This is a genomic window from Geoanaerobacter pelophilus, from assembly GCF_018476885.1.
GTDB classification, from domain to species: domain Bacteria; phylum Desulfobacterota; class Desulfuromonadia; order Geobacterales; family DSM-12255; genus Geoanaerobacter; species Geoanaerobacter pelophilus.
Genome location: NZ_JAHCVJ010000004.1, coordinates 287,155 through 402,497 on the forward strand (window position 1 = coordinate 287,155; position 115,343 = coordinate 402,497).

The window sequence follows — 115,343 nt, forward strand, 5'->3', positions numbered from 1 at the left end:
CTTGCCGTAATCGCGAAAAATCAGATTACCCTTGCCAAAGGTGCAGCCGGTAACATATTGCAAGGCATCGACCCCACAGGCATCGTTCTCGACGATCGCCACCAGCTCCTCGTCCCCTGCCCTGCTGACCTTTAACGCCGCCATGGCTGCCAAGGCCAGCCGGTAGCCGATGGCCAGACCAGGGCATTGATGGCCGTGAAAGGCAACAATATCCGAATAATTCACAATAGGCCTCCTGTTAAATTAACGAAAAAATGGGGCATGGTTGGAAGTAAAAAGCGGCGGATCGCGCCGCAGAATTGCCGCCACCAAAGGGTCCCGCTTGAATTCACGCTCCACAAACCCCCGCACTTGTCGGCGGTCCCACCCCTGGGGGTGATGAAACCCGGTGTACAGCGACAGGTCGCCATCATAGAACGGCTCGGTGGCACATGCTGCCGCATCGCTGCTGCAAAGCGGCATATTGAACAGAGCCAGATTAAGAAAGCCGATAGACTCGTGATGCTGCCGGACAAAATCCAGGGTCTGCCGGGCATCTGTTTCCGTTTCCGCCGGGGTGCCGAACAGCAGGTAGAGATAGACGCCAATCCCGGCTGCTTTTAGATTCTGCAGGATCGTAGAAGCCATTCCAAGCTCGATCCCTTTATGCAGACGGTCCAGCACCCCCTGGTCCCCTGACTCCAGCCCCAACTTGAGCATGACGCATCCCGAATTTTTCAGTCCGCGGCAGTAAGCGGGATCGGCCAGCTCCTTGTTGAAGCGGGCAAAACCGTACCACGGAGCACCAGGCGACGTCTCCTGAAAAAGATCAAGCAGCGCCGGGCTGATGGCGTTATCCAGAATGTGCAGCAGCACCGGACGATATTCCAGCGACAGTCTTTTCATCTCGGCAACTGCCTGTCTCGGCGGCACCGGGTGATAGCTGTTACCTTCCGCGAGTTCCGGGCAGAACGAACAGCGGTTCCAGTAACAGCCACTGGAGGCACTATAAGGCAGAATAAGCCCCGGAGCTAGATATTGCTCCAGAGGGAGCCCGGAATAATCAGGCAATGAGCAGCCTGGCCCGTCACCATTCCTGCCGAGCAGCGACAGCAGCGGGGCTTCACCCGCTCCGGCCACTATCTCATCCACAAGACCGCCAAAAGGGTTTACCCAGCCGGGCCGCCTCGCCCACGAGGTCACCAGCCCGCCACCGACAATGATCCGCAATTTGGGGAAATGCTGCCGGATAAAGCCGATCATGGCAAAAGTGGCCAGGGCCTGGCTCAGGTAATTCAGGGAAAATCCGACATCAGTAACCCTTGCCAGAAACTCGGGAAGCCGGGTGCTGAACCATGGAAAAAACAGGCTCTCGGAAAAGCGTTCCGCAGCCGTAATCAGGTCAGCACTTTTCAGGGGTGAGAGCCGGCGGTCCTGGAAATCGGAAAACCCGGCAACTACCCCGCTTTCCCGGCCAGCCATATTGAGCAGACGGTTCAGATCGCTGACTGAACGGCCATAGCGATCCGGCGTACGGTAACAGTCCGGATCCCGCAGCGACTCAAGATGCCGACCACGGCTGGTGGCGGCACGCCGGGTCCAGGTGTCGCTGGCAGCCACAGGATTGCCGATCAGCCAGAGCAGGCATTCGAGGTTCGCATCCAGCAGCTGGCATTTATCTCCGGCAGCCTTAAGGGCTCCGGCCAAACGGGCGATCCCGGCAGGCGGCTCGCAAGGCTTGGCAACTGGGGGAAAAATCAGAAGCATGTCCGGCATTATGCGGCACATCACAGCAACAGGCAATTGCTTTTACAGCTACCGTGACCCAGTATTCGACGACCCCTGGCTCTGGACAGCAGCCAATTGTTTGGTAAGATTATCTGCGGAACGCCTTGAGTGCGAATTAAACCTAAAGGAGAAATTATGAAAAAAGGATTACTGGCTGTATTGGTTGCAAGCATAGGCTTTGCCGGAGTATCTGTTGCCGCTGAGAAGGCAGGGGCAGTTAATGGAGCCGACCTCCTGGAAAAGCGCTGTGCAACCTGTCACCCTTCGGCCAAGGTAAAAGGGGCCAAGAAGAGCCTTGCGCAATGGGAGACAACCGTAACAACCATGATGAGCAGAGGCGCCAAACTCAATGCGGCAGAGAAGAAGGCGCTGGTTGAGTACCTCTCCAAAACCTACAAACCCTAGCAACCCATTTGCAGGGCAACACAACGGGCGACTCTTTCGGGGCCGCCCGTTTTTTATTGCCTGATAACCGTTCCCGCCGGTGCAACGTATACGCGTATACAGGTATACACATTAGACGCGCCTTAGCAGGGCAATTATAATAAACAAGCTGCAACTCACAAATTGCTACAGGAGCAACAATGGCCAAGAAACTTTTCATTGCCGCAACCGGTCAGAACTGCGGCAAGACCACAATCAGTCTTTCCTTGATCCACCTGGCGCGACAGCATTTCAAAAGGGTCGGCTACATAAAACCGCTCGGCCCAAAGTGTCAGGAGTTCAACGGTGTGGTGGTGGACAAGGATGCCGCGCTCATGGCTTCGGTCTTCGGCCTTGAGGATCAGATCGGTCTGATGTCCCCCCTGGTTCTGGGCAAAGGATCTACCAAGAAATTCCTGGATGGCGAACTCTGCCGGGAATGGGCCGCCGAAACCATCGTCACGGCCTGCCGCACCTTGGAAGAAAACTGTGATCTGCTCATTGTCGAAGGCGCCGGGCATGGCGGCGTCGGTTCGGTTATCGGTCTGAACAATGCCGAAATGGCCAAGCTGATCGGCGGACCGGTGATCATGGTGGCAGGCGGCGGGATCGGCAATGTGATCGACTCGGTGCAACTGAACCTGGCCCTGTATGAAAAAGCGGCTGTTGATGTCCGGATGCTGATCGTCAACAAACTGGTCCCGGAAAAACGGGAATCATCTCTTGCCTATCTGACCAAGGCCTTTAGCGGCAGCACTATCCAAGTCAGCGGCGCCTTCGACTACTCGCCGGTGCTGGCCGACCCGACCCTGCACAGCATTTCCAAACTGCTGCAGCACCCGCTCCAGGGGGACCCATCGCAGGGGCAGAGGATCATTCATAACATCCAGCTCGGCGCGGCCTCATCGCAAAAGGTCATCGACGGCCTGCGCAATTCGTCGCTGCTGATCACCACCAGCTCCCGCGATGAACTGCTGGTTACCCTTTCATCGCTGTATAACATCCCTGCTTACCGGGAAAAAATCGCCGGAATAGTCATTCCCGGTCATGCGCCACTGTCGGCCATTACTGAGAAAATCGTCAAGGACAGCCGCATTCCGTTCATCCGGATCGAGCAGACCACCGCCGAGGTGTTTACCGCGCTCAACTCCCATGTGTCAAAGATATCGGCCGAAGACAACGAGAAGATATCCCTGATCCAACGTGAGGCGGAACAGGTGATCGACTTTGCCTCCATCATGAAACTGCTTAAGGCTGAAAGCGGTGCAACCGCGTCATTGCCCTGTGCGGCATAACATAACGCAGGGCTACCCCCTGATGGCGCCCATCATCAGCTCAAAATCCTCAAGCAGCGCCTGCAGGTCTTCCTCATGCTCGACCTCCTGCTGGAGAATGGTGAGCACCATGTTATAGGTTACCGGGTCCTTTTCCCTGGTCAGATCGAGCAGCCGGTTGTAAACGCCGATAGCGCACTGCTCACCCTTGATGTTCTGCTCCAGCAGGGTCTTGACAAAAGGATCATCCGGCGCATCGTAACCGCAGTTGGTAAAGGTATACCAGTCCTGCGGCTTGGTAACCGGTGTGCCGCCCAACTGGATAATCCGCATCGCAACCATATCGGCATGCATCAGCTCCTCTGTGGCATGCTGCAACAGCTCGGCGCCAACCGCGTCCTTCATCGGCCCCTTGACGACTTTTGCGCCGAGCCAGTACTGATAATAGGCCAGCCATTCGTCGCTGTATGCCTTGCGCAAAAGCTCCAGCAGCTCATTGACATCCATTCCGATGATTGCTCGTCCCTTAGATCCCATGGTCACCCTCCTGTCTTCAGCTAATCGTTCAAGCCGTTTTTTGTCTCTGCGGATTATTTAATCTATATTTTGATTTTACCATGTTTTAGATTTTGCATACTGCTACTGCAAATATTGGGTTACCTTTCAGGCCAGAGTCTGGTATTTTTCGGTTAATCAGCCGTTGTTGCAACGGTAGCAATCTGCAAGGAGTGCCTCTGTGCCCAAAACAAAAACTGAAAGAGTAACCATTTCTCTGTGCCCGCCGGTCGATCTTGGCGGAGAACCAGGCTGGATTCCGTTCGATGCGCCATCACTTGTCGGCGAATCGCTCAGGTTCGTCTCCGGAGAACCTGATGGCAACCGCTTTCGCGCCCGCTACTACCGCGATGCCGAACAGCATCTCCATGCCAGGATCTGGTTCGGCCCGGAAACCGAAGGCCCTCCGGGGCACGCCCACGGCGGCGCGGTAGCCGCGGTAATGGACGAAGCGCTGGGCCTGGCTGCCTGGGCAGCAGGCTATCCGATCGTGGTCGGCAACCTGAACGTCAGTTTCCGCAACATGCTGCCGCTGCAAAAGGTTGTCACTGTGGAAAGCCGGGTGATCTCTGCCGAAGGGCGGAAGGTAATGGTCCATGGTCGGATCTTCTCGGGCGAAACGGTCTATGCCGAAGCCGAATGCCTCTGCATCACTATTCCGGGGAAGTAAAAACTCCTGCTGAAACAACGAAAGGCGGCCTAATCAGCCGCCTTTCGCGTTTTTGCTTCTCTGCCCGTTCACGTTGGCAAGTAATAATTACGGTGCCGTACCCTTGGCCACCGGCAGACCTGCTTCTTCCCAGTCGCTGAAAATTGTCTGGGCGATGTTCTTATAGGCCATCTTCTGCAGCTTGCGATAAGCGTTGTAGCTACGACCACCGGAGTTGCAATAGACGATGATCTTTTTCTCCTTGTCCAGCCCGGCAGAGCGAGCCGCAAAACTGGTTACCGGAATATTTACTGCCCCGGGGATATGGCCTTCGGCAAACTCCTTCTGATCGCGGACATCCACCAACGTCAACTTGTCCGGAGCCGAGGTCAGCATCGCCTGCAACTCCTTGGGCTGAATGCGAGTGGTATCAATCTTCTTTTCGTAATCCGGACCGGCGTAGATGGCAAACCCTTTCTCCTCCCAGGCCGGCATCCCTTCACTCAACACATATAAGTTGCGATAGCCGAGTGTTGCTGCCAGCCGGGCCGCTTTGGGGCTTTTACCGCACTTGAAGCCGTTGCAGTAGAACACCAGCTTGGCATCCTTTGGGAATGCGAGCACTGCCGGGTTCTTTTCTAACTCCGGTAACGGGATGTTCTTTGCCCCTTTGATATGCACCTCCTGATACTCCTCAGGGGTACGGGCATCAATCACCTCAAGACCGGCTTCTTTCCGGTCGATCATCGCTTTCAGCTCTTCGCTGCCGACCACGGTAAACGGTTCCGGTTGCTTGTCAGCTCCGCAGGCCAACCCAACCGTTACCAGCAAGGTCAGCATTACCATCATCAAAGTTCTTTTCATAACCACTACCCTTTCTGCAAAAATGAATACGGCAACCAAGGTTCGTGCCTCACTGTTTATAAAATTTACCTTAGCGATAAGTCAAATTGATTAAATCAATACTAATCGCCCAAGGAATAGCTTGTAACGATATGAAGATAAGCAGGGCGCGAACTATCTGCGATTGCAGCTTGCGACCGAATTCACTGTTGGAACGTTCCGGGCAGCTGTGCTACATTGCCGGAACAAACTGATCGTTTACATTCAGCAGCACTCAACAGGAGGATGGAACAATGAAGAAAATGATCATGCTGGCGTTGACCGTCGCCACACTGCTGTTCACCCAAACCGCTTTTGCCGAACTGACGAAAATCGCGGACAACGTCTACTCCTACATCGGCAGCAAGGAAGCGTCACCTACCAACAGTTTTGCCGCCAACGCCGGGATCGTCATCGGCAAGGACGGCGTGCTGGTGGTGGATACCCTGATTTCGGCCAAGGAAGGGGAGCGGTTCCTGTCAGACATCCGCAAGGTAACCAATAAGCCGATCAAGTACGTGGTCAATACCCACACACATCTGGACCACGCCCTCGGCAACTGTGTTTTTGCCAGGCTCGGGGCGTCCGTCATCTCCCACACCGCAGACCGCAAGCTCATGGAGCGGGTCGGCGCCGACACCCTCAAGAACATCGGCAACTACGGCCTGAAGCCGGAGGATATGATCGGCACCGAAATCGCCCTGCCGTCGCTCTATTTCAGCGACCGGCTGACCATCGATCTGGGTGACGAGACCGTGGAACTGATCCGCACGGCGCCGTCTCACACCGAAGGGAGCGTGGTTGTTTCCGTGCCGGCCAAGAAACTAATCTTCAGCGGCGACATCCTCTTCACCGATTTTCACCCCTTCCTGGCTGATGGTGACTTCAGCGGCTGGGCCAAAACCCTGGACACGCTGCTGGCCATGGACGTCGAGAAGATCATCCCTGGTCACGGCCCGCTCTCCGGCAAGAAAGATCTGAAAGAGATGAAGGAGTATCTGGCGCTGTTCGACAGCAAAGCGCGGGAACTGGCCGCCAGTTCGCAGGATGCCGACGCTATTGCAGCTGAGCTGAAGCAGATCCTGCCCAAGCGAAGCTTGGCCGAGTGGATGATTGCCTACAATGTGAAGAGCCGGTATCTGGGCAAGAAATAGACACAAGGGTCCGCATGCAACAGGTCACCTCTTTTCTCTGGGTTCGCCCTGCCAGCGTCTGCCCTAGACGCCCGCCAGCAGGCTAAATAGCGCCTTTGCAATTGCCCTGAGCATCATAACATGCTATATCTACTGAGCACCTGAACCACAGGGACCAACCCTGTGGTTTTTTATTGGCCCAAAACAACAGGAGAACAGCATGAACAGGAAGCCCTCAGCCGGCAGCATCGTAGAAACGCGATGCACACGCTGCCGTACGATAATGAACCATACGATTGTTGCCATGATCGGGGAGCAGATTGCCCGGGTCGAGTGCAACACCTGCCACAGTGTCCATAATTATCACCCGATCAAGGTTGCCAAAGAACCGGCTGCGCCTAAAACCGCCACCACCAAGAGGGTTGCGGCACCCAGAAAACCGAAGGCAGATCCCGCGGCAGTTGCTGCTGCCGAGTGGGAAGCGCTGCTGGCTGGAGTAGACCCGGACCAGGCGATTCCATACGAAATGACCGGAAAATACCGCCTCAAAGCCTTGTTGCGCCATCCGCAGTTCGGGCTCGGCATTGTGCAGCTCGTACTGCCGGACAAGATCGATGTGCTGTTTCAAATGGGCAAGAAGCGGCTCCGCTGCGGTTAACGGTGAAGCTAAGCTTGGGGCCGAGCCTTATCTGGAGCGGCTCTAACGAATTTACGACCGTAACTTGAAGAATCTTAAATAACAGGCATTATGTAAGGGTGGCAAGATCACAAGCCATGCTGCGACAACCAACAGGATAAATGTCCGAGCCGTTCGGACATCTGGTGGAAGGAGTCTGCATTTCAATGATCGAAAACCTGCACAAATGGCTGATCACCAGGTTGGTACTCGCCTGGATCGTCCTGTCACTGTTGATCGGAGTTTTGGTTAATTATTTCGGCAATGCCCGTTTGGACAACCATGTTGTAAACATGGCCAAAACCGAAACCGCAAGTTACCGGGATGCGATAGTCTCCTACCTGAAATCACCTTCTCAGCAGTCCCTTGCCGAGCTAAACCGCAGAATCCAGGTTGAGATCGAACAGGACAACCTGATTGCCGTTGAATTCTATGATGCCGGTTCCCGGAAAATCGCCGAAGCAATCAAACCTTCTGCCCGAGAGGTGGAAAAAAAGCTCCCCAAGCACGGCACCGATTTTGCCGATAAAGACGGCATTATCTGCAAAAAACTGATGTTGGACAGCGACACCTATCTGCGGGTGTTTGTCCCCATAATGAATGGGGGCGGAGCCAAGATCGGTTACCTGGAAGGGATCTACCATGCGCCACGCGAAACCATTTCGCAGATCAAGCAGCAGATTTTCTGGTCGCTGATCCTGGTCGTACTGGTCATTTTCGCGACCAGCCTAGTGCTGTATCCCCTCATCATCCGCCTCAACAAGCGGCTCCTCGACTACTCGCGCAATCTCGCACTCACAAACATCGGCATGCTGAAGGTCCTGGGAAGCGCCATTGCCAAGCGCGACAGCGATACCAATATCCATAACTACCGGGTAACCCTCTACTCGGTGCGGATCGGCGAAAAACTGGGGCTTGCTAATAACCAGATGAAGGGGCTGATCAAAGGGGCCTTTCTCCATGATCTGGGAAAGATCGCCATCAGCGATGCGATCCTGCTTAAACCTGGCAAGCTTACTGACGAAGAATTTGAGGTCATGAAGACCCATGTCCGCCATGGCGAGGATATCATCCGCAACTACGACTGGCTGCAGGATGCGCTCGACGTGGTTGGCGGCCACCACGAAAAATACGATGGCAGCGGTTACCCAAACAGCCTGGCTCAGAGTAACATCCCGCTCAATGCCCGGATATTCGCCGTGGCAGATGTGTTTGATGCCCTGACCTCCAGACGACCATACAAAGAACCATTCGGTTACGATGTTGCGCTTGAGATCCTGCGACAATCCGTTGGCAGTCACTTTGACCCGGACGTCGCCCGGCTCTTCCTTGACCATGCCGCCGACATGCACGCCGAAATCTGCACTGACAATGAGCCGTTGTTGCACCAAAAGCTGGAACTGTGCATAGATCAGTATTTTCAATAGCCGGATAATGGAAACAGGGATGTTATTAAAAAGGATGACGATGATATGCCCCCAACCCGCTGTGCCTGGGTCGGCAGCGACCCGCTTTACCAGTCATACCATGATCAGGAATGGGGAGTGCCGGTCCATGACGACCGGCTGCTGTTCGAGTTTCTGACTCTGGAAGGGGCCCAGGCAGGGCTTTCCTGGATCACCATTCTGCGCAAGCGCGAGGCTTACCGCGCGGCCTTTGCCGGGTTTGACCCAGCTGTAGTGGCCCGCTTTGACGAGGCAAAGACCGCGGAACTCATGGCCAACTCAGGCATCGTCCGCAACCGGTTGAAGATTGCCTCGACCATTACCAATGCCCGCGCCTTTCTGAAGGTGCAGGAGGAATTCGGTTCCTTCGATGCCTACCAATGGCGCTTCGTAGACGGCGCGCCGATCCAGAACGCTTGGCAGAGCATAAAGGAAGTCCCGGCCAGCACTCCTTTATCGGATGCCATGAGCCGGGACCTGAAACAACGCGGCTTTCGCTTTGTCGGCAGCACCATCTGCTACGCCCATATGCAGGGAATCGGCATGGTCAATGATCACACCTGCGACTGCTTCCGCTGGCGAGAGCTTGGCGGTGGGTAGCTAACCGCCGGTTACAATTTGAACTGCTTTACCAGCCGCTGCAACTCCTCGGCATTACGGTTCAGCTGTGACGCTGCAGTTGCCGATTCCTGAGCGCCTTGTGAAGTCTGCTGCACCACATCGGTAATCTGGTGCATATTGCTGGAAATCTCGCTGGTCGTGGCAGTCTGCTCTTCTGCAGCAGTGGCGATCTGGTTGATCTGCATCGATACCGCACTGATCTGTTCCAGAATCTCATTGAGCGATGTCTCTAACTGAGCCGCATCGGTTGCCCCCTGCTCGGTCCCTTTGACCCCTTCCTCCATCGAAGCGATCGCCAGCTTAGTCTCCGACTGGATCGCCTTGATCATTTCGCTGATCTCCTTGGTGGCCTTGGTGGTCCGCTCCGCCAGGGCACGAACCTCATCGGCGACCACTGCAAAACCTCTCCCCTGCTCTCCGGCGCGGGCAGCTTCAATGGCGGCATTCAGCGCCAGCAGGTTGGTCTGGTCGGCAATATCCTCGATGGTGGCCACTATGGCGCCGATCTGGTCGGAGCGGGCACCGAGCGACGCCACAATCTCGGCATTTTCTCGCGTCTTGCCTCCGCGAAACTTGATGCCGTCAATCGTCTGCTTGACTACTTCAAACCCTTTCCGGGCAATCTGGGTTGCCAAATCAGAGCCGTCTACGGCAAGCTGGCAGTTCTGGGCGATATCGCCGGATGTGGCGGCCATCTCTTCTCCGGCAGTGGCAACCGAAACCGACTGGGCAGCTACTTTTTCCGCACCGGTGGCGATCCGTTCGGCAGTGCTTTGGACCTGGTTGGCGGCCACTGCCACCTGCGTCGAACCATCCGCCACCTTTGTGAGTGCGTCAGCAAAAGATTCTGCCATCACGTTGAACGATCTGCCGATAGTGCCCAGTTCATCACTGCTTTCTAAACGAATGCGCTGCGTCAGATCGCCATTGGCCATGGCTTCGCTGGCAACGATCAATGCCGATGATGCTTCGGCAATGGAGCGAATTATCATGATCCCCAGCAGCAATGACACCAGTATCGAGCCGGCAATGGCAGCAATGACCAGGATCATGGTGGATCGGTAATTCCTGACAGCTTCCTCGTGAGATTTTTTGGCAAGCATGTTTTCGTGATCATACAGCTTTTGCACCACTTCATTGGCGTCCTTGAACAGCGGGTTGATCTTGGTCAGGGTCAGCGCCACCCCCTCATCGAACCGACCGGCCAGGATCGCCTCGCGGACTGGCAGCAACCCTTCCTTGACAAAGCGCCCCCGTTTTTCGGCAAATTCATCGGCCAGTTTCTTCTCTTCGCCACTCATCGGGCCGATGGTGTACTCTTTCCAGACTGCCGTGATCTCTTCAATATTCTTCATCACCTGATCGGTATGAAAAGGAAGGGCATGATCGTGCAGCTTTACGATATCCGGACTTTTTGGATCATGCTGCAGCGACAGCAGCAGCTGGATGCGGTTGTCGCGCATCAACCCCCTGATCTGGCTCAGCTGGATGACACTTGCCATATTCTTCTTGTAGAGCGTTTCGATCTGCCTGTTACTGGCCTTCATGCCGACCAAACCCAGAACGCCGGCAACAACGACCGAAATACATCCCACCAGCAAAATAATCAAGATTTTAGTCTTTATGCTGAAATTCATACAAATACTCTCCTTAAAATAAGTTTCACAGCACAGTTCTGACTCTTTCCAGCAACGCCTCGGCAGTAAACGGTTTCTGCAGGTAGTTGACCTCTTCCTCAAGGGTATCGCTGCGAATGCTGGGGTTCATCGGGTAACCGGAGATATAGACGACCCGCAATGAAGGGATCTGGACCAGCAGCTGCTCGTAAAGCTCCGGCCCGCTCATGACCGGCATGACGATATCCGAAACCAGCAGATCAATTCTGTCCCGGTTGTTAAAGGCAACTTCCACGGCACGATTACCGTCTGCGGCTGTCAGCACCTGATAACCGTACCCTTCCAGCATCTCCCGGACCATATCCCGGACCATCTCATTATCTTCAACCACCAGAATGGTTTTTTCATCATGAGCCTTGGCAGGAGCAAGCACCGGCGCCTGTGCCTCGACCAGGGGCACTTCAGCAGCTGCCGGCAGATAGATACGAAATGTCGTCCCTTCATGTTCGCGACTGGTGACGCTTATATGGCCATGGTGCTGTTTGACGATACCGTAGACCGTTGCCAGCCCCAGCCCGGTGCCATGCCCTGCAGCCTTGGTGGTGAAAAACGGCTCAAAAATATGAGCGAGCACATCGCTGTTCATACCGCAACCGGTATCGTGGAACGCCAGCAGGATATAGTCTCCGTCAGTCATCCCCGGGTGCAGCCTTACGTTTTCGCCATCCATGAACACCTTGCAGGTCTCAATGGCTATAATGCCTTTGCCACTCAAGGCATCCTGGGCATTGACAGTAAGATTGAGAATCACCTGCTCCATCTGGGAACGATCCGCCGCAACAAACGCCCCTGCCGGATCAAGGGCCAGCTTGATGCTGATGCTTTCCCGAATGGTTCTGCGCAGCACGATATAAAACGATTCAATGACCTCGTTAAGGTCAAAAACCTTGGTGGCAACTGCCTGTCGGCGGCCGAAGCTCAAGAGCTGCTGGGTGAGGTCTTTGGCCTTGTGCGCGGCCGCGCTGATCCCTGCCACCTTTGCGACCAGCGGGTCGCCAGGTTGCAACCGGGCGGCAACCATCTCGGCATAACCAAGGATCGGCGTCAGCAGATTATTGAAGTCATGGGCGATGCCACCGGCCAGATGGCCAATGGCTTCCATCTTCTGGGCCTGGCGGAGTTGCATCTCCATCTCGCGCTGCTCGGTAATGTCGCGTTCCAGAACAACCATACCGTGGCGGCTGCTGTCAGCCTTGTAAAGGGGGATTTTACTGGTCGCAAGGATTAGTTCTCGACCATCCGGTCCGGTGATCACCTCTTCCAGATGCATCGGGCATTGCTGCTCCCATGCTACTTGGTCCGATTGCCGGCAGGAAAGCAGTGCATCCTTCCTTTCAGGCACGATCTCAGCCAGTTCAAGGTCGGTTTTCCCGAAATAATCCACCTGCTGCAGGTTGAACAGCTCTCTCCCCGCGTTATTGGCATGCAACCACCTGCCGGCAGCGTCTTTAAAGAAGATCGCATCCGGAATGGCCGAAAGCAGGCCACGCATGCGCGTCTCGCTTTCGAGCGCCTGCTCCTCAGCTTCCTTAATGTCGGTTATGTCGGAGACAATATGCACCGCGCCGGTTATCTCGCCGAACTCATTTCTGATCGGGTCAACCGTAGTTTCATACCAGCGTTCATTATGCACGATCTGCATTGAGGCACGATGACCGGTGTCCAGCATCTTCTGAAAGGGACAGCCTGAAATATGCAATGTGGCGTTATGGGCGACTTCACAACACTTGTGACCAATCACCTCGTCTCTCAGTTTGCCGAAAATCTTCTCGGTGGCTTTGTTGGCACGAAGCACATGGAGGTTAATGTCCATGACCCAGATGGCATTCTCCACAGCATTGAAGGTCGATTGCCAAGCCTCGGCAGACTGTGAAATTTCTTTCTGTTGTTCCTGCTGAACACGATAAGCAGCTTCAATTCGCTTCAACTGACGCAGCAGACTGAGTGCCAGCAGGCTCAGGGCCACAGAGACCAGCGCGACAAGCACTGCCTGGATGAAAGTATCCTGCTGCCATTGTGAAAGCACCTCGTCTTTATCCATATTTGCCATGGCAACTATCGGAAAATCATCCAGCGAATCATAGGAAACGATCCGGGCACTCGACTCCAAAAGCGCCTTGCCTCTGGGAATGTGGAAAGTGCCTTTTGGCGAACGGGGAAGATGGGTACGGACCAGGTGAGATTTCTTGAAGTCGCTTGCGAAATCCGACTCCTTGTATGGCACCGCCAGGAGCAGAACACCGTCCTTGCGTACCATGACGATCTTGCCGTTGTCCCCCAGCTCCAGTGATTCATAAAACCTGCGGAAATAGTCGAGGTCAAGGGCCACTGCCCCCACCCCGGCGAACTCCCCTTTGCCATTCAGAATTGATCGAGAAAGGGTGATGCGCCATTTACCGCTTATCCGGCTTTTGAACGGCTTCGAAAGGAAGGGAGAACCATCGACGGGATTGTCACGATGGTGGATAAAATAGTCACGATCCGACACATCGGCTTGGGCGACAGGCGTGTCAAGGGAATGGGCAAAGAGCAAGCCTTGCCGATTAACCAGGATAATCGAGGCAATTTGCGGGCTGGTGTGTTTATGGGAACCCAGCAGTCGCTTCAGATTTGTGCCTCGCTGTTGAGAGACACCTCCATGCTCTTCTACCTGTTCAATGACATACTGCAGAACGGCATCAGCTTCGTTGAGCGTCCGGTCGGCATGCTCTTTAAGCGCGTTGGCATAGCCACGTGTCTGCTGTTCCGACCCAGTGATCGTCAACCGGTATTCCGCCAGCGATTTCCATATGGAAAACCCTACAAGAACCAGGATCAGTGCCGTAACGGCAACAATAATCATGCGCCTCAGAAAGCTATAATCCGGCAGCTCACTGATGCTAACTGGTTTCTGGGATACTCCTGGCAAATTACGCATAATACCGTTATCGGCAATAACTGCAGCGGCTTAACCGGATTAATCCTGCAGATCGTAAACAGAAATTGATAGATGGTGTAACCGCCTGCAATTACAACACATAGGGTTTTCCCTAATAACGTTCCGTTTTCCCCATACGGCGTGCCTGCTGGTTTGAACTGAAGATGTTGTCCCGTTTTGGCTGCACGCCTGTAGCCAGAGCCTCGATCCACTCTTCTGTGCTCATCACCGCGGCAAAGCGCGACTGCATCACCACGGTCATCACCCGGTGGATCTCTTCGGCACTGGCACTGCCGGCACAATTGGCATAGGGAAGCGAGCCGGTGGCATCGGCCAGGAGTTCGACTGCAAACCCTTTGTGCATGCCGTCTACAACTGTCGAAAGATCGCAGTTGTGGGTCATATAGCCAACTATGGTAATGGTGTCGATGCCCCGCTCCCGCAACCACTCTTCGAGCCCGGTATTGGCAAAGGCGCTCGGCAAGCTCTTTGCCAGATAGTGGTCCCTGTTGCGCGAAGCGACAACCTGGTGCAGCTCCGCTCCATGGGTACCCTTGGCCATGAACGGCGCTGTTTCCGGCAGGATATTCTGCACAACCACCACTGGGATCGCCACTGCCTGGGCGCTATCCATGGCCAGGCCGATGTTGGCCAGAGATTGCTCCACCGGGGGGTATTCGATCGGCAGTTGGCCGCCGATATAATCGTTCTGCACATCGATTACTATCAATGCCCTGCTCATGATGTTTGCCATTGATATCTCCTTTTTCCGCTCCCCGGTAATTATTATTCCTAACCATAAGGTCAAGCCCTAGCTCTGCACACTCCTGGCGCAGGGTCAGGGATGTGATGGCTTCTCACTCTGGCCCTGGCGTTAGAATGTTATCCGGCGTTCGCTGGTTTCTGGGTACGGATACTCCATGTGGCGGGCTGTGGCTCGGGCAACGCTCGCGCCGCAATAACGTGCTACCACCGTCAATGCCATATCGATGCCGGCAGAGATCCCAGCCGAGCTGATCAGCGCGCCGTCGTCCACCACATGCAGGTCGCGCACGACCGTGGTCTGTGGAAACGACTGGGCCATCCAGTCCAGAGAGCGCCAATGAGTGGTGGCGCGATGGCCATCCAGCAGTCCGGCAAAACCGAGCAGCATGGCTCCGGTGCAGACCGAAGTCACCAGTTCCACTTCTTTGCCGCGAGCACCCAGCCAGGCCAGCATGGCAGGATTGCTCACCTCCCGGCGGGTGCCCCATCCCCCTGGCACGCAGAGGATATCGAACGGCGGACAATTCTCGAAACCATAGTCGACATTTACCCTCATGCCGCCGCTGGTGCAGACCTGCCCACCATGCTCGGCAATCAGCTTTACCTGGAAAGGTGACGGCTCCTCCCGGCGGTTTTCTTCGTTGAGCCGAGCCACGGAAAAGACCTCAAACGGGCCACAAAAGTCCAGCACTTCGATGTCGTCGAACATGACGATACCAACGGATTTCCTACCCATGTGAGCCTCCTTGCGTTACTCCCCGTTGTCACGCCTGCCGGGGCTCCTTCAACAGGTGGTTATTGCATCCAATAAACAATCACAGGCAGCAGCAAGGCGGTAAATAAACCGTTCAGCGCCATTGCCAACGCCGAAAACGCCCCGGCCACTCTGCTTCTTTGAATGGCATGCGCGGTGCCGATCCCGTGTGAGGCCACTCCCAGGGCCATGCCGCGGGCGTTGTCGTCATATATTTTCAGCCAATTCAGGATAAAGTCGCCGCCAACAGCACCGGTTATGCCGGTCAGAACGACTACCACGGCTGTCAGCGACGGTAAGCCACCGATCTGCTCGGAGACGCCCATTGCAATCGGCGTCGTAATCGATTTCGGAGCCACACTCAACAGGATAATCTTTTCTCCCCCCAACGCCCAGGCAATGCCGACTGCGCTGACAATCGCGGCTAGCGAACCCACAGCCAGGGTGATGATGATTGGGCCGAAAGACTTCCGGATCATTTCAAGCTCCCGGTAGAGTGGTATCGCCAAAGCAACGGTTGCCGGCCCCAGCAGAAAATGAACAAATTGGGCACCACGGAAATAGGTCTGATAGTCGATGCCGGTCACCTTGAGCAAAACGACAAGCCCGATAATGGCGGTTAGCACCGGATTCAGCAACGGGTGACAACCCAGCTTGCCGAAGACCCAGGTGCCAATCTGGTAGGAAATCAAGGTCAGCGTCAGCCACAGCAAAGGAGTCGTTGACAGGTAAACCCATAACTGCTGAATTTCCGCGCTCATTGCAGACTCTCCTCCCGAGCAGGTGCGCCGCGGCGATTAAGAAATTTCATCACCAGCCCGGTTACCGCGATTGTCGCCAGCGTCCCGATGACGATGACGCCGGCGATGGGAGCCCACGACTTCAGCAGAAGATCTAAATGGGTGATGACACCGACCCCGGCAGGGACGAAAAGCAGAGCAAGATAACGCAGCAGGAAGCCCCCGGCCTTCTCGATTTCGCTCGGCATTCGACCAGGGCAAAAGACCAAGCCGCAGAAGAGCAGAACCATGCCGATTACCGGACCCGGCACAGGGAGCTTGGTGAGCCTCGTTATGACCTCTCCGATCAACTGGCAGAGGAGAATCAGTGTTAGTGAGCCAAGCATGTATTTTCCTTTTTCGCTTTTGTTACCAACGCGGTTATGGGGCAGCAAGGAACCTTGGGCCCCGAGGCCGCAACATGTACTTCTATTCGTTCACCAACGCCGGCGCCCTTTTGGTGCCGCTGGTGTAAAGCACGCCGATATCGAGCCAGATGCCGTCCGGCGTCGCCAGCTGAGCCACCTCCTGCAGGTGCTCCTGTCGGAAACGCTCCAGAGCGTGCGGTGGCAATTGTTGCAGCATACCACGAAATCCGGCGTTTCAGATTTGCTATCCCAACAAACGAGTCTCCCGCGCTAATTCCATTATCTTGCACACGGTCCGCCAATTCCTGAAGGTCATGGGGACACCGAGAAGCCGCTCCGCATTTGCGGCAAGTTTGGATCTGCTGATACCATCAGGGGCATGCAGATAGAAAACAGTATCCTTCAATGCATACCGCTCGCTTTCACTTCTCAGCTTCTCAAGCCTTTCCATATCCGGGATTGCGGGTGTTGCCCCCAGGAAGGCCAGATGCAGTGTGTTCGGTTCGGCAATCGCTTCGGGAAATGGATTTACCGCCATCGCCGTCTCCATCTCACCCACATCCAGCAGGAGCACAAAAGGCTCGAAGCCGTAACGCTCCCTGATCCGGGAGCGGATCATTTCGGCGAGTCGCTCCTTGTCGCCTTCCGCGGCCCGGAAAACCGCATTACCGCTTTGGATATAGGTTGCGACCTGCTGAAGGCCAAGCTCTTCCAGGAGCATCACCAGTTCCTTCATGGGCAGCACGTTGTTACCGCCAACGTTTATCCCCCTGAGCAGGGCGATGTAGTTATGCATTTCTTCCTTCTCCAGACGATATTTCACTCAGGGTGCACCGGCAATCGGGGCAGCTCCCGGTCCATCACGAACCCAGGCGCGACTGGTAAAGAAACCTGTTACTCATAATGGGCAAAAGCCCTGACCACCTTATTATCCGGCCCGAAATGGAACACCTCGGCTGCCAAGCGGCCACCCGCGCCGCGGTAATGAAGGGTAACGCTATTGACGCCGACCAGCGTCGCTATCAGCTCAAAATGCAGGTCGGGAATCATGGTGAGCGCCTTGGCCCAGTAGGCGCCAACCGCCACCTTACCCGTCAACCGACCGCTCGGCTCGCCAGCTATCTGGACAATAAACGGTGAATTCATCTCGAAATCATCGGCATAGTGGGCAAGTACCCGTTCCAGGTCGTGGCCGTTCCAGGCTTCGATCCATTCCCGGGCAAATTGTTCGGCAAATTCCTTGTTCATGTTTCTGTTCCTCTTGGCTGGGAGTTCAATCTTGGGCGCAGTCACCACCTGACAGATTGACCGCGGTGTCAGCTGGAGACCCCGGCAAGCCTTGCACCCATTTCATACGCCCGTTGACAATCCTGGGGGAATACCTCCTCATGGCGTTGCGCCTTGTGGACCGGGTCGAAACTCTCGATCACCACCTTCGAATAATCGTCCACCTGACAGGTGTCGAAGCTGCACAGTGATTCGACCGTGCCGAGCATCAGCTGCATATACCGTTCGTTGGATTTATAAAAGTACTCGTAACCGAATTCCTTGCTTCGTTCTTCCGTGACGTTCATGGTGTAGATGAAGCCGGTCTTGATCCTTCTGGGGAACAGGGTCCCGTAAGGAACGGTATAGGTCAGATACTGAAACAGCAGCCGCTCCATAAAGCTGCGGGTCTCGCCGGTAACCGAGCCGAAATAGATCGGCGAACCGATTACCAGGGCATCGGCATTGGCAATCTTCTGCAGTACCGGGGTCAAGCCATCCTTCATGGCACAAGTGCCATAGCTTTTGCCCCCCCTGGTCTTACAGGCGAAACAGCTTATGCACCCCTTGAAATCAAGGTCATACAGGTGGACAAGCTCAGTCTCGGCGCCTTGTGTCGCAGCGCCTTCCAGCGCCTTTTCCAGCAGAGTGGCCGTATTCCATTTTTTTCTCGGGCTGCCGTTGATAGCGATGATCTTCATGTGGCTCTCTCCTCTTCAGGTGTCTGTGGTCGTATTCTTAATTTTGCCTGCCTGATGCAAGGTCAGTTAGCTTCACGCTATTTGGTCATCCACGACGCCTTGGTGGCCAGGCGTTTACCATCTTCCAGGGTTGCCTGGGTCAGGCTCCCGGCTTGCGCCTGGATACAGATGAAATAAAGATCCTCAGCACCGGCCTGCCAGGCGCGCTCCCCTGCTGGCGCAACTCTAATCAAGCTCCCTTCCTGGATCGGGAACTCCTCTCCATCGATGAAGAAGGCGCCGCTACCGCGTAGAACAATGTAAAGCTCCTCATTTTTCTCGTGGCTATGAACGAATGGCATCCCCTTACCGGCTGGCAGACGGTTCAGTGAGACCTCACAGCCGGTGAGCCCCAGCTCCTTGCCAATGAAGTATTTCCCGTGAAAACCCATGAAATCTTGATTCAATAAGGTTTCCAGTGGGCCGATGTGCTCGACGGTGAAATTTTTGCCACTCTGCTTCATCGCGTGCTCCTTCTTCCTCTTGAGATTATTAGACCGGTCGTCTAGTCATCCGGCAAAAAATTATTGGCGCCGCAGCGCAGTGGAAAACATCATCTCTCCACCAGCCCCGCTTTGACCGCGAACGGGTTCCACGACGGGTCGCGGTGGGCGTCGTATTCCGTTAATTGCGCCAGCCAGTCGGTTACCCCCTGGCCAGAAGCTTTTTCCCCAGCTCCCCCGATGCCGGGCTGAAAACCTTGCGGGCAAAGTCGTTCAGGCCGATGACGCGCAGATCGTCAGAGAGGAGCACCAGACCGATATTGAGGTCGCTCGTAAGGTTTTCCATGGTCTTAACACTCCCAATCCGGCAGATTGTCATACACCCTCATTGTCATAGTATCCCTGTAGCTCCTCAACGAGCAACTTCCGCTGCGGGCCGTTTGCCAAGAGTAACCTTAGCGGTCGTTTCCCCGCATCATCAGAAAGAACAGCACCAAACTGACCAGGGCCACACTGCCGGCAACGGCAAAACCGGTAGGGTAGCCGATCCGCTTCAGAGCCAGCCCCATGACCGTGGAACCGGCCATCATCCCGAGATAAATACAGCTGTTATACATCCCCATGGCCAGCCCCCGCTGCACCGCAGGAACCAGTTCCGCAATCAGGGCGCCGATGGCGGTGAAAACCAGGGCCATCCCCACCCCCATGACAACAGCGCAGGCCAGCAGGTAGCCGAGTTGCGCGCCTTGGCCCAGCGCAGCCAGCGACAGCGCCAGGCAGACCAGGCCGACAGTCACCAGCCGGCGGCGGTCGCAGCGGTCGGCAAGCCTGCCGATCGGCACCCTGCCAAAGACATTGGTAATGGCCTGGGCGGCAAACACCAGGCCGACCTGGGCCGGATCATAGCCATACTGGGCAGCATACATAGGGAGAAAGGTCAGGAACACCCCAAAACTGATGCAGCTCCCGACAGTCGCCAGCAGACAGGCCAGCAGGCTGCGGCTGCGCAGCAACTGGGCACTGGCTGCCAGAGCGGCATGAAGTTCCGTCTTATGTCGCGGCGGGCCGCTGGGCAGCACCAGCAACGCTAGCACCATGACCGCCATCAACAAGCCTCCGGATATCAAAAACACCTGGCGCAGCCCCACTGTCTTGGCCAGGAAACCGCCTGTCGCCGGCCCCAGGGTCATGGCAATGTAAATGGCGGTGGTATACCAGCCGTAGGCCTGTCCCAGCCGGTGCGCCGGCATGACATCCGCTACCAGCGACAGCATACCGGGGGCAAAGGCTGCCAGCCCGGCGCCGAAAAGCACATAGGCGGCAGCCATCTCCACCGGCTGGTGGCACTGGGTTACCAGCAGTGACGAGACAGCAGTGGCAAGCACCCCGGCAATGATCGGCAGCTTGCGACCGGTGCGGTCCGCCAGCAGACCGGCCGGAATGGACAGCAGCCCGGCAGTCAGCATGAAGGCGCCGTTGATGGTCCCCACCTGGGCCGGACCGGCCCCCAGCGTGGCCGCAAACAACGGCATTACCGGAATACGCAGGTACGAGCTGAAAAAGGCAGCAAAACCTATCAGGCAGAGCAAAAGAAACGGTGAGAGCGTGTTTGTAGGTTTGGTCATGAAATATGGTTGCCCATTTATCTCCGGGAGATCAGGGGTTGTTGACCACGTGGCATCCTGACCCCGAAAAAATATTTGAATCTACCCCTGTTCATGGTGGCGACACTTTAGTATCCTGGCGTCAGTTCACAGTTTTCACTTTACGCACTTATGTTCGCTGCTCCATGAGCGAAACAGCGAGGGAATAGTCCTGATAATGACCGTGGAACGTGGCGAGCAGTGACCGCGGCAGCACCATGTAGCTCAGGCGCAACGCCGGGGAGAGTATCTTGATCCCGGATCTGCCGGTAAAGCTGTTTATACAAGGGAGCAGAGTCGTTGTTGTCAAGGATGAACATAAATACCCCATCACCCCTTAGGGCGAATAACCACCAAAACCAAGGAGACAGAATCGATGATCCCCGAAAAATTATTGGAAATCCTGAAACAGGACGGCATTGTTGCCATTGCTACGCTAGGCCCGGATGGGCCGCATCTGGTCAATACCTGGAACAGCTATCTCCGCATCACCAGCGATGGCCGCCTGTTGATTCCTGCCGGTTACATGCACCGCACCGAGGCGAATATCACCAGCAATCCCGAGGTTTTGATTACGTTAGGGAGCAGCAAAGTGCAGGGCTTGCATGGGCCGGGCGCCGGCTTCCTCATCAAGGGGCAGGCCGTTTTTATCAACGCCGGACCGGATTTCGACCTGCTCAAGTCAACATTCTCCTGGTTACGGGCCACCTTGGCCGTGACACCTGATTCGATCACACAAACGTGGTAAATGGCCCATTCGCGCCCTGGCGACGGCCAGCTCATAAGCGAAAGTGAAAGCAAGGGCCGTCCCCCTCTGAGCAGCCTTTTTCCGCATGATTTCCCTACTGCATACACCCGAGCGGTGACAGCGTCAAGATGGGAATGACGAGGGGGACGCTTGCTTCACGCAACGCAATAAACTGTTCTCCTTAATCTTACCAGCTTATTACCTCAATGCCGGATATTCATTAAAACCCAGATATTGCCTTTTAAGACAAAAAACATGTCCCTTGCTGTCAGCGTAACTACCGCCGCCTTTTCAGCGACAATCAGCGATTACTGACTTATTATGTCTCACTCTCATGCTACCCTGCCCCAAACTCCCAACCGGAGGTAATCACATGGCCGTGGCGACTGAGATGATGGACAAACTGAAAATCCTGGCCGAAGGGGCGAAGTACGACGTCTCCTGCTCCTCCAGCGGCAGCTTTCGCCGCAACAAGGACGGCATCGGCAATGCAGCGTCTTGCGGCATCTGCCACACCTGGACCAGCGATGGTCGTTGCGTCTCGCTGCTCAAAGTGCTGATGACCAACAGCTGCATCTTCGACTGCGCCTACTGCGTCAACCGCCGGAGCAACGATGTGCAACGGGTGCTGCTGACCCCGGCAGAGGTGGCAGAGCTGACTATCGGCTTTTATCGCCGCAACTACATCGAGGGGCTGTTCCTTAGCACCGGAGTGGTCCGCTCTCCTGACTACACCATGGAGCTGCTGATCGAGGCGGTGCGCACCCTGCGCGAGCAGTACCGCTTCAACGGCTATATCCACCTGAAGCTGGTGCCTGGCGCAGATCCCCTGCTGGTGCAGCAGGCCGGACTGCTGGCCGACCGGGTGAGCGTCAACCTGGAGCTGCCGACCCGGGAAGGCTTGGCGCTGCTGGCTCCGGACAAGAGCCGCGACGCCGTTATCGGCCCGATGCGCCAGGTGAACAGCCTGATCACCATCAACCGGGCCGAGCGCAAGGAGTCCCGCAAGGTAGCGCGTTTTGCCCCGGCCGGACAGAGCACCCAACTGATCGTCGGCGCTACCAAGGAAACCGACCGGCAGATCGTCACCCTGTCGGAGCAGCTCTACCAGCGGATGGAGCTGAAGCGGGTCTATTATTCGGCCTTCATCCCGGTGGTTGCTGACACCCGCCTCCCTGCTCTTCCCAATTCGCCGTTGCGGCGGGAACACCGGCTGTATCAGGCCGATTGGCTGCTCCGTTACTACGGCTTCAGCGCCCAGGAACTGCTCGACGAGGAACGCCCCAACCTGGAGACGGATCTCGATCCGAAAACCGGCTGGGCGCTGCGCCATCTGGAACTGTTCCCGGTTGAGATCAACGGCGCTGACTATGAAGTACTGCTGCGGATCCCCGGGATCGGCGTCCGCTCGGCCCAGCGCATCGTCAGGGCGCGGCGGCAGGGGCATCTGAGCATGGACGACCTGGCAAAGCTCGGCGTGGTGCTGAAGCGGGCGCGCTATTTCATAACCGCCAGAGGCCGCTATGCCGGCGAATGCGCCATTGACAGCACTCTGCTGCGGAGCCGGCTGCTCGAAACTCCGGCGAAAAAGGGTGCAGCACAGCTTGAGTTGCCGTTTTCCCGGCCCCAGGCAAGTGACGAAGCAATCAGCCTGATCTCAGGGGAGCTGTAATGAGCGGCGTCTACCGCTACGACGGCAGCTTCAGCGGACTGCTGACGGTGATGGCCCGGCTGCTGCCGCAACGCACAGTTCCAGATGCCATTGGCATAGATCCGCCCCAGCAACAAAGCCTTTTTTGCGAGGCGATCGACGTTGCAACCGACGAACGGCTGGTGGAACAGTTCTGGCCCGAGCTGATCGCACGGCTGACGCCGGGCTGCCTCCACCGCATCCGCCAGGTCTTTCTGGCCGATTACCCGGAGCGGGAGCTGCTGATCTGCCGCTACCTGCTGCTTGCCTGGGAAAAAGGGCGCGGGGTTGCCGGCATGCTGGCCCACCCGCAGGTGGCGCCGCTCTGGAAACTGGCACAGCAGGTGGGCCACGAAGCGCACCGCTACCTGGGGTTTGTTCGGTTCCAGGAGGTAAACGGCGGTTTTTATTACAGCGCCATCGCTCCCGATCACCGGATTCTGCCACTTATTGCCTCGCATTTTGCCGCCCGCTTCAGCGACCAGCAGTGGGTGATTCATGACCAAAACCATGGCGAGGGGATCGTCTATGATCTGCGTCAGCGGCACTGGCTGTTGCTCCCGATGGAACGCCACGCCAAACCGGACCTGACTCCAGATGAAGAGCATTTTCAACAGTTGTGGCGCAGCTACTTTACAACCCTGGCGATCGACGAGCGGCAAAATCTCAGGCTGCAGCAGGGAAAGGTGCCGCTCAAAGTGCGGCCGTGGCTGGTGGAATTTGGCTAGCTGCTTATTTTTATGATCACGCTCATTTAATTGTTGCATTACATTTACCTCCTGTTTATTATGAGCGCAGTCACAATAAACAGGAGCAGATAGTATGCGTATCAGCGAGCAGGCCAAGCATGAGACCAGAAGCCGCATTCTGACGACAGCGGCGGAGCTCTTTTGCACAAAAGGGTTCGAGGAGAGCACTACCAGGGAGATCGCCCTGACAGCGGGGCTGGCTGCCGGAACCATGTTCAACTACTTTCCCAGCAAGGAAACCCTGGCCATGACCATGGTTACAGAGGCGCTCCGCCAGGGAACCGAAGATTTTCGCCGGCGCCGGACCAACGAGGAACAACTTGCCGAAGAACTGTTCATGTTTATCGCCTCCGGTCTGCGACTGCTGCAGCCGATGCGCCCCTTTCTCGGCCCGGTGCTGGAACGCTCCTTAAGCCCATTTCCCCGCAAGTCAACCTGCCCCGAAGGTGATGCGACCCGACAGGAGCACCTGGCCGTGGTGCAGGAGATCATCAACCACCACGGCTTTACCGAGCCACCGGATCATGTGGCAATGACCATCTACTGGTCCCTCTACCTGGGGATCCTCGCCTGCTGGACCAATGATCCATCCCCCAACCAGGAGGAGAGCCGCGCCATGATCGACTATTCCCTGCAGGTATTTGTGCAGATGATTACCGGCGGCGATGCCGAGAAAGGAGCGGCCAATGACTGCTGAACTTGGGACCGAAACGAAACTGACCCGGCTGGAGGCGCTCCGCCGCGCCCTGCCCAAGGAACCCGCAATGGACCCGACCGGCCAACGATTGGCGCAACTGGTTGACCGGATCGCCGAGCAGAGGGTGCCGGTGAATGGCCTTATCCGGCTCTGGACCCTGGGGTCGCTACAGGCGCGGGTCACCGCCGGCTATTTCGCTTACTGGCTGCGTAGCCGCTTTGTCGATGCGGACGAACGGCAGCGCCTGAAAAGCGAGGCCCACCTGGCTGCAGCGGTGAAGCTCTTCGGCACCATGGGTTACCTGCGGGGGGCGGTGATGAAGATAGGGCAGCTACTGGCCAATCTCCCCGAGGTAGCGCCAGAGGAGTTCAGCGAAGTGCTTGCCGCTCTGCACTTCGAGGCGCCTCCCATGCACTTTGCCATGGTGCGGGAGCTCTTTCTCGACGAGTTCGGCAAGGAGCCGGAGGAGCTCTTCGCCTCTTTCGACCGGCAGGCCTTTGCCGCAGCCTCTCTGGGCCAGGTGCATCGTGCCCGGCTGCACAGCGGCGAAGAGGTGGCGGTCAAGATCCAGTACCCCGGCATCGCCCGAACTATCCGCTCTGACATGCGCAACCTCCGTCTCATGCTCCAGCCGCTCTGTCTGACCAGGGACTGGCAGAATACCACCGACAAACTGGCTGACATCGAACAAATGCTGCTCATGGAGACCGATTATGAAGCCGAGGCCGGTTACTACACCCAAGCCCGGCAGCTCTTCACCGCAGCGGATCAGGTGGTGGTGCCGCAAGTCTACAGGGAGTATTGCAGCAAGCGGGTGTTGACCACCGAGTTTCTGGCAGGGTGCCATCTCGACGAGTTCCTTGCCGGCAAACCGAGCCAGGTCGAGCGGAACCGGTTCACCGACCTGCTCACCGTGGCCACTTTCCGCGTCTATTACCGGCTGCACTGGTTCATGGCCGATCCGCATCCCGGCAACTTCATCTTCATGGCAGACGGCCGACTCGGATTGATCGACTTCGGCTGCACCCGGGTCATGACCGACGAGGAATGGCAGTTGTCTAGCGCTGCGGAGCAGGCGTTCCTGCAAGGAGACGAGGCGCGGCTTAACATGATCACTGCCAAGGCCTGTCTGTTCAATGGCCCGGAAGATATTGAACCCGACCGGCTAAAAACGGTGCGGGAAGGGGTGGACTGGCAGCTGGAGCCCTGGCGCCAGGAAGGGCTGTTTGATTTCGGCGACCGGGAGTTTTTCCGTCGCGGCATTGATTGCATCGTGGCCATGGCCAAGAAACGCTATACCTGCGGCGCACCACTCTACATCTGGACCAATCGCTTTACCCTTGGCGGCCGGGCCTTCTGTTACCGCCTGCAGGGGCAATGCGATTTCAGAAAAATCCATCAGCAGGAGTCGCTTGCGGCCTCCGCTGCAGCAAGCATATCGTAGGAGGCAACACCATGCGCGTTCTGCTCATCCAGCCACCCAGCAGCGATCCGTTGATGGACCAGGTCTATCTGTTTGAGCCTCTGGCCCTGGAATACCTGGGGGCCGGCCTCAAACTGGACGGCCATGAGGTGGAGCTGCTTGACGCCCGCCTGGACCCAGATCCGGAAAGCGCCTGCAACAGATTCCAGCCAGACCTGGTGGGGCTGACCGGCTTTACCAGCCATGTGAATATCATCAAGCAATTGGCGACACGGCTCAAGACCATTAGCCCCGAACTGCTGATAATCGTCGGCGGCCACCATGCCACGGTCCAGCCGGAAGAGTTCAACGTGCCGGACATCGATGTGGTGGTGATCGGCGAAGGGGTCTTTACCCTGCGGGAGATCGTCCGGGCAGTAGAACAGGGGAGCGGCTTCAGCGAGATCAAAGGGCTGGCCCTCCCCTGTCCTGACGGCATGATCTACAGCGAACCCCGGCCATACACCGACCTGAACGCACTCCCCTGCCCCGACCGTGGCCTGACTGCCGGTTACCGGCAGCATTATTTCAGCGAATGGTTCAAGCCGCTCGCCTCGATCCGCACCTCGCTCGGATGCACGGCTCGCTGCAATTTCTGCGCTCTCTGGGGGATTACCGGCGGCAAGTACCTGCGTCGCGATCCGGAGGCTGTGGTGGCGGAGCTGAAGACCATTGCCGAGCCAAACATCTTTTTCTGCGACGACGAGTCAATGTGTGACGTGAAGCGGATGGACCGGCTGGCTGACCTGATCCGGGAGGCGGGAATCAAAAAGAACTTTTTCCTCTACGGCCGGGTGGACACCATCGTCAACCATGCGGAGCTGTTTGCCAAGTGGGCCAAGATCGGACTGGCCCAGGTGTTCGTGGGGATGGAGGACTTTTCCGATGAGCGGCTGGCAGCCATGAATAAGGGGGTAACCTCGGCCCAGCAGATCCAGGCGGCCAAGATCCTCGATGACTTGGGGATTATGATGTATGCTTCGTTCATGGTTGATCCGGCGTACCGGCGCGAGGATTTCCGCTCGCTAATCGTCTACGTGCGCCGGCTGAGGCTGAAGTACGCCACCTTCACCGTAATGACACCGCTCCCCGGCACTGCACTGCACAAAGAGCGGGAGCAGGAGATTCTCAGTCGCAAACCGGAGCTGTACGACATGCTCCATGCGCTGCTGCCCACCACGCTGCCGCTGGAAGAGTTCTACCGGGAACTGGCAAATCTCTACACCAATGCTGTGCCGTTCTACCGGGTATTGCCGGCCCTGTACCGCTTCGGCATGCACGGCCTGCTGCTCCGCATCCGTTTGTTCGGCCGGATTCTGGCCAAGATCAAAGCGGGACACCTGGACTACTGAGCAACACCAAGAGCAACGAGGTGCTGCCATCTGGTTTCAATCGCTATTGCTGTCAAAGATAACCTCAAACCTCGCGGCTGTTGCTTGAAAAGCCTCAAGCACCCGAACATCAAAATGACCCGGCATGGTCCGGCCATCACCTTCGCAGATGATGCGACACGCCTCTTCATGGCTATAGGCAGGCTTATAAACCCTTTTGCTGCGCAAGGCGTCATACTGGTCCACCAGCATGACGATCCGTCCCTCGATCGGAATACTGTCACCCTTGAGACCATTCGGGTAGCCGGTGCCGTCCCAGCGTTCATGGTGATTGAGCGCAATGGAGGCCGCCATTTTCAGCATGGGGAACGATGAGCCGCGCAGGATTTTCTCACCAACCGCGGTGTGACGCTTCATCACGTCAAACTCCTCTGCGGTCAGGCTCCCCTGCTTGAGCAGGATGGAGTCGGGCACCCCGATCTTGCCGACATCGTGCATGGCGCTGGCAACACTGATGGTCTCGACAAAGTCATCGTCAAGCCCCATCTCCCGTGCAAGCAGCCCGGCATAAAGTCCGATCCTGGAGATATGGCGACCGGTGTCTTCATCCCTGAGCTCTGCTGCGGCAGTCAGCCTGGCGATGGTTTCCACACTCATATCCTTCAGCTTGGCCAGGGCATCGGCAAGTTCGGCCGTCCGCTGGACAACGGTCTGTTCCAGCTCCTGGCGATAATTTTTCTCAATCTCCTTCAGCCGCCTGAAATCAACCGCTTTCCCGACGCTGTGAATCAGGTACTGGGCGTTGTACGGCTTGATGATAAAGTCGTAGGCCCCTTTCTTCACGGCAGAGACCGCCACATCGAATTCCGGAAAAGCGGTCATGAGGATCACCGGAGTTTCGGTGTCAGTGCGCCGGATCGCCTCCAGAAGCTCTACCCCACTCATACCAGGCATGTTTACGTCGGTAAGAAAGACATCGACATTGTTGTTCTCCCTGGCATTAAGGGCGCTTTCACCGCTGTCACAGGAATAAACCTGGAACCCGACCATGGAAAGCAGTGTTGATACGCTGTTCAGCACATGGGGGTCATCATCGATGACCATGATTGACCCTTTTGACGCCTCATTCATCCTGGTTCTCCTCCTGAAACGGCACCCTCTGCAATAATTGGCAAGAAGATCTTGAAGCGGCTGCCCTGCCCCTTATCACTGGTACAGCTGATGAACCCGTTATGCCGTTTGACGATGCCGTAGGTGATGGAAAGCCCCAGCCCGCTGCCGCCACCCATCTCTTTGGTGGTAAAGAATGGTTCATAGATCCGTTTCAACGTCTCTTCGTCCATGCCGATGCCGGTATCGGCCACGGTCACCACTGCATAATCGCCGGTCTGGCCGTAGCCGAGCCGGTTGATCACCTCCAGGGTCATGTGACAAAATTCGGTGGCAACGGTAAGTTCGCCGCCACCGGTCAGAGCTTCCCTGGCGTTGGTAACAACGTTCATGATTGCCTGTTCGATCTGGATACTGTCAGCCATGACGCGCAAAGGACTCTTGGCAATTTTTGTCTCAAGCCGGCACGCCGGCCCTAAATTGCCGCGGACAATTCTCACCATCCTGCCGACGAGCTCATTAATGTCGATGCACGTCAACGGGCCGGCTTGCTTCCGGCTGAATACCAGCAGGTTCTTGGTCAGCTTGGCGCCCCGCTCCGAGGAGCGGATAATCTCGGTTATACACCGTTTGATCTGGTCATCCTGATCGCACTTGATCTCCAGGATGCTGGCATAGCCAACTATGGCTGTCAGGATATTGTTGAAATCATGGGCAACGCCGCCGGACAGCTGGCCGACCGCTTCCATTTTCTGGGCATGGCGGAGTTGCCCCTCAAGGCGTTTCTTTTCCGTGATATCTTCTTTAATCCCGATAAAATGGGTGATCTCCCCATTCGGCCCCTTGATCGGCGAGATCATCGCCTCTTCCCAGTAAAGCTCGCCGTTTTTCTTCTTGTTGAGGAACTCTCCGCGCCACTCGCGACCGTCAAGGATTGTTTCCCAAAGGTTGCGGTATGTTTCCACACTGGTCTGTCCCGATTTGAGCACCGCCGGGGTGCGGCCAACGACCTCTGACTCTGCATAGCCGGTGACTTCGGTGAATTTCGGATTGACGTGTTCGATCAACCCTTGGGGAGAGGTGATCACAATAGTGACCGGGCTCTGGGTGATGGCATAGGAGAGGGTGCGCAGTTCATCCTCAAAACGCTTGCGTTCGGTGATGTCTTCGATCGTTTCGACGACTGCAATGGTTTCACCGTTTGCAGAACGGATCGGCGCGGCATTGAAGAAGATATAGCAATCCTCGTTGCGCAGTTTGTACCACCCTTCTGCCTGCACCAAACCAGGCAAGAGCTGGGACGTTTTAATCTGGCTGTAGAGTGTCGGCAGGAGTTCTTCCTTGCCGTCCAGCACAATATCGGCAAGACAGGGACGTTCATGGTCGTAGAATCCTCGCCATTGACCGGTTGTCCCGACAACCTCTTGCGCGGCCAAGCCGGTCAGGAGTTCGCAGGCCTTATTCCAGACAATCACCCGGTGCTGGTCATCAATAACAAAGGTCGGCGCCGATAAGTTCTCCAGCAGCTTTTCGTAAAACTCCTTCTGCTGGTGCAGCGCTGTTTCGACCCTCTTCTTCTCGGTAATGTCGATAATGATTGAATGAAGTACCGTTCTGCCACCCACGGTGACCGGGCTGCTGAACACTTCGACATTGCGGACATCGCCTCCGGCAAGCCGGTGCTCGAAATAGAGGGCTGCGGTTTTCCCCTGCCTGACCTCATCCATCAAGAGCATGACTTCGTTTGCCGGGAGCAAGTTGATATCGGTAATGTTCATCTGCAGCAACCGGCCATGGGAATATCCGTAGAAAGAGCATGCCGCTGGATTGGCATCCTCAATGGCACCGGTGAGCGGATCGATCAGGAGCATGATCGCCTGGTTCTGCATGAACTGACGGCGATAACGTTTCTCGCTGTGGCGCAGGATTTCTTCCATCTGCTTGCGTTCGGTAATATTGTCCAGGGTAAGCACCAGATGGCGGCTACCATCAATAAAAACCGGCTGAATACTGTAATTCACCACCATGGTAGCCTGGCCATAGCCATCTACCTGAATGGCAGCCTCATCTCTGCAGCCAGCCGTCGCCTCGGCAAGCACCCCTTTTATCGCCTGCATGATCGAACAGGAAGCGCATTCGTCAGAAAAGCCGCATCCTTGCGGAGAGCAATTGCGGTTGCGGCAATTCAGCAGATCGCCGCAGCGGCTGCCGATCAGCGCGACCGGGTCTTTGTTGACAAGGCGCCCCATTGCCATGTTGGCGGACACGACTTCACAACGATCGTTGAGCAGCACCATCCCCAGCGGCGCCGTATCAAAGAGTATCTTGAAAATGTTGGTCTTTTCTGCATCCATGGATCAATCCCGTTACATTATTATCGGGCAGTCAATCAGACAGGAACTCTTCGTTAATTTAATACAGTATACAAGGTTTTAATGTGACTACACACCAATCCGCATTTTTTTACGAGGTTGGGAACCTGACAAGTCTGGCCATAACACCCAGGCGTCGAAAGCGAATGCACGCAAATTCGCCCCGCAAGGTTGACATCTCTTTGGTTGTCGCCGACAATCTATAGATTACCCGTGTTAGGAATTAAGATGCCCTCAGTAGAGACGTTTAAACCGCTTCCCATCGAATGTATCCTCCCCGAAATGTTTCCAGCAATCGCTCTTTACACAAAAGGGACCGGCTCCAATTATGTCCTTTACAAGCCGTATGATCGGCCATTTACCCTTGCCGACAAAGATCGTCTGGAGCGGACCAACAAGCAAAACATCTATATCCGCTCTGATGACTCCCCTGATCTGACCGCCTACATTGAGGAAAACCTCTCCGGTTTCCTGGTGGATGATTCCATCTCCCAGCGCTCGAAAAACATGGTTCTTTACCAGACCTCCATGGAGTTTGTTGCCGAGATCATGGAAGCGCCCCATATGCTGGCCGCCAACTTTACCCGGTGCAAAGGGCTGATTAGAAACCTCATGAAGCACGTCTCAACCTCTGCCTCACTCCTGTCCGTATTGCAGGAGGTGGCTGCAGGGCATCTTTATATCTTGTCGCATTCGGTCAAGGTCGCGGCGCTCACCATGCTCATGCACGAGAAGGCGTTCAATATCTGTCAGGACGAAATGCTGGATGTAGGGATTGGCGGGATACTGCACGATATCGGGATGACTTTGATCTCTCCGGATATTCTGGAGAAACCCGAGGCGCTGTCTAACATCGAGTATGAAACGGTAAAGACCCATTCCCAAAAAGGGTACGAATTGCTGAATAAGGCCGGCGTGTTCAGCGACATTACCCTGACCATCGTCAGGCACCATCACGAAAAATGGGATGGCACCGGCTATCCGGCAAAGCTCAAGGGGAATAACATTTCCCGCTCTGCCCAGGTAGCCGCGGTCTGCGACATCTATTGCGCTCTGGTTTCCGACCGGGCATACCGCAAGGCCTCATCGCACGCTGAAGCAATAAGAATCATGACCAGCGAAGCAGGGGGGACCTTCAACAAGGAGCTGTTCGAGCAGTTCAGAAAAATCGTCGATAGCCAGGCGCCTGTGGGTTGAAGCGCCTTTATCGACAATAATACACAGGCTGTCCCGCTCATCATGAACTCTCTATCAGCCTGACCTCCGGCCAAGTTCGCTCTCGCAAGCCGCCAATTTCTCACGCAACGCTTTATCGCGGTGCCAACGGTCGGTTACGTCCCGCATGACCGAAGCGAAACCGTACATCTCCCCGTTTTCATCACGTAACAAAACAATACTGAATTCCAGAGAGACCTTACTGCCGTCCTTGCTCACCCCCGGCGAGGTAAGCAGACCGGTCTTGTATTTGGTTTCCCCGGTTGCCATGACCCGGCGGTATCCATCCCAATGGCGGCCACGCAGGTTTTCCGGGATGATCAGGTCGAGCGATTGCCCTAGGGCGTAAGCCGCATTATGGCCGAAGATCCTCTCTGCCCCCAAATTCCAGAAGCGGATGAGCCCTTCGTGATCGGCGACCAGGATGGCGTCCGGCGCATCTTTGAGGAGCTGTTCAAGGATCTTTTCCAAGTGACCTCCATGTTTCTGTTATGGTCCGGTCAGGTCAATCTGCAATTGTAAGTAAACCAGAAAACAGGGCCGGTGCAACAGGGTGAGGTTCCTGCTAGGGATTGCTCACAGCGGCAGACCCGTATCCGAAACTCATCCACATCTTTCTTAGCCACGTTTACCCTCTTGCTGGCCAAGCATGAAAATTAGGATATCCTAGAAGCAGTTCAGTACGCTGCTTTAAGGAACAGCCCGTGTCTTTTTTCTTTATCATTTCCCATAGGCGGGGCTTGTGTTGCTCGTCAGCCCGGCTGCTGTTGTCTGCGGCATCGATGCTTGTAGCGCTGTTTACCGCAACTGCCGCATTACCGGCCACTCCCGTGCCGGAATCAAACCAGACGATTATCGTCGGTGGCGACCGTGATTACCCTCCCTATGAGTACCTCGATCAGAGCGGCCACCCGGTAGGTTTCAATGTCGAGCTGACCAGGGCTATTGCCGAGGTCATGGGGATGAAGGTCGAGTTCAGGCTCGGTGGCTGGTCGGAGATGCGTTCCGACTTGCAGAGTGGTCACGTCGATGTCCTGGAAGGGATGTCTTTTTCCGAAGAACGGGCCAGGGAAGTCGATTTTTCCCTGCCTCACGCCATAGTCAATCACGCTGTTTTCGCCCGCCGCGATTCGCCGTCGATTAACTCGCTTGCCGAGCTGGCAGGTAAATCCGTCGCTGTCCATCGGGGCGGGATCATGCACGACATGCTGGTGCGGGAAGGTTTTACCGGCAGGCTAGAACTTACGCCGACCCCGGCTGACGCCTTGCGGCTTCTTGCCGCAGGGAAAACCGATTTTGCCATCGTCGCCATCGTGCCGGGCATGTATATCATTCGCGAACTGAAGCTGACTAACCTCTTTCCCGCCGTACGCAACGTGGCGACCCATCGCTACGGTTATGCCGTCAAGAAGGGGAATGACGAACTGCTCTCCCGCTTTAACGAGGGGCTGGCCATTCTCAGGAAGACCGGGCAGTATGACCTGATCTACAACAAATGGCTCGGGGTTCTGGAACCGGAACATGTGGACTGGCGCGCCATCGCCAAATACGGGGCAGTGGTGTTTGTCCCGCTGTTGCTACTGCTGGGAGGCTTTGCCCTCTGGTCGCGCACCCTGCACCGGCAGGTGGCCCTGCGCACTGCCGATCTTACCCGGGAGATCAGCGAACGCAAGCATGCCGAAGAAGAGCTGCGCCGCAACCAGCAGCAACTGGTCCAGGCCGATAAGCTGGCGGCCCTGGGAGTGCTGGTTTCAGGGGTCGCCCATGAGATCAACAACCCGACCGGTCTGATCCTGCTCGATGTGCCGATCCTGAAAAGGGCCCACAACGATACCGAGCGGATCCTCGAAGAGTATTACGCCGATCATGGTGATTTTACCATTGGCGGTCTGCCCTATTCCGAGATGCGTATTGAGATTCCCAGGATTCTCGAGGAGATGCAGGACGGGGCAAAGCGGATCAAGCGCATTGTCAACGACCTGAAGGATTTCGCCCGACGGGACGATGTGGCCGAAAAAGAGGCCATAGACCTCAACTCTGTTGTGGGAACCGCATTGCGGCTTGTGGAGCCGGCGGTCCGTAAAGCAACCAACCGGCTGCAAGTCAATTATGCAGAAGACATTCCGCCGGTGCGGGGGAACAGCCAGCGGATTGAGCAGGTGGTGATCAATCTGGTGCTCAATGCCTGCCAGGCATTGCCGGACAATGAGCGGGGAATTTCCGTCACCACCCGCTACAACCGCACCACTGCCGATGCTATCCTGATAATCCGCGACGAAGGGGTCGGCATTGCCCAGGAAAACCTGTCACGCCTGACCGACCCGTTTTTCACCACCAAGCGGGAGAGCGGCGGCACCGGTCTCGGCCTGTCAGTCTCCGACGGCATCATCAAGGAACACGGCGGCCAGCTCTATTTCGATTCGGCTCCGGGCAGCGGCACTACCGTTACCCTGGTATTGCCAGTTATCAATAAGGAGGAAACGTGACCCAGCAATCCTATCCCGCCTTCGGCATTCTCCTGGTGGATGACGAACCGGCCTGGCTGAAATCCCTGTCCCTGACCCTGAGAAGCTGTGCCGGACTGAGCAATGTCGCCACCTGCCAGGACAGCCGGGAGGTGCTCGGCCTCCTGGCCCAAGGGGGGATCGGCATGGTCATGCTCGACCTCACCATGCCGCACCTGTCTGGCGAGGAGCTGTTGAAGCAGATCGGCGAGCAGTTTCCCGAGATCACCACGATTGTCGTCAGCGGCCTCAATCAGCTGGAGACGGCAGTTCGCTGCATGAAACTCGGGGCGTTTGACTATTTTATCAAGACCGATGAAGAGGACCGGATCGTCGGCGGGGTGCTGCGGGCCGTCCGGATGAAGGAGATGCAGCAGGATTACCAGGAGATCTCCAGCCGCTTCGCCTCGGGCGAACTGCGCCACCCTGAAGCCTTCACCGCCATTGTCACCGGCGACCGGGCGATGCTCAACGTCTTTGCCTATGCCGAGGCAGTGGCCAAAAGCCCGCAGCCATTGCTGATCACCGGGGAAAGCGGCGTCGGCAAAGAGCTTGTTGCCCAGGCCGTTCACCGGTTGAGCGGCTGCCGGGGCAAACTGGTGACAGTCAATGTTGCCGGCCTTGACGACACGGTTTTCAGCGATACCCTGTTCGGCCATGTCCGGGGGGCTTTCACCGGTGCCGAGCAGCTCCGGCGAGGCATGATCGAGGAAGCGGCCGACGGCACCCTGTTTCTTGATGAAATCGGCGACCTCAGCATCGCCTCCCAGGTCAAGCTGCTGCGGCTGCTGCAGGAAGGGGAATTTTTCCCGGTTGGCTGTGACCAGCCGAAGCGCCTCAAGGCACGCATCATCGCCGCTACTCACCAGAACCTTGCCGAAAAGGAAACGCTGGGAACGTTCCGGCGCGATCTCTTCTACCGGCTCCGCACCCACCAGCTTCATGTGCCGCCATTGCGGGAACGGCCGGGAGACATCCCGCTGCTCCTGGAGCATTTTCTCGGTGAAGCGGCCCAAACTCTCGGAAAAAAGAAACCGACCCCGCCACGGGAATTGGCCCAACTGCTGGCAACATATAACTTTCCCGGCAATGTCCGCGAACTGAAGGCGATGATCTATGATGCGGTCAGCATCCATCGTGACCGGATGCTCTCCATGGACTCATTCGCCAAGGCAGTGGGGCAACCCCGGCCAGGCAGCGCAGAAAAGGCCGCGCCACGGCAAAACCCTTTTGCCGGGTTTATCGATCTTCCCACTTTCAGCGACGCGGCAGGACTGCTCGTTGCCGAGGCGATGCACCGGGCCAACGGCAACCAAACCCTGGCAGCCCGCCTGCTCGGCATCTCCCAACCCGCCCTGAACAAGCGCCTCAAGATGATGCGCGCTGAACCGGTATAACCGGAGGTTATAGCCATAACCTCCGGTTATCTCTGGCTATCATGCCGATATCACTGAGAAAAATAATTAAAACAAGCCAACATTATACCCTAAGGTTATAGCCGTTAGCATGGCCCAAATAGGCACTTCAACCATTTTATGCAACAATATCATATATTTGCACATTATGGTACTTTAGGCACTCTCCATGCTTTTACTGGGATAGATACGAAAAGAGCTCTAAGCTCGTTCACTCTTTCCCAAACATGGAGGTGTCCCATGGCAATGTTCTGGATTCAATTCATTCTCGTGCTCGGCGCGGTGCTGATCGGTATCCGCCGGGGTGGCGTCGCCCTCGGCCTTATCGGCGGCCTTGGCGTCTCGCTGCTGGTAATTGGTTTCCGCAGTTCTCCTTCGGAACCACCAATCGCCGTAATGCTCATCATCCTGGCAGTGGTAACTGCTTCGGCAACCCTACAGGTTGCAGGCGGCCTCGACTACCTGGTACAGCTTACCGAGCGGATGCTGCGTGCCCACCCTAAGTATGTGACCATCCTGGCGCCGCTTTCCACCTTCTTCCTGACAGTCTGCGTCGGCACCGGCCACGCGGTTTACGCGCTGCTGCCGGTTATCGCTGACGTGGCGATCAAGACCGGCACCCGGCCTGAGCGCCCCATGGCGATCTCCAGTGTTGCCTCACAGATGGGGATCACTGCCAGCCCGGTAGCTGCTGCCGTAACCTTCTTTCTCGGCTTTTCCGCAAAGGCCGGTCACCCGGTGACCCTGATCGACATCATTTCCGTTACCATGCCGGCTGGGATCATCGGCGTTTTGATGGCTGCCGCCTGGAGCTTCAACCGGGGCAAGGACCTGGACAAGGATACTGAATTCCAGGTAAGGCTCCAAGATCCCGACTTCCGCAAATCTCTCGATGCCGACGTCACCACCCTGGACAAGAAGATCAGCACCACTGCCAAGCTTTCGGTTGTCCTGTTCTTTGCCGGCGTTGCCACCATCATCCTGTTTGCAGTCTGCCCGGAACTGCTGCCGCTTAACGGCGAAAAGAAACCGGTGCCCATGACCACGGTGGTACAGTTCATCATGCTTGCCTACGGCGCCTTCATCATGTTTGCCGCTGATGTAAAAGCCAAAGATATCGCCCATTCAAGTGTCTTCATCGCCGGGATGATTGCTGTTGTCTCCATCTTCGGCATTGCCTGGATGAGTGATACCTTCATCTCTGCTAACAAGAAGTTTCTGGTCGACAACATCGGTATTATGGTCAAGATGGCTCCCTGGACCTTTGCCATTGCCACCTTCTGCATCTCCGCCTTTGTCAAGAGCCAAGCCGCGACCCTGGCCATCACCCTGCCGCTCGGCCTGGCCCTGGGGCTGCCGATCCCGCTGTTACTCGGGCTGATGCCTGCCAGTTACGCCTACTTCTTCTTTGCCTTCTACCCGAGCGACCTGGCCGCCATGAACTTCGACCGTACCGGCACCACCCGCATCGGCAAATATCTCCTCAACCACAGCTTCATGATCCCGGGACTTATCGGGGTTGGCGTATCAACCGTGGTGGCATACCTGATATCGAGCGCAATCTTGTAGGGAATTTGCAGCAGGCAGGAAATAAAGCACCCTCGACTGATGACGAGGGTGCTTTTCTTATTGTTGCTGGTTATGGAAATAACGAATAACGGTAGCTTTCTCCAGGGTGATCATGCCGCCCCCCATCATTGCGTCGATGCGCGGCATAATGGCGTCAATCTTCTCCTGGCTGTCCACGACCTCGACTATTATCGGGAGGTCGGCGGAGAGGTCCAGCAGTTTTTGCGTATGAAAGACACTGTGGCCGCCAAAACCGCAAATGCCCCTGAGCACTGTGGCCCCGGCAAACCCTTCCTTGCGCAGCATCTCTACCAGGGCCTCATAGAGCGGCTTGTGCTCATATCGATCGCTCTCCCCGATGAAAATGCGCATTAGAATATGCTCGCCAACCAGCTTTGTCATGGCCTTCTCCTCTACGAAAGCGAACGAATGGTTAAAATTCCCAGCCAGGTAAACACCAGGCAGACCACAACGCTGGCCAGCACGTTGGCAAATGCCCCCAGGAACTGGCCGTCCTCCAGCAACTTGAAGGTCTCATAGCTGAAGGTGGAAAAGGTCGTCAGACCACCGAGGAAACCGACGGTAAGCCCCAGGCGCAGCGTGTCGGAAATAGCGCTGCTACGCATGCCCAGCTCCATGATCAGGCCGATGAAGTAGGCCCCGATGATATTGACGGCAAAGGTGCCATAGGGAAAAGCCCGCCCCAGGAAGGAGTAGACCCACCCGGAAAGATAGTAGCGGGTGAGCCCACCACCGGCACAGAAGAGTGCAATTGTTGCCGCTGTTTTCATGTAGCCCATCTCCCGCCATTATTATAATAGGCTTTCTGCTGATGTCACCCGATCTTTTCTTATAGGGATTTCTTGACGGCCATGCAAGAGACAGATTCAGTAAGGGATAAGCTGATCCATTGTTGCGGAGTGCGCCAACGTCCTGAGCTATAAACCGCTTTGGGGTTAATGGATTAATATACCTGGCAATAAACGTCAGATCAGCGTACAGTCAACTAACATCCCGAAATCATTTCTCTTAGTTATTTCGCCCCTCCTCAGCCTTCAACCATCTTCATCCACCTCGTTCGTCAACTTCTCTGGGACAGTCCGCACAGTTCCTTCCGGGCACCTCTGTCATGGGAAATCCTTCACCATGGCTAAAGGCGCTCAGACAGCGTAGTCAGCAAAGGATACAACGTGGGTGTTGGCATACTGATCGGTTACTTCGCAAAACAAGATGAAGCTCTTAGGGCTCTTCAAAGACTGGCAGCACAAGGCTTCAGGCGCACCGTCCTGGTGCATAAAGGTACGGCAGGAGATGTCCATATCACCAGCCGGTTCTGCCGGCGCCATGGCGTCGAGACAGAAGTTCTGAACAATCACGCCCGCTGGCTCATGCCCGGTGAATCGGCCATGATACTCCAGGCACCGGTCGAATCGCTACAGCGGCCGATGGCCCTGCTGCGGGAAAGCAGCGATATCCCCCCGGCGCTGTTCGTCATGCATCCCAAGCGCGAACAGCGGTTGAAGCCGCGAGGCCTGGAAGTAAAACTCTCCCCGGTTCAGGTGCTCGAACATGCCGAGCGCCATGCCAGGGAGCAGCGGGTCGAGGTAAGGCCGCAGCATACAACCGAACTGCTCAAACGTCTCAAGCATTCCCGCCAATGGGTCCGTCAGATCTGCAAGGATCTCACCGCAGCGAGCCTTCTGGAACAGAAAGCCACACCGGCTGCTGACTGGATCCTCGATAACGAATACATCCTTGAGGGAAATGCCCGCGATGTACTGCTGAACCTTCCCCGACGTTTTTATCAGCAGTTGCCGACGCTGGCCGCTGATCCCTACCGCGGGCTGCCTTGCATCTATGGTCTGGCCAAGGATCTCGTCTCCCATACGGAACTGCGCCTTGATCGGGAGAATATCCAATCGTTCATAGAAGCCCATCAATCGGTGCGCACACTGACGATCGGCGAACTCTGGGCAATTCCGCAGATGTTGCGCATCGCGCTTATCGAAAGCATCCAGAGCCTGGCCATTACCGCCCTGGCAGACCTCCGAGAACGCCAGCTGGCCGAATTCTGGGCGAATCGGCTGATTGCCGCCAATCGCCGCGATTCCAACCAACTCTTCGCGATCCTGGCGGAACTTGCCAAAGCTGAGCCACGTCCCACCCCGTATTTCGGTAGCCAGCTGGTTAGCCTGCTCTACGACGAGGCAGCGGCATTGGCGCCGGTCCAGAGTTGGCTGGAGCGCACGCTCAAAAATCCGATGCACGATCTCAATCTGCGGGAACAGAACCGGCAGGCCAGTGAGCAGATATCCTGCGGCAATGCCTTCACCAGCCTGCGCCAGCTCGCCTTGCTGGACTGGCGGGAAATTTTCGAGAAACTCAGTCGGGTGGAGCAGATGCTCCGCCGTGATCCTTCAGGGGTTTATCCTGAAACAGATTTCGCCACCCGAGACCACTGCCGTCGGGCGATTGAAGATCTTGCCCGCGCTGCCGACCGGAGCGAGGAAGAGATCGCAGAGCGCGTCATCAAGCTGGCAACGCTTGCCGTGCATGGATCAACAACCGATGATCGAACCAGTCATGTCGGCTATTGGCTGGTTGGCAAGGGCCGGACCGAGCTGGCCAGGCTGCTGGCCTGCCGTGAAGCACCTCGTTACCGCGCTCTGCACTGGATCTATCGTAATCATACCGGTGCCTACGCCTTCGGCATCGGCAGCTGCTCCGTACTGCTATTCTCCCTGATCGCCCTCTTTGCACCGATCGGACTATCACTCGCCACTCACCTTGGGCTGACGCTGCTCCTGCTGATTCCGGTCAGCCAGCTGGCAATCGAAATGGCCAACTACCTGGTCACGCGGTTTCTGCCGCCCCGCCCCTTGCCCAAAATGGATTTCGAGGATACCGGGATTCCCGATGCCTTCCGCACCCTGGTGGTTGTACCGATGATGCTGTCCAACGCCGAGACGGTAGAGGCCGAGGTGGAAAAACTGGAGATTCGCTACCTGGCCAACAAGGAAGCAAACCTGCTCTTCAGCCTGTTCACTGACTACACCGATTCAGCCACCCTCTCCCGCGAAGACGACGACAGGCTGCTCCAGATTGCCAGCAGACGTTTGACTGACCTCAACGAGCGCCATGGCGGCGAGCGTTTTTTCCTGTTCCATCGTGAGCGGACCTGGTGCGAATCCGAGCAGAAATTCATCGGCTGGGAGCGTAAAAGGGGGAAGCTGGAGGAGCTGAACCGACTGATCGACGGCACCCGGCCGGAGACCGCCGCACGCCTGGTCTACGTTGGCGAACCGGATCAGCTGGCTGACGTCCGCTTCATCATCACCCTGGACAGCGACACCCAATTGCCCCATGCCACGGCCCGCCGGATGGTCGAGACCCTGGCTCATCCCCTCAATCAGCCCCGCTTCGACAGCAATGGCCATATCATGGCCGACTCCTACACCATTATCCAGCCGCGGGTGAGCCCGACCCTGCCGAGCACTAGCGCCTCGACCTTCAGCAGACTCTTCAGTGATGCGGTCGGCATCGACCCCTACACCCAGGCGGTCTCCGATGTCTACCAGGACTTGAGCGGCGAAGGATCGTACCATGGCAAGGGGATCTACGACGTCCGCGCCTTCAGCCGCGTGCTGTCAGGCCTGTTTCCTGAAGAGTGGGTGCTGAGCCATGACCTGATCGAGGGGGCACACGTCCGGGTGGGACTGGCCAGTGATATAGAACTCTTTGACGAATTCCCCCAGGGGTACCAGAGTTACAGCAGCCGCGCCCATCGCTGGATACGCGGGGACTGGCAGATAGCAGGATGGATTTTCCCACGCGTTCCCCAAGCTGCAGGCGGTCGCGGCGCCAACCCGCTCTCCATGCTGAACCGCTGGAAGATCCTTGATAACCTGCGTCGCAGCCTGGTGCCGGTGACAAGCCAGGGTCTGCTGCTGGCCTCCTGGCTGATATCTCCGAGGACCGGCGCGCTTGCCACCCTGGTGGTCGGCATGCAACTCCTCTTTCATCCCCTGGCCCAGCCCTTTACCATGGCCACCACCCGCAAGGGGCTGAAATATTTTTCCCCGTCAAAGCTTCTGCACGACCTGTCGCGGGCTATTGCCGACGCCTCCCTGTTGCCGCACCAGGCAGCAGTAACCATCGATGCCATCACCCGGGTCTGCTACCGCCGCCTGATCTCAGGGCGCGATCTTCTCGAGTGGACCGCTCAGGCAACCCATTGGAGCGCCTCCCGCAAGCAACCACTCTTCGTTGCCTCTCTGGCCCTGGGGAGCATCTTCAGCGCTGTCATGGGGGTAACGATCTGGCGTTTAACGCCGGAAAGCCTGCCCCAAGCCGCACCCTGGCTCCTTTTGTGGTTTCTTTCTCCCCTGCTCGGCTGGCTCCTGAACCTGCGGCCTGTTGAGCAACAGCAGGCGCAACCGCTGCCGGATGCGGACCGCCGCTTCCTCAGGCAGGTTAGCCGGCGGACCTGGCGCTATTTCTCGTCTTTCGTCACAGCCGACACCTCCTGGCTCCCGCCAGACAACTACCAGGTCGCCCATCAAGACCGACTGGCCATGCGCACCAGTCCGACCAACATCGGCCTCTGGATGACCAGTGCCCTGGGAGCCCATGACTGTGGCTACCTGACCGTCAACCAGGTCATTGAAAAGTTGAGCGACACCATGGCAACCATCGGTCGCCTGGAGCGATATGAAGGGCATCTCCTGAACTGGTACGATATCCAGACCCTGGCCCCTTTGGAGCCGCGTTACGTCTCCACCGTTGACAGCGGCAACCTGCTGGGCGCCCTCTGGGCACTGGAGCAGGGCCTTGAGGAGTTGTTGCACGCTCCACTCCTGAAGGATCAGGCATTTGCCGGGTTGTCCGACACGGTTGAACTTCTGAAACATGGCTCAACATTGGCAGCAGCCCCTGAACAGTATCGCGTTGCGCTCGACCAACTGCGGGCCGACTTGAATGCTCCGCCGTCCGGTATTGCCGGGCAGCTTGACCTGCTCCGGCAGGTGCAGGCCCATATCAGTTCTTGTGCAGCCCTATCATTGGCCTTGCCGTGGAGTGCCGAGCTTGAACAACAGGTCGGTGAATGGCTTCGCAACAGCAACCGCTATCTCGCCTGGATCGAAATCATGGCGGAAAAAACCGAAGAAGAGCTTGCTCCGTTGGGAACGGCAGCCATGGTCGCCATCCGTCGGGACCTGGCACAGGCACCATCGCTTTTCGATCTTGCCCATGGCCGGATCGGCTCGATTACGATGCTTAGAGCGATGCGTGAGGAATCTCCCCAGTCCGTTGTCCATCTCGCCCCCTGGCTCGACCGGGTCATCGACTCTTTTGCCACTAGCCAGTGGCTGGCCGGGGAAACCCTGGAGACTGCCGAACGGCTGATTGTAAACATCCGCGATTTTTCTTCCGGGATGAACATGCGCTTTCTCTATGATCCCAAGCGCAAGCTGTTCGCCATCGGCCATAATATCTCCACCGACCGTCCGGATGTATCCTGTTACGATCTGCTGGCCAGTGAGGCACGTCTCGGCAGTTTCGTTGCCATTGCCCGGGGGGATGTCCCGCTGGAACACTGGTTCTCCATGAGCCGGCCATACGGGGCAATCGGCCGGCAACGGGTGTTGCTCAGCTGGACCGGGACCATGTTTGAATACCTGATGCCGCTCCTGTTCCAAAGGTCCTACGGCAACTCGCTCCTGGATAAGGCGACCCAGGAAGCGGTGGCAGTCCAGATTGCCTACGGCCGCACCCATCGTGTGCCATGGGGCATTTCCGAGTCCGCCTTTGCTGATCTTGACCTCAATAAGACCTATCAGTACAAGGCGTTCGGCGTACCGGCGCTCGGTTTGAAGCGCGGCCTGGAAGAGCAGCTGGTGGTTGCTCCTTATGCCACAATGCTGGCGTTGAACGTGGCGCCGAAAGAAACCGTGCAGAATCTGAAACGGCTGGCCGGGATGGGGTTGCTTGGCGACTATGGCTATTACGAGTCCATGGATTTCAGCCGGCAGCCGCAACGCGAGCCCCGCAGCCATCTTCCCAAACACGGAGTCATTATCGAAGCGTATATGGCCCATCACCAGGGGATGGCATTTCTGGCGCTGACCAACTTCCTCCACGGCAACCCGTTTCCACGCCGTTTTCACAGCGACTCCCGGGTACGCGCCTTCGAGGCACTGCTTCAGGAGCGGATCCCGAACCTGCCGCCATTGCACCTGATCTCGACACGGCAGAACGAGCCGATGCTTCCGGGCAGCGACCCGGTAGCTGCGGCAGGCATCAGCTTTACCACGCCCCATACCACTACGCCGAGGAGTCTCCTGCTCAGCAACGGCCGCTATGGCTTGATGGTCACCAACAGCGGTGGCGGTTACAGCCAGTGGGGGGAGCAGGAACTCACCCGGTGGCGGTCGGATCAGACCTGTGACAGCCAAGGGACCTTTTGCTATATCCATGAGGCCGATCCGGATCGTGTCTGGTCCACCACCTATCATCCGGTCGGCGGCACGCTTGAAGGTTATGCCGCAGAATTCACGTCAGACCGGGCACTGTTCCGTCGTTCCGATAACGGTATCCACACTGAAACCGAGGTCATCGTCTCGCCGGAAGACGACCTGGAAGTTCGCCGTATTACCCTGATGAACCGCTCCAGCCGGGTCCGCATGCTCAACCTCACCAGCTACGTTGAACTCTCCATGGCACCCCACAACGCGGACCGCCAGCACCCGGCCTTCAACAAGCTGTTCATCCAGACCGAGGCGCTCCCCGAGCAGCAAGCGCTCCTCGCCTTCCGCCGACCACGCAGTGAAAACGAATCACCCCTATACGTGGCCCATTGCCTGACGCTACACCATACCGAAGATGGAACCTCCACTACGCCACACGAGTTCCAATTTGAAACCGACCGGGGACGGTTCATCGGCCGCGGCCGAACTCCGGCCAATCCCATGGGCGCAGTGAAACCTCTCGGCAACAGCCAGGGTTATGTCCTTGATCCTAGCTTAAGCCTGAGGAAAAGTCTCGTCCTGCAACCGGGGGAGCGCGCCCAGGTTTCCCTGGTGCTTGCCAGCGGGGGCAGCCGCGAGCAGCTAGTGCTTTTGATGGATAAGTATCGTGACCCCCATGCCATCGAGCGGGCCATGGATTTTGCCTGGCGCTCGGCACAACAGCAGTTGCAACAGTTGCACATCCAGCCCGACGAAGCGCGGCGCTTTCAGCAGCTGGCGAGCTACCTGCTGTTTCCCGATCAGCTCATGCGGCCGCCTGCAGAACGTCTGGCAGAGAACCGCAAGTGGCAGGCAGGTCTGTGGCCCTATGGAATCTCCGGTGACCTCCCAATCTCCCTGATCACCATCGGCGAGGGGCGCGATATCAGCCTGGTGCGGCAGATGCTCCAGGCCCACACCTATTGGCGAATGCACGGCCTGTCCACAGATCTGGTGATCCTCAATGAGGAGTCAGGTGGCTATGAGCGGCCTCTCCAAGAACGGCTGGAGCAGTTGATCCAGGCCCATGCCTTCTCTGCAGCGACAACCAGGGCCGGAGGGGTATTCCTGAAAAGCTCGGCGCAGATTCCGGAGGAGGATCTCAAACTGCTCAAGGCGGCCGCCAGTGTCGTGCTGGTGGCAGCGCGCGGCACCCTGCCCCAGCAATTGGGGCTGCCGGTTGAGGCTCCCGAAACATTTGAAAAGCTGGCCCGCAAACGCGCCACCCGCGATGCTTCGGCCCCACTCCCCTTCATGGAACTGAATTACTTCAACAGCCTCGGCGGCTTTACCCAGGATGGGCGGGAATACGCGATCTATCTCGGCCCGAACACCAATACCCCGGCTCCCTGGGTGAACGTCATCGCCAACCCCTCCTTTGGCACCATGATCAGCGAAACCGGCTCCGGCTTCACCTGGTATGGCAACAGCCAGCGTAACCGCTTGACCGGCTGGTCGAACGACCCGGTGCTGGACCCGGCTTCCGAGGCTCTTTATATCCGCGACGAAGAGAGCGGCGTCTTCTGGTCGCCGACTGCAGGACCGCTCCGCGATGAGTCCGCCTATCGCGCCCGGCACGGAGCGGGTTATACCGTATTCGAGCATAACAGTAACGCTATTGAGCAGGAACTGACCGTCTTCGTGCCGGTGGACGAAAACGGGGGAGAGCCGATCAAACTGCAGCGATTGCGGCTCACCAATGCCTCTTCAAGAAAGCGTCAGCTGTCGCTGACCTACTATGTGGAATTGACCCTCGGTGAAAACCGCGAAACCTCCCAGATGCATGTAATGACCAGCTGGGACGACGAAGCCCTGGCGCTGCTAGCCCGCAACCGCTACCACCCTGAGTACGGAGAGCGGGTCGCCTTCGTAGCCCTGGTTCCCCAGGTTGATTCCTACGGTGGTGATCGCACCGCCTTTATCGGCCGCAACCGCTCCCTGGCCAATCCGCTCGGCATGGAGCTGACCCGGCTGTCACAGCGAACCGGGGCGGGCCTGGACCCGTGCGCCGTTCTCCGGGTTAGCCTGGAACTGGCGCCGGGTGAGCAACGCGACATCACCTGCATGCTCGGCCAGGCCGGCTCCATGGCAGAAGCCCGGAAGCTGGTGATCAGTTACCGGGAGGATCTGGCCTTCGAGAACGCATTTGATCGGACCAGGGCGTGGTGGGATACGCTGCTCGGCACGGTTGAAGTACATACCCCTGAACTTGCGGCCGACCTCTTGGTCAACCGCTGGCTGCAATACCAGTCCCTGAGCTGCCGCATCTGGGGGCGTTCTGCCTTTTACCAGTCCGGCGGAGCCTTCGGTTTTCGCGATCAGTTGCAGGATGTCATGGCGTTCCTCTACGCCCGGCCGGAACTGGCGGCTGACCAGATACTGCTGGCCGCCAGCCGGCAGTTCCAGGAGGGGGATGTCCAGCATTGGTGGCATCCGCCGACTGGGGCCGGAATACGTTCGCGTATCTCCGACGACCTCCTCTGGCTCCCGTATGTGGTTGCCCAGTATGTCCGGACGACCGGCGATCCAGGTATCCTGCATAAAGATGTTTCCTTCCTCAATGCCGCCACGCTGACGGCTGATCAGCACGAGGTATTCTCCTCGCCAGAAATAACCCATGAGCGCGCTACGCTCTTTGAACACTGTCGGCGCGCTGTCAGCCGTGGCCTGACAACCGGGCCCAATGGCCTCCCTTTGATCGGAACCGGGGATTGGAACGACGGAATGAACCTGGTGGGGGCCAACGGCAAGGGTGAAAGCGTATGGCTCGCCTGGTTCCTCTGTGATCTGTTGCAGGGGATGGCCGAACTCTCCAGCCTCATGCAGCAACCGGAACTGGAGAAAACCTACCTGAAAGAGAGAACTGAGCTGGCCCAGCGGGTCGAGCAAGCCGGCTGGGACGGCGAGTGGTATCTGCGTGGGACCTTCGATGACGGCACCCCGCTTGGCTCCTCGTTGAACAGGGAAGCGAGGATCGATTCGCTTCCCCAATCGTGGGGATGGCTATCGGGTGCCGCCGACCCGGAGCGTGCCGATCAGGCCCTGGAGTCGGCCTGGAACCATCTCGTCTGCGAAGATGAGGGGATGGTGCTTCTCTTCGAGCCTCCGTTTGACAAATCCGCACCTTCGCCGGGTTACATCAAAGGTTATCCCCCCGGGGTGCGCGAGAACGGCGGACAGTACACCCATGCCGCCCTCTGGATGGCCATGGCCATGGCCCGTAAAGGGGATGGCGAACGGGCGGTGCAGCTGTTACGCATGCTCAACCCGATCGAGCATGCCCGCGATGCGGCAGCGGTCTGGCACTACGGAATTGAGCCCTATGTGGTCGCAGCCGATGTCTACCGGTTGCCCGGCCGAGTCGGCCAGGGTGGCTGGTCCTGGTATACCGGTTCGGCAGCCTGGATGTACCGGGCCTGGGTTGAAGAGGTGTTGGGGCTACAGGTGCGGGGCGGACAACTGCGGATTAATCCGGTTATCCCGGCGGCGTGGCCGGGGTTCAGCCTCAGCTATCGCCACGGGGAAACGATCTATGCGATCCGGGTGGAGAATCCCCACGGCTGCGAACGCGGTGTTTTATGGGTGGAGATGGATGGCCAGACTGTATCCAATGGAGTTATCGAACTGGAGCAGGGTCTGGTAAAGCATCAGGTTGTCGTCAGGATGGGGGTTTCCGAAACAGCAGGGTGAGACAGAACAATGAAAACAGTGAAGCAGAGGTGTTCAGCGATGGCGCTTCCGCCATCGCCTGGACCTCCACAGTGTCTAGTAGCGTACTCTCACCCGGTAGGTCAGGATGGCCTTGTCGCCACTTTTCACCGGCACCGAGAACTCCACAGCCTGGCTGTCGCTTTTGACCGCAGGTAGCGATGAGTCGCTCACCTGCCAGTCACCGGTCATCGGTTCAATAACCTTGACAGTAATGTCCTCTTTCTTGTGGTTTGTTATGGCTACCTCCCAGGCCGCCTCGAAACTGTCACTGGCGAGCTTCCTCCAGTCAGCCTGCCGCCTGGTAGCTGACACGTCAAAGGCATCCCCGACCTTGATCCTGACTTTTTCGTCTTTCGGGGTATGGTCGATAGAATCCTCGCCGACAAACTGCAGGGTAGCATCGGTATCCTGCTGGTAGACCCTGATCGTACCCTTGGGCAAAGGCATGCCGAGACCGGTTGTCTCCCGGTTTTCAAACTCGACGAACACCCCGACTTTCTGTTTTGTTGTGCCGCCTCCCTGCGAATTGCCGTACCACATCTGCTCGGCCCGCATGATCAACTCTCTTCTGACTGGGAGGGCAACTGCTGCAAGCAGGCTGATCTGCTTGGTTTGATTATCCTTGATGGTAGATGGCCGCTGCAGGGAATAAAGATGGTATTCGAACAACCCTTCTTCCTTGAACTGGGGAGCTGCGCCCGCCGCCTCCATCATAGCACTCTTGTACATCCTCGGCCGTTGCTGGTCCTCGCGGACCCGGTTCACGTCACCCGCGACAAGCTTGAGCCTGGCGTTGCGATAGGTTGCACCACTCCGGTTATCAATGGTAACCCAGCCGGCTAGGTCGGCAAGGCTGCTATCTCTCCCCAGGGTCAGGACATAGTCGGCCTTCCAGCTGATACCGGCAGTCAGGTAGCTTGCCTCGATCTGGCGCTTGCCGGTATCAGAACCTTCCAGCAGCCAGACCAGAGTGGGGCTGGCAATCAGATCTGCCGGGACCTCGGGAAACAAGACCCTTCCAGGATGGTTGAAGGTGATGTCATTGCCTATTTTGTAGATCGGCGAACCATTGTTGGCAAGTAGTGTCGCCTTCAGTTCTTCTTCCCGCTCGGTGTAGGGATTCTTCTGATAAAGCCTGACCTCTTTGCCGACATATTTGTCGAGTAGCTTCTGCGGGCTAAGGAGGTCGTATTCGTAGTTCTGTTCAAGGACCTGAATCTGGTTACCGAAGGTGGATACCTGAACACTTGCCGGGATAATCTGGGCCGCCACATCCATGAAACGCAGCTCGGAGCTCCCCTTCGGAACAACAATGTTTCTGCGATCCCTGATCAGGCCAAGATTGGAGTTATAGACGGTGAGTGAGACCTCCTCCCGGTCAGACTGACTGGACCAAACTGGGGGGGCTGGTGCCGCAACCGACAGTGTCGGCACAAAGAGAATCGCGGCAATAAAAAGATAGGCTATCCTGTTCATGCTCTCTCCTGTCCAATACAAAAAGGGCGCCGCTTGGCGCCCTTATGTCTTATTTGACCAGCTTTACCGATTTTATCAGGACCATTGTTTCCGGCACGTCGCGGAACCCCTTATTCATTCCGGTCTTGACCGCCTTGATCTTATCAACTACGTCCATCCCTTCGACAACCTTGCCGAATACTGCATAGCCATTGCCATCAGGGTTGGGCCGGTTCAGGTTCGGGTTGTCTACCACATTAATAAAAAACTGGGCAGTTGCGCTGTTCGGGTCCATGGTACGAGCCATCGCTATGGTTCCACGGTCGTTCTTAAGACCGTTGCTCGCCTCGTTCTTGATCGGGGCATTGGTCTTTTTGGGCACCATGTCAGGGGTAAACCCGCCACCCTGGATCATGAAGTTGCCGATGACGCGGTGGAAGATCGTGCCGTTATAAAAGCCGCTGGCAGTATAGTCCAGAAAATTCTTAACCGAAATCGGGGCCTCTTTCTGGAAAAGCTCGATCTTCACATTTCCCAAAGATGTTTCCATCAGCACAACCGGGTTCTTGGCAGGTCCACCGGCTGCGAACCCCACTGAAGCGGTGATCAGGCAAAGTGCAAGAGCAATGAACAGCTTTTTAAACATGTTGTACCCTCCCATAGATAAGTGATGTTATCAGTTTATACGCCACTTGCCATGACTGGTCAAGCCTCCCCCTTGTTCACTTGACACTGCCGGCTAAAGCCTCTATTATTCGTTTCAAATCTCTAACAAAAAGTGAGGCTACAATGTTTGGCATCGGCATGCCTGAATTGATAATCATCCTGGTAATCGCACTCATCGTAATCGGCCCGCAAAAACTCCCTGACATCGCCCGGTCACTGGGCAAGGGCTTGGCTGAGTTCAAAAGGGCTTCAGACGATTTCCGGCAGAACTTAAGCGACGAAGCCAGGGCAGAAGAAGAGAAGGAACGCTTGGCAAAAGAGGCGGCAGAGAAGGAACAGCAGTTGAAGGAGGCAGATGCCGCTTACGCTAAGCCTGCCGAGCCGAAAAAAGAGCCTGTTTCGGAACAGACAAAAGCCTAAACATAAAATCTCCAGTTTGAGGCAAGAAAGGCGAGGATCATCTCCTCGCCTTTTCTTTTTACTTCAGCTCCTTCAGCTTCTCCTTGGCGACCTTGACCTCATCAGCCAGCGGATAGTTTTCAATCAGCTTTTTGTAGACAAACCGGGCGCTCTTGGCATCATCAAGCTCTTTGAAAGCCATGGCCTGCTTGAGCAGTGCTGCCGGGGCTTTCCCTTTAGCGGGAAACTCCTTGACCACCTTTTCAAATTCAAGGATGGCCTGGTCATAAATCTTTTCGGAATAATAGGTCTCGCCCAGCCAATAATGGGCATTTGCCGTCAGTTCGTGTTTTGGAAACAGCTCGATGAACCGGCTCAACTGCTCGCGGGATTTGGCAAAATCACCTGCCTTGTAGGCATCGATCCCTTTTTGATAGATGGCGTCCGGGGTTTTCTCTGCCTCACGGCTCCGCAGTTCTGTGACGTTTTTCTGCAGTTCCTCAAGGTTTTTCTCTATCTTTTCCAGCCGCTTCTCGACGCCGGTATTTTTGCGGTCAACATCTTCGCGAAGCAGGGTCAGGTCATCGGCAGGCTTTTTTGCCTGCAGGGCAAAATCATCAACCTTGCCCCCCATAACCTGCAGATCAACCTTGGAGGCGTCGACAGCTGCCTGCAAATCGGCTGTCATTTTACGTAACGAGTCGATATCTTTTTGAAACCCTTTGAGGTTGCTCTCCAACCCTTCCCGGGCCTCACTCCGCACTCCCCCCAGCTCTTTTTCAACCTTGAGGGTCCGCCCCTTCATCTCCTCCAGGTCCTGCTGCAGAGAATCCAGGTCTCCCCTGGTTGCGCAGCCTCCGGCAAGCAGCAGACCGGCAGCCAATAACCCTATTTTCACACCTTGCATATTCACCTCTCAGTCAGTACCGGTGCCCAACGAAAAAAGGAGCCGTCACCGGCTCCTTAATCATGATTTTTCACATAAATCTATTTGGTGACAACAAACCCTGCCCGGCGGTTCTTGCTCCACGCCGCCTCGTCGTGTCCCTGATCTACCGGCTTTTCCTTGCCGTAACTGATTGTGGACAGCCTGCTCGCCGGAACGCCCATGGTGACAAGATAGTTCATGGCTGATTTGGCCCGTCTCTCGCCCAGAGCCAGGTTGTATTCTGCCGAACCGCGCTCATCGCAATGACCTTCAATCTGGACCTTAACTCCGGTCTGCTTCTTCAACAAAATCGCTGCATTGCTGGAAAGAGTGTCGCGGGTTGACGGGGTCAGAATGGCTGAGTCGAAGTCAAAGTAGACCGTGCTCAGACCATTGGACTGATCCTTGGCAGCAGTGGCGGCAGCTGCAGCCTCGTCCTTGGCTACCGGCGACTCTTTTATGGCAGGAGACACAACCGTCTCTTCTTTTACAGGTTTTTTCGTTGCTTCAGCCTGCTTGGCTTTCTGCTCTGCTGCAGCCGGAGCCAGAGCCTCATCCTTTACCACCTGCTCCTTGGTACAACCGCTCATCATGAGCGCACCACAAAAAATGACTAACGACAGCTTGCAAATAACCTTACGCATTTCATCCCCCTTTACAGCGTTTGATCAGTAAAATAATAAAAATAACAGTTTCTAAAAACAGAATTAATTATACATAAGCCTGAAATGTTTTCAATCCTTCATCTCTTCATAATGGAAATAAATTAACTACCAGCGGGGCGACCAGACCGGATGGGAATCGGCATTGCCGCCACGGGAAACTTTTGTCTGGCCGGTGCCGTCACTTCTCATGATATAGATAGCCTCACGACCACCGCGCTTTGAGCTGAAAGCAAGATACCGACCATCGGACGACCAGCGAGCGTGCTCATTGCTCCCTTCGCGGGTGAGCTGGGTATCTCCGGAACCGTCAGGGTTTATCGAAAATATCTGGAACCCGCCATTCATCTGGCGGCAATAGGTAATCCGGTCTCCCCGTGGCGACCATCGTGGGCTCACATTATAGGCACCACTGGTGGTCAGTCGCCGGACGTTTTTGCCATCAGCCCCCATTATGAATATCTGCGGCTTGCCGAGCCGGTCCGAGACAAAAGCGATCTGCTGCCCATCCGGAGACCATGCCGGAGCAATGTCAATGGCATCGTTGGTTGTCAGCCGCGCCAACTGCTTCCCCTCTTTACTCAGGATATATATTTCCGCATTGCCGTCCTTGCTCATCGACAGCGCTATCCTGTTGCCATCCGGCGCAAAGGCACCAGTGATATTAGTGCCGCGAGCAGTAGTAACCTTGGCCTCTGCGCCACTGGAGAGCTCCCGACGATACAGGTCAGGATTCCCCTTCTTGTAGGAGGTGTAGATCAGTTCCCGGCCATTCGGGGAGAAATCTGGGTAAAGGTTGATCGAACCGTTCTTGGTGATCCGCTGGACGTTTTGACCGTCATAATCCATCAAATATATTTCCTTGTTCCCTGTTGCCGTGGAAACAAAGGCCAACTTTGAGGTAAACGGCCCGCGAATGCCGGTCATAGCCGACATGACATCGTCGGAAAAGGTGTGAACCACTCGTCTGAGATCTCTTTTGGAGCCGGTATAGCGCTTGGCGGCCAGCTCCTTTTCGGTGAGCACGTCATAAAGCCGGAACTCGATGGAGACGGCGTCCCCGGACACCACATAGCCGCTCTTGATCAGGAGATCGGTTCCGGCGTTCCGCCACGATGGCATATCGAACTCGCCAATCCTGATGCCGCTGCGCGACTCAGCAACCTTTGGCTCGCTAACCGCAAACGGCCCGGCAAAAGACATATCAAACCGGAAGACATCAATTATCGTCCGGCTGACCTCAGCATCGGCTGCTCCCGACAAGGCGGCGGGAGGGGCAATCGCCATCTGCAGCAGGCGGTTGCCGGGCGCAGAAACTTCAAGATAGCCCTGCTGACCGGAAAGATCGCGCGGGGCAACAAACAACACAAAAGAAAAAAGGAGCAGCAGCATTAGCCCGGCCCCAGCTTTGCAACGATCTGTTTTCACTGCTTACCTACTCCCTGGGCGGTAAAGATAAACCCGTATTCAAAGGTTCCGCCGCCGGGAGGGGGGCGAAAATCCTTTTCAGCCTTAACAATGGCGCGGTTTACGGAATCCTCGAAAAGCCGGTCACCGGTTGAGCTTTCGTTACGCCGCTTGATGACCTTACCATTTCTATCGATGGTCAACACGACAACGGTACGTGGTGACTTGTCCTGGTAGGCTATCGTGGTCTTAAAGGCATCGACCAGCCTTGACCGGATATAGCTGGCATAGTCGCTGCCTGCCTCGGTGCCGATGCCGCCCGGCATGCCCGCCTGACCTTTGCCCCGGCTGATAGCCTTTTTCCTGAGAGCTTCCATGGCAGCAGCCTCATGGCGCGCGTCTGTTGCACGTTCCAGCCTTGCCAAACGCTCTTCAAAGTCTTTTGAGCTTTCTTCTACAGGCTGTTTGGGCGAAAGTACCGGTTTGGCCCCTTTGGCAGCAGCCTTTGCCTTGCCGGTATCTTTTACCGGCAGCTTCATTTCCGGGGCGGCTGTCTTTACTGGTGGGGGAGGAGCGGGCTCATTGCCTTCTGCAGCAGGCGAGCCGTGCTGGGGGGATTCAACCGGCAGGTTCACCATGTCCACATAGTATACCGGCGCTTCCTTAAAAGACGCGGAAGGGAAAAAATGGAGCCAGACAAAAAGCCCGTAAATCGTAACATGAAGAAGAAGTGAAACGGGCAGGACCGTCAGCAGCCCATGATCACTTCGCTTTATAGGAGAAATCATTGCTTCTGAGCCGGCTCCGTGACCATCCCCAGCCGCTCGACACCAGCGCCTTTGATCTCGGCCATGGTCTTGACCACCTCTCCGTAAGGCACATCGCGGTCAGCCTTGAGGAAAACCTCTTTCTTGGTCTTGTTCACAAACATCGCCGACAGCTTGGTCTTCAATTCTCCCTGCGCGATCTCGACCTTGTCGATATAGATCCGGCCGCTCTTCTCGATCGAAACCACCACCGCTTCCTCCGGGGATTTGAGCGACTTGGTTTCCGCCTTGGGGAGATTGACCTGTACCCCCTGCTGCATCATCGGCGCGGTTACCATGAATATGACCAGCAGAACCAGCATGACGTCAACCAGCGGGGTGACGTTGATCTGCGACATTGTTCCGCGGTCGGAGTTCCTGTTCCCGATATCCATATGAAACCCCTATTTTTTCGCGAACGTGCGCTGGACGATGTTGAGAAATTCCGTGGAAAAATTGTCCATCTCGCCGATCAGAACCTTGATCTTGTTCTGAAAGTGATTGTAGCCCATTACCGCCGGGATGGCGGCAACCAGGCCGATAGCCGTGGCAATGAGCGCTTCGGCAATGCCCGGAGCAACAACGGCGAGCGACGCGGAACCGGTCTCACCGATCCCCTTGAAGGCTGTCATTATCCCCCATACCGTACCGAAAAGACCGATAAACGGGGCGGTCGAACCGGTAGTTGCCAGGAACGTCAGGTATTTCTCGAGCCGGGTGATCTCCGAAGTGGTTGCGCGGCGCAGGGCGCGGGCAATATTGTCGATGCCGCCAAGATCGGTGCTGACGCCACCTTCCGAGGCAACGGTGTCACCTTGCTCCATTAGTTTCTTCAGCTCCGAATATCCTTCACTGAAAAGGACTGTCAGGGGAGAATTGGCAAAGCGGTCCAGCTGCGAATTAATTGCATCGAACTTCTTGGTTTTCCAGAAAAAGTCCATGAATCGGTTGGATTCATTGTTGGCCCGATGGACCTGGAGCAGTTTGTAGAAGATGATGGCCCACGAGACCACTGAGAAATAGAGCAGGATGAAGAGGACTAATTTTACTACCAGTCCTGTGCCGGCGAAAAATGCCACGGTTGATACCCCCTAGTTAGTTTCCATCCGGAAGCCCGGATGAGAAAATAGCTGTTTCCGATTCGGAATGGAGGGATTTTTCGTCCTGGCAAGGAAATCAAGGGATTGCGCGGAGGCGTACTACTGTACGCCGCACAAGTAATCCCGAAGATTGACACCGCCAGGGCGGAAAAGAACCCTTTCCGGACGGAAACTAGTTAAACTGTCTGAGAACAATGGTGCATAAATATGCCTAACGACCTGGTTAGTCAACACGATTTTAATAGCATTGGGGCTTGCGGTCCCGGAAACAGGGTATCTGCTCGCGCCACTTATACATATCCTCGAAATCCAGATCGGCAATGATTGCTGCCGGCTCATAACCACCTTCGGCCATTACCACCCCTTTCGGGTCGATGATCATGCTCATGCCGAAGAAATCGAGCTTGCCGGTCATGCCGCAGCAGTTGGCGGCAACCACGAACAGCTGGTTCTCGATGGCTCGGGCGCGCAGCAATGTCCGCCAATGCTCTTCTCGCGGTTTTGGCCACTCACCCGGCACGACAATAATCTCGGCACCCTCCAGGGCCAGCCTCCGTGCCAGTTCCGGAAAGCGGAGGTCGTAACAGATAAACACGCCGATCCGCCCCACACTGGTATCCGCCACCAGCCATCGGTCGCCGCCGGTAAAGGAGCGGTCTTCATTCATCAGGGAAAAGAGATGTATCTTCCGGTATTTGCCGACCAGTTGCCCCTTGTCCATAAGGTACGCGGTGTTGCAGACCTTGTCGCCATCCGGCTCGGGCAAGCTCCCGACCAGCACCATATTGTATTCAGCGGACAACCGCCCCATCTCCTCAACCAGCTCGGGGGTCCGTTGCGCCAGCTCAGTCAGTTCCCGGTAGGCAAAGCCGCTGCTCCAGACCTCCGGCAACACGGCAAGCTGCACACCCTGGCCAGCCACAGCAGCCACCGCCTCCCTGACCCTGGTAACATTGGCATCGATATCGCCGAGTTGGATGTTTATCTGAATGGCAGCGGCGCGGATTGTTCCTGACATGCCAAACCTCCTTTGGAAATCAGTGCCCAGGCTCTTGCACAACATTGCAAGTTTACTGTCAAGCGCTGTGCATTTCAACCTGTTTTAACCTGTACTTTCACCCTGACAATGCCATATCATCATTGTCATGAATCTCTCCCTCTACCTCCATATCCCGTTTTGCCTCCGCAAATGCCTCTATTGCGACTTTGCTTCGCAGGACAACGCCACTGTCACCCATGAAGATTACATTGTCGCGGTGGTCCGCGAGATGGAGTCTCAAGCCAAAGACCTGCCTGAGCTTCCCAGGACCGAAACGGTTTATCTCGGCGGCGGCACGCCGTCATTGCTGGCCCCGCAGCTCATCAAACAGCTGGTTGCAACTGCAAACAGCCATTATCATCTGGTTGCTGAGGCCGAGATTACCCTGGAAGTTAACCCCGGCACCGTAACGGAAGAATCCCTGGCAGGATACCGTGCTGCCGGAATAAATAGACTGTCCATCGGCGTCCAGTCGCTGGATGATGTGATGCTGGCAATGCTCGGCCGAATTCACACGGCACAACAGGCGAGAGCAGCCGTAGAGATGGCTCGCAAGGCCGGGTTCAACAATATCGGCATCGACCTGATCCACTCACTCCCCGGCCAGACGCCCGCTCACTGGCAGCAGACCCTAAGAGAGGCTTTAGCGCTTGGCGCTGATCATCTCTCAATCTATGGCCTTACCATCGAGGAAGGGACCCCTTTTGCCCGAATGGAGGAGCAGGGAGAACTGCCTCTCCCCGACAACGACGAGTCAGCCGAAATGTTCGAGCAGGCCATATCGTTACTGGCATCTGCCGGATATGAGCATTATGAGGTAGCAAATTTTGCCCGACCGGGTCGCCGGTCCCGGCATAATCAGGTTTACTGGCGCAGGGGGAATTATCTGGGATTCGGGGCGGGTGCCCATTCTTTTCTGTGTAAGCCGGATTTCGGGAAACGCTGGAGCAACCCTCCCGGCATCGAGGAGTATTGCCTGTCATCTTCTTCCCCTAAATTCAGCGAAGCTGCTGAACACCTTACGCAACAGGATGCCATGGGCGAGGCCATGTTCCTCGGACTGAGAATGATCGAGGGAGTCGACCCGGAGGTATTCAGAACAGAATTCGGCATATCCATTATGGAAGCATTCCCCGGAGTTGTTGAACGGCATCTCGCCAATGGCCTGCTGCTTTTAAAAAACAGCCGCATCGCCCTCACTGCGCAAGGGGTTCTGCTGGCAAATCTAGTGTTCGCCGACTTCGCGTGATCCCCCTCTTTTTTCCTGAAAATACCTTGACAAAGGTGTTTTCGGTCATTACTTTATCAATCAAGGTTTAGCACTCCGGAACAGAGAGTGCTATTTTTTTCGGCGGACATATGCAGAGTGACCTGAACGACAGAAGCAAACAGATCCTGGAAGCGATTATTGAGGACTACATCCTTACGGCAGAGCCGGTAGGAAGCAGGACCATCACGCGTCGCCACCCGCTCGACCTGTCTCCGGCAACGGTCCGCAACGTCATGTCAGACCTGGAAGAGATGGGATACCTCACCTCACCACACACCTCGGCCGGTCGTGTCCCGACCGACAAGGCCTACCGGCTTTACGTCGATTCCCTGCTTGCTGTCCGCAGGGTAAGCCGCAACGAGCGGGAGGAGATCCGCCGCCGGTGCTCTATCGACGGGCGGGATATAGGATCGGTGCTGCGCGACACCAGCCGCATCTTGTCTTCAGTCTCCCACTACATGGGTGTTGTTGTGGCTCCCCGCTTTACAGCAGCGGTGCTGCAACAGATCGAGTTTGTCAAACTGTCGGGCAACCGGATTCTGGTCATTCTTGTTTCGCAGACCGGCTCCGTACAAAACAAAATCATTGAATCCGACGAACTGGTTAATCCTGCTGACCTCGAACGAATGAATAACTATCTCAACGGGATGTTGCAGGGTTTGACGATCTCCCAGGTAAAGAGTCGCCTGATCCTCGAAATGCAGGACGAAAAAACCAGGTATGACCGGCTGATGTCCCAGGCCATTGCTCTGTCTCAGAAGACCATGGGGGATTCAGATTCTGAAATATTCCTGGAGGGCCAGACCAACATCATGGAACTCCCCGAGTTTGCCGATATCGGCAAAATGAAGGAGATGTTCCGCACCTTTGAGGAAAAGAATCATCTGGTAGGCCTGCTGGATCGGTGCATGGATGCCGAGGGATTCAATATTTTCATAGGCGCCGAGTCACGTCTCTCGCAGATGGCCGGCATCAGCGTCATTACCTCCACCTATCGCACCGGCAGAAACTCCCTGGGAGTTCTGGGGGTTATCGGCCCCACCAGAATGGGATACGCCAAGGTAATCCCAGTTGTTGACTATACGGCAAAACTTGTAAGCCGCCTGCTCGATGGCGACCGATAATGTCTCAAGGAGTTGATCAACGTGGACAAGAAAAAGCACAAGGATAATAAGGCCGAAGAGGCCAATGAAACATCTCAGCACGCATCTGAAAAAAACCCGGCCGAGGCTGGTGATGACCGCCTGGTAGAGCTGGAAAAGGCCCTGGCAGAGAAAGAGGCGGAGTGTGCCGCCAACTGGGACAAATTCGTTCGCGAACGGGCGGATCTTGAAAACTACCGGAAGCGGGTCCAGAAAGAAAAGGAAGAAATCCAGAAGTACGGCAACGAATCGCTGATAATGGAGATTCTGCCGGCAGTGGACAATATGGAACGGGCACTGGCCCATACTGCTGACGACACTCAGGACCCGATCATCACCGGCGTTAAAATGACCCTGGACATGCTGCTGGGCTCTCTGCGCAAATTCGGCGTTGTCGCTTTGGAGACAGCCCCTGGCACGCCGTTTGACTCGGCCCTGCACCAGGCAATGTCACAAGTGGAAAAAGCAGGGCAGGAACCGAATACCATTGTGGACATCTTCCAGAAGGGCTACCTGCTGAACGAGCGGCTGCTCCGACCGGCAATGGTGACTGTTGCAAAATAACTCTAGGCTGCTCTTGATTTCTGGATATTAATACATAGTTTAAGCATAGAACCCGAATGGGAATAATGAAGGAGGAACACGATGAGCAAGGTAATAGGAATAGACCTCGGGACCACCAACTCCTGTGTCGCAATCATGGAGGGGGGAGAACCGGTTGTCATAGCCAACTCCGAAGGGAGCCGGACCACACCTTCCATGGTAGGCGTAGCTGAAAACGGCGAGCGTCTGGTAGGACAGCAGGCGAAACGCCAAGCCGTTACCAACCCTGAAAACACCCTGTTCGCCATCAAGCGCTTGATCGGGCGCAAGTTCGATTCCGAGGCAGTGCGTAAGGATATCGCCATCTCGCCGTTCAAGATCGTCAAAGCCGACAATGGTGATGCCTGGGTTGAGGCCCGCGGCCAGAAGTTCTCGCCGCCGGAGATATCTGCCATAGTTCTGCAGAAAATGAAGAAGACTGCTGAGGACTATTTGGGTGAGACGGTTACCGATGCCGTCATCACCGTGCCTGCCTACTTTGACGACTCCCAGCGGCAGGCAACCAAGGACGCCGGCAAGATTGCCGGTCTCAACGTTCTCAGGATCATCAACGAGCCGACTGCTGCCGCTCTTGCCTATGGTCTGGACAAGAAGAAGGATGAAAAAATCGCAGTATTCGACCTCGGCGGCGGCACCTTCGACATCTCGATCCTCGAACTGGGCGACGGCGTATTCGAGGTCAAGTCCACCAACGGCGACACCTTCCTCGGTGGTGAAGATTTCGACCAGAAAATCATCGACTGGATTGCCGACGAGTTCAAAAAAGAGCAGGGCTTTGACCTCAGGAACGATAAAATGGCGCTCCAGCGCCTCAAAGAGGCGGCTGAGAAGGCTAAATGCGAGCTGTCCGGCTCCATGGAAACCGACATCAATCTGCCGTTCATCACTGCCGACGCCAGCGGGCCGAAACATCTCAACCTGAAGCTGTCCAGGGCAAAACTGGAAGCACTTTGCGCTGACCTGCTCGACAAGCTGGAAGGCCCATGCCGCACCGCTCTCAAGGATGCCGGGCTGTCAGCCTCTGAAATCGACGAGGTTATTCTGGTTGGCGGGATGATCCGGATGCCTGCCGTACAGAAGCGAGTCCAGGATATCTTTGGCAAGGCCCCGAACAAAGGGGTGAACCCGGATGAGGTTGTTGCCATCGGCGCAGCGATCCAGGGTGGCGTGCTCAAAGGGGATGTAAAGGATGTGCTGCTGCTTGACGTAACACCGCTTTCTTTGGGGATTGAGACCCTTGGCGGGGTTATGACCAGGCTGATCGAGAAGAACACCACTATCCCCTGCAGAAAGAGCCAGGTGTTTTCTACTGCAGCGGACAACCAGCCCGCAGTTACCATCCATGTTCTTCAAGGCGAACGGGAAATGGCCTCCACCAATAAGACCCTCGGCAATTTCGAGCTGACCGGCATCCCGCCGGCACCGAGAGGAGTACCGCAGATTGAGGTCACCTTCGACATCGATGCCAACGGTATCGTTCATGTCTCGGCCAAGGATCTGGGCACCGGCAAGGAACAGTCGATCAGGATTACCGCATCTTCAGGTCTTTCCAAAGACGAGATTGACAGAATGGTCAAGGAAGCTGAGGCCCATTCGGCAGAGGACAAGAAGAAACGTGAGCTGATTGAGGCGAAGAACCATGCCGACAGCCTGGTCTACAGCACCGAAAAGTCCCTGAGTGAGCACGGCGACAAGATCGGCGCTGACGACAAAGCGAAGATCGAGTCTGGCGTTGCTGCTCTCAAAAAAGCCATGGAAGGTGAAGATGCCGAAGCCATCAAAAAAGCGAGCGACGAACTGATGCAGTCCGCCCACAAGTTGGCTGAAGCGGTTTACGCACAGGCCCAGGCCGCCCAGCAGCAGTCAGACGGGGAGCCACAAGGTGCCGATGCCGCCTCCGGCGCTGCCCCTAAAGGCGAGAAAGTAGTAGATGCCGATTTTGAAGAGGTAAAGGACGACAAGAAGTAATGGCGCCATTACAGCGCCACTCTGTACAATATTAACAATTTTTCCAAGCAGCAGGCAGTGGCCGGATTCCGGCCTCTGCCTCTTTGCGTTCCTAAGGGGTAGATTTTGGCCAACGGTGAAAAACGAGATTATTACGAGATTCTTGAAGTCCATAAGAATGCCTCTGAAACCGAGATCAAGAAGGCGTACCGCAAGCTTGCCATCCAGTTTCACCCGGATAAGAACCAAGGGGACAAGGCATCTGAAGACAAGTTCAAAGAGGTAAGCGAAGCTTACGAAATCCTCTCCGACCCGGAAAAAAGGGCGCAGTACGACCGCTTCGGTCATGCTGGTGTCAGCGGCAACAACTTCGGTGGCGCCGGCGGCTTCGGCTTCGGGGCCGGCACTCCGTTTGGCGATATCTTTTCCGACATCTTCGGCGACGTCTTCGGTGGCGGTGGGGCCAGACAGCGCGGCCGGGGACGACGTGGCGACGACCTTCAGTACACTCTTGATATCAGCTTTGAAGATGCAGCCAACGGCCTGGAAACAAAGATCGATGTCCCTTACGCCAAACGGTGCGATACCTGCGGCGGCTCCGGCGCAAAACCAGGCACCGAGCCGAAAACCTGTCCGACATGTCGTGGCGCAGGCCAGGTTCGCTTCCAGCAGGGTTTCTTCAGCGTCAGCAGGACCTGCAGCCATTGCAACGGCGAAGGCAAGATTCTCGACAACCCTTGTGGCACCTGTCGTGGCTCCGGCAGCGTCAAGGACACCAAGACCCTTTCCGTCAAGGTACCTCCCGGTGTAGAGACCGGCAACCGCCTGAAACTCACCAACGAAGGCGGCCAGGGAACCAAGGGGGGCGGCAATGGTGATCTTTACGTCCTGATCAATGTTCGCGAACATCCGATATTTTCCCGCGAGGGGAATGATGTTATCTGCGAAACCCCGATCAGTTTCACCCAGGCGGCCCTTGGCGCAGAAATCCAGATCCCGACCCTGGATGGCAAGGTTTCGCTCAAGATTCCCGAAGGTACCCAATCCGGTAAGATCTTCCGGCTCAGAGGCAAGGGTATCCCGGTGCTCCAGGGTTATGGCCGGGGCGATCAGCTCGTCGTGGTCAGGGTGGAAACACCGACCAACCTGAACCGGCAGCAGCGCGAGCTGCTGGAGGAGTTTGCCCGGATCAGCAGCGAAGATGTGCATCCCATGGGGAAGAGCTTTCTTGACAAGGTCATGGACATGTTCAAGTGACCGTTTTCCCGGCAAAAATCATCAGCGCCGTGCTGCTGGCCACGATCCTGATCACTGAGCCGGCAACTGCAGCAAGCCATGCAGCGCAAACAACCCTGCTGAGGAACCGTGAGTTTGCCGAAGCGCTGACAGAAGGGATTCGCACCGCCAGGAAAAGCATTTATCTTTCCTTCTTTCTCTTCAAGGCAACCACCGCACGGAACAACCTGCCGCGGCAGATTGCCGAGGAGCTGGTGCGCGCCCAAAAGCGGGGTGTTAATGTCACGGTCTTGCTGGAACGCCCCTCTAAAGAACGCTCCCCTGCAGGAGGCGACTCACTTTACAACGATAACCGGCAGACCGCGGACCTGCTGTCCCGCGGCGGGGTAAAGGTATTTTTCGACTCGCCGTCAGTAACGACACACACCAAGGTTGCTGTCATTGACGGTCACCTGGTTTTTATCGGAAGCCACAACCTCTCCCAGAGCGCTTTGCAGCATAACAACGAGCTCTCGGTCCTGCTCGACTCACCGGAGCTGGCAGCAGAGGTCAAGGCTTACTTGGACAGGCTCTGATCGTTGCATTCTGCACCAAATCAAGTACAATAGCCCCGTCGCCCTTACTGTGAAAGGACCACTATGCGCCTGAAAGACGAGCAGATCCACCGGCTGGCGGAAAAGGTCATTACCGACCTGTCAACAGCCGGCCTGATAAAGCTGAAGTCCGAACGAGGCGCTGCCCTCAATGCCGTTAAAAATGCGATAACTGCGGACCTCAAGGCAGAGGAAGCTCTGGAACGCGATGCAGAAAACCTGCTTGACCAGACCCTTCGCTCCATGGGAAGCGGTGCTGCAAGCATAGACCGGCACAAGATGTTCAGAATGATCAAGGAAAAACTGGCCAAAGAACGGAAAATTGTCCTATGAGAGCGAGCGAAGACCGAATTTCCCATATAGCCCACAAGATTCAGGACAAGCTGTGGGGTGACGACCTGGCCGACTTCCCCGATGAAGGGCGAGCGCTGTCGGCAATCAAGCAGTCCATTGCCAGTTACTTTGCCATTGCCGACGAAATAGATGAGGCGGTCAGGAGCAAGCTCTCCTCCTATTCCCAGGCAAAAGTACCCGGCAGCCGCGATTGGGAAGTGCTCTACAACAAATTTTTCCAGGAAGAGGCGGCCAAGCGTAAATGGTGATGAAAAGCCTGATGATTGCATTCAAGTTGGCCTTACTGTCCGGGATGCTGCTGACTGTCCTGTTGCTTCAAGGTTGTGGGCCTGCTGCCCAAGTTGCCGTTAAGCCAGACTTTAAGCCACCGGCAGAACTGGATATCATCTACGTGGTCCCCTTCTCAAGCACTCTTGTCCCTGACGAGGTCAAGGAAACGGCATTTAACGACCTGGTCGATATCCTGAACGAGAACCGGAAAAAGGTCGGAGTCCAGCAGTTCGAGATCATCAAGGGCGAACTGAAGGACCAAGACGCAACATGGCTGGCTAAACAGCTTTACATTTCCGGAGAGTTCTGGAGCTATATAGAAAACGCCGGCTGCTGCAACACCGAACTGCGCATCCGCGCCAGGGTCGGCCTTACCGAGCCAGGCAAAACTGTCCCCACCTTCGAGGTAACACTCCCGCTGGAAAGCTTTTTCGATCATGACCGCTCCACCCTGGAAAAAGAGAAGATCCTGCTCGCCAAGCGCCTGGCACGGGAACTTGCCATCCTCATCATCCCCCCCCTTGCCGAAAGAAGATAATTTTTTTGATTAGAGGCTTGATTTTTAGGGGAGCGGTGTTTATATTGAATTCACCATTAGCACTCAACGCAACTGAGTGCTAATTTTTTTCCCGAAAAAACTATTTACTTCACTAGAGGAAAGGAGAAGCACAGCATGAAACTCAGACCATTGCAGGACCGTATCATCGTAAAGAGACTCGAAGAAGAGAGCAAGACAGCAGGCGGTATCTTTATTCCGGAAACAGCAAAAGAGAAGCCGCAGAAGGGCGAAGTAGTCGCCGTTGGCAATGGCAAGAAAACCGAAGACGGAAAGATCATTCCGGTTGATGTCAAGACTGGCGACAAAGTACTTTTCGGCAAGTATGCCGGCACCGAAATCAAGGTTGATGGCGAAGAATTCCTGATTATGCGCGAAGACGATATTCTCGGCATCATGGAGTAATAGCGGCATAGCTGTCACAGTTTACGAAAATAATTATCGATCCAAGGAGGATACATTTCATGGGAGCAAAGATTATCAAGTTTGATCAGGAAGGTCGCAACGCGATCCTCAAAGGGGTAAACACCCTTGCTGACGCAGTAAAAGTTACTCTCGGACCGAAAGGCCGCAACGTAATCATCGATAAATCATTCGGTTCGCCCCTCATCACCAAGGACGGCGTAACTGTTGCCAAAGAGATCGAACTCGAAGACAAGTTCGAGAACATGGGCGCACAGCTCGTCAAGGAAGTTGCATCAAAAACCTCCGACGTTGCCGGTGACGGCACCACTACTGCTACTGTTCTGGCCCAGGCTATTTACCGCCAGGGTTCCAAGTTGGTTGCTGCCGGTCACAACCCGATGGAGATCAAGCGCGGCATCGACAAGGCCGTTGAGACACTCGTTGCCGAACTCCAGAAGCTCTCCAAGCCGATCAAGGACCACAAGGAAATTGCTCAGGTAGGCACCATCTCTGCCAACAACGACAAGACCATCGGCGATATCATTGCCGAGGCAATGGAAAAAGTTGGCAAAGAAGGCGTAATCACCGTTGAAGAAGCCAAGGCAATGGAAACCAGCCTCGAAACCGTTGAAGGGATGCAGTTCGACCGCGGTTACCTCTCTCCTTACTTTGTGACCGATCCCGAGCGTATGGAAGTAAACCTCGAAAACGCCAACATCCTGATCCACGACAAGAAGATCTCCAGCATGAAAGACCTGCTCCCGGTTCTTGAGCAGACCGCCAAATCCGGCCGTCCGCTGTTGATCATTGCCGAAGACATCGAAGGCGAGGCGCTTGCAACTCTCGTTGTCAACAAGCTCCGCGGCGTACTCAACATCTGCGCTGTCAAGGCCCCTGGCTTCGGCGACCGTCGCAAGGCAATGCTCGAAGACATCGCTGTTCTTACCGGCGGCACCGTAATTTCCGAAGAACTCGGCTTCAAGCTTGAGCAGACCACTTTCGACCAGCTCGGCACTGCCAAGCGGATCACCATCGACAAAGACAACACCACCATCATCGACGGCGCAGGCAAGGAAGCTGACATTGCCGGTCGCGTCAAGCAGATCCGCGCCCAGATCGAAGAGACCAGCAGCGACTACGATCGTGAGAAGCTCCAGGAGCGTCTCGCCAAGCTCGTTGGCGGCGTTGCCGTAATCAAAGTCGGTGCTGCTACTGAGACCGAAATGAAAGAGAAGAAAGCCCGCGTGGAAGACGCACTCCACGCTACCCGCGCTGCAGTCGACGAAGGGATCGTCCCTGGCGGCGGCGTTGCTTACATCCGCGCCATGAGCGTACTGGACGGCCTCAGCCTTCCGACCGAGCAGCAGTTCGGCGTTAATGTCATCAAGCGCACCCTTGAGGAGCCAATCCGTCAGATCGCCCAGAACGCCGGCGTAGACGGTTCCATCGTTGTTGACAAGGTCAAGAACGGCAAGGACGCCTTCGGCTACAACGCTGCAGAAGACGAGTACACCGACATGATCCAGGCCGGCATCATCGACCCGACCAAGGTATCTCGTTGCGCTCTCCAGAACGCTGCTTCAGTGGCAGGCCTCATGCTGACCACCGAGGCGATGATTGCCGAGAAGCCGAGAGACGAGTCGGCAATGCCTGCAATGCCGGGTGGGATGGGCGGCATGGGTGGCATGGGCGGCATGATGTAACAACGGAACGGTTCTTTTGCGCCCTGGCGGCGTAAGTCTGCGGTCTCATTTGTGCGGCGTAGCGATGCTACGCCTCCGCATGATCCCTTAACAGCCTTGCCAGGACACAAAATTCCTCGTCTCAGATAACAAAAAAAGGGAGCTGACAGTAATGTCAGCTCCCTTTTTTTGTTCTGCTGGTTCCTTACGAGCGTGCGCTTTTTTCGCTAGCTCAAGGCTGTTACATCTCCACCCTGGTGACAACCCCCTGCAGCTTGCTGGCTGGCAGTTTGTTGAACTGCACGAAGTTGGGGGTGACCTTTTTGATGAAGGAGAACAGTCGCCAGAAGATGTTATTGGTGGCGATATCCTCGACCCCGTAGAAAATGACCTTTTCCTGAATGCCGTTGTCCTTGAGCAGCGTTTCGATATCGATCCGCTCCATGTAGCCGGCCTTGATATCGAAGGAGTCCAGGCCAGTGCTTATCTTCTCGTTCATGCAGGTGAAAATGCCGAACGGCTCGTCGGTGCGGACAATGGAGATAAAGACATTGCGCTCGTAGATGATATTGCTCCGGATGATGCAGTGCACCACGTAAGGCGGCACCACCGGGGTCTCCCTGGTGAAGAACAGCCCGGTCCCCGGAATGTTCTTGTCCTTGGCATAGATCTGGTTGTAAGCGAGCAGGAAGGTTTCCAGGTCGAGCGGCTTCAGCGAGCGGTACAGCGCCCGCTGGCCGCGGGTCCAGACCATGATCACGGCAAACGGGATGGCAGCGAGAATCAACGACCAGTAACCGCCATGAGGGAGCTTGTTCAGGTTGGAGATCAGGAAGATCGTGTCAATGAGGGTCACGAACAGCGCGATCGGCACCTTCCACTTCTTGGTAGTGTGGGAGAAGATCATGACCATCATGATGCCGGTAATGGTCATGGTGCCGGTGACCGCAAGGCCGTAGGCCGCCGCCAGGTTCTCTGACTTCCTGAACACCAGCATGATCATGATCACCAGCGCCAGCAGCAGCCAGTTGACCGAGCCGATGTAAATCTGCGACTTAAGGTGACTGGAGGTGTAATCGACCTTCAGCAGCGGCATGATCCGCGTGGTAATCCCCTGGTAAACTATGGAAAAGACGCCGCTGATCAGCGCCTGCGAGGCAATGACCGTTGCCGAAACCGTGAGCAGCAAAAACGGGATATAGAGCATCGGCGCTTCCCAGCGGATCATGCCAAACAGGATATTCTTGGCATCAGGGTGGTGCAATATATAGGCGCCCTGGCCCAGGTAGTTGACCAGCAGGGCGATGAACACAAAATACCAGGCGCGGATGATCGGCTTGCGCCCCAGGTGGCCCATGTCGGCGTAAAGTGCCTCGCCGCCGGTGGCGCAGAGAATAACCTCAGAGAGTATAAAAAACCCGGCCATGCCATTGGTTGCCAGAAAATTAATCGCATACCATGGGCTGACCGCTTTCAAAACCTCTGGTGCAGAAGCAATGGCTATCCCGCCAGAAATCGTCAGCGACGCAAACCAAATGACCATCAGCGGGCCAAATGCCCTGGCAACCTTATCAGTCCCCTTGAACTGAAAGATAAAGAGCCCGACGGCGATAATCGCGGCAATCAGGATCAGTACCCCTTGGGGCGTATGCTCAAGCCCTGGGATCAGTTCCAGACCCTCGACCGCGGAGAGAATAGATATGGCCGGGGTGATGACGCCATCACCCAGCAGCAGGGAAACTCCGAGAAAGGAGAGGAACCCGACAAAAACAATCTGCCGTCCCGGTTTGAGCAGTTTGGCAAGGATTTCCTTGAGTACAATGGTGCCGCCTTCGCCCTTGCGCCCCAGACTCATGGCGAGCCAGGCATACTCGACGGTTACCAGAATAATCAGGGTCCAGACAATGAGGGAGAGAATACCGAAGATATGATCCGGCGTAGGTTTGGTGAGGGTCATAATAACAGTGAGGGTATATATGGGACTGGTGCCGATGTCGCCGAAAACCAGCCCCATCGACTTAACGATGCCACCCCAGTATGAGTCCTGCTCGCCATGCTTCATCACTACCTCCTCCAAGACAGGTTACTTGTAGGGGCTGACCATCGGAAAACTAAAAACCGCCGGCATGAACCGGCGGTGTGCAATCCGCTATCCTGCCCTTCCAGGTGCCTACGAGGTTAGCTGACGGGCTTGAGGCTGAAAGTCCTCGATCCTGAGAAAAACCTCTTGTCGGCTTGCTCTCAGGAATTCGCCCCTGTTGATCGGGTCCCCCGCATCCGTTCCGTGGAACGAATCTCGGCTGCATTTTTTCGCCAGTTATACTCTTTCTGGCACCAGAGTCAAGATATTCGATGGATTCACATTCCCCGGTTTCGGCAATGCGCAACAAGTGCCAGACCGGAGAAACTGCGGGCTTTGGTAACGTCCCGCAGGTGAAAGGCTCTTGACTTTTCGAAGGGTTCCCGCTAGGTTATAACGTTTTTCACCCATCATTCCCGGAGGCACTCCCGTATGGAATATAAAGATACCCTCAATCTGCCGCTGACCGACTTCCCGATGAAGGCCAACCTCAACCAGCGGGAGCCGGAAATTCTCAACAAGTGGGCGGAGACCGGACTCTACGAGCAGATCGAGGCATCAGGCGTTGGCAAACCGGTCTACATGCTGCACGACGGCCCGCCGTATGCCAATGGCCACATCCATATCGGCCATGCCCTGAACAAGATCCTCAAGGATATCATCCTAAAGAGCAAGCGTATGGAAGGGTTTCACGCCCCTTATGTGCCGGGGTGGGACTGCCATGGCCTGCCGATCGAGCTGCAGGTGGAAAAGAACCTCGGTTCCAAGAAGCATGAGATCTCAAAGCTGGAGATGCGCCGCGAGTGCCGGAAATACGCCGCGAAATTCATCGACATCCAGCGTGATGAATTCAAGCGACTCGGGGTCCTTGGTGACTGGGATAATCCATACCTGACCATGAATTACGAATATGAAGGGCTGACTGCTGCCGAGCTGGCCAAGTTCGCCCACAACGGCGGGCTGTATCGCGGCAAGAAGCCGGTCCACTGGTGCTCCTCCTGCGTTACCGCGCTGGCAGAGGCTGAAGTGGAGTATGCCGACCACACCTCACCCTCGATTTACGTGAAGTTCGCGCTCAAAGACGACCTGAGCGGAGCGATCCCGGCACTGGCCGGCAAAAAGGCCTTTGTCGTTATCTGGACCACAACCCCCTGGACCATCCCGGCCAACCTGGCCATATCCCTGCATCCTGAATTTACCTATGTCGCTGTCGAGGTGAACGGTGAAGCGCTGATCGTTGCCGAGGGGCTGAAAGACGCCTTCCTGGCCGCCAATCAGCTGACAGGCACTGTCATCGCCTCCTTCCCGTCTACGGTTCTTGAAAAGAAACTCTGCCGCCATCCGTTCTACGACCGCGATTCGATCATCCTCCTCGGCGAACATGTCACTCTGGAGGCCGGTACCGGCTGCGTTCATACCGCTCCGGGCCATGGCCAGGAAGACTACGAAGTTGCGCTCAGGGAAGGCCTCGACGTCTACAATCCGGTGGACAACCACGGAAAGTTCATCTCCAGCCTGCCGTTCTTCGGCGGCCAGTTCGTCTTTGCGGCCAATCCCAACGTCATCGAGAAGCTGACCGAGGTTGGCGCCCTGGTCGGGACCAGCACGGTTTCCCACTCATATCCCCACTGCTGGCGCTGCAAGAAGCCGATCATCTTTCGCGCTACCGAGCAGTGGTTCATAGGCATGAAAGCCAACGAACTGCGCGACAAAGCCCTGGCTGCAATCGACCAAGTAGCCTGGATTCCCAAGTGGGGCAAGGACCGGATCTACGGCATGATCGAGAACCGTCCCGACTGGTGCATCTCGAGGCAGCGAAGCTGGGGAGTGCCGATCACCGCCTTTTCCTGCAGTTCCTGTGGCGAATATATTGCTGACGGCACACTGATGGACCATGTGGCGGAAATCTTCAAGAAAGAAAGCTCGGATGTCTGGTTCGACTGGGAGGCTGCTAGGCTGCTCCCTGCCGGCACGGTCTGTCCGAAGTGCGGTTCCGCCGATCTCGCCAAGGAGATGGATATCCTCGACGTCTGGTTCGATTCCGGCGTGTCGCACGCCGCGGTACTCGAACCGAACCCCAAGCTTTCCTCTCCTGCCGATATGTACCTTGAGGGGAGCGACCAGCACCGCGGTTGGTTCCACTCCTCGCTCCTGGAGAGCGTAGGCACCAGGGGTGTGGCCCCGTACCGGAACGTCCTGACCCACGGCTTTGTCGTGGACGGCTCGGGTCGCAAGATGAGCAAGTCGGTCGGCAACGTGGTGGCCCCGGAAGAGGTGATCAAGAAATTCGGCGCCGAGATCCTCCGGCTCTGGGTGGCTGCCCAGGACTACCGCGACGACATCCGGATTTCCCAGGAGATTCTCAACCGCCTGTCAGAGGCATATCGCCGGATTCGCAACACCTGCCGTTACATCCTCGGCAACCTGAGCGATTTCGATCCGGCAACCGATTCTGTTGCCTTTGACAAGATGCCGGAACTGGACCGCTGGGCACTGCACCAGCTGGAACTGCTCAAAGAAAAAGTGCTGTTATCCTACAGTGAATATGAATTCCACGTCCTGTATCATGCGGTCAACGGCTTCTGCACCGTGGAAATGAGTTCATTCTATCTCGACATCCTCAAGGACCGGGTCTACACCAGCAAGAAGGCATCCCTGGAGCGCCGCGCCGCCCAGACCGTCATGTATCAGATCCTTGACACGCTGGTGCGAGTGATTGCGCCGGTGCTCTCCTTCACCAGCGACGAAGTCTGGGGCTACATGCCGGGCAAACGCGAGGCAAGCGTTCATCTGGCAGGGTTCCCGGCCATGCACCCCGAATGGAAAGACGAGCAACTGGTGGAGCGCTGGGAGCGGATCATGAAGGTCCGGGCTGAGGTCTCCAAGGCGCTAGAGCTGGCGCGGGCTGCCAAGACCATTGGTCACTCGCTGGATGCCGCCGTGCTGATCAGCGCCGATAGCGAGCTGAACTCCTTCCTTGGCTCGTATGCAGCAGAGCTCCAGGGGATCTTCATCGTATCCAAGGTTGAACTGGGAGAGCTTGCGGAGGGTGATTGTTACAGCGCAGAGACCATTCTCGGTTTGAAGATCCAGGTAAAGGCAGCTCCTGGTGCAAAATGCGAGCGCTGCTGGTGCTACAGCGAAGAGCTTGGCAGTGACGCCGACCACCCGGGCATCTGCCCCAAATGTCTCAAGGCGGTCAAATAAATGTCCGAAAACAGGCCGAGCTATCTGATACTGACCCTGGTGTCACTGGCCTCCCTGATCATCGATCAGGTGACCAAGGCGTATATCGACCGGGTAATGGACCTTCACCAGTCCATCCCGGTGATCCGCGATCTGTTCAGCATCACCTATGTCAGAAACAAGGGGGCGGCGTTCGGCTTTCTTGCCAACACAAGCTTTCGCATCCCTTTCTTCATCTTTGTTTCCATTGTCGCGGTTCTGGTCATTCTGTATGCCTACAGAAAGCTGCGCAAGGATCAGAAGCTTGCCCAGGTATCGCTGGCCATGATCCTTTCCGGAGCGGTGGGCAACCTGATCGACCGGGTGCGGCTCGGAGAGGTGATCGACTTTCTGGATGTGTACTGGAAGACCTACCACTGGCCGGCCTTCAACGTGGCCGACTCGGCCATCTGCGTCGGGGTCTTCCTGCTGGCAATCGACATGCTGCGGGAGGAGAGCAGGCAGAAAAAAGCGCTCTCTGCTAAGTGACGCAGATATAATCAATCCCCTCGGTCAGCCTTCTCCCCTCAGCCCAGCCGCGCACCAGGTTCCGGCTACCGCGGGTACCAATTGTTACCAGCATCGGCCCGCTTCCCGGTTCAACGCTATGTTCCGCCACGACCGGCGCCCCGTGCAGAACCATCCCCACCTTGCGCGGGTCAAGATCAACCCATCTGTTTACGCCAATGCCAGCCTCTGCGAGCGCCTTGCGCCAGGCGCGCCCTTCAATCCCGGCACCGATAAGAGTTACAGCCTCATGCCCACTCAGATAGCCGTTTTTCAGGTGATGCACCTTGCAGCGCCTGAAGGCTTCAGCCGTATATTCGGCCATGGTTCGTGTTGAGCGCTCCGGCCGGTCGCGCCAAAAGAACAGAGTCTCGGGAAGCCGTGCAAACCGGCATCCTGTAGCGGCAAGCCGCAGCCAGAGATCGTAATCCTCTGCCCACCCCATATCCCGGTATCCACCCACCGCGTCGAGAATGTCCTTACGCATCACCACTCCCGGATGGACAAACGGTGACTCGACGAAAAGGTCCCGGCGAATCTGCTCGTGGCCGACTAGGGAGTTTTGCCACTCCTCATAGGCAAGCATACCGATCTTCAGATGCTGACGGGGAAAATGCCGGAACGAGCAGGCAAGCAGCCCGACCTCCGGATTTTCTCGCAGGAACCGTTCCTGCAGCTCCAGGCGGCGTGGATGGCAAACGTCGTCGCCATCCATCCTGGCCACCAATGGGGCCTTACAGTTGACCAGACCGGCGTTCAAAGCAGGAACAAGGCCCTTTCCCGGCGACCGGAAGACCCGTAACCTGATGTCATGCTGTGCCTCTGCGCCCAGGATTTCCGGGGTGCTGTCGTCAGAACCGTCATCAATGACAATCAGCTCCCAATCGGTGAAGGTTTGTGCCTGCAGTGACGCCAGGGCCGCACGCAGGTATTTCTCTTCGTTCCTGACCGGCATCAATATGGAGATCGCAGGTATTCGCATGCGTCTCAGGGTCCGTCGTCAAAGGCGCTTATCAGCTCTGCCGGCAGTCGCCGCGCCTTCATCCCCGGCTTCACGCATACCAGGGTAACCACGGCAGTGACCAGAACCGTGCTGTCCGCAATCTTGACGACCTGCTGCTTCAAGGTGAACGAGGTCTTGCCAAGCCTCATTAGTTCAGTATCTACCCGTAACAGGTCATCCAGAACCGCAGGAGCGCGATAATCAATCTCGATTCGCACTACGGGAAAAATACAGCCGGCATCGGCCAGTTCCCTGACCGACAGGCCCCGCTCTCTGAGAAACTCAGTCCGCCCTCGTTCCAGATACCCCAGATAGTTGGCATGATAGACAACCCCGCCGGCATCGGTGTCTTCATAGTAGATCCGCACTTCCGTAGCCATGGTATTCTCCACTGGATTCAGATAAAAAAAACCCCGCTGATCGCGGGGTGATTTTTTATATATAACGCCTTCAATCTAAAAGTAACAGCTTGTTACTTCTTCTTTGAGGCAACTGCATCCTTGAGGGCTTTGCCAGGACGGAACTTGGGCACTTTGGCAGCAGCAATCTTGATCTCTTTGCCGGTCTGCGGATTACGGCCGGTACGAGCCTTGCGGGTAGAGACTTCGAAGCTGCCGAAACCAACGAGAGTAACCCGGTCACCCTTCTTGAGAGCGGCGCTAACAGATCCTATGAATGCGCCAACTGCTTTCTCAGCTGCTGCCTTAGTCAAACCAGCGGACTTTGCTACTGCTTCAACGAGTTCTGCCTTAGTCATGATTAAACCTCCTTGCTAAAGTTAATGTTGCGACTACTATAGACTGAAATTTCCCGAATGCAAGGGGGTATGTAAAAAAAAAAATTGGCAGCGCTTGACCCATGCGGTTTGCCGAAGCGTTACCCCTGTACAGCTTCATTACAAGGGGGATTAAGACCAGGCTGTCTTTTTATCTCGGCCCCAGCGGTGTAGCACGACCACTACGACAGTATATTGTCGATATTATTAAACTTTATTCTCCAAGCCAGCGTCTCGCCAAGATCGCGCTCCCGGCAATTAATCCCACTACAAGTTACTTCCGTGGCAGCAGTCACTCTCCGGCTGACGATGGTTCAGTCCCTGAAATAAAACACTCGGTAACAGCGCCTTCGCTCCCCTCACGTGCAATAAGTCCGGTTCTTGGGTCGATCAGGGCAAAGGTGACATTGGGCGGTGCCTTGAAATCCTCGATCGGCATCCCGGCCAACGCCTTCTGCATGAATTCGGTCCAGATCGGGGCAGCTGCCTGGCCACCGGAACCTCCGGCGCCGAGCGACTTTTCCTGGTCGTAGCCCACCCAGACTCCTGCCACCAGCTGCGGGACAAAGCCGATAAACCAGGCATCCTTCATGTCATTGGTGGTGCCGGTCTTGCCGGCCACTGGTCGGCCAAGTGCCCGGGCCCGCTGGCCGGTGCCGCTGGTGACAACGCTCTCCATCAGGTTGGTGATGATATAGGCGGTCTCCGGCGACATGACCGGTACCGGGTCAAGCGGGTTGGCAGCCGGAGTGGTGGTCAGAAGGCCCGAAGATGAGGCTGTGATGTTGACTGCCGAGGTCGATGAATTGAATACCGGGATCCTCGGTGTTGGAACCTCCTCCAGGATCTTCCCTTCGGAATCAGTTACCTTGGTGACAAAATACGGAGTCGGCCGGTAACCGCCGGAGGCAAGGGTGGCATAGGCCGTGGTCAGCTCAAGAGGCGTTAGGCTTGATGAGCCGAGGGCAAGAGTAAGGTTGGCATCGAGCGGCGAGGTTATTCCCAATTTTTTGGCGGTTTCAATAGCAGCATTGACGCCGATCTGTTCCAGGATCTTTACGCTGACAACATTTATCGAGTTGGTCAGCGCCTCACGCATGGTGACATTGCCGCGATAGATATTGTCATAATTTTTCGGTTTCCAGGCCTTTTCCTTGCCGCTGTCGTACTCCACCGGCGAATCCTCGAAAATAGTGGCTGCAGTCAGCCCCTTTTCCAGGGCCGCCGAGTAGATAATCGGTTTAAAGGCTGAGCCGGGGTTCCTCTTGGCCTGAATCGCCCGGTTAAACTGGCTCTTCTTAAAATCATAGCCGCCGACAAGCGCCTTGACTCCACCGGTACGGGGATCGATAGCCACGATAGCTGCCTGCGCCAGTGGCGTCTGGTCCAGGGCAAAGATCGCGCCGGCCCTGTTGGCATCTGGGGTCTGCACACTGACCTCAATGACGGCACCAAGGCTAAGCCCCTTCCCTTTTTCATCCGGCTTGCCGAAGCTTTCAGCCAGAGCGACCTTGCCGGCCCACCCCATGTTCTTGCGGGTCAGGGTGCCGGTCCGCTCGCCGACTCTCACCGTAAGATCGCCACGGCCAGTATCGATCTTGGTCACCACCCCCTGGTAGGTGCTTCCCTGGCGCAGCGAAGGACCGTCGATGCCGTCTTCCACCTGCTTGCAGAACTGATCGACCTCGCTTTCCGCAAGGTATTTCAGAGGGCCGCGGAACCCCTGACGCTTGTCGACCTCTTTCAGGCCGCGTTGCACCGACTCAAATGCCCCCTTCTGCATCTCGGCATTCATGGTGGTATAAATCTTCAGACCTTCCTTGTAAAGGCGCTCCTCCCCGTACTTGGCCTCAAGCTGAATACGGATCTGCTCCAGGAAATAGGCGGACTGCTCGCTGTTGACCTTCTTCAGGGGTTTTATGGCGATGACCGTGCTCCGGGCATGGGTCGCTTCGGCCTCCGTGATGTACCCCTCCTTGACCATCCGCTCCAGGACGTAATTCTGACGCTCCTTTGCCTTGTCCATGTGCTTTATCGGCGAATAGCTGTTGGGCGCCTTCGGCAGTCCGGCCAGCATGGCGATCTCCGCCAGGTTCAACTGGTCAACCCCTTTGCCGAAATAGGTCTCGGCCGCCAACTGGACCCCATAAGCCCCGGCCCCCAGGTAAATCTGGTTGAGATAGATGTAGAGGATCTCATCCTTCGAGAGCTTCTTCTCCATCCGGCTGGCCAAAATCGCCTCTTTGATCTTTCGGGAATAGCTCTTTTCAGAAGTCAGCAGCATCGACTTGGCCACTTGCTGGGTAATGGTGGATGCCCCCTCCTTCTTCCGCATCGAGATGACATTCTTTATAGCAGCCCGGACAATGCCGAAATAGTCAATCCCCTTGTGCTGGAAGAAATTGGAGTCCTCGGCCGCAACAAAGGCCTGGATCAGTTTCCGGGGAATCTTGTCGACCGGCACCACGGTCCTGCGCTCCAGGAAGAATTCACCAACCAGGCTGCCGTCATCGCCAAGCACCTGGGTGACAATGGGAGGTTTGTAGTCTGCCAGTCGATCGACCTTGGGCAGCTTTGCCAGCATGTAGTAGAACCATCCCGAGAAACCGATCAGAATTATCATGGCAACACCGGCTAGGGCGATGGCCACCGTCTTAAGAGTGGTGCCTGGCTGCTTGCGTGACACTCTGCGATCCACCTGTTGTCTTCCCTGGTACATCTTCATAGACCCCTCTTCATGCCATCAGATGACAAACCCTGTGAAAGCGGCTCATTATCGCAGATTGGTTGCTGATTTCAAGCAGAATAAACCCTTACCGGTTGTTGCGTAACCCTTGATCTACGTTACAATTAGCACCCATGAGATCCTTGCTTATATCCTGCGCGCTCCTGCTGCTGTTACCAGGGGCATCACAATCGGCATCAGACCAAGCGATGCCGATAACGCCGTTTCACACCGCCAACCGGAGCCCGCTGGTCCAGATCTTTGGTCTGCCCGAACCGAGCCCTGCCCGAATTCCCGAGAGAGGCAGCGGCGAAGCCGGGCTGTTTTTCGACGTTGCCAGTAATTACCATGACATCGATAACGGCCGCGAGACGCTACTCCTTGATGGCGAGGATTACCGCACGACGCTGGCCTGCCGCTATGGCCTGGGAAACCGCTTTGAAGCAGGCCTGGAACTGCCGTTCGTAGGACATGGCGGAGGGGTTTTCGACCGATTCATCGAAGGATGGCACCAATTCTTCGGTCTCCCCCAGGGAGGACGAAAAGAGGCGCCACGCAACAGGCTTGACTACCACTACTCCAAGGATGGCACCGAGCGGCTGAAACTGAATGAGTCCAGTTTCGGCATCGGTGACCTGAGACTTACCGGCGGTTATCAGCTCTACAAAGGCTCCACTCCCGATTCAGGGGCGGTTTCGCTGCGCGCTAGCCTGAAACTGCCCACCGGGAACAGTCACCGGCTCCATGGCAGCGGCAGCGTGGATACCGCACTCTGGCTGGACCTGAGCGATGACTATGCCATGCCAATCGGCCATCTGAGCCTTTTCGGCTCTGCCGGCGGCATGGCCATGACCAGGGGCAATGTGCTTCCGGACCAGCAGCGCTCTGTGGCAGGTTTCGGAACTCTTGGCATTGGCTGGGCACCAACGGACTGGATCGCCTTCATCCTGCAGCTGTCCGGCCATACCTCATTCTATGATGGAAGCGAACTCAAAGAGCTATCATCAAACTCGCTGCAACTGCACAGCGGCGGCACCCTGCGCCTCCCCGGTTCACTGTTCATGGATATCGCCGTTTCCGAAGATATTGCGGTCAATACCGCCCCGGATGTAACCCTCCATCTGGCAATCCGCAAACCATTCTAAACTGATTTGCCGGCACCATAAACCAGATCAGCAGAGTTCAGTAGTAATTTACAGCTGCAAAAACAAAAGGGCCGCGGCGTTTCTGCCACGGCCCTTTTTACCGATCATCCGGTTTCAATCAGTCAGACTACTTTTTCTTCTTGGCTGCCGGAGCAGCTGCCGGTGCCGGCTGGCTCTTGAAGTTGTTCAGGTCATGAGCGATGCTGTGGCAGTAACCGCATTTCGGGAACTTGGCAAGCATTGAAGCCGGATGCGGTGTTCCGTGGCAGCTCTGGCACTGTGGAATCATCTTGTGCTTGGCCTGGTGACAAGCAACGCAGCTCAGGTTCTTATGCTTGAAAGCGCTGGCAGTGAGCAGGTCGTAGGCTGCCTTGTGGCATGCGGCGCAGTCCTTGGACGGAGTCTGGTTGCTGTAAGCAACAGCCTTCGGCATATGGGCCTGGTGGCATTTTTTGCAGTCAGCCTGGGTCATCTCCTTGGAGTGCGGCTTGTGGCACAGTACGCATTCCGGGATCTTGCCATGGGTGTCGTGACAGAAGGTGCAGGCAAGGGCGGTATGCTTGCTCTTGTTGTCCCTGAGCTTTACGATCTGCTGAGTGTGGCAGGTAAGGCAAGGGTCGGTGATGTTGCGGCCCATTTTGATATTAAGCGGTGAATGAGGGTTGCTGTGACAGGTGTTGCATCCGGCAAGTTTGAAGTGCGGCTTGCCTTCGTGACACTGGCTGCAAAGCGGAATGATCTTCCTCACGGTCGGCGGATGGCCGGCATGGCAATCCTGGCAGCCGATCGAGGTCTTGTGCTTGCCGCCGTTGCTGGCGATATCAGCCGGAGCCTTGGCATGACACTTGGCACAGTCGTCGTTCAGCAGTTTAGGTCCCTGGGCCTGTTTCGCAGGTGCCGGAGCTGCAGCCTTTGCCGGTGCAGCCTGAGCCTGAGGCTTTGCAGCCGGCGCACCAGCAGCAAATGCCAGGCCGTGCAGTGACACCATGGCAAGCCCTGCAAGAGCAGCAATCCATGTTTTAGTCTTGGTATTCATTTCTTTCCTCCTTGATGCTTTATGATGAGAAACACCGCATTTTATCCAATTTTGCGCGGCAGATTGTGTCATGATTACTAGAGATAGTCAATGAGAAACTGGACCAGTTTAAGCGACCTGCGGCCATTAAGAACCTTGACAGGCAACCGTTCTATTGTTAATAGCAAATGACCCTTTTCTCTAAATCCAACTGAATTATGAGGCATTACATGAGATCAACATGCCACTTACTAACCATCTTGGCCCTGCTTATCCTTGCAAGCCAGGCTTTCGGCGCCCAAGCTCCTACTGTTTTCGATTTTGACCGGGAGTTCTATCCCTACTACCCGTCACTTATTAAGTGGAACAAATCAACCGCCGCATTCACACCACCGGAAACCTGCCGCGACTGCCACCCAAAGCAGTACAAAGAATGGTCAGGGTCAGTCCATAATCTGGCTTTTCACGACCCGATCTACCAAGGAGAGCTGAACAAGGCGGTAAAAGCGGTGGGACACGAAATATCGCGACAGTGCGAAGGGTGTCATTCTCCGGCAGGCATGGTAACCGGAGAGATCAAGGGGCCCGGCATCTCAGGGTTGTCACCGGTTGCAAGCAGCGGGGTCTCGTGCGACATCTGCCACTCCATAAGCGGCGTAACCCACTGGCAGACACCGGCGCATGAGCCGGAAAACGGCTCCATGATCCTGACCCCTGGAGTTGACGGTAAGGAAGGGCCAACTCTCATCAAGAGAGGCCCTTTTAAACCAGCAGACAATTGCGGTGGTGGCTTTCACGATTGCGCCGAGTCCACGCTCCATCTTCGTGCTGACCTCTGCGCTTCCTGTCATCAGGTCTTTCATTATGACCGGCATTTCCCGCTGGAAGCGACCTATCGAGAATGGAAATCCGGAGCCTATGCCCAGAATCAGATTCTCTGCCAGGACTGCCACATGGTCGATATCCAGACCTTTAAAAAAGTTGCCGACTCGTTTTACAAGCCGTTAAGATCCGAGTACCAGCACAGCTTTAACGGCGCCAATTACCTCCTTTACTACCTTGCTGCCGCTGCAGCCAATAAGGCCGGCAACATCTCCGAAGCCGCTGCTCTGAAGAAAAAGTACGAAATGGCCGTCGAGCGGCTCAAGCTTGCTGCCGATCTCGACATAGCTCCGCTATATCGAGAGGGGAAACTTGCCGAAATCAAGGTAACCGTCAAAAACTTGCGGGCCGGCCATGACCTGCCGACCTCTCTGACGAATATCCGCCAGATGTGGCTTGAAATATCCGCCCGTGACGAAAAGGGCAACATTGTCCTGCAAAGCGGCTCCATCAAAGCTGATGGGGCTCTTCCGGAAAACACCAGGCTCTTTAACTCTGACGGCATGGGGAGCAATTTCCATTTTGCCGTCGATCCCTGGGTGGTAACCTCCTTTTCCAGGCATGACACAATCCCCCCAAAAGGGTCCCGAATAGTGTACTATGGTCTGCCGTACAATCTGGCAACCAAAAACATCGCCCTGGAAGTTAAGCTCCGTTACCGGCAAGCAGACCAGAAGGTCGCAGAATCGTTGCTATCAGCTGTGCCGAAAGACATCAATCTCAAGGAGATCTACGGCCTGGACACGATACCCCCTCTTCCCGTGGTTGACATGGTAATTAAGCATGCGACCCTGCCTACCGAACTTTGAGTTTTAACGCTGATTGCCGACAGGAACTGACTGTGTTTTTCACCAGACTCATCTTAATCATGGCAATGCTCCTGGCAACCGGGTGCGCCTTATCAAACCGCGGACCGGTGATAATGCGCCGGGAGCTGCTGGAAATTGCCAGCTCGGACCGGCAATGGACCGGGTTGGCGATCTCGCGCGAAGGGAGAAAATTTGTCACATTCCCCCGCTGGAACGAGGCCGTGTCGATTTCCGTGGGGGAGCTTCTGGCAGACGGCTCTACCCGCGCGTTCCCCGATCAGGAGTGGAATCGCTGGTTCGGTAGTGAGCCGCAAAACCGCTTCGTCTGCGCCCAGAGCGTTTATGTCGATGACACCAACTTTCTCTGGATCCTCGACCCTGCCAATCCACGCTTTCAAGGCGTTATCGATGGCGGCGCCAAGCTTCTCAAGATCGATCTGCACACCAACAGGGTAATGCAGGTGATCAGGTTCGGCGCACCGATAATCCATGAAAACAGTTACCTGAACGACATCCGCGTCGATACTCGCAGCGGTCATGCCTTCATCACCGATTCAGGCAGCCCCGGGCTGGTAGTGGTCAACCTGGCAACCGGCCTTTCCTGGCGGATCCTTGATAACGACAGCTCAACAACCGCGGAAGACATCGAGCTGACATTTAACGGCCATAAGTGGTTGCTGCCCGACGGCACTACCCCGCGAGTTCATATCGACGGCATTGCAATTGACCCGTCTGGCGAGTATCTTTACTATAAAGCGCTTACCGGGCGAACGCTCTATCGGATCAAGCTCCGCTGGCTGCTCGATGAAAATATTTCTGCCCGCGAGCTTCCCGGAAAGACAGAAAATCTGGATGAGACCGTAGCCAGCGACGGCCTGGAGTTTGACCACAGCGGCAATCTTTATTTCACTGCGATTGAAGAAAATGCCATAAAGCGCCGACTGCCAGACGGCACCATTGAAATGGTGGTCAAGGACAATCGCCTGCAATGGCCGGACAGCCTGGCATTGGCGCCTGACGGCAGCTTTTATGTCACCACCTCCCGCATTCACCTCGGTGAGGGGCCGTTCAAGATCTTCCGCTTCACGCCATAACCATATGAGGAAAGGTAAACCATGAAGCTTCACGAAAACCTCCAAGCACTGGGAAGTTCCGCAACTGCTTATCGCTATGACAACCCGGACCCGTCACTGCTCGAATCATTCCCCAGCCCGTTCGCCATTGGTGAACTAAACCCGGTTGGTGCCACCGGGACAATCCACATCGAATGCCCGGAGTTCACCTGCCTCTGCCCGCTGACCGGGCAGCCCGACTTTGCCAGGATCGTCATCGACTACCAGCCGGACAAGCTCTGCGTGGAGAGTAAAAGCCTGAAGCTGTACCTGGGATCGTTCCGCATGTTCGGTGAGTTTCACGAGGCCGGGGTTAACAGGATCTGCAATGACCTGGTCAAACTCCTCGCGCCGGTCAGTCTGACCGTGCGCGGAGAATTCACCCCTCGCGGCGGCATTCCTTTCTGGCCCACCGCCGAATACCGCAAACCGTAACAGCCCGGTTGTCAACCGACAGCACCTCTCACGCGTTAACTGGGCAGGAGGGTTTCCCCATGAAAAGGCTTCTTGCCATCGCGGTAGTACTCTTTATCACCATTGTCCCCTTATATGCATCTGCGTCCTCAGGGTTGGCCCGCCTGTCATTAACCAAGGGCGAGGTGCTGCTTTTCGACGATGACAGTAACGACTGGGTGCCGACAACTGCCAACACCCCTGTCGAAGAGGGTGACCGAATCTGGTGCGCCAATGGCGCCAGGGCAGAAATCGAACTGCAAAACGGCAGCATCCTCCGTTTGGGGTCAAAAACTTCTATCGACATCGTGCGGCTCGACAACAACGAACAACAGGTTTATCTCAGCAGCGGCCGCTTGTATGCCCGTACCTTCGAAGCGGACCGTGACCTGCAGATCAACAGCGATGATGCCACCATCAGTGTCGGCCGAAAAAGCCGGGTGCATATCGACCTTGTAGGGAGCGGCGATCCCGATACCGAGGTATCGGTCGTCAAAGGAACGGTCTACGTTGAAAGCGTTTCCGGCAAAACCCGGGTGAAGTCAGGCGAGACCCTGCTCTTTTCGGAAAACGGCGCTGAAGTCGCACCGCTCAATCCTCCCGACCAGTGGGAACAATGGAATGAAAAGCGTGACCGGACGATATTCAAGCGGAAAGCTGCAAACCGCTACCTGCCCGAAGAGCTGGTGATCTATGAAGAAGAACTGGCAAGCAACGGCGAGTGGGTACCCATTGAAGAATACGGTTATGCCTGGCGCCCGACCATTGCCGTAGGTGTCGATTGGACGCCCTATCAACAGGGACGCTGGGTCTGGCGCAGAGGCAGCTATGTTTGGATTGCTTCGGAACCATGGGGCTGGGCGCCACACCACTACGGCCGGTGGCAATATAGCCAAAGATACGGCTGGTGCTGGCTCCCGCCGCGCAGAGGTGATGTCTACTGGTCTCCGGGCTATGTAGCCTGGGTAGACACGCAAAGCGACCTGGCCTGGGTGCCGCTTGCCCCTGGCGAAATCTATTATGGCTATGGCAATTACGGCAGCCTCAGTATCAACATTACCAACGTTGACCGCCGCACTGTAATCAGGCCGATCACGAACTATCGCAACCTGAGGGTCAGGAACGCGGTCACAGTCATCGAGAGGAACGCCTTCACCAGTGGCAGAGGCGCACCGCGACAAGGTCGACCCGCCGGCTTAGAGCGCTACCAGGGGCTGACTGCCCCGCCGCAAACAAGGCCTGCAGCCCGTGAGGCACGGATGCCGCTGGTCAGAAAAATCGCGCCTGAAAGCAGGCCCCCGGCATCCGTTATCCGCAGCCATCCGGCACCGCTGAAGGAGCGCTTCCCCCGGCTTGAGCCGGAACGGCGCAGAGTCGCGCCAGAGAGGAAAACAGAACCGCTGCAAGTCCGACCGACTTCGCCGGCTGACCGACATCAGGCGCCGCAACAGCGAGTTGTCCCTGCTCCCCAGGCAAAGCCCGCCGGGACACCGATTACAGAGCAGCCGGCTCAGGAAAGACGGCGACGTGAACCGGTGCAACCGGCACAACAACCCGTTCCAGCAAGAACTGAACAGCAGGTAAAACCAGAGGCAAGACCGGCATCCGGAGAATCCCGCAGCGAAGGTCGCAAGGCCGACCATGAGCGTCAGCCCCGGATGGAATCAAAACCAGCCACCACGACAACCCCGCGTCCGGAAACCAGGCAGGGGCAACCGCGACGGGTCTGGCAGATTGCTCCGCGTGAAACCCCGAAAGAAACATCGAAAGAAACTGCTCCTGTCGAAAAACAGGAACCGAGGCAGCGCAGGGAGCGCTAACTCCATACGGCAGCGCAGAAGGAGATGAGCAATGAAACGTTATTATTCATTTTTTGTCGCAGTAGGTATCGCAGCCATGTTGCTTGCCGGATGCGCCACCCAGCGTCAGGCTACCGGCAGCGCGATCGGTGGTACCTACGGAGGTATTGCCGGAGCCATCCTTGACGCCAAGAACCCCTGGCGAGGCGGGGTATTGGGAGCGGCACTCGGAGCCCTTGCCGGAGCAACCATAGCCGACATCTCAGAGCAGGGTGCCCGTCAGGCAGCATCATCAGGCAGGCCTGTCGAATATCGCACCGAAGACCATCGGGCCCAGTATTATGCAGAACCAGAAGGTTATGACACTGCCCGTAACTGTCGCAAGGTCAAGGAAAAGGTGTATGTAGAGGGGAGACTGGTAAAGAGGCGGACCGTGCTTTACTGCGATCAGCCGGCGCCCCCTCCCCCGCCGCGATACCGCTACGAGCGGCGTTACGACCGCTATGAAAATGACGACGATTGATCAATTCGCAGTGCAACTGAACAAAAAAATGACCGCCCAGCAACTGGACGGTCATTTTTTTAGAAAGAATCAGTGGACATCGTCATAGCCCAAGCTCATTCCTTATATCGTTCCCGCAGCCGCCATTCCACGATCAAACGGAACAGCAGCGGCACCAGCACCGCCAGGAAGATCAGGCCACAGCCAATCCATTCTCTGGTACCCAACCGTTCCCCCAGGAAGATAAACCCTGCAACAAGGCTCCAGACCGGGTCAAGGGTGTATACCAAGCCGGCCCTGGTCGGTGTTGTGTAGCGCTGATACCGGTTCTGCAAGGTAAAACAGAGGACTGTCGGAAAAATCGCGCAATATACCAGGGAAAGAATGCCGGTCTGGCTGATGCTGTAAACATGGGACCCGGTCAGCAGCACAGCCGTCCCCGACATGATGGCAACCGTTATGAACTGGACCAGGGAGATGAGATATACGTCATCATTGCGCAGCACCTTCGAGACCGAAATGATGTGAATGGCGATGAACGCCGCGCAGAGAGTCGAAATCAGATCACCCTGATTGAACCCGGCACCTCCCGACGCCAGGAGCCAGATGCCGACCACAGCCAGAACAATCCCGGCCATGTTTGCCCGTCCTACGCGATCCCGCCAGACCAAGGCACAAACCAGCGGGATAAACAGCACGAACATGTTGTTGAGAATGCCGGCTCGCGAGATGCTGGTGCCGCGCACCCCGAAAACGAACATCAGGTTGGTCATCCCCAGAGCCAGACCGACCAACGCTCCCCTGCGCACGATATCCAGGGTCAATCCTCTCAGCCGTGTTGAGCAGACGATAAGCATGATGACCGAGGCCAACAAGAACCGGATAAAAACAAAATTGGTTGGTGGCACTTCCTTCAGCCCCAGCTTGTTGAACAGGAAGCTACCCCCCCAGAAAAATGTGGTGAGGATGAGGAACGAATAGACCTTGAGCGGTGAAGGCTGGTTTTCTCTAACAGAATTATTTTCCATGGACAACCGGCAAGATACACAGGTTGACTTGCCGGTGTCAAATGAGTAGTTTGTTCAGGGGAGAGTCTGATGCGATCTGGCGGGATATATGAAGACGAAATTGTCGGCAAAGCCTATGACTGGGCGCTCATGCTGCGCTTCTTCAGATATCTCAAACCATATCGATTGCTGGTGCTGCTCACTCTGGCCATCCTGCCGCTGACCACTGCCGCCAAGCTTGCCCAACCGCTGCTGATCAAACTCGCCATCGACAATCATATTGTAACCGGTCAGATGCAGGGGGTGCCGCAGCTCGCTGCCGGCTTTCTGGCCCTGATCTTGGCCGAATCGATTATGTCGTTTGCTGAAGTCTGGCTGCTGCAGTATATCGGGCAACGGGTTATGCAGGACCTCCGGATGGAGCTGTTCGTCCATGTGCAGGGGCTTTCAACGTCCTTTTACGACCGGACCCCCACCGGCAGCCTGGTAACACGGCTGACTAACGATGTGGAAGTCCTGGGTGAAATGTTTGCTGCCGGGATTATCACTGTCGTCGGCGATTTGCTGCTGCTGACCGGTATCGTCGGCGTAATGCTCTGGATGAATCTCAGGCTTTCACTGGCCACTTTTTCGGTACTGCCGCTCCTTTTCTGGGTCGCTTTTGCCTTCCGCCGCAGGATGCGCGCCGCCTTTCGCAAGGTACGGTCACGGCTGGCAACTCTGAACAGCTCACTGAACGAAAGCATCGGCGGTATCTCAATAATCCAGCTATTCAACCACCAGCGATCAGAACAGGCAGAGTTTCGCAAGCTGAATGCGTCTTACCGGGACGCCAATATGCCGGTGATAACCTGGGATGCCTCACTTTACGCAGCAGTTGAGGCGCTCTCCTCGGTGGCGGTGGGCCTCATGATCTGGTACGGCGGAGGTGAAATAATCCGCGGTGCCCTGACCTTCGGCGCATTGGTCGCTTTTATCCAGTACATCGAGAAGTTTTTCTCGCCGATTCGCGATCTCTCGGCAAAATACTCGGTGATGCAAGGGGCCATGGCCGCGCTTGAACGACTGTTCAACCTGCTAGATACCAGAGAGCAGCTGCCGGAGCCGTCACAAAGCGAGACAGTAGCCCCTTCCCCGGCTTTTTCCGTCATCGACTTCAAAGATGTGTGGTTTGCCTACAAGGGCGAAGACCATGTCTTGAAGAACTTCAGCCTCAGGATTTCCCGAGGTGAAAAAATCGCTTTGGTAGGAGAGTCCGGCGGAGGTAAGACGACCGTAACCCGGCTGTTGTCAAGGCTATACGACATAAATAGCGGGAGCATCACCATAGACGGGACCGATCTCCGCTTGATGCCCGTGCGCGAACTGCGGCAAATAATAGCTATCGTCCTCCAGGACCCATATCTTTTCACTGGAACGGTCGAAGACAACATTTGCCTCGGCGATGACACCATCCGCCCCAGGGTTGCCGCTGCTGCCGCGGTTGTCGGGGCTGATCGCTTCATTGAACGGCTGCCAAAGGGGTATCAGGAGGAGGTTAAGGAGCGAGGCAATAATTTTTCGGCAGGAGAGCGGCAGCTGATCTCTTTTGCCCGGGCTGTCGCCTTTGACCCACAGATCCTGGTGCTGGACGAAGCCACGGCCAGTGTTGACACTGCCAGCGAGCGCCTTATCCAGGAAGGGTTGCAACGGCTGATGTCCAGCCGTACCACGTTGGTGGTGGCCCACCGCCTGTCAACCATTCGTGATGCCGACAGGATCGCGGTCATCCACCATGGCGAGAAGGTCGAGGAAGGTAGTCATGCCGATCTGATGGAGCGCAAGGGGCTGTATTACCGTCTGTACCAGTTGCAGTTCAAAGGTTAGCATTCCCGCAGCCCGTTGCTGCCGGTAATTCCCTTAATCGCTAATTTAGGGTATCATTTAAACAACACTATTAACGCATTCTTCAAGGCAAATCATGGCTCACGAAAAAATCATTATCAAAGGTGCCTGCGAACATAATCTCAAATGTATTGACGTGGAGATCCCCCGCGACCAGCTGGTTGTCATCACCGGTATCTCCGGCTCCGGGAAATCTACCTTGGCGTTTGACACCATCTACGCCGAAGGACAGCGCAGGTACGTCGAGTCTTTGTCTGCATACGCCCGCCAGTTTCTGGAGCAGATGGAAAAGCCCGATGTCGAGTCGATCGAGGGTCTTTCACCGGCAATATCCATCGAACAAAAGACCACCAGTCGCAACCCCCGGTCAACGGTTGGCACCGTTACTGAGATCTATGACTACCTCCGGCTCCTCTTTGCCCGGGTCGGTAAACCCTATTGCTACAGTTGCGGTAAGCTAATCGCATCGCAGACCGTCTCCCAGATGGTGGACCAGGTGATGGCCCTGGACGAAGGCACCAAGATCCAGCTCCTGTCCCCGATGGTGCGGGGCCGCAAGGGTGAATACCGTAAGGAACTTAACCAGCTCCGCAAAGACGGCTTCACCAGGGTCATTATCGATGGCACCCCCTTCGATCTCTCCGACGAAATCGAACTGGATAAAAAGAAGAAGCACGATATCGATATTGTCGTCGACCGGCTGGTGGTCAAGCCGGGAATTGAACGACGCTTGGCCGACTCCCTTGAGACCGCGCTTAATCATGCGGAAGGTATCGCCAAGGTGCAGATCGTCGACGGCGACACTATCCTGTTTTCCGAGGCCCTTGCCTGCATCGATTGTGGCATCTCCTATCCTGAAATGACCCCACGGATGTTCTCTTTCAACAATCCCTATGGGGCCTGCCCGGACTGCACCGGACTGGGAACAAGGATGTATTTCGATGCGGAATTGGTAGTGCCGAACCCGGAGCTTTCTATCCGCGAAGGGGCCATTGCCCCCTGGGAAAAGCGCCTCTCATCCTGGTACCACATGACCCTGGATGCCCTGGCTAAGGCCTTCAAATTCGACATCAGGACCCCGTTCAAGGATCTGTCACCAGAGGTACGCGACATGATTCTTACTGGGTCAAGAGGCGAGAAGATCGAGTTCTGGTGGGAAGAGGACGCCGGCAGAAGACATACCTACCAGAAAGAGTTCGAGGGGGTTCTCAACAACCTGGAACGCCGCTGGAAAGAAAGCGATTCCGATCAGGTCCGCGAGGAACTTGAAAAATACATGAACATCATGCCCTGCCCCACCTGCAACGGTGCACGGCTCAAGCCGGAAGCCCTGTTTATCCGGGTTGGGGAGAAAAACATTTCAGAAGTAACTGCGCTGTCCATACGTGACTCGCTCGATTTCTTCGCGAACCTCCAGCTTTCGGAAAAAGAGGCCGAGATTGCCCGGCGCATTCTCAAGGAGATCAGGGAACGGCTTAATTTCTTGGTAAATGTTGGACTCGACTATCTTTCTCTTGATCGTACCGCCGGCACCCTTTCCGGCGGCGAGGGGCAACGGATCCGGCTCGCCACCCAGATCGGCTCCTCCCTTGTCGGGGTGCTCTACATCCTTGATGAGCCATCGATTGGGCTCCACCAGCGCGATAACGTCCGGCTGCTCAACACCCTCAAACATTTGCGGGATATCGGCAACACCGTCCTGGTGGTGGAGCACGATGAGGAAACCATCCTGGAAGCCGACCATGTTATCGACATGGGACCAGGAGCAGGAGTCCACGGCGGCGAAGTAATTGCCCAAGGAACACCTGACGAAATTATGCACAACCCCTCTTCGCTCACCGGCAAGTACCTTTCCGGCGAGCTTTCCATCCCGTTGCCGGCAAAGCGCCGCACTGCCGAAAAGTTTCTTACCATTGTCGGGGCTGAGGAAAACAATCTCAAGGACCTTACGGTGGATATCCCCCTCGGCGTCATGACCTGTGTCACCGGGGTCTCAGGCTCCGGCAAATCCACTCTGGTGATAGATACCCTGCACAAGGTACTCGGTCAGAGGATCAACAGGAGTCGGGAGCGCGCCGGTGCGGTGCGCGACATTCTCGGGCTGGAACACCTCGACAAGGTGATCAACATCGATCAGTCGCCGATCGGGCGCACCCCGCGCAGTAATCCGGCAACCTACACCGGTGTATTCGCCGATGTGCGCGACCTGTTTGCCCAGCTCCCCGAATCCAAGATCCGCGGCTACAAGCCGGGGCGCTATTCATTCAACGTCAAGGGTGGGCGCTGCGAGGCCTGCTCCGGGGACGGCATCATCAAGATCGAGATGCACTTCCTGCCGGATGTCTACGTGCAATGCGAAGTCTGCAAAGGGGCCAGATACAACCGTGAAACCCTGGAGGTCCGCTATAAAGGGAAATCCATCGCCGATCTCCTCGCCATGACCGTCTCCGAGGGGTGCGAATTCCTGGCAGCAATCCCCAAAATCCGCAATAAGCTGCGCACTCTTGAGGAGGTGGGACTAGGCTACATCCAGCTCGGCCAGTCGGCCACCACCCTGTCCGGAGGTGAGGCCCAAAGGGTGAAACTGGCTAAGGAGCTTTCTCGCCGTGCTACCGGCCGCACCATTTACATCCTCGATGAGCCGACCACCGGTCTGCATTTCGCCGACATCGCCAAGCTGCTCGACGTGCTGCAAAGGCTGGTTGAGGGAGGAAACTCCATTGTGATAATCGAGCACAACCTGGATGTCATCAAGACCGCTGACTGGATAATCGACCTCGGGCCGGAAGGCGGTGACCGCGGCGGCGAGATCATTGCCACCGGCACTCCTGAGGAAGTGGCCAAGGTGACACGGTCCTATACCGGCAATTTCCTGCGGAAACTTTTATGATAGGTGGGCCCTTGCAATGACATTTGCCACCAGGCCCGGGTACTGCTGGATTGTGCTGGCTGCGGGCACCCTTGCCGTATTTGCTGCGCTGGGGCTTGCCCGTTTTGGCTACTCCGTAGTACTTCCTTCGATGCAGGCAGGACTGGCCCTCGACAATACCCAGGCCGGGGCCCTGGCTACGGCCAATCTTGCCGGATACCTCACCATGGCTGCAGTCGGCGGGGCGCTTGCCTCACATCTTGGTCCGAGGCTGGTTATTGCTGCCGGGCTCGCAGTTGCCGGCGTTGCCATGGTCATGACTGGCCTGTCTGACTCTTTTTATTCAGCGGCTGCCTGGCGCTGCCTGACCGGTGTCGGCAGTGGCGCAGCCAACATTGCGGTTATGGGGATGTGGGCGGCCTGGTTTCCGGCAAACCGTCGTGGCTTTGCCGCCGGAATCGCTGTTAGCGGCTCTGCTGTCGCCCTCATCGTGGTTGGGCCGCTGGTACCCCTTCTGCTTAAGATTTACGGCCCGGGCGGCTGGCGCTCCTGCTGGTATCTGTTCGGTGCAGCCTCCGTGATCATCGCCGTTCTCTGCCTGCTTCTCGTCCGCAATAGGGGCGTAACGTCAATCTCTCTCTCGACCCCCTACGCCGCAGGAACGCCCCCTTCCCCTGCAGCAACCAGTTCCTGGGTCTCGGTCTACCGCTCCAGAGCCGTCTGGCACCTTGGCCTGGTTTATGTTGCTTTCGGATTTTCCTACATCATCTTCATGACTTTTTTTGTTAAGCATCTGACCACTTCCGGTGGCTATGATCGGACCCAGGCAGGCAACCTGTTCATGGTGATGGGCTGGGCCAGCCTTTTCGGTGGGTTTCTCTGGGGAGCTATCTCCGACAGAATTGGCAGAAAGCAGACCCTAGTCATGGTCTATCTGCTTCATGCTACAAGTTTTGCCCTGTTCGGCATGAGCTCATCGCCTGTGTGCTTTACCATCTCTGCCGTGCTGTATGGTCTTTCCGCATTCAGTATCCCCGCGATAATGGCCGCTGCCTGCGGCGATGTGCTCGGCCCGAAAATGGCCCCGGCCGCCCTTGGCTTCGTGACTCTCTTTTTCGGCATCGGACAGGCGCTGGCCCCCAGCGTGGCCGGCATCATCGCCGATATCTCAGGATCTTTTTCTGCCGCCTTTTTATTGGCTTCCGGCGTGGCCTTGCTCGGTGCTTTCGGATCAATTACCCTAGCCAGCGGAACAGGGTCAAGCAACTAAAGTTAGTGAGGAAATTATGGAAGAGCGCCTGATTGAAATGGAAACCCGCTATATGCATCAGGAACAGGTAATTACTGATCTAAGCGAGATGGTTTACCGGCAGGAACTGGCGATCGAGCGGCTGGAGAGAGATGTTCGTCAGTTGAAGGAGCAGCTGAGTATTGCCCTGCCCTCGCTGACCAGGTCACCAGAGGATGAGGAACCGCCCCCTCACTATTAATAGTTTCGCAGGGCTTTAGACTGCTTAAATTTTAAGCTTCAACAAATGACCATTAGTAACCAAAGTTCAGCATCGCGAAAAGTGCGCATTTGTTGTGCAATTTTTCGGCCTTCAAATTTGCCTTTTGGCCGCAGTTTACTGGCCGGCCCAGGGCAAACCCTGCAAATCCGCTCTTGGGGGCGCTCAGTCAAATGTAGGTCGATTTCGGAACGGGTAGGCTATTTTTTACCGATCAGGACTATTCCACGCTCATCTCCGGAGAACGGCAAACGCAATTCTCTGGATTCCGTCACCACCAGGCCCAAGCCATCAAGCTCTTTCGCAGACAGCTCGATCTCTTCACGCCACCTGCTCCCCTTCATGGCAATCAGCTTTCCATGATCAGCGAGAAACGGTTTTGCCAAGCGAGCAAGAACCGTAATATCGGCAACAGCCCGGGCAACGGCAAAGTCGAACCGCCCCTTCTCGCCGTCATCGAGAGCTTCGAGCCTTGCATGCACCGGCCGGAATTTTTCGAAGCCAAGCAATCTGGCAATCTGCTTCTGAAAATTGATCTTCTTCAACACAGAATCAACGGAAAGTATGTCCAGGTCGTTGCGCACTATTTTGAGCGGTATCGACGGAAACCCGGCACCGGAGCCGATATCAAGCACAATTGCACCCTGTGGCAGCAGATTGTAGATAGTCAGTGAATCAAGATAATGCTTGATAATTATCTCGCGCATATCTTTTAGCGAGGTAAGATTCAGTTTCGAGTTCCAGCGAAGCAGTTCCTCGGTCAAACGCCCAAAGCACTCTATTTCGCTTGCGGAAAGCGCAATTCCCAGCTGACTGGCGCCATCACCTAGCAGGCTTTTTTCTGCCAAGTTCATTTCTTACCCCTGGACTTCAAGGCAACCGATAGTATGGCAATCGCTGCCGGCGTTATTCCCGGGATCCGGGTTGCCTGCCCCAGGGTATCTGGACGAAATTTTTGCAGCTTCTCCCTGACTTCCGTGGACAGTCCCGAGAGTGCCACGTAGTCAAACTCTTCGGGAATTCTGGCTCCTTCGACTCCCTTGGCACGAGCCACTTGATCCAGTTGCCGATCAATGTACCCTTTGTATTTGACCTGGATTTCAACCTGTTCCCAGATAAGCGCATCCGACTCAGTGACTGTCGCATCGAGCGGCATCAGATCGCGCCATGAAAAATCAGGGCGACGCAGCAATTGCTCGTAGGTAACAGCATTCTGAAGTCCCGACAATTCATATTTCGCCAGGAATTCCGGATCTGCCGTGGATGGCAGGATCTTAGCGCTATGTATGCGTTCAAGCTCAGCGTCTACACGCCCGCGTTTTTCTGAGAATCTCAGGTACTCTGTCTCAGGCACGAGGCCAATTGCGTGACCAGTCTCGCGCAAACGCATGTCCGCGTTGTCCTCCCGCAGCAGTAACCGGTATTCTGCTCTGGATGTAAACATCCGGTATGGCTCTCTGGTCCCCAAGGTAACGAGGTCATCGATCATAACGCCGATGTAAGCCTCATTGCGCCCGAGAACCAGCGGATCTTTCCCCTGTACCCTCAGAGCGGCGTTGATCCCAGCCATAAGGCCCTGCCCGGCAGCCTCTTCATAACCCGAAGTGCCGTTGATCTGCCCGGCATGAAACAGATTACGAACCAGTTTGGTTTCCAATGAGGCATGGATCTGGATCGGGTCCACATAGTCGTACTCAATCGCATAAGCCGGCCGCATGATCTCGACACTCTCCAGCCCCTTTATTGAACGATAGAAAGTCCACTGGATATCTATAGGAAGAGAGGTGGAAAGCCCAGACGGGTAATACTCAACGGTATCCGCCCCCTCCGGTTCAATAAATGTCTGGTGGCGGTCACGATCAGGAAAGCGTACTACCTTATCCTCGATCGAGGGGCAGTAACGCGGGCCAACACCTTCGATAATTCCGGCGTACAGGGGTGAGCGATCAAGACCGGAGCGGATGATATCGTGGCTTTTTGCATTGGTGTAGGCTATGTAGCAAGGAACCTGGGGACGAGTTATGCAATCAGTAGAAAAGGAGAATGGTGCCGGCGGATCATCGCCAGGTTGCGCCTCAAGCTGGCTGAAATCGATGGTACGGCCGTCAAGCCTCGCGGGTGTGCCAGTTTTGAGGCGGCCCACGGCAAAACCGATATCACGGAGCTGGTCTGACAGGCCGATAGAGGGAATGTCGCCGGCCCTGCCACCCGGATAATTGATCAGCCCAATATGTATCAAACCGCGCATGAAGGTCCCGGTTGTCAGAATAACCGTGGCCCCCTGAAAGCGCACCCCGCCCCTGGTATCCACCCCCATAACCTGGCCGTCTTCAACATGAAGTGCCGTGACCTCACCCTGTTTCAGGTCAAGCCGCTCCTGCCCCTCCAGAACCCACTTCATCCTAAGCCGGTATTGCTGTTTGTCTGCCTGTGCCCTGGAGGCTCGGACTGCCGGACCTTTTCTGGTATTGAGCACCCTGAACTGAATCCCGGTTGCGTCGATGTTTTTGCCCATCTCGCCGCCCAGCGCATCGATCTCTTTCACCAGATGCCCTTTTGCCAACCCTCCGATAGCGGGATTACATGACATAAGGGCGATGGCATCAAGATTAATGGTCAGCATCAGGGTCTTGCAACCCATACGCGCCGACGCAAGAGCTGCCTCGCACCCGGCATGTCCACCACCCACGACTATTACGTCGTATCGGTTTTCATATACGATCATTGTTGGATGCCTCGTTAAGTTTCAGCTGTTCCACATTTCGGGATACAGTATCCATCTTACGCCCCCTCATGAACAGCTCGTTACTGGCATGTTTCACGTGAAACATGCCCTTACTTGCCAATACAAAATCTTGAAAAGATAAGATCCAGCACATCATCCGCAGTCGTTTCACCGGTAACCTCGCCAATAGCGGCAAGGGCTTCCCGAAGATCAACGGAGAGCATTTCCAGCTGTACGGAAGAGCCCAATACAACGCCAGCGTTAATAAGCGCCGCTAGACTCTTGGAGAGCGCTACAAAATGCCGTTCTTGTGAAATAGCGACAAACTCCCTACTATCAACAACTTTCCCGGAGATAAAACAATCATGAATTGACGTGCGCAGTTGCTCCAACCCTTCACCAGAAATTGTCGAAATAATAACCGATGGATACTGATGAAACAGTTCCGGCAAATCAAGAGCATCCGGCAAATCGCTCTTGTTACGAACCAACAGGAGCTTTCTGCTGGACAAGGCCTGATGGATACGCAAATCGTCCAGATCAATGGGCCTAGAGCTGTCCAGCATAAACAACACCAAGTCGGCACGTGATATCCGGTCCATCGCCAAGTCTATGCCAAGCTGCTCGACAAAATCGGTAGTCTCCCTGATCCCGGCAGTATCGAGTAATCTGACAGGAAGGCCTTGGATGTTAATGACTTCCTCGATAACGTCTCTGGTCGTACCGGGAATTTCAGTAACAATGGCACGGTCTTCCTGCAGCAAGGCATTAAGAAGGCTAGACTTGCCGACGTTCGGCTTGCCTGCTATAGCCACTGAGACCCCATCGCGAATCACTTTTCCCTCGCGAAATGTTGCCAGCAGCGCTGACAGTCTGTCTTTAGCGCTCCCAACCGAGGAAGTGATCTCGTCCATAACCGGCAGATCAATATCCTCTTCAGGAAAATCAATATAAGCCTCGACCATGGCAAGCACATGCTTGATAGAGTCCCTGACCTCAAAAAGGCGGTTAGACAAGAGTCCTTCACGTTGATGCTCGGCCAGACTCAAGGCAGAATCAGTTTTGCTCCTGATGACATCCATCACTGCTTCAGCTTGCAACAAGTCGATTCTACCATTGAGAAATGCCCTTTTGGTGAATTCGCCTGGTGCTGCGAGACGCGCTCCTGATGCCAAGGTAAGCTCCAGTACCTTTTTCGTTACTAGAATCCCGCCATGACAATGAATCTCAAACACATCCTCTTTCGTATAAGAACGAGGCGCCTTCATGAGCACAGCAAAACCCTCATCAACCAGCCCACCGTCGAGGTTTGTCACCGCTCCATAACAAAAACGGTGGCTGGGAAAGCCACCGTTCTTTTTAGGTTTGAATATGACAGACCCAATTCGCACTGCATCATCGCCGCTGATACGGACGATGCCGATGCCCCCCTCGCCCACGGGGGTGCTTATGGCGGCTATGGTGTCTCTTACGTACATACGCTTTCCACGCTTACTTTACTGTTCGGTTGATATAGGACTGTTGCGCAATGGTCAGTATATTGTTGACCAACCAGTAAAGAACCAGTCCGGACGGAAAATTGAGAAACATGAACGTGAACACAACCGGAAGCATCAACATCATTTTCGCCTGCATCGGGTCCATATTGGTCGGGGTCATTTTCTGCTGAATAAACATGGTCACACCCATGATAATGGGCGTCACATAATACGGGTCTTTTGCCGACAGATCCTGGATCCAGAAATAGAATGGCGCGTGCCGCAATTCAATGGAAAACATGAGACCTTTGTAGAGGGCAAAAAACACCGGAATCTGGATAAGCATCGGCAAACAGCCGCCAAGAGGGTTAACCTTGTGGGTCTTGTACAGTTCCATTACTGCGCGATTCATGGCATCTTTATCGTTTTTGAACTTGTCCTTCAGCTCCTGCATTTTAGGCTGAAGCTTCTGCATCTCTTTCATCGATTTGTAGCTGGTATGAGTGAGCGGGTAGAAGAGTATTTTCAGTATTATGGTTATGATAATAATGGCAAGCCCGTAGTTACCCACGTAATTCTTGAAAAACTTGATGGTGTGTAGCAGCGGCTTGGCAAGGGCAGAAAACCAGCCGAAATCTATAGACTCTTCCAGCCTGTTCCCTTGAGACTTCAGAATATCCAGATCTTTTGGCCCAAAGTAGATGCGATAGGCAGTTGCTACGGACTGGCCGGGATCCAGAGTAATCTTGGGGGAAGAGATGACACTTTCAACTAAAGCAGGATTCAGTTGGGAAACCTTGACTGAGGCAATGGAAGCGTCCTTGGCAATTACACTGTTAAGAAAATACTTGTCGGCAAAGCCGGTCCAGGTGACCTGTTTGTCATAAGACTTTGCACCCTTGGCAAGATCAGCAACCGGTACTGCTGCCGCTTTGTTGTCAGCAAGCGTAACAGGTCCGTATACCTCATACCTGCCCTCCTTGTTTCCGGGAATTACTTTATTTAGGAGTGAAAGGCGAAGGGTTCCGACAAGCTGAGCAGCACCGACACTTGACAGCTGCTGAACCAGCTGCATGCCGTAATCATTGCCGGTGAAGGAATAGACTTTACGAAGTACGACCCCTTGAGCCGAAGTCCAGACAAATTCCAACTCTTTTTTTTCTGCTCCAGTCAGTCGTATTGAGGCTGGAGATGATGTTGAGAATTGAGCATTTTGATCAACCAAAAAACCTTCGCCGGAAGTCGTTAAGGTGCTGTTTGCCCCATCGACCAAAGTGATCTCAGCTGAACCTGGCAGAGCTGTTTCCCGATACGACTTAAGGACAAACCTCTTTAAAGCGCCACCCTTAGAGGTGAAAACGGCACGATAGAGATCTGTCTCGACGGAAACGTCCTTTTCTTCGCCTTGCTGCGTAGGGAGAACTGCTGCTGTCTGCACAGGGCCGCTGCCTGACGGCACTTTTGCAGTTTGCGCCTGACGAGAACTGCTCGACGCAGTCTGCACGATCGAGGTCTTGGCGGGCTGGACCGGTGGCTGCGGAAACAGAAACGAAAATCCGTACATTACTGCAATTGAGAGAAGCACGGCTATCAGGACTCTCTTTTCCATAAATACCTCGCTGATTATTTGACTGGATCGAAACCACCAGGATGAAATGGATGACATTTGACGAGCCGCTTGACTGTGAGCCAGACGCCACGTACTAAACCATGTTTTCGTAGTGATTCTACTGCATATTGGGAGCAGCTGGGATAAAAGCGGCAGGAGGGAACCTTCAAGGGGGACAGGTACCGTTGATACAACGTAATGATATAAATAACGATCCTGTTAACCATGCTCTGCCTTAAACTGCCGGAGTGTTCGCACAAGGTCATTGCAAACACCCCCCAAATCAAGGTGGGCAGCACTACTACGGGCAATAATGGAATAATCGGCAGATTGAAACCATTTTTTGTTCAATCTGTAGCATTCCCGAACAAGGCGCTTTATATGATTTCGTACTACTGCCCCACCAACTTTACGGCTGGCCGTTATTCCTATTTTCGCTGGCGAGTTGGAGCGAGGCAATCTTATGACAATAAAATGCCGGCCGGCAACTCTCCACCCTTCCCTGCTGACCCTAAGGAATTCTTCGCGACGGAGTAACCGTTCATTCTTCTTAAATGAATGAAGGGGCTCTTCCCTGGTCAATTACTTGCTAGCAATGGTTACAGAGAGTCTTTTACGGCCTTTTGCCCGGCGACGCTTGATAACTAACCGACCATTTTTGGTCGCCATGCGAACTAAAAAACCATGAGTTCTTTTTCTGGATGTATTGCTTGGCTGAAAAGTCCTTTTCATCTACCTACTCCTTAATTAGTTGTTACTTTTATACATACAATGGAAATGTGTTTTATACATGCTAATGCATTTATAAGTCAACCGTAAATTCGCTAATTATTAAATAAATTAGCCTTGCAAATTAAGGTTCCCTCTGCTAGTCTTCAAAATCCAAAAAAGTAGTGTTGCTATAGGAATATTCACTAAAAAGATTATGCCGTTGCAGAAACTTAAGGGGTGTTGGCCGGTTGTTGATAACCCTGTGTAAAACGTGCCTGCAACTACTTAGATTTCAATATTTGGCATTTCACTTTCCATCTCGTTTATTAAACATCACCCTGCCATTTACATACAGGTGCCTCGGTTGACTTCCATGGAAAAAATCTGGCAAGAGGTACAATTTAATATCTCCAAGGTCATGACTCCGCAGACCTTTAATGCTTGGATCAAGCCTATCAGGTTTCAGTCTGTGCAGGGTGATTATCTTATTTTGGAGGTTCCCGATTCTTTTTCCCGTGAATTCATCAAGGAAAAATACTCCGGCATTATTTCGGAAGCGATGACCGCATTGACAAGTACCAGTTATTCCCTTGAATTTGCCTTGCAGGAAAAACGAGATCCTATCCCTGAAACCCCGGTTCCGGCACCTGAGGCTGGTATTGATTCCAATGTAAACAAGGCTAAATCGGAAAAGGAAGCTGATTTTCAGACATTCCTGAATCCTAAATACACCTTTGAAAAATTTGTATGCGGCAGCAGTAACCAGTTTGCTTACGCAGCATCGCAGGCCGTGGCAAACAACCCGGCCACCAATTACAATCCTTTGTTCATTTATGGCGGTGTTGGTTTAGGCAAGACCCATCTGCTCATAGCCATCGGTAATCAGATCCTCGCCAGCAACAGTTCTGCCCGAATCTGTTACTACACTTCCGAAAAATTCATGAACGAGATGATCAACTCTTTGCGTCACAAGAAGATGGATGAATTTCGAAATAAGTTTCGCAAGGCCGACGTTCTTCTCATTGACGATATCCAGTTCATGGCCAACAAGCCGGCAACACAGGAAGAGTTTTTCCATACCTTTAACTCGCTTTATGAATCTCATAAACAAATTGTACTAACTTCTGATAAGTTTCCCAAAGAGATACCTGACCTTGAAGAACGCCTCAGATCCCGTTTTGAATGGGGTCTCATAGCCGATATTCAGCCTCCGGACACAGAAACCAAGAGCGCGATCCTCAAGAAGAAAGCCGAATTTGACGGAATTATGCTACCGGACGACGTTGCCCTGTTCCTTTCATCCAGTTCAGCGAGCAATGTGCGCGAGCTTGAGGGGATGTTGGTTCGCCTTGGCGCCTATTCAAGTCTTACCAATAGCAAAATTACCCTTACTATGGCCCGTGAAGTGCTCAAGGATATCATCGTTGATAAATCCAAGGATATTTCCATAGAAAGCATACAAAAGACTGTTGCCGACCATTTTCAGCTCAAAGTGAGTGATCTTAAATCGGACAAGAGAATAAAAACACTAGTCGTTCCGCGGCAGATCGCTATCTACATCTGCCGTGAGCTCACCAAGGCTTCCTATCCTGAAATTGGCGAAAAATTCGGTGGCAAAGACCATTCAACCGTCATTCATTCGGTAAAAAAGATTGAAAAATTATTTGCCCAAGATAATGAGATACGAAATACCATCGACTTTATCAAGAGAAGCCTGTTGAGTTGACTGTGGCATGGTGTTGAAAACCGGCATGATCTGTTGAAACATTATTCAAGCTGTGGAAACAGTTTTCTTATCACCAATGTTGTACGGTAATATATGTTTATTTAACTACTTAAACTAGCACTGCTTTTAGTGATCAATCAACTTATCAACAGGGCTTACTATTACTACTGCCTATAATCTATTATTAAATATAATAATAAGGAGGGATCATGGAATTTAGAATTCTCAAGGAACCTTTTTTACGAGCCTTGCAAAGAGTGCAGGGAATCGTTGAAAAAAAGAACACCATGCCAATCCTGTCAAATGTTCTTATCGAAGCTGTCAACGACAATATATACATTCTTGCTACTGACTTGGAAGTCGGCATAAAAACTTCGCATTCTGCATCTGTTATTGCCGAAGGAAAAATCACGGTATCGGCAAAGAAAATATATGAGATAATCAAAGAGTTATCTGAAGACGAGATAACATTTAAAACAAAAGACAATGACTGGGTTGAACTAAAGAGCGGAAAGGCTCAGTTTAACATAGTTGGTTTGTCACCTGACGAGTTTCCATATTTTCCAAGAATTCACGATGAAAATTTAGTCAAAATCAGTGGCAGTATGCTCAATGACATGATTGAGAAGACATCCTATGCAATATGTCATGATGAAACCAAATACAATCTCAATGGAATTTTTGTTAAAGCTGTAGAAGACGGAGACAAAAAGCTGTTAAGGATGGTAGCGACTGACGGACACAGATTGTCTATCGTTGAGCGCGAATTGACAGGATCGATCTGTCCTGAACTAAGCGCTGGCGCTATATTCCCTAAAAAAGGGATCTTAGAGCTAAAGAAGATAACTGAGGATGTTACAGACGATATAGAAATGACTTTTATGGATAACAGCGCTGTTGTCAAGAAAGGTGATACCATAGTCGTCATGAGGCTGGTGGATGGTGAATTCCCTGATTACACAAGGGTAGTACCCGCAAATAACGATCTTCTGGTTACCATTGAAAGAGAGCCATTCTTACGGGCACTGAAAAGAATAGCCATTCTTTCGAGTGAGAAGTTTAAAGGCGTTAAATTTAATATTGATCCAGATGTTCTCGAAATATCCTCCAGTAACCCCGAAGTAGGTGAAGCCAAGGAAGAAATTGAAATCACTTATACGGGCAATACGATGGTTACTCGCTTCAATGCAAAGTACATCATCGATGTACTTTCCGTACTGGGAGATGACTCTGTTCAGTTGCATATGAAAAGTGAAATGACTCCGGCAATTATAAAACCATCGTCTGATCAGGGGTTTCAGGCTATTATCATGCCGATGAGACTGTGACGGCTACTGATTGGACAATAGAGAACCAAAGAGGCCTCTCAGTCCGAGCGGCCTTTTTAGCGATGCAGCGCCATGATTCTTAACAAGCTTTCAGTACAGTCGTTCCGAAATCTTGAAACCGCTTCTTTTGAATTCGGCAATGGTTTTAATATCTTCTGTGGCGATAATGCCCAAGGTAAAACCAATATCCTTGAGTCCATTTACCTGCTTGGAACACTTAAATCGTTCCGCATGGCAAAGAATTGCGACCTGATAAACTGGGAAAAACAATTTTCATTGGTTAAAGGGGTTACCTGCGAAGAGGGGCTGGTACGTGAAGTGGCTCTCCTTCTGGATCGAACGAGTAAAAAGGTCAGAGTTGACCAGAAAAATGTAGTAAGAGTAGCGGATTTTTTTGGCATTCTCACGGTGGTACTGTTTGCGCCGGAAGAATTGACAATGGTCAGGGGTGCTCCGGAATCGCGCAGGCGTTATCTGGATCGAGCAATATTTGCCGGAGATATGATTTATCTTACCAGGCATCATGAGTACCTGAGAATTCTCAAACAACGAAATTCTCTGCTCAAAAGCGGTGACACCAGCTCGTTAGAACCTTGGAGTGAACAGTTGGCAGTTTCCGGGGCTCATATTGTCACTAGTCGCATCAGTTATCTGAGTATGATTGACAAGCATCTGAAGGAGACTTTCAGAGAGATCAGCGGCACCGCAGATGAAGCCGGTATTGAATATCATTCCGGTAACTCTCGCTACACCGACGATTTTACAGACAATGTTAATATAATATCCACGGCGCTGAATAAGCTTAAGGAACAAGAGATTGTACAGCGCACTACGCTGATCGGTCCACATCGGGACGACGTGTTTTTTTCCTTGAATGGAAAGCCGTTAAAGACCTCTGGTTCGCAAGGACAGCAACGCTGCTTTATCCTGGCGCTTAAGATGGCTGAGATTGAGCTTCTCAGGAAATCTCGATCTGTGTCGCCGGTGCTGCTGCTTGACGACATGACGAGCGAACTCGACAGTCAAAGGACATCGAACTTGCTGCAGTTTCTGGCAGACAGGAACATGCAGGTATTTGTTACAACGACAAGTATGGATAATTTGAAAATGTTTAATAATAACAGCATGCGGCTGTTTCACGTGAAACGGGGAACCGTCGATATTTGAATGAATTGCGTTAATTAGATTTGAAGGGGAGATTATATGGCTGAGGAAACCACAAACGATTACGGTGCAGATCAGATCAAGGTGCTTGAAGGTCTGGAAGCTGTGCGTAAGCGCCCTGCGATGTACATTGGTTCCACTTCTGCTCAGGGACTCCATCATCTGGTTTATGAAATCGTAGATAACTCTATCGATGAGGCCCTTGCAGGCTATTGCGATGAAGTTGCCGTTACCATACATGTCGATGGTTCGGTGACGGTTGTTGACAATGGGCGGGGTATTCCGACAGATATGCATGAATCAGGTCGGTCGGCGGCCGAGGTAGTGTTGACGGTCCTGCATGCCGGGGGGAAGTTTGATAACTCGTCGTACAAGGTTTCCGGCGGGCTCCATGGCGTCGGCGTCTCGGTAGTAAACGCGCTGTCGCGAAAGCTTGAACTGGAAATCAGGAGAGACGGCAAGATCTTCCGCCAGTCATACCGGCGCGGCGAACCGCAAAATGCCTTGGAGATGTCAGGTGAGACCAAAAAACGCGGAACGAAAATAACATTTTCGCCGGATGAAGAGATCTTTGAAACCACGGAATTCTCCTTTGATGTGTTGTCGCAAAGATTACGCGAGCTGGCATTTCTTAATGCCGGGGTGAAAATAAAGATAGTTGATGAACGGGTGGTTGATAAAAGCCACGAGTTTTTCTACGAAGGTGGCATAAACTCCTTTGTAGAGTATCTCAATCGTAACAGAACACCGCTTCATCCCAAGCCGATCTATATCAAGGGTGAAAAGGGCGGGGTTGAGATCGAGGTTTCGATTCAGTACAACGATTCCTATGACGAAAAAGTGTTCACCTTTGCCAACAATATCAATACGCATGAGGGTGGGACTCATCTGGTGGGGTTTCGCGCCTCTCTCACCCGGACCATGAATACGTACGCGGCGGCGAATAATCTCCTTAAGAACGAGAAAGTCAGCGTCTCTGGTGAAGACCTGAGAGAAGGGCTCACAGCGGTTATCTCGGTAAAAATCCCGCAGCCCCAGTTCGAAGGTCAGACCAAGACCAAGCTCGGCAACTCAGAGGTAAAAGGGTATGTGGAAACCCTGATGAACGAGAAGCTGGCGGTTTTTCTCGAAGAGAACCCAAAGGTTGCCAAGGATGTAATCGGCAAGTCGATAGAAGCTGCGAGAGCCCGCGAAGCAGCACGTAAGGCGCGTGATCTGACCAGGAGAAAAGGTGCTCTGGAGATCGGCAATCTGCCTGGCAAACTGGCAGACTGCCAGGAAAAGGACCCGGCGCTCTGCGAGCTTTACCTGGTCGAGGGTGATTCTGCAGGCGGGTCTGCCAAGCAGGGGCGGGATCGGAAGTATCAGGCGATACTGCCGCTTAAAGGTAAGATCTTGAACGTAGAGAAGGCACGTTTTGACAAGATGCTCTCCTCGCAAGAGATCCGCACCCTCATATCGGCGCTGGGCACCAGCATTGGCAAAGAAGATTTTGATATCGCCAAGCTCCGTTACCACCGCATTATTGTCATGACTGATGCCGACGTTGACGGCTCGCACATCCTGACGCTCCTGCTGACCTTCTTTTTCCGCCAGATGGTGGAATTAGTTGAACGTGGCCACCTCTATATTGCGCAACCACCGCTCTACAAGATAAAGCGAGGCAAAAAAGAGCAGTACCTGCGCAATGAAGCTGCCTTGCAAAACTATTTGCTGGAAGAAGGCACCGACGAAATGGTTCTGACCCTGGAAGGCCTGGACAAGACCTACCGCGGGAAACAGATCATCCCGATTCTCAAGCAACTGATCGAACGGAAAAACCTGTTCGACAAGGTGGTGCGCAAGGGGATCAACGAAGAACTGCTGCGTTTGTTGCTGGAGCATGGTGTCAAGGGTGGCGAGGAACTTGATGATCTGCTGCCGTCGCTGGAAAAAATCAAGGCAGCTACCGAAGAATTTGATTATGTGAACACCGAAGGCCGGATAATCTGCAAGCTAGGCAATGTCAGAACGGCGATAGATGCGCACACGGTGGAGCTCCTAAGTTCGTACGAGTATGAACTGCTGGTAGAGAACCAGGGCAAGGTTAAGGATCTTCTGGGAGATGGCATTGCCGTAGTCAGCAATGACAACAAAAACTTACTGGATACTGAAAACCATGATCAACTGCTGGGATTTTTCATGGAAACAGCAAAAAAAGGCCTCTATATTCAGCGTTATAAAGGCTTGGGTGAAATGAACCCGGAGCAGCTGTGGGAAACCACCATGAACCCCGAGAACCGGGTGCTGCTGCAGGTAAAGATTGAGGATGTCATTGAGGCGGAGGAAATCTTCACCGTGCTTATGGGCGATCAGGTTGAGCCGCGTCGTGAATTCATTGAGAAAAATGCCTTGAACGTGTCTAATCTCGATATCTAAAATTCAGGCCTAAGGGACAGGACCGCTATTCACGGGATTTCGCACTGCTCCCTTGAAACCGGTCCGAAACCGGCAGCCAGTCAATTTAAGAGGTTGTAATGATAGATCAGAACAGCAACAAGATTGCAGTCAACATTGAAGATGAAATGAAGCGGTCCTACATGGACTACGCCATGTCGGTCATCATCGGCCGGGCGCTTCCCGATGTGCGCGACGGCCTGAAGCCGGTTCACCGGCGTTGCCTCTTTGCCATGTACGACATGAGCAACGACTGGAACAAGCCATACAAGAAGTCGGCCCGTGTCGTCGGTGATGTCATCGGTAAGTATCACCCCCATGGTGACACGGCGGTATACGACACCATTGTCAGGATGGCCCAGGACTTCTCTTTGCGCTACCCATTGGTGGACGGTCAGGGCAACTTCGGTTCGGTGGACGGGGACTCACCGGCGGCCATGCGTTATACCGAGATTCGCATGGATCAGCTTGCCCATGAACTCCTTGCCGACCTGGACAAGGAAACGGTTGATACCGGCCCTAACTACGATGACTCGTTACAGGAGCCACTGGTTCTTCCCTCAAAGTTTCCCAACCTCCTGGTCAATGGTTCCGCCGGTATTGCTGTCGGTATGGCGACCAACATCCCGCCCCATAACCTTACCGAGGTTATCAACGGCATCATCGCGGTTATTGATAATCCTGAAATCGGTTACGAAGAGCTGCTCTGCCTGATACCCGGCCCCGATTTCCCCACCGGCGGATTCATCTACGGTCGCGAAGGGATCCGCTCGGCATATCGCAATGGTCGGGGCATTGTGCAGATGCGGGCCAGAGCTGTAGTTGAAACCCAGAAGAAGTCGGAGCGCCAGTCGATCGTTGTTACCGAGATCCCTTATCAGGTGAACAAGGCGAGACTTGTCGAAAAAATCGCCGAACTGGTGAAAGAGAAGAAGCTGGAAGGTATCTCCGACTTACGGGACGAGTCTGACCGCGAGGGAATGCGAATCGTCATCGAGCTGAAAAGGGATGAAGAGCCGCAGATCATTCTCAACCACCTCTACAAACAGACCCAGATGCAGTCGTCCTTCGGCATCATCATGCTTGCCATTGTCAACGGCCGCCCCCGGGTGCTGTCGTTGCGCGAGATGATCGATTACTTTATAGACCACAGGCGGGAGATCGTTACTCGCCGCACCATATTCGATCTGAAAAAGGCCGAGGCCAGGGCTCATATCCTCGAAGGTCTGAAGATTGCCCTTGATTGGCTCGATGCGGTGATAGAATTGATTCGCTCCTCCCCTACCCCGCCGGAAGCGAAACAGGGGCTTATGGATGGCAAGTTCGCCGACCCTGAATTTTTGAAAAGGCTCGATCTGCCGGTACCTGCAGGGTACCAGAGTGTAAGGCTCTCCGAACTGCAGGCCCAGGCGATTCTTGAGATGCGTCTGCAACGGCTCACCGGCCTTGAGCGGGACAAGATTATCAGCGAATATGAGGAGATCCTTCGTTATATCTCCAGACTCAAAGAAATTCTTGCTTCTGAAGCGGAGATCCTCAAGATCATCGTTGCCGAGCTGGTAGAGTTGAAGGAGAAATTCGGCGATGAGCGGCGGACCGAGATCATTGACCAGACCGCTGAAATATCGCTGGAGGACACCATTGTCGAGGAAGACATGGTGGTTACGGTCAGCCATACCGGTTACATCAAGCGCAATGCGGTAACCTTGTACCGGGCGCAACGCCGAGGTGGCAAGGGTAAAACAGGGATGAAAACCAAAGATGAGGATTTTGTCGAGCATCTGTTCATCGCCTCGTCCAAGGATCACCTGATGTTTTTCACCGATGCTGGCAGGTGCTACTGGATGAAGGTTTATGAAATACCGGAGGGCGGGCGCGCCACCAGAGGCAAGGCCATCGTAAACCTGCTCAACCTCAATCAGGGCGAAAAGATTTCAGCGATTCTTTCAGTAAAAGAGTTCAGCGAAGATCGCTTCCTGATGATGGCAACCCGCCAGGGCGTGGTCAAGAAAAGTCCGCTGCGTGAATATTCCAATATCCGCTCGGGCGGGATTATTGCCGTTAACCTGGATGAAGGGGACAAGCTGATTTCCGTTGCCATAACCGACGGCAAACAGGACGTGTTGCTGGCATCAAAGAACGGCAAATCGATCCGCTTCAAAGAGGCGGATGCCAGACCGATGGGGCGCGTATCGCGCGGCGTGCGCGGCATGACGCTGGAAGACGACGATATGGTTATCGGTATGGAAATCCTAAACGACAGCTTTGTCGGATCATCGCTGTTCACGGTAACAGAGCACGGCTATGGAAAACGCACTGAACTGAGCGAGTACCGGCTCCAGTCCAGGAGCGGTAAAGGGATTATCACCATCAAAACCACGGAGCGTAATGGCTGCGTCGTTGACATCAAACAGGTAACCGACGAAAATGACCTGATGCTGATCACTGATCAGGGCAAGATCATCAGGATGCCGGTTGCCGGCTTCTCGGTAATCGGCCGCAACACCCAGGGTGTCCGGCTAATGGTCACCGAAGCAGAAGAGCGGATCGTTGCTGTTGCCAAACTTGCCGAAAAGGACGACAGTGAAGATCTTGCTGGCGACGATGAAGAGTTTGCGGAGATTGACACTCCAGAGGTTGTGGAAGAAGATTAGGACTCGACATTGTGACTATGGAACGGCACAGAACTCTTGATAACAGTCTCAAGGAGCGGCACGACATCATTCGCCTGTTGAAGCAGGTTGAACGGGAAGATGTGTCTTTCGATGAGATCGATACCATCGGTCGCTCACTGAAACTGGCTGGGAAAAGAGCCCTTACTCCCCTGCTCAAGCGGCTGTGGCAAGAGACGGACGGAGAGCTGATCTCCAGATTCGCTTACTTGCTGGATTTCTTTGATGAGGAGCCATGGCTTGACCAGCTGATACAGGTTGCGCTCCGCAGAACCGATCTGGACAGTTCCGCCAAATCAGCGCTGCTTGGAGCGTTGCAGGATTATGGCGTGGATATTACCACCCCGCCCTTTGCCAATATGCTGGACGATCTGGGTGGTCCCCTTGCCGAAACCCTACCCCGGATGCTCGACCGGGGTGAGGAGGGGCTGATTGAGTTCATGGAGGACTTTCTCCAATATCCTCAGGAGATGCAGACTGCCATAATTCAAGAAATGGCTCAGATCGCGGACCCCAGAGTGTTGCAGCTTCTTGAGATCATGCTCGGGCTTGATTCGCCTGAACTACTCAAGGAAATCGTGACGACACTGGGGAAGATTCGCGACAGTGCTGCAGCAGATGTGCTGGCCCGGTGTGCTGCTGCAAAAGAACAACCTCTGGCTGACCTTTGCCTGAGGAGTTTGCGGCGCTTGGCTTTTTTGGACATAACCCCCTCAACTTCGGATCTTCAGCTCTCGGCCAGTCAGTTTCACGTGTCATGGGCAAGTCCGCTGGACGGGGCAGGATACCGAACCCTCTGGTTTGCCCGTTGGGGCGGGCCGGGAATGCTCTCGTTCATATGCCTGCATCTGCATGAGACCACCGGGGTCAGGGCTGCCTGGGGCTCAAGCTCGATCTCGGTAACGGAATTTGACAATATCAGCAGGGATCGGGTTATCGAGGATGGTCTGGTCAGGGTGGATATCAGTTATGCCTTGCAGCTGCTCCGCGATGCCTTATTCCGGAACCGGGATACTCTGTTCCAATTACCGCCAGAATATTACGTCCTAAAGGGGATTTTCAAGGGTGAAGAGCTGATCCCCACTCCGTATCTGCCGGATTTCACCGAGTTTGATCTGAATGCCTTGGCCCATTCCACCAAGTTGCTTATGGACGGAGCCAGGCTTTTTGAGGACGATTGCTTTGCCGGCTGGTACATGGCCACTTGTCGGGTCTATGACTTTGCCGAAGAGTGGATAGCGCTTGAAAAAAAAGGTGATGGCAAGTCACTGGCAAAGGGGCTTGATGCCATACTCGATCGCTATTGCCGCGATCTCATTGCCCCGATTGTTGATCAGATCAGAAACCGTTTGCTGCTCACTGCGGATCTCCTGCTCAAGACCGGCAGGGAGCGATCGCTTGTGGAAACTACGCTTGCCTCGGCCATGAGCCTGGGCAGCTTTGCCATGCCGTATCATTTGCATCCGTTTATTCGGCAACTGGCGCTGGAAAGCATGGATGCGGCTCGTGTGGCTTTAGATGAAGGCTATGACCTGAGAGAGCATCCGCATGAAGCGGATGATGACGAATGGCTCGACTAGTCTGGTAAACGGTTCTTTTCCGCCCTGGCGGTGTCAATCCGCGGAGTCGCTTGTACGGCGTACTGACCAGTACGCCTCCGCGCTTCTCCTTGATTTCCTTGCCAGAACGAAAAACTCCTCGTTTCCTGAAATCGCTTTACGGAGTGAGATATGAATAGCAGTATCGGTGTGATAGGAGCGGGAAGCTGGGGGACAACCCTTGCTGATCTGCTGGCGAAAAAGGGGCACACGGTTACTCTCTGGGCGTACGAAGCGGAGCTGGTTGCAGAAATGAAGGCAACCAGGATTAATGGGCTGTTTCTGCCCGGGATTACCCTGTCGTCAGGACTGCAGTTTACCAATGACCTTGCTGCGGCAGTCAGAGATAAGGATTTTCTCCTCTTCGTCGTGCCATCTCAGTCAATGCGTAGCGTCCTGCAGCAGGTTGTCGCTGAAATTTCGCCGGCTACTGTTGTTGCCAGTGCCTCCAAAGGGATCGAAGTCGGCACCCTGATGGCGGTTTCGCAACTCTTTGAGGAGCTCCTTCCGGCCCAGCTTTTCAAAAGATTTACCGTGCTCTCCGGTCCCAGCTTCGCCCGGGAGGTTGCCCAGGAGATGCCGACTGCTGTTGTTGCTGCTTCTGCAGATGAGGAAGCTGCGCGCTTTGTGCAGGAGGTGTTCACCTGCGGTTATTTCAGGGTCTATACCAACAATGACGTCATTGGTGCTGAGTTGGGAGGGGCTTTGAAAAATGTTATTGCAATTGCCGCCGGGATCTCGGATGGCCTAGGTTTTGGCTGCAACACCCGTGCAGCGTTGATAACCAGGGGGCTGGCGGAAATAAGCCGCCTTGGTCTTGCCCTGGGAGCCAAACCTGAGACCTTTTCCGGCCTGGCCGGCATGGGAGACCTTGTGCTTACCTGCACCGGGGAGCTCTCCCGCAACCGTTCAGTTGGGATGAAGCTTGGCAGAGGTCGTCGCCTCTCTGAAATTCTGGGCGAAATGCACATGGTTGCCGAAGGGGTGAAAACCGCAGAATCAGCCTGGGCACTGGCACAGCGTCACACTATTGATATGCCGATTACCGAACAGGTGTATAAGGTGCTTTACGAAGATAAGCCTGCCCGCTCTGCAGTTGTTGAACTGATGACCCGCAACCTGAAGGCAGAAGGAATCTAATCAACAAGGAGCCATAATACCGGCCGGCATCCCACCAGGAGATCCAAGCCGTGTAATTGGCCGGCATGGGACAATGCATGGGGATTCGCACCAAGCTGCTGCTCTCGATTATTCTCCTTCTGGTGATTTCATTCTCCATTCTTCTTTTTACGACCATCATCAGTGTAGATGCCTTTATTTCCAAGCAAATTGACTCGGAAATCGCCGAGACTCTCCGTTATCTGCAACATCAGTTCTATGCCCGTGCCGAAACAACCAGGGACGCTCTTCTGCAACCGGTTTCAGCACTGCCGGTAAAGCAACGCTTTGTTGCCCAAGACCGGCCCTGGCTGTCCGATGCCCTCCGACGGTGGCACGCCAACCTTCCATTCATTGATTTTCTGACAATTATCGACTCCGACCAGCATGTATTTCTTCGCCGCTATGCCCAGACCGAGGGGGGCGAATACGGAATGCCTGATCTTGTCAAAAAGGTTTTCAAGGAAAAGCGCCCCTTAATAACGACCGAAATCATGTCACGGGAACTGCTTGCCAGAGAAATGCCCCCCTCACGTCTCTACATGAGTCTAGGCAAAAACAGCGATTCTGCCATGGTCATAACGGTGATCGTCCCTATTCTGGGGAGTCAAGGTGAAGTTATCGGCGCAGTGATAGCCGGAGACATTCTTAATGGGGATACCTCCCTGTCACTTCATTTAAGAAATCTGTTCGGGGACGCAAAACATGTAACCGTGACCCAGAACGGAACGAGCATTGTCAGTAACCGTCATGTAGAAGGTTATCTGTTTAATATCAGCCAGCAGGGATTGGACCAACTGGCAGCAGGCCAATCATATGCAGGAGAGGTAAATATCGAAGGGTCGCCGCATAGAACCTCCTTCTTGCCGATCCTGAACGGTAAGGGCGTGCTCGTAGGTTCTCTGTCAGTGGCTGTGGATATGGCTTCCTACCGGAATATAAAAGATGAAAGCACCCGCAATATCCTGGCGTCGGCTGTGCTTGCCATAATCCTGTCATTCGGGATCGCTTTTTTTGTCTCGCGGAGATTGGCAGAGCCCCTAAGGTGCCTGGCAAAAGGGGTCTGTATGATCGAAGCCGGAGACCTTAATCAGCAGGTTGAAGTTGACTCCGGAGATGAGGTCGGTCAGCTGTCACGCTCGTTTAACAGCATGGCCAAGGCTCTTGCAGAGCGGGATGCAACAATCGTCGCAAAAACTGAGGCATTACAGCAGCTGAACGGCTTGCTGGAAAAAAAGGTCGCAGAGAGGACCAAAAGACTGCAGCTTGAAATGGGTATGCTGGAAACAATTCTTACCTGCATGGTTGAAGGGATGGTTGCCACAGACCGAGAAAACCGGGTCATTCAGTTCAATCCTGCGGCCCAGAAGTTTTTTGATACCGTGCCCCACCGAGTGCTTGGGCGGACACTTTCCGAGTTGACCACAATTGAAGGTTTCGTGCAGTTGGAGAGGATTACTGCCGGAGCAATCTCCAGAGAACCTGGTCTTCCGCAGCTGGAAACACTGCTTGATGTCAAAAACAGAAGGCTCAGGGTTTCGGTAGCGCAACTGGTCGACAGCGATGACAGCATTGCCGGCCTGATCCTGTCCATAAGAGAGGTTACTCCGGAAGAAGAGGTGGACCGGATGAAGGCCGATTTCATTTCGACAGTCTCCCATGAACTCAAAACTCCTCTGACCTCAATCAAAGGGGCGCTGCAGTTCATCATGAACAAGAGCAAGTGGCTGACATCCACCGAGAGAGAGTTGATGACGGTATGCCAGCGCAACACTGACCGCCTGATCCGTCTGATAACTGACATTCTCGACATCTCAAAGATCGAAGCAGGGAAATGTGAATTTGTTTACAAGCCGCTGTCGGTAACGGAATTGATCAACTCGGCAATTGATGAGATCAAGGGTTTTGCCATAGGACGGGGGATTACGGTCATAAACAACGCTCCCATAGACCTGCCCCGTATTTTTGGTGACTACGAAAGGCTTGCGCAGGTATTGAGTAACCTGCTTTCTAATGCCGTCAAGTTTTCACCGGAGCACAAGGTTGTTTTGGTGAATGCCGCGATATCCGGTAGTTTTGTTGTGCTTTCGGTGATCGACGGTGGTGCGCAGATCCAATGGTCCGATCGGGAAAAGTTGTTCAGGAAGTTTCAGCAGCTTGAGCGGGATGATATGGGTTCACGTGGGGGTACCGGCTTGGGACTCGCCATCTGCAAGGAGATCGTGGAACGGCATCATGGCAAGATATTCTATGAGACCGGGGCAACAGGGGGAAATTGCTTCTCCTTCACCATACCGGTTTGTGAGGGTTATCATGAAGGGTGACAAGATACTCGTAGTTGACGATGAGGCAGATATCAGCCTGATTCTCAAGCTACAGCTGGAAGATGCGGGATACACGTCGGTGCGGGCTCATGACGGGATTGAAGCCTTGGAATGCCTGGCACGAGAGCATTTTGACCTGATGCTGTTAGATATAAAAATGCCCAGACTGAATGGCATCCAGGTTCTTGAGAGGGCCCGCACGGAGTTCCCCGATGTGGCCGTAGTCATGATGACTGCACACGGCAACGAAGCTATCGCGGTGGACGCCATGAAAAAAGGGGCTTCGGACTACATCGCAAAGCCGTTTTCCAGCGACGATGCCGTAAAAAAAGTGGCTCGGGCAATAGCTTTTAATAAGTCTTGTATCGAGAATCGAAAGTTGCAGGAAGAGCTTGCCCGGGAGCAGCAAAAGGTGGCCGCCATCCTGGAAGGGATGACCGACCTTCTCATTGCCGTGAATGCGGAGGGGCGGGTGATGATGGTGAACCATAAGGCCGAACAGGAATTAGGCCTGTCGCGGAGTGAGCTGACCGGGCGGACTTTGCCGGAGCTGCTGGCAACTGATATCCGCCCTGAGCAGTTACCGGCAATGGTGGCCTTGAAAACAGCAGAGCCTTGCCACGACGTGACCTATAATGTCAGCCTCAAGGATAGGGTGATTAACGTCCTTTCCAGTGCTGCCCCGCTTAAAGATAAGAATGGCGAGCTCCTCGGGAGCGTGGAGATAATCCGTGATATCTCAGCCCTCAAAGCATTGGAACAGGAAAAAGAGGATTATGTCAGCATGCTTTCCCATGACCTCAAGTCTCCGATAACATCAATTGTCGGCTCGATCGACCTGGTGCGTGAAGGTCGTCTGGGACCGGTTACCAGGGACCAACAGGAGTTTCTTGAGTCTGCGGTTGACAGCTGTTCTGAAATGACGGAGATGATTGACACATTACTGGATGTCCATAAGTTCGAAGCCGGGAAGATGAAAATGGCCATCAAAGCGGACGACCCGACCAACTTGCTCCACAAAGTCCTTAACAGATATGAGCCGATTGCGGCACGGTCACAGATATCACTAAAGCTGGAAATTTCCGGAGAGCTGTCACCGGTCCTGTTTGACCGGACAACAATGATGCGTTTGCTGGCGAACATCCTCTCGAATGCCTTCAAATTTACCCTTGAAGGGGGGACAATTGCCATAAGAAGCAAAATGATTGCTGCCCCTGTGGAGCTCCTTAGCAGGGTTGCACAAGGGCTTTACCGGGAAGATGAACTCCCTGACGGGGGATGCTTTCTGATGATAACTGTAGAGGATAGCGGCGTAGGCATTCCCGCGGATGCCCTCACCAGTATCTTTGATCGCTTTGCCCAGGCGCAAAACAGGCGAAAAGGCAAGACGCGGGGCACCGGACTCGGGCTTGCCTTCTGCCGCAAGGTCATGGATGCACACCACGGGTACATCTGGGTCGAGAGCGAGGAAGGGCGCGGCAGCACTTTCGGAATACTTATTCCGGCAGCATAACGGGATTGATTGAGGGGGAGTAGATGTCCCAGGAACTGGAAATTCTGTTTGTCGAGGATTCTGAAGAAGATATGATGCTGCTTCTTCACCACCTCACAAAAGCAGGATATACGATTAGTCACTATCGCGTACAGACGGAAGAGTCCTTGCGGGCTGCCTTGGCTGGAGGCTCCTGGAATATTATTATCTCTGACTTCAGGATGCCCGGTTTCAGCGCTAACGAGGCGTTGGCCTTACTGAAGGAAAGCGGGTTGGACCTGCCATTTCTGATTGTCTCCGGCAAAATCGGCGAAGATCAGGCCGTAGCTGCCATGAAGGCCGGGGCCACCGATTATCTGATGAAGGACAACCTCTCCCGTCTAGTTCCTGCCATTGAAAGGGCCCTTAGGGAAGCTGAAGAACGGCGCAGGCGCCATAAGGCCGAGCAGGCAATCCTCATGGGAAAAGTTGAATGGGAGGCTGTTTTTGACGCCGTGTCTGATCTGATCCTGGTGACGGACCATGCCGGCTTAATAACGCGGTGCAACAGAAGGGTTATCGAATATTTTCAGGCTGATTACCCGGACTTGATCGGGAGGCAGATAAGCAGCCTGTTTTATGGTGAGCAGGGTTGCGAGGATGACGTGTTTAATTCGTCCAGCCGTTTGCAGACCGGCATGGAAGACATCATGTTTCCTTCGCTTAGTGGCTGGTTCACGGTCACCAGCTGTCCGATGGTAAGCGCGGATACTACTGAAACCGCCCGACAAGGATTGGTGCACATTGTCAAAGATGTCAGCCGGCGCAAACGGATGGAAGAGGAAAAAAGGGTCAGCGACCGTGAACTCCTAACCCTTTATGCCGTGGCTTTTCGACTGAATTCGGAACGTGACTCCAAAGAGATCCTGAACGACTTGTTGTTTCAGATCCATAACATGCTCAGGATCGACTTCTCCAGCATCCATCTTCTGGAAAAGGGAGGACTTAAGCTCAAGGCCTCTCTCGGGTTTTCTGAGGATTTCGAACCTGCTGTCAAAAAGCTGCTTAACTATGCCCCCTGGGTCGGTGAGGTGCTGGCAGGCAAACCATATAAGGCAAGGGCGCTGGCCAGCAAGGAGATGCCGCATGAGGTTATTGAAGCGGCAAAAAACATCGGTATTCATGCCTGGTGCGCCGTTCCTCTGAAAATTGGGTCCGAAGTCGTTGGGGTACTCATGGTGGCCCACAAGTCGGAGAAGAGTTTTACG

The 115,343-nt window shown here is 55.0% G+C and carries 98 protein-coding genes and 1 riboswitch (2 of these 99 only partly in view); of the genes, 52 read left to right on the forward strand and 46 right to left on the reverse strand.

Annotated elements, in window-relative coordinates; translation table 11 throughout:
• Together KI809_RS20735 and KI809_RS11770 are read right to left on the reverse strand one after the other, a co-directional pair.
• Positions 1-225, reverse strand: the start of a protein-coding gene (locus KI809_RS20735; RefSeq protein ID WP_214171749.1) for an FmdE family protein. It extends 297 nt beyond the left edge of the window; 225 of the gene's 522 nt are visible here — the first part of the coding sequence; the start codon lies at positions 223-225; its stop codon lies off the left edge, out of view.
• A gap of 18 nt (positions 226-243) precedes the next feature.
• Positions 244-1,746: a B12-binding domain-containing radical SAM protein gene (locus tag KI809_RS11770; RefSeq protein WP_214171858.1), complete on the reverse strand. Its 1,503-nt coding sequence runs from the start codon at positions 1,744-1,746 to the stop codon at positions 244-246.
• A 156-nt stretch (positions 1,747-1,902) separates the two neighbouring features.
• Here KI809_RS11770 and KI809_RS11775 point away from each other — a divergent pair, with 156 nt between their 5' ends.
• Positions 1,903-2,172, forward strand: coding sequence for a c-type cytochrome (locus tag KI809_RS11775; protein ID WP_214171750.1), 270 nt, complete (start codon positions 1,903-1,905; stop codon positions 2,170-2,172).
• Positions 2,173-2,351: 179 nt separating this feature from the next.
• Positions 2,352-3,485, forward strand: a complete 1,134-nt coding sequence (locus KI809_RS11780; protein WP_214171751.1) for an AAA family ATPase — start codon at positions 2,352-2,354, stop codon at positions 3,483-3,485.
• Positions 3,486-3,497: 12 nt separating this feature from the next.
• On the opposite strand, the gene KI809_RS11785 is transcribed toward KI809_RS11780, so the two are convergent.
• On the reverse strand, positions 3,498-4,001 hold the full coding sequence (locus tag KI809_RS11785) for a ferritin-like domain-containing protein (protein WP_214171752.1): 504 nt from the start codon (positions 3,999-4,001) through the stop codon (positions 3,498-3,500).
• A 199-nt stretch (positions 4,002-4,200) separates the two neighbouring features.
• Here KI809_RS11785 and KI809_RS11790 point away from each other — a divergent pair, with 199 nt between their 5' ends.
• Positions 4,201-4,689, forward strand: coding sequence for a PaaI family thioesterase (locus KI809_RS11790; protein ID WP_214171753.1), 489 nt, complete (start codon positions 4,201-4,203; stop codon positions 4,687-4,689).
• 87 nt (positions 4,690-4,776) lie between these two features.
• On the opposite strand, the gene KI809_RS11795 is transcribed toward KI809_RS11790, so the two are convergent.
• On the reverse strand, positions 4,777-5,532 hold the full coding sequence (locus KI809_RS11795) for a rhodanese-like domain-containing protein (protein ID WP_214171754.1): 756 nt from the start codon (positions 5,530-5,532) through the stop codon (positions 4,777-4,779).
• A 272-nt stretch (positions 5,533-5,804) separates the two neighbouring features.
• Here KI809_RS11795 and KI809_RS11800 point away from each other — a divergent pair, with 272 nt between their 5' ends.
• From KI809_RS11800 to KI809_RS11815, 4 genes are all read left to right on the forward strand, one after another.
• On the forward strand, positions 5,805-6,704 hold the full coding sequence (locus tag KI809_RS11800; protein WP_214171755.1) for an MBL fold metallo-hydrolase: 900 nt from the start codon (positions 5,805-5,807) through the stop codon (positions 6,702-6,704).
• A 199-nt stretch (positions 6,705-6,903) separates the two neighbouring features.
• On the forward strand, positions 6,904-7,341 hold the full coding sequence (locus tag KI809_RS11805) for a hypothetical protein (RefSeq protein WP_214171756.1): 438 nt from the start codon (positions 6,904-6,906) through the stop codon (positions 7,339-7,341).
• 140 nt (positions 7,342-7,481) lie between these two features.
• Positions 7,482-8,786, forward strand: coding sequence for an HD-GYP domain-containing protein (locus KI809_RS11810; RefSeq protein WP_214171757.1), 1,305 nt, complete (start codon positions 7,482-7,484; stop codon positions 8,784-8,786).
• A gap of 45 nt (positions 8,787-8,831) precedes the next feature.
• Complete coding sequence (locus KI809_RS11815) at positions 8,832-9,404, forward strand: DNA-3-methyladenine glycosylase I (RefSeq protein ID WP_214171758.1); 573 nt, start codon at positions 8,832-8,834, stop codon at positions 9,402-9,404.
• Positions 9,405-9,415: 11 nt separating this feature from the next.
• Here KI809_RS11815 and KI809_RS11820 read toward each other — a convergent pair whose 3' ends face one another.
• From KI809_RS11820 to KI809_RS11885, 14 genes are all read right to left on the reverse strand, one after another.
• Positions 9,416-11,062 carry a HAMP domain-containing methyl-accepting chemotaxis protein gene (locus KI809_RS11820; protein ID WP_214171759.1) on the reverse strand — a complete coding sequence of 549 codons (1,647 nt, stop codon included), beginning with the start codon at positions 11,060-11,062 and terminating at the stop codon, positions 9,416-9,418.
• A 25-nt stretch (positions 11,063-11,087) separates the two neighbouring features.
• On the reverse strand, positions 11,088-13,943 hold the full coding sequence (locus KI809_RS11825; protein WP_214171760.1) for a PAS domain-containing protein: 2,856 nt from the start codon (positions 13,941-13,943) through the stop codon (positions 11,088-11,090).
• Between the two features lie 187 nt (positions 13,944-14,130).
• Positions 14,131-14,772, reverse strand: a complete 642-nt coding sequence (locus KI809_RS11830; RefSeq protein WP_246559367.1) for a cysteine hydrolase family protein — start codon at positions 14,770-14,772, stop codon at positions 14,131-14,133.
• A gap of 120 nt (positions 14,773-14,892) precedes the next feature.
• On the reverse strand, positions 14,893-15,519 hold the full coding sequence (locus KI809_RS11835) for a DJ-1/PfpI family protein (protein ID WP_214171761.1): 627 nt from the start codon (positions 15,517-15,519) through the stop codon (positions 14,893-14,895).
• Positions 15,520-15,578: 59 nt separating this feature from the next.
• Positions 15,579-16,298: an LrgB family protein gene (locus KI809_RS11840; RefSeq protein ID WP_214171762.1), complete on the reverse strand. Its 720-nt coding sequence runs from the start codon at positions 16,296-16,298 to the stop codon at positions 15,579-15,581.
• Positions 16,295-16,663 (reverse strand): CidA/LrgA family protein, encoded by a 369-nt coding sequence (locus KI809_RS11845; protein WP_214171763.1) that lies wholly within the window; start codon positions 16,661-16,663, stop codon positions 16,295-16,297. Before KI809_RS11845 ends, KI809_RS11840 begins: the two co-directional genes overlap by 4 nt.
• An 82-nt stretch (positions 16,664-16,745) precedes the next feature.
• Positions 16,746-16,889: a hypothetical protein gene (locus KI809_RS11850; RefSeq protein WP_214171764.1), complete on the reverse strand. Its 144-nt coding sequence runs from the start codon at positions 16,887-16,889 to the stop codon at positions 16,746-16,748.
• A 39-nt stretch (positions 16,890-16,928) separates the two neighbouring features.
• The gene (locus KI809_RS11855; RefSeq protein ID WP_337833310.1) at positions 16,929-17,507 is read right to left on the reverse strand and encodes a DUF1697 domain-containing protein; all 579 of its coding nucleotides are present in this window, start codon (positions 17,505-17,507) and stop codon (positions 16,929-16,931) included.
• 71 nt (positions 17,508-17,578) lie between these two features.
• Positions 17,579-17,932, reverse strand: a complete 354-nt coding sequence (locus KI809_RS11860) for a nuclear transport factor 2 family protein (protein WP_214171765.1) — start codon at positions 17,930-17,932, stop codon at positions 17,579-17,581.
• 68 nt (positions 17,933-18,000) lie between these two features.
• The gene (locus KI809_RS11865; protein WP_214171766.1) at positions 18,001-18,651 is read right to left on the reverse strand and encodes a flavodoxin family protein; all 651 of its coding nucleotides are present in this window, start codon (positions 18,649-18,651) and stop codon (positions 18,001-18,003) included.
• A 77-nt stretch (positions 18,652-18,728) separates the two neighbouring features.
• Positions 18,729-19,154, reverse strand: a complete 426-nt coding sequence (locus tag KI809_RS11870) for a cupin domain-containing protein (RefSeq protein ID WP_214171767.1) — start codon at positions 19,152-19,154, stop codon at positions 18,729-18,731.
• Between the two features lie 181 nt (positions 19,155-19,335).
• Positions 19,336-19,479 (reverse strand): hypothetical protein, encoded by a 144-nt coding sequence (locus tag KI809_RS11875; protein ID WP_214171768.1) that lies wholly within the window; start codon positions 19,477-19,479, stop codon positions 19,336-19,338.
• A 109-nt stretch (positions 19,480-19,588) separates the two neighbouring features.
• Positions 19,589-20,758: an MFS transporter gene (locus KI809_RS11880; protein ID WP_214171769.1), complete on the reverse strand. Its 1,170-nt coding sequence runs from the start codon at positions 20,756-20,758 to the stop codon at positions 19,589-19,591.
• A 148-nt stretch (positions 20,759-20,906) separates the two neighbouring features.
• Positions 20,907-21,086: a hypothetical protein gene (locus tag KI809_RS11885; RefSeq protein ID WP_214171770.1), complete on the reverse strand. Its 180-nt coding sequence runs from the start codon at positions 21,084-21,086 to the stop codon at positions 20,907-20,909.
• Between the two features lie 66 nt (positions 21,087-21,152).
• On the opposite strand from KI809_RS11885, the gene KI809_RS11890 reads away from it, so the two are divergent.
• The 6 genes from KI809_RS11890 to KI809_RS11915 all read left to right on the forward strand — a co-directional run bounded on the left by KI809_RS11890 (position 21,153) and on the right by KI809_RS11915 (position 27,474).
• Positions 21,153-21,524, forward strand: coding sequence for a pyridoxamine 5'-phosphate oxidase family protein (locus KI809_RS11890; RefSeq protein WP_214171771.1), 372 nt, complete (start codon positions 21,153-21,155; stop codon positions 21,522-21,524).
• Between the two features lie 373 nt (positions 21,525-21,897).
• Positions 21,898-23,196, forward strand: coding sequence for a putative DNA modification/repair radical SAM protein (locus tag KI809_RS11895; protein WP_214171772.1), 1,299 nt, complete (start codon positions 21,898-21,900; stop codon positions 23,194-23,196).
• Positions 23,196-23,942, forward strand: coding sequence for a TIGR03915 family putative DNA repair protein (locus tag KI809_RS11900; RefSeq protein WP_214171773.1), 747 nt, complete (start codon positions 23,196-23,198; stop codon positions 23,940-23,942). Before KI809_RS11895 ends, KI809_RS11900 begins: the two co-directional genes overlap by 1 nt.
• 94 nt (positions 23,943-24,036) lie before the next feature.
• Entirely contained in the window at positions 24,037-24,660 is a 624-nt protein-coding gene (locus tag KI809_RS11905; protein ID WP_214171774.1) for a TetR/AcrR family transcriptional regulator, read from the forward strand.
• Positions 24,650-26,104 (forward strand): ABC1 kinase family protein, encoded by a 1,455-nt coding sequence (locus KI809_RS11910; RefSeq protein WP_214171775.1) that lies wholly within the window; start codon positions 24,650-24,652, stop codon positions 26,102-26,104. The genes KI809_RS11905 and KI809_RS11910 overlap by 11 nt, the downstream gene beginning before the upstream one ends.
• 11 nt (positions 26,105-26,115) lie before the next feature.
• Complete coding sequence (locus KI809_RS11915; protein WP_214171776.1) at positions 26,116-27,474, forward strand: B12-binding domain-containing radical SAM protein; 1,359 nt, start codon at positions 26,116-26,118, stop codon at positions 27,472-27,474.
• Between the two features lie 36 nt (positions 27,475-27,510).
• Here KI809_RS11915 and KI809_RS11920 read toward each other — a convergent pair whose 3' ends face one another.
• Together KI809_RS11920 and KI809_RS11925 are read right to left on the reverse strand one after the other, a co-directional pair.
• The gene (locus tag KI809_RS11920; protein WP_214171777.1) at positions 27,511-28,584 is read right to left on the reverse strand and encodes an HD domain-containing phosphohydrolase; all 1,074 of its coding nucleotides are present in this window, start codon (positions 28,582-28,584) and stop codon (positions 27,511-27,513) included.
• The gene (locus KI809_RS11925) at positions 28,581-30,917 is read right to left on the reverse strand and encodes a PAS domain-containing sensor histidine kinase (protein WP_214171778.1); all 2,337 of its coding nucleotides are present in this window, start codon (positions 30,915-30,917) and stop codon (positions 28,581-28,583) included. Before KI809_RS11925 ends, KI809_RS11920 begins: the two co-directional genes overlap by 4 nt.
• Before the next feature lie 246 nt (positions 30,918-31,163).
• On the opposite strand from KI809_RS11925, the gene KI809_RS11930 reads away from it, so the two are divergent.
• Positions 31,164-32,132, forward strand: coding sequence for an HD-GYP domain-containing protein (locus tag KI809_RS11930; protein ID WP_214171779.1), 969 nt, complete (start codon positions 31,164-31,166; stop codon positions 32,130-32,132).
• A 54-nt stretch (positions 32,133-32,186) separates the two neighbouring features.
• On the opposite strand, the gene KI809_RS11935 is transcribed toward KI809_RS11930, so the two are convergent.
• Positions 32,187-32,621, reverse strand: a complete 435-nt coding sequence (locus KI809_RS11935) for a PAS domain-containing protein (protein ID WP_214171780.1) — start codon at positions 32,619-32,621, stop codon at positions 32,187-32,189.
• A gap of 311 nt (positions 32,622-32,932) precedes the next feature.
• On the opposite strand from KI809_RS11935, the gene KI809_RS11940 reads away from it, so the two are divergent.
• The 3 genes from KI809_RS11940 to KI809_RS11950 all read left to right on the forward strand — a co-directional run bounded on the left by KI809_RS11940 (position 32,933) and on the right by KI809_RS11950 (position 37,638).
• Entirely contained in the window at positions 32,933-34,636 is a 1,704-nt protein-coding gene (locus KI809_RS11940) for a transporter substrate-binding domain-containing protein (RefSeq protein WP_214171861.1), read from the forward strand.
• Entirely contained in the window at positions 34,633-36,051 is a 1,419-nt protein-coding gene (locus KI809_RS11945) for a sigma-54-dependent transcriptional regulator (RefSeq protein WP_214171781.1), read from the forward strand. The genes KI809_RS11940 and KI809_RS11945 overlap by 4 nt, the downstream gene beginning before the upstream one ends.
• Positions 36,052-36,309: 258 nt before the next feature.
• The gene (locus KI809_RS11950; RefSeq protein ID WP_214171782.1) at positions 36,310-37,638 is read left to right on the forward strand and encodes an anaerobic C4-dicarboxylate transporter; all 1,329 of its coding nucleotides are present in this window, start codon (positions 36,310-36,312) and stop codon (positions 37,636-37,638) included.
• Positions 37,639-37,695: 57 nt separating this feature from the next.
• Here KI809_RS11950 and KI809_RS11955 read toward each other — a convergent pair whose 3' ends face one another.
• Positions 37,696-38,040 carry a DUF190 domain-containing protein gene (locus KI809_RS11955; RefSeq protein ID WP_214171783.1) on the reverse strand — a complete coding sequence of 115 codons (345 nt, stop codon included), beginning with the start codon at positions 38,038-38,040 and terminating at the stop codon, positions 37,696-37,698.
• A gap of 11 nt (positions 38,041-38,051) precedes the next feature.
• Complete coding sequence (gene crcB / locus KI809_RS11960) at positions 38,052-38,429, reverse strand: fluoride efflux transporter CrcB (RefSeq protein ID WP_214171784.1); 378 nt, start codon at positions 38,427-38,429, stop codon at positions 38,052-38,054.
• A 399-nt stretch (positions 38,430-38,828) separates the two neighbouring features.
• Between crcB and KI809_RS11965 the strand changes: the two genes are divergently transcribed.
• Positions 38,829-47,834: a glycoside hydrolase family 94 protein gene (locus KI809_RS11965; RefSeq protein ID WP_337833311.1), complete on the forward strand. Its 9,006-nt coding sequence runs from the start codon at positions 38,829-38,831 to the stop codon at positions 47,832-47,834.
• A gap of 75 nt (positions 47,835-47,909) precedes the next feature.
• On the opposite strand, the gene KI809_RS11970 is transcribed toward KI809_RS11965, so the two are convergent.
• Positions 47,910-49,331, reverse strand: coding sequence for a DUF4139 domain-containing protein (locus tag KI809_RS11970; RefSeq protein WP_214171785.1), 1,422 nt, complete (start codon positions 49,329-49,331; stop codon positions 47,910-47,912).
• A 49-nt stretch (positions 49,332-49,380) separates the two neighbouring features.
• Positions 49,381-49,956 carry a peptidylprolyl isomerase gene (locus KI809_RS11975; RefSeq protein WP_214171786.1) on the reverse strand — a complete coding sequence of 192 codons (576 nt, stop codon included), beginning with the start codon at positions 49,954-49,956 and terminating at the stop codon, positions 49,381-49,383.
• Between the two features lie 143 nt (positions 49,957-50,099).
• Between KI809_RS11975 and KI809_RS11980 the strand changes: the two genes are divergently transcribed.
• Positions 50,100-50,396, forward strand: coding sequence for a TatA/E family twin arginine-targeting protein translocase (locus KI809_RS11980; RefSeq protein ID WP_214171787.1), 297 nt, complete (start codon positions 50,100-50,102; stop codon positions 50,394-50,396).
• Between the two features lie 58 nt (positions 50,397-50,454).
• Here the strand turns inward: KI809_RS11980 and ybgF are convergent, their stop codons facing one another.
• From ybgF to KI809_RS12015, 7 genes are all read right to left on the reverse strand, one after another.
• Positions 50,455-51,282, reverse strand: a complete 828-nt coding sequence (gene ybgF / locus KI809_RS11985; protein ID WP_214171788.1) for a tol-pal system protein YbgF — start codon at positions 51,280-51,282, stop codon at positions 50,455-50,457.
• Positions 51,283-51,362: 80 nt separating this feature from the next.
• Positions 51,363-51,947 carry a peptidoglycan-associated lipoprotein Pal gene (pal, locus tag KI809_RS11990; RefSeq protein ID WP_214171789.1) on the reverse strand — a complete coding sequence of 195 codons (585 nt, stop codon included), beginning with the start codon at positions 51,945-51,947 and terminating at the stop codon, positions 51,363-51,365.
• Between the two features lie 126 nt (positions 51,948-52,073).
• Positions 52,074-53,357, reverse strand: a complete 1,284-nt coding sequence (tolB, locus tag KI809_RS11995) for a Tol-Pal system beta propeller repeat protein TolB (protein ID WP_214171863.1) — start codon at positions 53,355-53,357, stop codon at positions 52,074-52,076.
• Between the two features lie 32 nt (positions 53,358-53,389).
• The gene (locus tag KI809_RS12000; protein WP_214171790.1) at positions 53,390-54,160 is read right to left on the reverse strand and encodes a TonB C-terminal domain-containing protein; all 771 of its coding nucleotides are present in this window, start codon (positions 54,158-54,160) and stop codon (positions 53,390-53,392) included.
• Positions 54,157-54,573 carry a protein TolR gene (gene tolR, locus KI809_RS12005; RefSeq protein ID WP_214171791.1) on the reverse strand — a complete coding sequence of 139 codons (417 nt, stop codon included), beginning with the start codon at positions 54,571-54,573 and terminating at the stop codon, positions 54,157-54,159. The genes KI809_RS12000 and tolR overlap by 4 nt, the downstream gene beginning before the upstream one ends.
• A 9-nt stretch (positions 54,574-54,582) precedes the next feature.
• Positions 54,583-55,257, reverse strand: coding sequence for a protein TolQ (gene tolQ / locus KI809_RS12010; RefSeq protein ID WP_214171792.1), 675 nt, complete (start codon positions 55,255-55,257; stop codon positions 54,583-54,585).
• Positions 55,258-55,516: 259 nt separating this feature from the next.
• Positions 55,517-56,296, reverse strand: a complete 780-nt coding sequence (locus KI809_RS12015; RefSeq protein ID WP_214171793.1) for a carbon-nitrogen family hydrolase — start codon at positions 56,294-56,296, stop codon at positions 55,517-55,519.
• Between the two features lie 127 nt (positions 56,297-56,423).
• On the opposite strand from KI809_RS12015, the gene hemW reads away from it, so the two are divergent.
• From hemW to groL, 11 genes are all read left to right on the forward strand, one after another.
• Positions 56,424-57,566, forward strand: a complete 1,143-nt coding sequence (gene hemW / locus KI809_RS12020) for a radical SAM family heme chaperone HemW (RefSeq protein WP_214171794.1) — start codon at positions 56,424-56,426, stop codon at positions 57,564-57,566.
• Between the two features lie 110 nt (positions 57,567-57,676).
• Entirely contained in the window at positions 57,677-58,711 is a 1,035-nt protein-coding gene (gene hrcA / locus KI809_RS12025; RefSeq protein WP_214171795.1) for a heat-inducible transcriptional repressor HrcA, read from the forward strand.
• Between the two features lie 21 nt (positions 58,712-58,732).
• Positions 58,733-59,293, forward strand: coding sequence for a nucleotide exchange factor GrpE (gene grpE, locus KI809_RS12030; RefSeq protein WP_214171796.1), 561 nt, complete (start codon positions 58,733-58,735; stop codon positions 59,291-59,293).
• A gap of 81 nt (positions 59,294-59,374) precedes the next feature.
• A complete protein-coding gene (gene dnaK, locus KI809_RS12035) occupies positions 59,375-61,300 on the forward strand; it encodes a molecular chaperone DnaK (protein ID WP_214171797.1) in 1,926 nt (641 codons plus the stop codon).
• 105 nt (positions 61,301-61,405) lie between these two features.
• Positions 61,406-62,536, forward strand: a complete 1,131-nt coding sequence (gene dnaJ, locus KI809_RS12040) for a molecular chaperone DnaJ (RefSeq protein ID WP_214171798.1) — start codon at positions 61,406-61,408, stop codon at positions 62,534-62,536.
• On the forward strand, positions 62,533-63,090 hold the full coding sequence (locus KI809_RS12045) for a phospholipase D-like domain-containing protein (protein ID WP_337833312.1): 558 nt from the start codon (positions 62,533-62,535) through the stop codon (positions 63,088-63,090). Before dnaJ ends, KI809_RS12045 begins: the two co-directional genes overlap by 4 nt.
• A gap of 63 nt (positions 63,091-63,153) precedes the next feature.
• Complete coding sequence (locus KI809_RS20740) at positions 63,154-63,441, forward strand: DUF507 family protein (protein ID WP_214171799.1); 288 nt, start codon at positions 63,154-63,156, stop codon at positions 63,439-63,441.
• A complete protein-coding gene (locus tag KI809_RS20745; RefSeq protein ID WP_214171800.1) occupies positions 63,438-63,710 on the forward strand; it encodes a DUF507 family protein in 273 nt (90 codons plus the stop codon). The genes KI809_RS20740 and KI809_RS20745 overlap by 4 nt, the downstream gene beginning before the upstream one ends.
• Entirely contained in the window at positions 63,704-64,270 is a 567-nt protein-coding gene (locus tag KI809_RS12060) for a hypothetical protein (RefSeq protein ID WP_246559368.1), read from the forward strand. Before KI809_RS20745 ends, KI809_RS12060 begins: the two co-directional genes overlap by 7 nt.
• 135 nt (positions 64,271-64,405) lie before the next feature.
• The gene (groES, locus tag KI809_RS12065) at positions 64,406-64,693 is read left to right on the forward strand and encodes a co-chaperone GroES (RefSeq protein WP_214171801.1); all 288 of its coding nucleotides are present in this window, start codon (positions 64,406-64,408) and stop codon (positions 64,691-64,693) included.
• Positions 64,694-64,752: 59 nt separating this feature from the next.
• Positions 64,753-66,396: a chaperonin GroEL gene (gene groL, locus KI809_RS12070; protein ID WP_214171802.1), complete on the forward strand. Its 1,644-nt coding sequence runs from the start codon at positions 64,753-64,755 to the stop codon at positions 66,394-66,396.
• A gap of 220 nt (positions 66,397-66,616) precedes the next feature.
• On the opposite strand, the gene KI809_RS12075 is transcribed toward groL, so the two are convergent.
• Positions 66,617-68,437, reverse strand: a complete 1,821-nt coding sequence (locus KI809_RS12075) for a KUP/HAK/KT family potassium transporter (RefSeq protein ID WP_214171803.1) — start codon at positions 68,435-68,437, stop codon at positions 66,617-66,619.
• Positions 68,438-68,527: 90 nt separating this feature from the next.
• A riboswitch (cyclic di-AMP (ydaO/yuaA leader) is annotated at positions 68,528-68,687 on the reverse strand.
• A 200-nt stretch (positions 68,688-68,887) separates the two neighbouring features.
• On the opposite strand from KI809_RS12075, the gene ileS reads away from it, so the two are divergent.
• Positions 68,888-71,662 carry an isoleucine--tRNA ligase gene (gene ileS / locus KI809_RS12080; protein ID WP_214171804.1) on the forward strand — a complete coding sequence of 925 codons (2,775 nt, stop codon included), beginning with the start codon at positions 68,888-68,890 and terminating at the stop codon, positions 71,660-71,662.
• Complete coding sequence (lspA, locus tag KI809_RS12085) at positions 71,663-72,169, forward strand: signal peptidase II (protein WP_214171805.1); 507 nt, start codon at positions 71,663-71,665, stop codon at positions 72,167-72,169.
• On the opposite strand, the gene KI809_RS12090 is transcribed toward lspA, so the two are convergent.
• The 4 genes from KI809_RS12090 to KI809_RS12105 form a co-directional block, all read right to left on the reverse strand.
• On the reverse strand, positions 72,162-73,169 hold the full coding sequence (locus KI809_RS12090; protein ID WP_214171806.1) for a glycosyltransferase family 2 protein: 1,008 nt from the start codon (positions 73,167-73,169) through the stop codon (positions 72,162-72,164). The genes lspA and KI809_RS12090 overlap by 8 nt on opposite strands.
• A gap of 5 nt (positions 73,170-73,174) precedes the next feature.
• On the reverse strand, positions 73,175-73,570 hold the full coding sequence (gene ybgC / locus KI809_RS12095; RefSeq protein ID WP_214171807.1) for a tol-pal system-associated acyl-CoA thioesterase: 396 nt from the start codon (positions 73,568-73,570) through the stop codon (positions 73,175-73,177).
• Between the two features lie 92 nt (positions 73,571-73,662).
• Positions 73,663-73,947 carry an HU family DNA-binding protein gene (locus KI809_RS12100; protein WP_214171808.1) on the reverse strand — a complete coding sequence of 95 codons (285 nt, stop codon included), beginning with the start codon at positions 73,945-73,947 and terminating at the stop codon, positions 73,663-73,665.
• A gap of 310 nt (positions 73,948-74,257) precedes the next feature.
• Positions 74,258-76,684 carry a penicillin-binding protein 1A gene (locus KI809_RS12105; protein ID WP_435052254.1) on the reverse strand — a complete coding sequence of 809 codons (2,427 nt, stop codon included), beginning with the start codon at positions 76,682-76,684 and terminating at the stop codon, positions 74,258-74,260.
• A 140-nt stretch (positions 76,685-76,824) separates the two neighbouring features.
• On the opposite strand from KI809_RS12105, the gene KI809_RS12110 reads away from it, so the two are divergent.
• Complete coding sequence (locus tag KI809_RS12110; protein ID WP_214171810.1) at positions 76,825-77,835, forward strand: DUF3187 family protein; 1,011 nt, start codon at positions 76,825-76,827, stop codon at positions 77,833-77,835.
• A 127-nt stretch (positions 77,836-77,962) separates the two neighbouring features.
• Here KI809_RS12110 and KI809_RS12115 read toward each other — a convergent pair whose 3' ends face one another.
• A complete protein-coding gene (locus KI809_RS12115) occupies positions 77,963-78,871 on the reverse strand; it encodes a cytochrome C (protein ID WP_246559369.1) in 909 nt (302 codons plus the stop codon).
• A gap of 209 nt (positions 78,872-79,080) precedes the next feature.
• Between KI809_RS12115 and KI809_RS12120 the strand changes: the two genes are divergently transcribed.
• From KI809_RS12120 to KI809_RS12140, 5 genes are read left to right on the forward strand one after another with little or no spacing between them, the layout of a single operon-like run.
• Positions 79,081-80,541 (forward strand): cytochrome c family protein, encoded by a 1,461-nt coding sequence (locus tag KI809_RS12120; protein WP_214171811.1) that lies wholly within the window; start codon positions 79,081-79,083, stop codon positions 80,539-80,541.
• 32 nt (positions 80,542-80,573) lie between these two features.
• Entirely contained in the window at positions 80,574-81,635 is a 1,062-nt protein-coding gene (locus tag KI809_RS12125; protein ID WP_214171812.1) for an L-dopachrome tautomerase-related protein, read from the forward strand.
• 21 nt (positions 81,636-81,656) lie between these two features.
• Complete coding sequence (gene queF / locus KI809_RS12130; RefSeq protein WP_214171813.1) at positions 81,657-82,088, forward strand: preQ(1) synthase; 432 nt, start codon at positions 81,657-81,659, stop codon at positions 82,086-82,088.
• A 59-nt stretch (positions 82,089-82,147) separates the two neighbouring features.
• Positions 82,148-83,926, forward strand: coding sequence for a FecR family protein (locus tag KI809_RS12135; protein ID WP_214171814.1), 1,779 nt, complete (start codon positions 82,148-82,150; stop codon positions 83,924-83,926).
• A gap of 31 nt (positions 83,927-83,957) precedes the next feature.
• Positions 83,958-84,428, forward strand: coding sequence for a YMGG-like glycine zipper-containing protein (locus KI809_RS12140; RefSeq protein WP_214171815.1), 471 nt, complete (start codon positions 83,958-83,960; stop codon positions 84,426-84,428).
• A gap of 95 nt (positions 84,429-84,523) precedes the next feature.
• On the opposite strand, the gene KI809_RS12145 is transcribed toward KI809_RS12140, so the two are convergent.
• On the reverse strand, positions 84,524-85,435 hold the full coding sequence (locus KI809_RS12145) for a DMT family transporter (protein WP_214171816.1): 912 nt from the start codon (positions 85,433-85,435) through the stop codon (positions 84,524-84,526).
• A 69-nt stretch (positions 85,436-85,504) separates the two neighbouring features.
• Here KI809_RS12145 and KI809_RS12150 point away from each other — a divergent pair, with 69 nt between their 5' ends.
• The 4 genes from KI809_RS12150 (at position 85,505) to KI809_RS12165 (ending at position 91,657) form a co-directional block, all read left to right on the forward strand.
• Positions 85,505-87,280: an ABC transporter ATP-binding protein gene (locus KI809_RS12150; protein ID WP_214171817.1), complete on the forward strand. Its 1,776-nt coding sequence runs from the start codon at positions 85,505-85,507 to the stop codon at positions 87,278-87,280.
• Between the two features lie 94 nt (positions 87,281-87,374).
• Positions 87,375-90,188: an excinuclease ABC subunit UvrA gene (gene uvrA / locus KI809_RS12155; protein WP_214171818.1), complete on the forward strand. Its 2,814-nt coding sequence runs from the start codon at positions 87,375-87,377 to the stop codon at positions 90,186-90,188.
• Between the two features lie 16 nt (positions 90,189-90,204).
• The gene (locus KI809_RS12160; protein ID WP_214171819.1) at positions 90,205-91,437 is read left to right on the forward strand and encodes an MFS transporter; all 1,233 of its coding nucleotides are present in this window, start codon (positions 90,205-90,207) and stop codon (positions 91,435-91,437) included.
• 16 nt (positions 91,438-91,453) lie between these two features.
• On the forward strand, positions 91,454-91,657 hold the full coding sequence (locus tag KI809_RS12165) for a SlyX family protein (protein ID WP_214171820.1): 204 nt from the start codon (positions 91,454-91,456) through the stop codon (positions 91,655-91,657).
• A 218-nt stretch (positions 91,658-91,875) separates the two neighbouring features.
• Here the strand turns inward: KI809_RS12165 and rsmG are convergent, their stop codons facing one another.
• The 7 genes from rsmG to rpmH form a co-directional block, all read right to left on the reverse strand.
• Entirely contained in the window at positions 91,876-92,529 is a 654-nt protein-coding gene (gene rsmG / locus KI809_RS12170) for a 16S rRNA (guanine(527)-N(7))-methyltransferase RsmG (protein ID WP_214171821.1), read from the reverse strand.
• Positions 92,526-94,400 carry a tRNA uridine-5-carboxymethylaminomethyl(34) synthesis enzyme MnmG gene (gene mnmG, locus KI809_RS12175; RefSeq protein WP_214171822.1) on the reverse strand — a complete coding sequence of 625 codons (1,875 nt, stop codon included), beginning with the start codon at positions 94,398-94,400 and terminating at the stop codon, positions 92,526-92,528. Before mnmG ends, rsmG begins: the two co-directional genes overlap by 4 nt.
• A gap of 110 nt (positions 94,401-94,510) precedes the next feature.
• On the reverse strand, positions 94,511-95,878 hold the full coding sequence (gene mnmE / locus KI809_RS12180; RefSeq protein WP_214171823.1) for a tRNA uridine-5-carboxymethylaminomethyl(34) synthesis GTPase MnmE: 1,368 nt from the start codon (positions 95,876-95,878) through the stop codon (positions 94,511-94,513).
• Between the two features lie 13 nt (positions 95,879-95,891).
• The gene (gene yidC, locus KI809_RS12185) at positions 95,892-97,487 is read right to left on the reverse strand and encodes a membrane protein insertase YidC (protein WP_214171824.1); all 1,596 of its coding nucleotides are present in this window, start codon (positions 97,485-97,487) and stop codon (positions 95,892-95,894) included.
• 14 nt (positions 97,488-97,501) lie between these two features.
• Positions 97,502-97,714 carry a membrane protein insertion efficiency factor YidD gene (yidD, locus tag KI809_RS12190; protein ID WP_214171825.1) on the reverse strand — a complete coding sequence of 71 codons (213 nt, stop codon included), beginning with the start codon at positions 97,712-97,714 and terminating at the stop codon, positions 97,502-97,504.
• Positions 97,707-98,069 carry a ribonuclease P protein component gene (gene rnpA / locus KI809_RS20960; RefSeq protein WP_214171826.1) on the reverse strand — a complete coding sequence of 121 codons (363 nt, stop codon included), beginning with the start codon at positions 98,067-98,069 and terminating at the stop codon, positions 97,707-97,709. Before rnpA ends, yidD begins: the two co-directional genes overlap by 8 nt.
• Positions 98,070-98,219, reverse strand: a complete 150-nt coding sequence (gene rpmH, locus KI809_RS12200; RefSeq protein WP_082002790.1) for a 50S ribosomal protein L34 — start codon at positions 98,217-98,219, stop codon at positions 98,070-98,072.
• A 352-nt stretch (positions 98,220-98,571) separates the two neighbouring features.
• On the opposite strand from rpmH, the gene dnaA reads away from it, so the two are divergent.
• From dnaA to KI809_RS12250, 10 genes are all read left to right on the forward strand, one after another.
• Complete coding sequence (dnaA, locus tag KI809_RS12205) at positions 98,572-99,924, forward strand: chromosomal replication initiator protein DnaA (RefSeq protein WP_214171827.1); 1,353 nt, start codon at positions 98,572-98,574, stop codon at positions 99,922-99,924.
• Positions 99,925-100,133: 209 nt separating this feature from the next.
• Positions 100,134-101,252, forward strand: coding sequence for a DNA polymerase III subunit beta (dnaN, locus tag KI809_RS12210; protein ID WP_214171828.1), 1,119 nt, complete (start codon positions 100,134-100,136; stop codon positions 101,250-101,252).
• Between the two features lie 72 nt (positions 101,253-101,324).
• Positions 101,325-102,419: a DNA replication/repair protein RecF gene (gene recF / locus KI809_RS12215; protein ID WP_214171829.1), complete on the forward strand. Its 1,095-nt coding sequence runs from the start codon at positions 101,325-101,327 to the stop codon at positions 102,417-102,419.
• 36 nt (positions 102,420-102,455) lie between these two features.
• The gene (gene gyrB, locus KI809_RS12220) at positions 102,456-104,834 is read left to right on the forward strand and encodes a DNA topoisomerase (ATP-hydrolyzing) subunit B (RefSeq protein ID WP_214171830.1); all 2,379 of its coding nucleotides are present in this window, start codon (positions 102,456-102,458) and stop codon (positions 104,832-104,834) included.
• A gap of 98 nt (positions 104,835-104,932) precedes the next feature.
• Complete coding sequence (gene gyrA, locus KI809_RS12225) at positions 104,933-107,506, forward strand: DNA gyrase subunit A (protein WP_214171831.1); 2,574 nt, start codon at positions 104,933-104,935, stop codon at positions 107,504-107,506.
• Between the two features lie 17 nt (positions 107,507-107,523).
• Positions 107,524-109,104 carry a HEAT repeat domain-containing protein gene (locus KI809_RS12230; RefSeq protein WP_214171832.1) on the forward strand — a complete coding sequence of 527 codons (1,581 nt, stop codon included), beginning with the start codon at positions 107,524-107,526 and terminating at the stop codon, positions 109,102-109,104.
• 150 nt (positions 109,105-109,254) lie between these two features.
• Positions 109,255-110,262, forward strand: coding sequence for an NAD(P)H-dependent glycerol-3-phosphate dehydrogenase (locus KI809_RS12235; RefSeq protein WP_214171833.1), 1,008 nt, complete (start codon positions 109,255-109,257; stop codon positions 110,260-110,262).
• 77 nt (positions 110,263-110,339) lie between these two features.
• On the forward strand, positions 110,340-112,604 hold the full coding sequence (locus tag KI809_RS12240; protein ID WP_246559370.1) for a sensor histidine kinase: 2,265 nt from the start codon (positions 110,340-110,342) through the stop codon (positions 112,602-112,604).
• A complete protein-coding gene (locus KI809_RS12245; protein WP_214171834.1) occupies positions 112,594-114,117 on the forward strand; it encodes a hybrid sensor histidine kinase/response regulator in 1,524 nt (507 codons plus the stop codon). Before KI809_RS12240 ends, KI809_RS12245 begins: the two co-directional genes overlap by 11 nt.
• A gap of 23 nt (positions 114,118-114,140) precedes the next feature.
• A protein-coding gene (locus KI809_RS12250; protein ID WP_214171835.1) for a hybrid sensor histidine kinase/response regulator crosses the window boundary here: on the forward strand, positions 114,141-115,343 show its 5' portion. It continues 957 nt past the right edge of the window; 1,203 of the gene's 2,160 nt are visible here — the first part of the coding sequence; the start codon lies at positions 114,141-114,143; its stop codon lies beyond the right edge, outside the window.

Excerpts from the sequence above, each read along its gene's own strand:
- KI809_RS11835 (WP_214171761.1), bottom strand. The coding sequence starts at position 15,519 with ATGGGTAGGAAATCCGTTGGTATCGTCATGTTCGACGACATCGAAGTG.
- KI809_RS12245 (WP_214171834.1), top strand. The coding sequence starts at position 112,594 with ATGAAGGGTGACAAGATACTCGTAGTTGACGATGAGGCAGATATCAGC.
- KI809_RS11860 (WP_214171765.1), bottom strand. The coding sequence starts at position 17,932 with ATGAACAAGGAATTTGCCGAACAATTTGCCCGGGAATGGATCGAAGCC.
- lspA (WP_214171805.1), top strand. The coding sequence starts at position 71,663 with ATGTCCGAAAACAGGCCGAGCTATCTGATACTGACCCTGGTGTCACTG.
- gyrB (WP_214171830.1), top strand. The coding sequence starts at position 102,456 with ATGGCTGAGGAAACCACAAACGATTACGGTGCAGATCAGATCAAGGTG.
- KI809_RS11910 (WP_214171775.1), top strand. The coding sequence starts at position 24,650 with ATGACTGCTGAACTTGGGACCGAAACGAAACTGACCCGGCTGGAGGCG.
- ybgC (WP_214171807.1), bottom strand. The coding sequence starts at position 73,570 with ATGGCTACGGAAGTGCGGATCTACTATGAAGACACCGATGCCGGCGGG.
- queF (WP_214171813.1), top strand. The coding sequence starts at position 81,657 with ATGAAGCTTCACGAAAACCTCCAAGCACTGGGAAGTTCCGCAACTGCT.
- KI809_RS12150 (WP_214171817.1), top strand. The coding sequence starts at position 85,505 with ATGCGATCTGGCGGGATATATGAAGACGAAATTGTCGGCAAAGCCTAT.
- KI809_RS12090 (WP_214171806.1), bottom strand. The coding sequence starts at position 73,169 with ATGCGAATACCTGCGATCTCCATATTGATGCCGGTCAGGAACGAAGAG.
- KI809_RS11880 (WP_214171769.1), bottom strand. The coding sequence starts at position 20,758 with ATGACCAAACCTACAAACACGCTCTCACCGTTTCTTTTGCTCTGCCTG.
- dnaK (WP_214171797.1), top strand. The coding sequence starts at position 59,375 with ATGAGCAAGGTAATAGGAATAGACCTCGGGACCACCAACTCCTGTGTC.
- rsmG (WP_214171821.1), bottom strand. The coding sequence starts at position 92,529 with ATGAACTTGGCAGAAAAAAGCCTGCTAGGTGATGGCGCCAGTCAGCTG.
- groL (WP_214171802.1), top strand. The coding sequence starts at position 64,753 with ATGGGAGCAAAGATTATCAAGTTTGATCAGGAAGGTCGCAACGCGATC.
- KI809_RS11845 (WP_214171763.1), bottom strand. The coding sequence starts at position 16,663 with ATGCTTGGCTCACTAACACTGATTCTCCTCTGCCAGTTGATCGGAGAG.
- mnmG (WP_214171822.1), bottom strand. The coding sequence starts at position 94,400 with ATGATCGTATATGAAAACCGATACGACGTAATAGTCGTGGGTGGTGGA.
- KI809_RS11975 (WP_214171786.1), bottom strand. The coding sequence starts at position 49,956 with ATGTTTAAAAAGCTGTTCATTGCTCTTGCACTTTGCCTGATCACCGCT.
- tolR (WP_214171791.1), bottom strand. The coding sequence starts at position 54,573 with ATGGATATCGGGAACAGGAACTCCGACCGCGGAACAATGTCGCAGATC.
- KI809_RS11955 (WP_214171783.1), bottom strand. The coding sequence starts at position 38,040 with ATGACAAAGCTGGTTGGCGAGCATATTCTAATGCGCATTTTCATCGGG.
- KI809_RS12075 (WP_214171803.1), bottom strand. The coding sequence starts at position 68,437 with ATGAAGCATGGCGAGCAGGACTCATACTGGGGTGGCATCGTTAAGTCG.
- KI809_RS11780 (WP_214171751.1), top strand. The coding sequence starts at position 2,352 with ATGGCCAAGAAACTTTTCATTGCCGCAACCGGTCAGAACTGCGGCAAG.
- KI809_RS12235 (WP_214171833.1), top strand. The coding sequence starts at position 109,255 with ATGAATAGCAGTATCGGTGTGATAGGAGCGGGAAGCTGGGGGACAACC.
- groES (WP_214171801.1), top strand. The coding sequence starts at position 64,406 with ATGAAACTCAGACCATTGCAGGACCGTATCATCGTAAAGAGACTCGAA.
- KI809_RS11920 (WP_214171777.1), bottom strand. The coding sequence starts at position 28,584 with ATGAATGAGGCGTCAAAAGGGTCAATCATGGTCATCGATGATGACCCC.
- dnaN (WP_214171828.1), top strand. The coding sequence starts at position 100,134 with ATGGAATTTAGAATTCTCAAGGAACCTTTTTTACGAGCCTTGCAAAGA.
- hemW (WP_214171794.1), top strand. The coding sequence starts at position 56,424 with ATGAATCTCTCCCTCTACCTCCATATCCCGTTTTGCCTCCGCAAATGC.
- KI809_RS11915 (WP_214171776.1), top strand. The coding sequence starts at position 26,116 with ATGCGCGTTCTGCTCATCCAGCCACCCAGCAGCGATCCGTTGATGGAC.
- KI809_RS12140 (WP_214171815.1), top strand. The coding sequence starts at position 83,958 with ATGAAACGTTATTATTCATTTTTTGTCGCAGTAGGTATCGCAGCCATG.
- KI809_RS12160 (WP_214171819.1), top strand. The coding sequence starts at position 90,205 with ATGACATTTGCCACCAGGCCCGGGTACTGCTGGATTGTGCTGGCTGCG.
- mnmE (WP_214171823.1), bottom strand. The coding sequence starts at position 95,878 with ATGTACGTAAGAGACACCATAGCCGCCATAAGCACCCCCGTGGGCGAG.
- gyrA (WP_214171831.1), top strand. The coding sequence starts at position 104,933 with ATGATAGATCAGAACAGCAACAAGATTGCAGTCAACATTGAAGATGAA.
- KI809_RS11820 (WP_214171759.1), bottom strand. The coding sequence starts at position 11,062 with ATGAATTTCAGCATAAAGACTAAAATCTTGATTATTTTGCTGGTGGGA.
- KI809_RS11795 (WP_214171754.1), bottom strand. The coding sequence starts at position 5,532 with ATGAAAAGAACTTTGATGATGGTAATGCTGACCTTGCTGGTAACGGTT.
- KI809_RS11815 (WP_214171758.1), top strand. The coding sequence starts at position 8,832 with ATGCCCCCAACCCGCTGTGCCTGGGTCGGCAGCGACCCGCTTTACCAG.
- pal (WP_214171789.1), bottom strand. The coding sequence starts at position 51,947 with ATGCGTAAGGTTATTTGCAAGCTGTCGTTAGTCATTTTTTGTGGTGCG.
- KI809_RS11905 (WP_214171774.1), top strand. The coding sequence starts at position 24,037 with ATGCGTATCAGCGAGCAGGCCAAGCATGAGACCAGAAGCCGCATTCTG.
- KI809_RS12230 (WP_214171832.1), top strand. The coding sequence starts at position 107,524 with ATGGAACGGCACAGAACTCTTGATAACAGTCTCAAGGAGCGGCACGAC.
- KI809_RS11825 (WP_214171760.1), bottom strand. The coding sequence starts at position 13,943 with ATGATTATTGTTGCCGTTACGGCACTGATCCTGGTTCTTGTAGGGTTT.
- KI809_RS12100 (WP_214171808.1), bottom strand. The coding sequence starts at position 73,947 with ATGACTAAGGCAGAACTCGTTGAAGCAGTAGCAAAGTCCGCTGGTTTG.
- hrcA (WP_214171795.1), top strand. The coding sequence starts at position 57,677 with ATGCAGAGTGACCTGAACGACAGAAGCAAACAGATCCTGGAAGCGATT.
- KI809_RS20740 (WP_214171799.1), top strand. The coding sequence starts at position 63,154 with ATGCGCCTGAAAGACGAGCAGATCCACCGGCTGGCGGAAAAGGTCATT.
- KI809_RS11800 (WP_214171755.1), top strand. The coding sequence starts at position 5,805 with ATGAAGAAAATGATCATGCTGGCGTTGACCGTCGCCACACTGCTGTTC.
- KI809_RS12145 (WP_214171816.1), bottom strand. The coding sequence starts at position 85,435 with ATGGAAAATAATTCTGTTAGAGAAAACCAGCCTTCACCGCTCAAGGTC.
- KI809_RS12000 (WP_214171790.1), bottom strand. The coding sequence starts at position 54,160 with ATGATTTCTCCTATAAAGCGAAGTGATCATGGGCTGCTGACGGTCCTG.
- KI809_RS12060 (WP_246559368.1), top strand. The coding sequence starts at position 63,704 with ATGGTGATGAAAAGCCTGATGATTGCATTCAAGTTGGCCTTACTGTCC.
- KI809_RS11970 (WP_214171785.1), bottom strand. The coding sequence starts at position 49,331 with ATGAACAGGATAGCCTATCTTTTTATTGCCGCGATTCTCTTTGTGCCG.
- KI809_RS12165 (WP_214171820.1), top strand. The coding sequence starts at position 91,454 with ATGGAAGAGCGCCTGATTGAAATGGAAACCCGCTATATGCATCAGGAA.
- KI809_RS11805 (WP_214171756.1), top strand. The coding sequence starts at position 6,904 with ATGAACAGGAAGCCCTCAGCCGGCAGCATCGTAGAAACGCGATGCACA.
- KI809_RS11950 (WP_214171782.1), top strand. The coding sequence starts at position 36,310 with ATGGCAATGTTCTGGATTCAATTCATTCTCGTGCTCGGCGCGGTGCTG.
- KI809_RS11890 (WP_214171771.1), top strand. The coding sequence starts at position 21,153 with ATGATCCCCGAAAAATTATTGGAAATCCTGAAACAGGACGGCATTGTT.
- tolB (WP_214171863.1), bottom strand. The coding sequence starts at position 53,357 with ATGCTGCTGCTCCTTTTTTCTTTTGTGTTGTTTGTTGCCCCGCGCGAT.
- KI809_RS11830 (WP_246559367.1), bottom strand. The coding sequence starts at position 14,772 with ATGGCAAACATCATGAGCAGGGCATTGATAGTAATCGATGTGCAGAAC.
- ileS (WP_214171804.1), top strand. The coding sequence starts at position 68,888 with ATGGAATATAAAGATACCCTCAATCTGCCGCTGACCGACTTCCCGATG.
- ybgF (WP_214171788.1), bottom strand. The coding sequence starts at position 51,282 with ATGCAAGGTGTGAAAATAGGGTTATTGGCTGCCGGTCTGCTGCTTGCC.
- KI809_RS11775 (WP_214171750.1), top strand. The coding sequence starts at position 1,903 with ATGAAAAAAGGATTACTGGCTGTATTGGTTGCAAGCATAGGCTTTGCC.
- KI809_RS11940 (WP_214171861.1), top strand. The coding sequence starts at position 32,933 with ATGCTTGTAGCGCTGTTTACCGCAACTGCCGCATTACCGGCCACTCCC.
- KI809_RS11875 (WP_214171768.1), bottom strand. The coding sequence starts at position 19,479 with ATGGAAAACCTTACGAGCGACCTCAATATCGGTCTGGTGCTCCTCTCT.
- KI809_RS11900 (WP_214171773.1), top strand. The coding sequence starts at position 23,196 with ATGAGCGGCGTCTACCGCTACGACGGCAGCTTCAGCGGACTGCTGACG.
- KI809_RS11840 (WP_214171762.1), bottom strand. The coding sequence starts at position 16,298 with ATGAGCGCGGAAATTCAGCAGTTATGGGTTTACCTGTCAACGACTCCT.
- KI809_RS20745 (WP_214171800.1), top strand. The coding sequence starts at position 63,438 with ATGAGAGCGAGCGAAGACCGAATTTCCCATATAGCCCACAAGATTCAG.
- KI809_RS11930 (WP_214171779.1), top strand. The coding sequence starts at position 31,164 with ATGCCCTCAGTAGAGACGTTTAAACCGCTTCCCATCGAATGTATCCTC.
- crcB (WP_214171784.1), bottom strand. The coding sequence starts at position 38,429 with ATGAAAACAGCGGCAACAATTGCACTCTTCTGTGCCGGTGGTGGGCTC.
- KI809_RS11785 (WP_214171752.1), bottom strand. The coding sequence starts at position 4,001 with ATGGGATCTAAGGGACGAGCAATCATCGGAATGGATGTCAATGAGCTG.
- KI809_RS12015 (WP_214171793.1), bottom strand. The coding sequence starts at position 56,296 with ATGTCAGGAACAATCCGCGCCGCTGCCATTCAGATAAACATCCAACTC.
- KI809_RS11895 (WP_214171772.1), top strand. The coding sequence starts at position 21,898 with ATGGCCGTGGCGACTGAGATGATGGACAAACTGAAAATCCTGGCCGAA.
- KI809_RS12105 (WP_435052254.1), bottom strand. The coding sequence starts at position 76,684 with ATGTACCAGGGAAGACAACAGGTGGATCGCAGAGTGTCACGCAAGCAG.
- KI809_RS12115 (WP_246559369.1), bottom strand. The coding sequence starts at position 78,871 with ATGAATACCAAGACTAAAACATGGATTGCTGCTCTTGCAGGGCTTGCC.
- rpmH (WP_082002790.1), bottom strand. The coding sequence starts at position 98,219 with ATGAAAAGGACTTTTCAGCCAAGCAATACATCCAGAAAAAGAACTCAT.
- KI809_RS11870 (WP_214171767.1), bottom strand. The coding sequence starts at position 19,154 with ATGAAGCAGAGTGGCAAAAATTTCACCGTCGAGCACATCGGCCCACTG.
- KI809_RS12110 (WP_214171810.1), top strand. The coding sequence starts at position 76,825 with ATGAGATCCTTGCTTATATCCTGCGCGCTCCTGCTGCTGTTACCAGGG.
- KI809_RS11865 (WP_214171766.1), bottom strand. The coding sequence starts at position 18,651 with ATGAAGATCATCGCTATCAACGGCAGCCCGAGAAAAAAATGGAATACG.
- KI809_RS11980 (WP_214171787.1), top strand. The coding sequence starts at position 50,100 with ATGTTTGGCATCGGCATGCCTGAATTGATAATCATCCTGGTAATCGCA.
- yidC (WP_214171824.1), bottom strand. The coding sequence starts at position 97,487 with ATGGAAAAGAGAGTCCTGATAGCCGTGCTTCTCTCAATTGCAGTAATG.
- recF (WP_214171829.1), top strand. The coding sequence starts at position 101,325 with ATGATTCTTAACAAGCTTTCAGTACAGTCGTTCCGAAATCTTGAAACC.
- KI809_RS11925 (WP_214171778.1), bottom strand. The coding sequence starts at position 30,917 with ATGGATGCAGAAAAGACCAACATTTTCAAGATACTCTTTGATACGGCG.
- KI809_RS11810 (WP_214171757.1), top strand. The coding sequence starts at position 7,482 with ATGTCCGAGCCGTTCGGACATCTGGTGGAAGGAGTCTGCATTTCAATG.
- dnaA (WP_214171827.1), top strand. The coding sequence starts at position 98,572 with ATGGAAAAAATCTGGCAAGAGGTACAATTTAATATCTCCAAGGTCATG.
- KI809_RS12240 (WP_246559370.1), top strand. The coding sequence starts at position 110,340 with ATGGGGATTCGCACCAAGCTGCTGCTCTCGATTATTCTCCTTCTGGTG.
- yidD (WP_214171825.1), bottom strand. The coding sequence starts at position 97,714 with ATGGTTAACAGGATCGTTATTTATATCATTACGTTGTATCAACGGTAC.
- KI809_RS12120 (WP_214171811.1), top strand. The coding sequence starts at position 79,081 with ATGAGATCAACATGCCACTTACTAACCATCTTGGCCCTGCTTATCCTT.
- uvrA (WP_214171818.1), top strand. The coding sequence starts at position 87,375 with ATGGCTCACGAAAAAATCATTATCAAAGGTGCCTGCGAACATAATCTC.
- KI809_RS12135 (WP_214171814.1), top strand. The coding sequence starts at position 82,148 with ATGAAAAGGCTTCTTGCCATCGCGGTAGTACTCTTTATCACCATTGTC.
- KI809_RS11770 (WP_214171858.1), bottom strand. The coding sequence starts at position 1,746 with ATGCTTCTGATTTTTCCCCCAGTTGCCAAGCCTTGCGAGCCGCCTGCC.